Origin of the sequence: Sphingomonas faeni (assembly GCF_024273235.1) — a bacterium.
Lineage (GTDB): Bacteria > Pseudomonadota > Alphaproteobacteria > Sphingomonadales > Sphingomonadaceae > Sphingomonas > Sphingomonas faeni_A.
The window spans coordinates 57,672-144,378 of sequence record NZ_JANBVH010000009.1 but is presented as its reverse complement, the minus strand read 5'-3'; the positions used below and the strand labels follow the sequence as shown (position 1 = coordinate 144,378).

At 66.8% G+C, this 86,707-nt stretch carries 77 protein-coding genes and 2 tRNA genes (1 of these 79 running past the window's edge); 48 read left to right on the top strand and 31 right to left on the bottom strand.

Translation table 11 applies throughout. The features are described 5' to 3' along the window. Positions 1 to 17: 17 nt before the first annotated feature. From NLI89_RS07050 to NLI89_RS07035, 4 genes are all read right to left on the bottom strand, one after another. Positions 18 to 1,313 carry an MFS transporter gene (locus NLI89_RS07050; RefSeq protein ID WP_254686373.1) on the bottom strand — a complete coding sequence of 432 codons (1,296 nt, stop codon included), beginning with the start codon at positions 1,311 to 1,313 and terminating at the stop codon, positions 18 to 20. Next, positions 1,313 to 3,448, bottom strand: coding sequence for a M3 family metallopeptidase (locus NLI89_RS07045; RefSeq protein ID WP_254686372.1), 2,136 nt, complete (start codon positions 3,446 to 3,448; stop codon positions 1,313 to 1,315). Before NLI89_RS07045 ends, NLI89_RS07050 begins: the two co-directional genes overlap by 1 nt. A gap of 106 nt (positions 3,449 to 3,554) precedes the next feature. Next, positions 3,555 to 3,749 carry a hypothetical protein gene (locus NLI89_RS07040; protein WP_254686371.1) on the bottom strand — a complete coding sequence of 65 codons (195 nt, stop codon included), beginning with the start codon at positions 3,747 to 3,749 and terminating at the stop codon, positions 3,555 to 3,557. Positions 3,750 to 3,803: 54 nt separating this feature from the next. Then, positions 3,804 to 4,478, bottom strand: coding sequence for a Crp/Fnr family transcriptional regulator (locus NLI89_RS07035; RefSeq protein ID WP_439144485.1), 675 nt, complete (start codon positions 4,476 to 4,478; stop codon positions 3,804 to 3,806). A gap of 173 nt (positions 4,479 to 4,651) precedes the next feature. On the opposite strand from NLI89_RS07035, the gene gntA reads away from it, so the two are divergent. Beyond that, entirely contained in the window at positions 4,652 to 5,338 is a 687-nt protein-coding gene (gene gntA, locus NLI89_RS07030) for a guanitoxin biosynthesis heme-dependent pre-guanitoxin N-hydroxylase GntA (protein ID WP_254686369.1), read from the top strand. After that, the gene (locus tag NLI89_RS07025) at positions 5,331 to 5,918 is read left to right on the top strand and encodes a DUF1989 domain-containing protein (protein ID WP_254686368.1); all 588 of its coding nucleotides are present in this window, start codon (positions 5,331 to 5,333) and stop codon (positions 5,916 to 5,918) included. The genes gntA and NLI89_RS07025 overlap by 8 nt, the downstream gene beginning before the upstream one ends. A gap of 117 nt (positions 5,919 to 6,035) precedes the next feature. Here the strand turns inward: NLI89_RS07025 and NLI89_RS07020 are convergent. Together NLI89_RS07020 and NLI89_RS07015 are read right to left on the bottom strand one after the other, a co-directional pair. Continuing rightward, positions 6,036 to 6,120, bottom strand: a tRNA-Leu gene (locus NLI89_RS07020). A 66-nt stretch (positions 6,121 to 6,186) separates the two neighbouring features. Then, on the bottom strand, positions 6,187 to 7,695 hold the full coding sequence (locus NLI89_RS07015; protein WP_254686367.1) for a YifB family Mg chelatase-like AAA ATPase: 1,509 nt from the start codon (positions 7,693 to 7,695) through the stop codon (positions 6,187 to 6,189). A 130-nt stretch (positions 7,696 to 7,825) separates the two neighbouring features. Between NLI89_RS07015 and NLI89_RS07010 the strand changes: the two genes are divergently transcribed. The 8 genes from NLI89_RS07010 (at position 7,826) to NLI89_RS06975 (ending at position 14,215) form a co-directional block, all read left to right on the top strand. Then, positions 7,826 to 8,128 carry a hypothetical protein gene (locus NLI89_RS07010; RefSeq protein WP_254686366.1) on the top strand — a complete coding sequence of 101 codons (303 nt, stop codon included), beginning with the start codon at positions 7,826 to 7,828 and terminating at the stop codon, positions 8,126 to 8,128. An 87-nt stretch (positions 8,129 to 8,215) separates the two neighbouring features. After that, positions 8,216 to 8,350: a 50S ribosomal protein L34 gene (gene rpmH / locus NLI89_RS07005; RefSeq protein WP_031393806.1), complete on the top strand. Its 135-nt coding sequence runs from the start codon at positions 8,216 to 8,218 to the stop codon at positions 8,348 to 8,350. Positions 8,351 to 8,406: 56 nt separating this feature from the next. Further along, positions 8,407 to 8,763 (top strand): ribonuclease P protein component, encoded by a 357-nt coding sequence (gene rnpA / locus NLI89_RS07000; RefSeq protein ID WP_254686365.1) that lies wholly within the window; start codon positions 8,407 to 8,409, stop codon positions 8,761 to 8,763. Positions 8,764 to 8,956: 193 nt separating this feature from the next. Next, a complete protein-coding gene (yidD, locus tag NLI89_RS06995; protein ID WP_254686364.1) occupies positions 8,957 to 9,214 on the top strand; it encodes a membrane protein insertion efficiency factor YidD in 258 nt (85 codons plus the stop codon). Next, positions 9,211 to 10,920 carry a membrane protein insertase YidC gene (gene yidC / locus NLI89_RS06990; RefSeq protein ID WP_254686363.1) on the top strand — a complete coding sequence of 570 codons (1,710 nt, stop codon included), beginning with the start codon at positions 9,211 to 9,213 and terminating at the stop codon, positions 10,918 to 10,920. Before yidD ends, yidC begins: the two co-directional genes overlap by 4 nt. A 59-nt stretch (positions 10,921 to 10,979) precedes the next feature. Further along, the gene (gene yihA, locus NLI89_RS06985; protein WP_056052878.1) at positions 10,980 to 11,597 is read left to right on the top strand and encodes a ribosome biogenesis GTP-binding protein YihA/YsxC; all 618 of its coding nucleotides are present in this window, start codon (positions 10,980 to 10,982) and stop codon (positions 11,595 to 11,597) included. A 286-nt stretch (positions 11,598 to 11,883) separates the two neighbouring features. Next, positions 11,884 to 13,338: a S41 family peptidase gene (locus NLI89_RS06980; RefSeq protein WP_254686362.1), complete on the top strand. Its 1,455-nt coding sequence runs from the start codon at positions 11,884 to 11,886 to the stop codon at positions 13,336 to 13,338. Between the two features lie 208 nt (positions 13,339 to 13,546). Continuing rightward, positions 13,547 to 14,215, top strand: a complete 669-nt coding sequence (locus tag NLI89_RS06975) for a glutathione S-transferase (protein WP_254686361.1) — start codon at positions 13,547 to 13,549, stop codon at positions 14,213 to 14,215. Here the strand turns inward: NLI89_RS06975 and NLI89_RS06970 are convergent. Then, on the bottom strand, positions 14,209 to 14,658 hold the full coding sequence (locus NLI89_RS06970) for a cupin domain-containing protein (protein ID WP_254686360.1): 450 nt from the start codon (positions 14,656 to 14,658) through the stop codon (positions 14,209 to 14,211). The two genes, NLI89_RS06975 and NLI89_RS06970, sit on opposite strands and share 7 nt — an antisense overlap. A gap of 23 nt (positions 14,659 to 14,681) precedes the next feature. On the opposite strand from NLI89_RS06970, the gene dapE reads away from it, so the two are divergent. Further along, the gene (dapE, locus tag NLI89_RS06965) at positions 14,682 to 15,797 is read left to right on the top strand and encodes a succinyl-diaminopimelate desuccinylase (RefSeq protein ID WP_254686359.1); all 1,116 of its coding nucleotides are present in this window, start codon (positions 14,682 to 14,684) and stop codon (positions 15,795 to 15,797) included. Positions 15,798 to 15,979: 182 nt separating this feature from the next. On the opposite strand, the gene NLI89_RS06960 is transcribed toward dapE, so the two are convergent. Genes NLI89_RS06960 through NLI89_RS06950 form a run of 3 tightly spaced genes read right to left on the bottom strand, consistent with a single transcriptional unit; the run spans position 15,980 to position 18,610 of the window. After that, complete coding sequence (locus NLI89_RS06960) at positions 15,980 to 16,564, bottom strand: Smr/MutS family protein (RefSeq protein ID WP_439144487.1); 585 nt, start codon at positions 16,562 to 16,564, stop codon at positions 15,980 to 15,982. Between the two features lie 40 nt (positions 16,565 to 16,604). Further along, positions 16,605 to 17,963, bottom strand: coding sequence for a murein transglycosylase A (mltA, locus tag NLI89_RS06955; protein ID WP_254686379.1), 1,359 nt, complete (start codon positions 17,961 to 17,963; stop codon positions 16,605 to 16,607). A gap of 2 nt (positions 17,964 to 17,965) precedes the next feature. Continuing rightward, entirely contained in the window at positions 17,966 to 18,610 is a 645-nt protein-coding gene (locus NLI89_RS06950) for a Tim44/TimA family putative adaptor protein (protein WP_254686357.1), read from the bottom strand. Between the two features lie 167 nt (positions 18,611 to 18,777). Here NLI89_RS06950 and secB point away from each other — a divergent pair, with 167 nt between their 5' ends. From secB to trpS, 3 genes are read left to right on the top strand one after another with little or no spacing between them, the layout of a single operon-like run. Then, positions 18,778 to 19,299 carry a protein-export chaperone SecB gene (gene secB, locus NLI89_RS06945; protein ID WP_128453359.1) on the top strand — a complete coding sequence of 174 codons (522 nt, stop codon included), beginning with the start codon at positions 18,778 to 18,780 and terminating at the stop codon, positions 19,297 to 19,299. Positions 19,300 to 19,324: 25 nt separating this feature from the next. Next, complete coding sequence (gene murJ / locus NLI89_RS06940) at positions 19,325 to 20,890, top strand: murein biosynthesis integral membrane protein MurJ (protein ID WP_254686356.1); 1,566 nt, start codon at positions 19,325 to 19,327, stop codon at positions 20,888 to 20,890. Between the two features lie 9 nt (positions 20,891 to 20,899). Further along, a complete protein-coding gene (gene trpS, locus NLI89_RS06935) occupies positions 20,900 to 21,907 on the top strand; it encodes a tryptophan--tRNA ligase (protein ID WP_254686355.1) in 1,008 nt (335 codons plus the stop codon). Between the two features lie 219 nt (positions 21,908 to 22,126). Here trpS and dnaA read toward each other — a convergent pair whose 3' ends face one another. The 3 genes from dnaA to mutM all read right to left on the bottom strand — a co-directional run bounded on the left by dnaA (position 22,127) and on the right by mutM (position 25,241). After that, on the bottom strand, positions 22,127 to 23,620 hold the full coding sequence (dnaA, locus tag NLI89_RS06930; RefSeq protein ID WP_254686354.1) for a chromosomal replication initiator protein DnaA: 1,494 nt from the start codon (positions 23,618 to 23,620) through the stop codon (positions 22,127 to 22,129). A gap of 447 nt (positions 23,621 to 24,067) precedes the next feature. Further along, the gene (gene rpsT, locus NLI89_RS06925) at positions 24,068 to 24,331 is read right to left on the bottom strand and encodes a 30S ribosomal protein S20 (RefSeq protein WP_031394736.1); all 264 of its coding nucleotides are present in this window, start codon (positions 24,329 to 24,331) and stop codon (positions 24,068 to 24,070) included. Positions 24,332 to 24,425: 94 nt separating this feature from the next. Next, positions 24,426 to 25,241, bottom strand: a complete 816-nt coding sequence (gene mutM, locus NLI89_RS06920) for a bifunctional DNA-formamidopyrimidine glycosylase/DNA-(apurinic or apyrimidinic site) lyase (protein WP_254686353.1) — start codon at positions 25,239 to 25,241, stop codon at positions 24,426 to 24,428. Positions 25,242 to 25,297: 56 nt separating this feature from the next. Here mutM and NLI89_RS06915 point away from each other — a divergent pair, with 56 nt between their 5' ends. The 8 genes from NLI89_RS06915 (at position 25,298) to NLI89_RS21860 (ending at position 33,344) form a co-directional block, all read left to right on the top strand. Beyond that, a complete protein-coding gene (locus NLI89_RS06915; protein WP_187503372.1) occupies positions 25,298 to 26,062 on the top strand; it encodes a class I SAM-dependent methyltransferase in 765 nt (254 codons plus the stop codon). Between the two features lie 253 nt (positions 26,063 to 26,315). Further along, a complete protein-coding gene (gene ubiB, locus NLI89_RS06910) occupies positions 26,316 to 27,851 on the top strand; it encodes a 2-polyprenylphenol 6-hydroxylase (protein ID WP_254686352.1) in 1,536 nt (511 codons plus the stop codon). Then, the gene (locus tag NLI89_RS06905) at positions 27,833 to 28,933 is read left to right on the top strand and encodes a hypothetical protein (RefSeq protein ID WP_254686351.1); all 1,101 of its coding nucleotides are present in this window, start codon (positions 27,833 to 27,835) and stop codon (positions 28,931 to 28,933) included. Before ubiB ends, NLI89_RS06905 begins: the two co-directional genes overlap by 19 nt. Positions 28,934 to 28,942: 9 nt before the next feature. Continuing rightward, complete coding sequence (gene coaBC / locus NLI89_RS06900; protein ID WP_254686350.1) at positions 28,943 to 30,130, top strand: bifunctional phosphopantothenoylcysteine decarboxylase/phosphopantothenate--cysteine ligase CoaBC; 1,188 nt, start codon at positions 28,943 to 28,945, stop codon at positions 30,128 to 30,130. After that, positions 30,127 to 30,564, top strand: a complete 438-nt coding sequence (gene dut, locus NLI89_RS06895) for a dUTP diphosphatase (RefSeq protein WP_254686349.1) — start codon at positions 30,127 to 30,129, stop codon at positions 30,562 to 30,564. The genes coaBC and dut overlap by 4 nt, the downstream gene beginning before the upstream one ends. Further along, entirely contained in the window at positions 30,561 to 31,025 is a 465-nt protein-coding gene (locus tag NLI89_RS06890; RefSeq protein ID WP_254686348.1) for a hypothetical protein, read from the top strand. The genes dut and NLI89_RS06890 overlap by 4 nt, the downstream gene beginning before the upstream one ends. Then, positions 31,022 to 31,789 carry a HesA/MoeB/ThiF family protein gene (locus tag NLI89_RS06885; protein WP_254686347.1) on the top strand — a complete coding sequence of 256 codons (768 nt, stop codon included), beginning with the start codon at positions 31,022 to 31,024 and terminating at the stop codon, positions 31,787 to 31,789. The genes NLI89_RS06890 and NLI89_RS06885 overlap by 4 nt, the downstream gene beginning before the upstream one ends. A gap of 166 nt (positions 31,790 to 31,955) precedes the next feature. Further along, positions 31,956 to 33,344 (top strand): sugar transferase, encoded by a 1,389-nt coding sequence (locus NLI89_RS21860; RefSeq protein ID WP_254686346.1) that lies wholly within the window; start codon positions 31,956 to 31,958, stop codon positions 33,342 to 33,344. Positions 33,345 to 33,392: 48 nt separating this feature from the next. Here NLI89_RS21860 and galU read toward each other — a convergent pair whose 3' ends face one another. Continuing rightward, positions 33,393 to 34,265 carry a UTP--glucose-1-phosphate uridylyltransferase GalU gene (galU, locus tag NLI89_RS06875; RefSeq protein ID WP_254686345.1) on the bottom strand — a complete coding sequence of 291 codons (873 nt, stop codon included), beginning with the start codon at positions 34,263 to 34,265 and terminating at the stop codon, positions 33,393 to 33,395. Between the two features lie 124 nt (positions 34,266 to 34,389). Between galU and wecB the strand changes: the two genes are divergently transcribed. Beyond that, positions 34,390 to 35,532, top strand: coding sequence for a non-hydrolyzing UDP-N-acetylglucosamine 2-epimerase (wecB, locus tag NLI89_RS06870; protein WP_254686344.1), 1,143 nt, complete (start codon positions 34,390 to 34,392; stop codon positions 35,530 to 35,532). Beyond that, complete coding sequence (gene wecC / locus NLI89_RS06865; protein ID WP_254686343.1) at positions 35,522 to 36,841, top strand: UDP-N-acetyl-D-mannosamine dehydrogenase; 1,320 nt, start codon at positions 35,522 to 35,524, stop codon at positions 36,839 to 36,841. Before wecB ends, wecC begins: the two co-directional genes overlap by 11 nt. On the opposite strand, the gene NLI89_RS06860 is transcribed toward wecC, so the two are convergent. Further along, a complete protein-coding gene (locus NLI89_RS06860) occupies positions 36,798 to 37,790 on the bottom strand; it encodes a M48 family metallopeptidase (RefSeq protein ID WP_254686342.1) in 993 nt (330 codons plus the stop codon). The genes wecC and NLI89_RS06860 overlap by 44 nt on opposite strands. 207 nt (positions 37,791 to 37,997) lie before the next feature. Here NLI89_RS06860 and NLI89_RS06855 point away from each other — a divergent pair, with 207 nt between their 5' ends. Both NLI89_RS06855 and NLI89_RS06850 read left to right on the top strand, forming a co-directional pair. Beyond that, positions 37,998 to 38,783 carry a metallophosphoesterase family protein gene (locus tag NLI89_RS06855; RefSeq protein ID WP_254686341.1) on the top strand — a complete coding sequence of 262 codons (786 nt, stop codon included), beginning with the start codon at positions 37,998 to 38,000 and terminating at the stop codon, positions 38,781 to 38,783. A gap of 200 nt (positions 38,784 to 38,983) precedes the next feature. Then, complete coding sequence (locus tag NLI89_RS06850; protein ID WP_254686340.1) at positions 38,984 to 39,217, top strand: hypothetical protein; 234 nt, start codon at positions 38,984 to 38,986, stop codon at positions 39,215 to 39,217. 527 nt (positions 39,218 to 39,744) lie between these two features. Here the strand turns inward: NLI89_RS06850 and NLI89_RS06845 are convergent. Continuing rightward, positions 39,745 to 40,329 carry an FKBP-type peptidyl-prolyl cis-trans isomerase gene (locus tag NLI89_RS06845; RefSeq protein WP_254686339.1) on the bottom strand — a complete coding sequence of 195 codons (585 nt, stop codon included), beginning with the start codon at positions 40,327 to 40,329 and terminating at the stop codon, positions 39,745 to 39,747. A 144-nt stretch (positions 40,330 to 40,473) separates the two neighbouring features. Then, positions 40,474 to 40,680, bottom strand: coding sequence for a 30S ribosomal protein S21 (gene rpsU / locus NLI89_RS06840; RefSeq protein WP_055878578.1), 207 nt, complete (start codon positions 40,678 to 40,680; stop codon positions 40,474 to 40,476). Positions 40,681 to 40,955: 275 nt separating this feature from the next. Between rpsU and NLI89_RS06835 the strand changes: the two genes are divergently transcribed. The 5 genes from NLI89_RS06835 to NLI89_RS06815 all read left to right on the top strand — a co-directional run bounded on the left by NLI89_RS06835 (position 40,956) and on the right by NLI89_RS06815 (position 46,143). Continuing rightward, positions 40,956 to 41,873: a dioxygenase family protein gene (locus tag NLI89_RS06835; protein WP_254686338.1), complete on the top strand. Its 918-nt coding sequence runs from the start codon at positions 40,956 to 40,958 to the stop codon at positions 41,871 to 41,873. Between the two features lie 59 nt (positions 41,874 to 41,932). Next, positions 41,933 to 43,363: a cysteine--tRNA ligase gene (gene cysS, locus NLI89_RS06830; protein WP_254686337.1), complete on the top strand. Its 1,431-nt coding sequence runs from the start codon at positions 41,933 to 41,935 to the stop codon at positions 43,361 to 43,363. A gap of 211 nt (positions 43,364 to 43,574) precedes the next feature. Beyond that, positions 43,575 to 44,513, top strand: a complete 939-nt coding sequence (locus NLI89_RS06825) for a D-2-hydroxyacid dehydrogenase (protein WP_254686336.1) — start codon at positions 43,575 to 43,577, stop codon at positions 44,511 to 44,513. A 98-nt stretch (positions 44,514 to 44,611) separates the two neighbouring features. After that, a complete protein-coding gene (locus tag NLI89_RS06820) occupies positions 44,612 to 45,985 on the top strand; it encodes a class II 3-deoxy-7-phosphoheptulonate synthase (RefSeq protein ID WP_132741841.1) in 1,374 nt (457 codons plus the stop codon). An 83-nt stretch (positions 45,986 to 46,068) separates the two neighbouring features. Further along, positions 46,069 to 46,143 (top strand) — tRNA-Glu (locus NLI89_RS06815). Positions 46,144 to 46,198: 55 nt separating this feature from the next. On the opposite strand, the gene lysA is transcribed toward NLI89_RS06815, so the two are convergent. From lysA to NLI89_RS06795, 4 genes are read right to left on the bottom strand one after another with little or no spacing between them, the layout of a single operon-like run. Next, positions 46,199 to 47,431: a diaminopimelate decarboxylase gene (lysA, locus tag NLI89_RS06810; RefSeq protein ID WP_254686335.1), complete on the bottom strand. Its 1,233-nt coding sequence runs from the start codon at positions 47,429 to 47,431 to the stop codon at positions 46,199 to 46,201. Between the two features lie 49 nt (positions 47,432 to 47,480). After that, positions 47,481 to 47,744 (bottom strand): hypothetical protein, encoded by a 264-nt coding sequence (locus NLI89_RS06805; RefSeq protein WP_254686334.1) that lies wholly within the window; start codon positions 47,742 to 47,744, stop codon positions 47,481 to 47,483. Further along, positions 47,741 to 48,250 (bottom strand): class I SAM-dependent methyltransferase, encoded by a 510-nt coding sequence (locus tag NLI89_RS06800; protein WP_254686333.1) that lies wholly within the window; start codon positions 48,248 to 48,250, stop codon positions 47,741 to 47,743. Before NLI89_RS06800 ends, NLI89_RS06805 begins: the two co-directional genes overlap by 4 nt. A 26-nt stretch (positions 48,251 to 48,276) precedes the next feature. Beyond that, the gene (locus NLI89_RS06795; protein WP_254686332.1) at positions 48,277 to 48,540 is read right to left on the bottom strand and encodes a hypothetical protein; all 264 of its coding nucleotides are present in this window, start codon (positions 48,538 to 48,540) and stop codon (positions 48,277 to 48,279) included. 255 nt (positions 48,541 to 48,795) lie between these two features. Here NLI89_RS06795 and NLI89_RS06790 point away from each other — a divergent pair, with 255 nt between their 5' ends. The 5 genes from NLI89_RS06790 (at position 48,796) to NLI89_RS06770 (ending at position 56,709) form a co-directional block, all read left to right on the top strand. After that, positions 48,796 to 50,154, top strand: a complete 1,359-nt coding sequence (locus tag NLI89_RS06790) for a glycoside hydrolase 5 family protein (protein WP_254686331.1) — start codon at positions 48,796 to 48,798, stop codon at positions 50,152 to 50,154. Next, positions 50,154 to 51,161 (top strand): glycosyl hydrolase, encoded by a 1,008-nt coding sequence (locus NLI89_RS06785; RefSeq protein ID WP_254686330.1) that lies wholly within the window; start codon positions 50,154 to 50,156, stop codon positions 51,159 to 51,161. The genes NLI89_RS06790 and NLI89_RS06785 overlap by 1 nt, the downstream gene beginning before the upstream one ends. Then, positions 51,158 to 52,282: an SGNH/GDSL hydrolase family protein gene (locus NLI89_RS06780; RefSeq protein ID WP_254686329.1), complete on the top strand. Its 1,125-nt coding sequence runs from the start codon at positions 51,158 to 51,160 to the stop codon at positions 52,280 to 52,282. The genes NLI89_RS06785 and NLI89_RS06780 overlap by 4 nt, the downstream gene beginning before the upstream one ends. A gap of 87 nt (positions 52,283 to 52,369) precedes the next feature. Then, positions 52,370 to 54,895, top strand: coding sequence for a glycoside hydrolase family 3 protein (locus tag NLI89_RS06775; RefSeq protein WP_254686328.1), 2,526 nt, complete (start codon positions 52,370 to 52,372; stop codon positions 54,893 to 54,895). Further along, positions 54,883 to 56,709: a glycoside hydrolase family 9 protein gene (locus tag NLI89_RS06770; RefSeq protein ID WP_439144484.1), complete on the top strand. Its 1,827-nt coding sequence runs from the start codon at positions 54,883 to 54,885 to the stop codon at positions 56,707 to 56,709. The genes NLI89_RS06775 and NLI89_RS06770 overlap by 13 nt, the downstream gene beginning before the upstream one ends. 146 nt (positions 56,710 to 56,855) lie before the next feature. Here the strand turns inward: NLI89_RS06770 and NLI89_RS06765 are convergent, their stop codons facing one another. Both NLI89_RS06765 and NLI89_RS06760 read right to left on the bottom strand, forming a co-directional pair. Next, positions 56,856 to 57,872 carry a cupin-like domain-containing protein gene (locus tag NLI89_RS06765; RefSeq protein WP_254686326.1) on the bottom strand — a complete coding sequence of 339 codons (1,017 nt, stop codon included), beginning with the start codon at positions 57,870 to 57,872 and terminating at the stop codon, positions 56,856 to 56,858. Between the two features lie 37 nt (positions 57,873 to 57,909). Continuing rightward, a complete protein-coding gene (locus NLI89_RS06760; RefSeq protein ID WP_254686325.1) occupies positions 57,910 to 61,326 on the bottom strand; it encodes a TonB-dependent receptor in 3,417 nt (1,138 codons plus the stop codon). A 263-nt stretch (positions 61,327 to 61,589) separates the two neighbouring features. Here NLI89_RS06760 and NLI89_RS06755 point away from each other — a divergent pair, with 263 nt between their 5' ends. The 7 genes from NLI89_RS06755 (at position 61,590) to NLI89_RS06725 (ending at position 73,361) form a co-directional block, all read left to right on the top strand. Further along, positions 61,590 to 63,110 carry a tryptophan halogenase family protein gene (locus NLI89_RS06755; RefSeq protein ID WP_368077251.1) on the top strand — a complete coding sequence of 507 codons (1,521 nt, stop codon included), beginning with the start codon at positions 61,590 to 61,592 and terminating at the stop codon, positions 63,108 to 63,110. Further along, positions 63,107 to 64,579, top strand: a complete 1,473-nt coding sequence (locus tag NLI89_RS06750) for a tryptophan 7-halogenase (protein WP_254686323.1) — start codon at positions 63,107 to 63,109, stop codon at positions 64,577 to 64,579. Before NLI89_RS06755 ends, NLI89_RS06750 begins: the two co-directional genes overlap by 4 nt. Beyond that, on the top strand, positions 64,576 to 66,096 hold the full coding sequence (locus tag NLI89_RS06745) for a tryptophan halogenase family protein (protein ID WP_254686322.1): 1,521 nt from the start codon (positions 64,576 to 64,578) through the stop codon (positions 66,094 to 66,096). Before NLI89_RS06750 ends, NLI89_RS06745 begins: the two co-directional genes overlap by 4 nt. A gap of 86 nt (positions 66,097 to 66,182) precedes the next feature. Then, on the top strand, positions 66,183 to 69,149 hold the full coding sequence (locus tag NLI89_RS06740) for a glycoside hydrolase family 2 protein (RefSeq protein WP_254686321.1): 2,967 nt from the start codon (positions 66,183 to 66,185) through the stop codon (positions 69,147 to 69,149). A gap of 3 nt (positions 69,150 to 69,152) precedes the next feature. Next, on the top strand, positions 69,153 to 71,120 hold the full coding sequence (locus NLI89_RS06735) for a glycoside hydrolase family 97 protein (protein WP_254686320.1): 1,968 nt from the start codon (positions 69,153 to 69,155) through the stop codon (positions 71,118 to 71,120). 10 nt (positions 71,121 to 71,130) lie between these two features. Further along, positions 71,131 to 71,904 (top strand): GDSL-type esterase/lipase family protein, encoded by a 774-nt coding sequence (locus NLI89_RS06730; RefSeq protein ID WP_254686319.1) that lies wholly within the window; start codon positions 71,131 to 71,133, stop codon positions 71,902 to 71,904. After that, a complete protein-coding gene (locus tag NLI89_RS06725) occupies positions 71,904 to 73,361 on the top strand; it encodes a carboxylesterase/lipase family protein (protein ID WP_254686318.1) in 1,458 nt (485 codons plus the stop codon). Before NLI89_RS06730 ends, NLI89_RS06725 begins: the two co-directional genes overlap by 1 nt. Positions 73,362 to 73,385: 24 nt before the next feature. On the opposite strand, the gene NLI89_RS06720 is transcribed toward NLI89_RS06725, so the two are convergent. Continuing rightward, on the bottom strand, positions 73,386 to 74,651 hold the full coding sequence (locus NLI89_RS06720; RefSeq protein ID WP_254686317.1) for an ROK family transcriptional regulator: 1,266 nt from the start codon (positions 74,649 to 74,651) through the stop codon (positions 73,386 to 73,388). Between the two features lie 215 nt (positions 74,652 to 74,866). Here NLI89_RS06720 and NLI89_RS06715 point away from each other — a divergent pair, with 215 nt between their 5' ends. The 3 genes from NLI89_RS06715 to NLI89_RS06705 all read left to right on the top strand — a co-directional run bounded on the left by NLI89_RS06715 (position 74,867) and on the right by NLI89_RS06705 (position 77,928). After that, positions 74,867 to 76,303, top strand: coding sequence for an NAD-dependent succinate-semialdehyde dehydrogenase (locus tag NLI89_RS06715; RefSeq protein WP_254686316.1), 1,437 nt, complete (start codon positions 74,867 to 74,869; stop codon positions 76,301 to 76,303). Positions 76,304 to 76,418: 115 nt separating this feature from the next. Beyond that, complete coding sequence (locus tag NLI89_RS06710) at positions 76,419 to 77,198, top strand: NUDIX domain-containing protein (RefSeq protein ID WP_254686315.1); 780 nt, start codon at positions 76,419 to 76,421, stop codon at positions 77,196 to 77,198. Between the two features lies 1 nt (position 77,199). After that, on the top strand, positions 77,200 to 77,928 hold the full coding sequence (locus NLI89_RS06705) for an extensin-like domain-containing protein (protein ID WP_254686314.1): 729 nt from the start codon (positions 77,200 to 77,202) through the stop codon (positions 77,926 to 77,928). 367 nt (positions 77,929 to 78,295) lie between these two features. Here NLI89_RS06705 and NLI89_RS06700 read toward each other — a convergent pair whose 3' ends face one another. The 4 genes from NLI89_RS06700 to NLI89_RS06685 form a co-directional block, all read right to left on the bottom strand. Then, entirely contained in the window at positions 78,296 to 78,850 is a 555-nt protein-coding gene (locus NLI89_RS06700; RefSeq protein WP_254686313.1) for a hypothetical protein, read from the bottom strand. Between the two features lie 236 nt (positions 78,851 to 79,086). After that, positions 79,087 to 79,386 carry a hypothetical protein gene (locus NLI89_RS06695; protein WP_254686312.1) on the bottom strand — a complete coding sequence of 100 codons (300 nt, stop codon included), beginning with the start codon at positions 79,384 to 79,386 and terminating at the stop codon, positions 79,087 to 79,089. A 291-nt stretch (positions 79,387 to 79,677) separates the two neighbouring features. After that, positions 79,678 to 80,457, bottom strand: a complete 780-nt coding sequence (locus NLI89_RS06690; RefSeq protein WP_192974415.1) for a transglutaminase-like domain-containing protein — start codon at positions 80,455 to 80,457, stop codon at positions 79,678 to 79,680. An 89-nt stretch (positions 80,458 to 80,546) separates the two neighbouring features. Then, a complete protein-coding gene (locus NLI89_RS06685) occupies positions 80,547 to 81,296 on the bottom strand; it encodes a Bax inhibitor-1/YccA family protein (RefSeq protein ID WP_254686311.1) in 750 nt (249 codons plus the stop codon). 121 nt (positions 81,297 to 81,417) lie between these two features. Here NLI89_RS06685 and thpR point away from each other — a divergent pair, with 121 nt between their 5' ends. Both thpR and NLI89_RS06675 read left to right on the top strand, forming a co-directional pair. Continuing rightward, positions 81,418 to 81,975 (top strand): RNA 2',3'-cyclic phosphodiesterase, encoded by a 558-nt coding sequence (gene thpR, locus NLI89_RS06680; RefSeq protein ID WP_254686310.1) that lies wholly within the window; start codon positions 81,418 to 81,420, stop codon positions 81,973 to 81,975. A 44-nt stretch (positions 81,976 to 82,019) separates the two neighbouring features. Next, a complete protein-coding gene (locus NLI89_RS06675) occupies positions 82,020 to 82,556 on the top strand; it encodes a superoxide dismutase family protein (protein WP_254686309.1) in 537 nt (178 codons plus the stop codon). Positions 82,557 to 82,991: 435 nt separating this feature from the next. On the opposite strand, the gene NLI89_RS06670 is transcribed toward NLI89_RS06675, so the two are convergent. The 3 genes from NLI89_RS06670 to NLI89_RS06660 all read right to left on the bottom strand — a co-directional run. Next, positions 82,992 to 84,560: a spinster family MFS transporter gene (locus NLI89_RS06670; RefSeq protein WP_254686308.1), complete on the bottom strand. Its 1,569-nt coding sequence runs from the start codon at positions 84,558 to 84,560 to the stop codon at positions 82,992 to 82,994. 251 nt (positions 84,561 to 84,811) lie between these two features. Continuing rightward, positions 84,812 to 85,669 carry a hypothetical protein gene (locus NLI89_RS06665; protein ID WP_254686307.1) on the bottom strand — a complete coding sequence of 286 codons (858 nt, stop codon included), beginning with the start codon at positions 85,667 to 85,669 and terminating at the stop codon, positions 84,812 to 84,814. Continuing rightward, positions 85,666 to 86,707: the 3' portion of a TIGR04063 family PEP-CTERM/XrtA system glycosyltransferase gene (locus NLI89_RS06660; protein ID WP_254686306.1), read on the bottom strand. It continues 170 nt past the right edge of the window; only the last 1,042 of its 1,212 coding nucleotides appear in the window; its start codon lies beyond the right edge, outside the window; it ends in the stop codon at positions 85,666 to 85,668. The genes NLI89_RS06665 and NLI89_RS06660 overlap by 4 nt, the downstream gene beginning before the upstream one ends.

The following is an 86,707-nucleotide window of genomic DNA, read 5'->3' as shown; positions in this document are numbered from 1 at the left end:
GAGAGGGAGCAGCAAGCTCAATCCTCCAAAATCTGGCTGTGCGTCCGCGTGTCCTTCATGCGGAGATACACGATCAGCGACACGCCGATCATCGCGGTCACATACCAGTAGAAACCGCGCTCCATGCCCTCGTTCTTCAGCCACAGCGCGACATATTCCGCCGTCCCGCCGAACATCGTGTTCGCCAGCGCGTACGGCAAAGCGACGCCCAGCGCGCGGACATGGGCCGGGAACAGCTCCGCCTTCACCACCGCGTTGATCGCGGTGTAGCCGGTCACGATGAAGAGCGAGCCCACGACAAGGCCGAACGCCAGATAGGGGTTGGTCGCGGTTTCGAGCACGGTGAAGATCGGCACCGTGCACAGCACGCCGGCAATCCCGAACCCGACCATCAGCGGTTTCCGCCCGATCCGATCCGACAACGCGCCCGCCAACGGCTGGAACGCCGCATACAGCGCCAGCGCCGCAGTCATGATCAGCGTCGCGGATTCGCGGCTGAACCCGCTCGTGTTGACCAGGAACTTCTGCATGTACGTGGTGTACGCATAGAAGGCGAGCGTACCGCCCGCGGTCAGCAGCAGCACGGTGAACGCCTCGCGCGGGTATTTGCTGAACAACAGCCACCCGCTCGATTTCGGCGTGCCGTCGGCCTTGGCGTTCTGATAGCTCTCGGTCTCGAGCAGCCCGCGGCGGATACGGAACACGACCAGCGCGAGCACGCCGCCGATCGCGAACGGAATGCGCCAGCCCCAGGCGTCGAGCTGGCCTTCGCTGAGCGTCCCCTGCAACAGCAGCAGCACGCCGAGCGCCAGCAACTGGCCGGCGATCAGCGTGACGTACTGGAAGCTGGAGAAGAAGCCGCGCCGCGACTTGCCCGCCATCTCCGACAGATACACCGCACTCGCGCCATATTCGCCGCCGACGCTGAGGCCCTGCATCAGTCGTGCGAGGATCAACAGCGCGGGTGCGATCCACCCGATCGTCGCGAACCCGGGCGTGATCGCGATCAAGAACGAGCCCGCGCACATCAGCGTCACCGACAGCGTCAGGCCCGATTTGCGCCCGTGGCGATCGGCATAGATGCCCATCACCCACGCGCCGATCGGCCGCATCAGGAAGCCGACCGCGAACACCGCAGCGACGCTCATCAACTGCGCGGTCGAATTGCCCTTGGGGAAGAAAACCGGCGCGAAATACAGCCCGAACGCCGAATAGACGTACCAGTCGAACCACTCGACGAGGTTGCCCGCCGACCCGCCGAGGATCGATTTGAGGCGGTGATTCTTCTCAGGGAGAAGTGTGCTGCTCGCCATCATTTAGCTCCCTGCGCCGCTGGTGTCGTGGCGAACCCGCGCTTCTTGAGCAGCGCGTTCACGTCAGGATCACGCCCCCGGAACGCGCGATACGCCTCGGCGCGATCGGTCTCGTTACCCGTCGACAACAGCACCTTGGCGAACTTGTCCGCGGTCGCCTTGTCCCACGGGCTGCCCGCCTCCTCGAACGCCGCGAACGTGTCGGCGTCCATCGTCTCGGACCAGAGGTAGCTATAATAGCCCGCCGAATAGCTGTCCGACGCGAACAGATGCTGGAACTGCGGCACGCGATGACGCATCACCAGCTGCTTCGGCATGCCGATCTCGGCCAGCGTCGCCGCCTCGAACTTGTCGGGATCGATCACACCGTCGGGCACGGTGTGGATCTTCATGTCGACGATCGCCGACGACAGATATTCGGTGGTCGCAAAGCCCTGGTTGAAGGTGCGCGATTTCTCGATCTTGTCGAGCAGGTCCTGCGGCATCGCCGCCTTGGTCTGGTAATGCCGCGCATATTTGTCGAGCACGTCGCGGGTCAGCAGCCAATGCTCGTTCACCTGGCTCGGATATTCCACGAAGTCGCGCGGCGTGCCGGCGAGCCCCGGATAATAGACGTTCTGGAGCATCGCGTGGATCGCATGGCCGAACTCGTGGAACAGCGTCTGCGCATCGTCGAGGCTGATCAGGATCGGTTCGCCCGGCGCGCCCTTGGCGAAGTTGTTGTTGTTCGACGACAGCACGAGCTGCGCCGGGGCAAGGTCCCGCTGGCCACGATACGTGTTCGCCCACGCGCCCGACCGCTTGCCGGTCCGCGCGAAATCGTCGCGGTAGAACAGCCCGACGTCCTTGCCGGCCTTGTCCGTCACGCTCCACACCCGCATGTTCGGCTCGAACACCGGCACCGTCCCGGTGATCTCCTTGAAGTTCAGCCCGTACAGCCGGTTGGCGGCGTACAGCGAACCCTGGATGATGTTGCCGAGCTCGAAATACGGCTTCAACTGCGCCTGATCCAGATCGTACCGGGCTTTGCGCACCTTCTCCTGGTAGAAGCGGTAATCCCACGGCTCGATCGTCAGCGATGTGCCGGCGACCTTCTGCATGTCCGCGACTTCCTCGGCGACGCGCCCCTTGGCAGCGGGCCAGACGCGCATCATCAGGTCCATCGCAGCGGCGGGCGTCTTCGCCATCGTGTCCTGCATCCGCCAATCGGCATGCGTCTTGAACCCGAGCAGGTGCGCACGATCGGCGCGCAGCTTGACGATCTGCGCGATCGTCGCATTCGTATCGTTCGCGTCGCCGTTGTCGCCGCGATTGACGAACGCACGCCACACCTTCTCGCGCAGCGCACGATCGGTGGCATAGGTCAGCACGGGATCGACCGCCGACCGCGTGTTGACGATCGCGAAGCCCGGCAGCTTCCGCTCGGCCGCCGCGGCCTTGGCGACCGCCTTCACGCTGTCGGGAAGGCCAGCGAGTTGCGCTTCGTCGGTGACCGAGATCGCCTTGCTCTCGTCGGCGAGCAGCTTCTCGCCGAACGTCGAGAACGCGGTCGCAAGCTGCTGATTATACTGCGAGAGCTGCGCCTTCTGCGCATCGTTCAGCTTGGCGCCCTGCCGCACATAGCTGTCGTAGATCCGCGTCACGAGCCGGATCTGCTGTGCGTTCAGCCCGCTGGAATTGCGCGCGTCGTAGATCGCCTGGATCCGCGCGAACAGCGGCTTGTCGAAGGTGATCGCGTCCGACGCCGCGGAGAATTTCGGCGACCATTCGCGGTCGAGCTTCTGATAGGCGGGCGTATTCATGTTGCCGGTCATCACGCCGAACAGCGTCATCACCTGGCCATAGCGCTTGCCCGCCAGCTGCATCGGCACGATCGTGTTGGCGAAAGTCGGCTTGGCCGGATTGTCGGCGATCTTGCGGTATTCCGCGGTCCGCTCGGCCAGCGTCGTCTCGAACGCCTGCGGAAACAGCTCGGGCCGCACCTTGTCCCAGGGCGGCACCCCGCCGGTCGGGCCGGTCCAGTCGGCGAGCAAGGGGTTCGCGGCGGGTGTCGTGGTGGCTGCACCAGTCTGCGCGACGACGGATGTAGACGCCATCAGCGCAACGGCACTGGCGGCGAGGTATAGAAACTGCACATGGATCTCCCGGTCGATGTACCGGGTAGCATAGAGATAAAGTTACGTAGCGGAAGCCGCGCGGGGTAATTAGCCCCCCGCCAGCCAAGCCGGGCAGATCTCCCACTCAGTCCAGCGGCAGTTCGTCCTCTTGCTGGGCCGCCGCCTGGGTCGCTGCGATCTCCGCCGCTGCGATCAACCGGCGACCGGTCTCCGCCGCCGCCTCCGGGGTCATCGCGATCGCCAACCCGACGGGCCCATCGAGCGTGACCAGACCATTCTCCGCTGCGGCCACGCCCGGTATCGTTTCCGGCTTCAACATTGTCCCGCTCCAGCTTCGTCGGTTCCGGCGGCGATCCGCTGCTGCCGGCCGCAGTCAGTCGCCTCGGGAACCATAGAGATATTGTGGTTCGAACTCCGCAACGGCTGCGAGCGCCTTACGATCCAGGATATTCACCTCACCTGCCTTGAAAGTCAGCAGATTCTTCTCGCGCAGCGCTCTCAGCACGCGGTTCACATGCACGCCGGTCAGCCCGCTCGCCTCGGCCAGATCGGGCTGCGTCATCGGCAGCATGTAGCGCCCGTCGGCAGCCATCCCGACCATTTCCAGCCGCGTATTCATCTCGCAGAACAGATGCGCGACCCGTCCTTCCGCACCGAGGCGGCCGAGCCGGAAAATCCACTCGCGGTGCATCGCCGCGTCGAGCAGCGTACTGAACCACAGCTTCTGCGTCAGATGCGGATAGCGTTCGGTGATGGTCTGCAGCGTCCGGTGTTCGAAACAGGCGATCTTCACCGGCCCCAAGGTGGCGATGTCGTGATCGAGCCGCTTCATCGGAAAGGCGTGGAGATCGACGAAATCGCCCGGCACGTGCACCGCGACGAGCTGCCGCTGGCCCTCGCGGTCGTCCATGTAGCGACAGACGAACCCTTCTAGCAGCAGCGTGCTCGTCTCGATCAGGGCGCCCGCGCGCACGATCTGCTTGCGCGCAGGCACGTGCCGCACGGATTCGATGCTGTCTTCCAGCACCTGCTTTTCTTCATCGCTCAACTCATGCCGGCCGCGCCCCATGAGAAACTTTTCCGAGATCATCCAGGCCCCTTTTCCGCGCAATGCCGTACCGCCCCGCGGCATAAAAGAACAGATCGGGATTCGTACTGATACATATCAAAGATTATGTCGCGGGCGAAACATTGGCCCCGCTCGCGGGTTCCTCCCCGACCATGTATCAGCCAATCTTCCAAAACGACCATCCCCTCGCGCGCAAGTTTATCGAAACGGTACAGGCGCCGCAATTTCCCTGCGTCGGAGCAAAGTCTGCGCTCGCCAAAGGACAGATGGATATTCTCGTCGCGCGAGACGTGCGATCTGCTTGGGATGACATGAGAATTTCCCCGGCACTGGGCGAAACCGTGCGCAAATACCGCGAAGACCGCGCGATATTTCGGACGCTCATCATCCTGTTCGAGGCCCCTGCCTTGTTGTCCGAGGAGCAGTTCGAGGCACATCTGTGGGCGCGCGCGCAGTCGCTCAGCGACAAGGATTCGTGGCTCGGCTATCGCCCCGACCCGTCGGTCAGCAGCGATCCCGACGATCCGCATTTCTCGTTGAGCTTCGCCGGCGAGGCATTCTTCGTCGTCGGTCTGCATCCGAACGCGAGCCGCCCGGCGCGTAAATTCGAATCGCCCGCGATGGTCTTCAACCTGCACGACCAGTTCGAGGTACTGCGTACCCAGCAACGCTACGACAAGCTGCGCTCGTCGATCCTGGCGCGCGATCTCGAGCTCGCCGGATCGATGAACCCGATGCTGGCGCGACATGGCGAAAGTAGCGAAGCGCGGCAGTATAGCGGCCGCGTGGTCGACGATTCCTGGAAATGCCCTTTCAAGCGAGGTGACGCGCATGGCTGACATCAAGACGATCCCGCCGCGCTCGGGCGCCGGCTTCACGCTCGACAAAGGGCAGACGCTGACGGTGATCGATCCCGAGGGTCGCCAGGTGTCGGACCTGCTCGCGTATAATCGCGCCGACGTCAGAGAGGCGATCTCGTCGGGGCGGACGCTCGACTATGCGAGCCGGCTGTACCTGACGACCGGCGACCTCCTATATTCGAACCGCAGCAATGTGATGCTGGAGATCGTATCCGACGATGTCGGCCGGCACGATTTCCTGCTGACGCCGTGCTCGAAGGAAACCTTCGCGATCATCTACGGCGATACCGATCCGCACCGAGGCTGCTTCGGTAATCTCGCCGAAGCTCTTGCGCCGTGGCAAATCGAACCCGACCAGATCCCGGTGGCGTTCAACTGCTTCATGAACGTGCCGATCAACGGCGAGACCGGGGAGTTCACCGTCGAACCGCCGCTGAGCAAGGCCGGCGACACGATCGTCTTCCGCGCCGCGATGGACCTGGTGATCGGCATGACCGCCTGCTCGGCGCTGCAATCCAATGGCGGCAGCTTCAAGCCGATCCAGTACCGGATCGACTGAGGCGTCGAGAGTGGACATATCCGGGAGATCTGTTCGCGGCGAAATCCTAGTAAGGACACGATCTCTATTCCCGCTCGCACGGCGGAAGCCGAAAGCGCGTTTCGTGCGAAGAAGAGATGGTGCCCCTGGCCGGAATCGAACCAGCATGCCTTGCGGCAACCGATTTTGAGTCGGTCGCGTCTACCAATTTCGCCACAGGGGCAGCGGCGGGTTGGCTAGACGAAGCTTTCCTCCGCCGCAAGCCATCTCGGCGAGGAATTATGGCCGTTCAGTTTCTTGGCGGCTGGCGGCGATAGCTGAGCGCTTCGGCGATGTGGATGCGGGTGACGGTTTCGCTACCGGCGAGATCGGCGATGGTGCGGGCGACGCGGAGGATGCGGGTGTAGCCCCGCGCGGTCAGGCGCATCGCTTCGGCCGCCTGGGCGAGCAGCTTGCGACCGGGTTCGTCGGGAGTGGCGACGGCATCGAGCAATGCGCCATCCGCCTCCGCATTCGTCCGAACCGGATGGTCGCGATAGCGGGCGGACTGGATCGCGCGGGCGGCGGCGACCCGGGCGGAAACCTCGGCCGAGCCTTCGGTCGGCGGCGGCAGGATCAGGTCGGCGGCGCTGACCGCCTGGACGTCGATGTGAAGGTCGATCCGGTCGAGCAAAGGCCCGGACACCTTTGCCTGATAGTCCGCGGCACATTTGGGGGCTCTCGCACAGGCCAGGCTCGCATCGCCGAGGTGGCCGCAACGACACGGGTTCATGGCCGCGATCAACTGTACACGAGCGGGGAACGTGACGTGTGCGTTGGCGCGGGCGACGCTGACCGTGCCAGTTTCCAGCGGCTGGCGGAGCGAATCGAGAACGGCACGCTGGAACTCCGGGAGTTCGTCGAGGAACAGGACGCCGAGATGCGCGAGGCTGACTTCACCCGGCTTCACTTTCAGTCCCCCGCCGGTGAGCGCCGCCATCGACGCAGAATGATGTGGCGCACGAAACGGCCGCGTACGAGTCAGGCGACCGCCAGTGAGCGTGCCAGCAACCGACTGGACCATCGACACTTCAAGTGCTTCGGCCGGGTCGAGCGGCGGCAGGATGCCGGGAAGGCACGACGCCATCAGCGACTTTCCCGAGCCTGGCGGGCCTACCATCAGCAGATTATGCGACCCCGCCGCGGCGATCTCCAGCGCGCGCTTGGCGGTCTCCTGCCCCTTCACCTGTCGCAAGTCCGGACCGTGATCGGCAGCTTCGGCGATTCCCGGCTTGGGTGGGCTAAGCAGGCCATGACCCTTGAAGTGGTTGAGCAAAGCCAGCAGGTCCGGTGCGGCGATCACCTCGATCTCGCCGGCCCAAGCCGCTTCCGAGCCTTGCGCCGCGGGGCAGACGAGGCCCTTCCCCACTTCCGACGCATGAAGCGCCGCCAACAATACGCCGGGCGATGCGGTAATCCGCGCGTCGAGGCCCAGTTCGCCGACAATCACGTAATCCGCCAGCGCCTCGGCATCGACCACCCCCATCGCGGCGAGCAGCGCCAGCGCGATGGGTAGATCGAAATGCGATCCTTCTTTTGGGAGATCGGCCGGCGACAGGTTCACCGCGATGCGCTTCGGCGGCAGCGACAGCCCCATCCCGGCGATCGCGCCGCGCACGCGTTCGCGACTTTCGCCGACCGCCTTGTCCGCCAGACCGACCACGTTGAACGCGGGAAGTCCTGGAATCAGTTGGACTTGCACCTCGACCGCACGCGCTTCGAGCCCCAGATACGCCACCGTCGCCACGATCGCCGCCATGCCCGCTCCCCCGCGACACGACGTCACGCCTTATTCATACCCGATTTGCCATGTCTGCAAGGACGCGCGGCGCAACGCCGCCGATCCCCGCCGTCTTGCCATCCTAATACACCGGACCCACATGCCTTCCGTGAAAGCAGTCCGCTCCCCCGTTCTCCGCTTCGGCCAACTGGTGCTCGGGATAATGTTGATCCTGAGCGCACCGATTCTCGCGCCGCTGCCGGGACCGGCGGGAATATTCCTGTTCGCGGGCGGCATGGTGCTGGTGCTGCGCAATTCGCGCTGGGCGCGGCTGAAATGGGCGCGGCTCAAGCGACACTGGCCGCGAACCGGGCATTTCGTCGATCGGATGATGCGGCGACAGAGCGCGATGCGGCGCCACGAGCGGGCGAAGGCGTCGAAAAGCGCCGCTGCAAAGGCGGGTGCGAATTGACTTACCGCCGCCCTTTCCGTAAGCGCCCAGCCATCAAGGCCGTCCCCGTGGCGGCCGTTTTCTATTTGATGACCTAGGGAATGACCAATGAAGCGGACCTTTCAACCGAGCAACCTGGTACGCGCACGCCGTCACGGCTTCCGCGCACGGATGGCGACGGTCGGCGGCCGGGCAGTGATCCACGCACGCCGCGCCCGCGGTCGCAAGAAGCTGTCGGCCTAACGATTCTCGACAAACGCCGCGATTTTCTCGCGGCGAATGCGGGGAAGCGCGCACCGATGCCGGGATTCGTCCTGCTCATGCGCCCCCGCGACGACGGTGACGAGACGATGCGAATCGGTTTCACTGTCACCAAGAAGATCGGCAACGCCGTCGTCCGGAACCGCATGAAACGGCGGTTGCGGGCGTTGGCGCGTGAGCTATTGCCGGAGCGCGGCGTTGCCGGGGCCGATCATGTCTTGATCGGGCGCAACGGCGGGGTCGAGCGGGACTTTGCGTTGCTGCGGAGCGAGCTTGGCAAGGCGTTCCGCAAGGTGACGCCGCAAGCTGCTGCTACCACCTCAGCACACACCACCGCCCCAGCCCCTGCCTCCACCCCGGCGGAGGCCGGGGCCCAATTGGGAAAGCGGCCGTGATGAATGGCTGCGCCTCGTTACCGATGTCCCCCAATTGGGCCCCGGCCTTCGCCGGGGTGGTGCCGGGGTTGGGATGGTGGAAGAACGAGCGTTACTCGCCACCTTCTCCCCGCTCCTTGATCTCCCGCGAAGGCGGGAGCCCGGTCTGGGTCCCCGCCTTCGCGGGGAAACACTCTGACGCGTCGGCTTTGACATGCTAGCCCGCCTCCTCATCCTCATCGCGCGCGCATGGCAACTCGGGCCTTCCCTCGTCCTGCCGTCGAGCTGCCGCTACGATCCTTCGTGTTCAGCCTATGCAATAGAGGCCGTTGGGCGCTATGGCGCGCTCAAGGGGGGCTGGTTGGCGGCGAAGCGCATCGCGCGTTGCCATCCGTGGGGCGGGTACGGACCTGACCCGGTTCCCGACCACGACTCAGACATCGACAAGAAATTGAAAGACGCCGCCCTGTGAAAGACGACAAGCAGAATTTCGTGCTGTTCGCGGTGATCGCGGCGCTGATCCTGTTCGGCTGGCCGCTGATCCAGGGCAAGTTCTTTCCGACCGCGAATCCGCCGGTCACGAAGATCGAGGGCGGCAAGTCCAAGCCTGTGGCGAACCCCGCCGCCGATCCGGCCGCGGACGGCGCCGCCGCGATCGGCGACCGCAACGCGGTGATCGCCAGCACCCCGCGCATCCGCATCGAGACGCCGCGCGTCTCGGGTTCGATCAACCTGAAGGGCGCGCGGATCGACGATCTCGTGCTCAAGGGCTATGACGAGACGGTCGCGAAGAACTCGCCGCCGATCCGCCTGCTCTCGCCCGCCGGTGCGCCGGACGCCTATTTCGCGAGCTTCGGCTGGCGTGCGCAGGGCCTCGCCCCGCCCGCCGCCGATGCCGTCTGGACCGCCTCGGGCGCGACGACGCTGACGCCGACCACGCCGGTCACGCTCGACGCGACCAACGCCACCGGTCAGCGCTTCCGCATCCAGATCGCGGTCGACCAGGATTACATGTTCACGGTCCGCCAGACCGTCCTCAACGCCGGCACTGCGCCCGTTCCCGTCGCCACCTACGGTCTCGTCAACCGCGTCGGCATCTCGAAGGATCCGTCGTCGATGACGATCCATGTCGGGCCGATGTCGGTCGACAATGGCGGCGCGCATTACCGCCCCGACTACAAGGACATCGACGAGGCCGCGCAGAAGTTCACGACGACCGGCGGCTGGCTCGGCTTCACCGACAAATACTGGCTGACCGCGCTCGTCCCCGATCAGGGCCAGGCGTTCGACGGCCAGTTCCGCGCCGGCGCCAACAAGGCCTATCAGGCCGATTACGCGCTCCAGCCCAAGCAGGTCGCACCGGGCCAGTCGATCACGCAGGTCTCGCGCTTCTTCGCCGGCGCCAAGGAAGTCCGCCTGCTCGATCGCTACACCGACCAGGCCGGCGGCGTCGCCAAGCTCGATTATGCGATCGACTGGGGTTGGTTCCGCATCGTCGAGAAGCCGATCTTCTACTATCTCGACTGGCTGTTCCGCATGGTCGGAAACTTCGGCGTCGCGATCATCCTGCTGACGGTGACGATCCGCGGCCTGTTGTTCCCGGTCGCGCAGCGTCAGTTCAAGTCGATGGCCGCCATGCGCGCGGTGCAGCCTAAGGCGAAGGCGATCCAGGAGAAGTACAAGGACGACAAGGTCCGAATGCAGCAGGAGACGATGGCGCTTTACAAGGCGGAAGGCGTCAACCCGCTCGCCGGTTGCGCGCCGACGCTGCTTCAGATCCCGATCATGTACGCGCTCTACAAGGTGCTGATGCTGACGATCGAAATGCGTCACCAGCCGTTCGTCGCGTGGATCCGCGATCTGTCCGCGCCCGATCCGCTGACTCCGCTCAATCTGTTCGGCCTGCTGCCGTTCACGCCGCCGCACATGATCGCGATCGGCATCGTGCCGATCATCCTGGGCATCAGCATGTACTTCCAGTTCAAGCTGAACCCGACGCCGATGGACGACACCCAGAAGCAGGTCTTCAAGCTGCTGCCATGGGTCCTGATGTTCGTGATGGCGCCGTTCGCGGTTGGCCTCCAGGTGTACTGGATCACGTCGAACGTCCTGACGATCATCCAGCAGAAGCTGCTCTACGCCCGCCATCCGGGCCTCCAAGTGCCGGTGACCAAGTGAACGACGTTCCTAACCTGGGCCCGGACCTCGATCCTACCGACGCGCCGTTCACGCCCGAGATGCTGGAGCATGCGCGCAAACTGTTCGCGGGGCATGTCGGCTTCCTGAAGTCGGCGCCGACGCTTGAGTTCCTGCCCGATGCGTCGGTGCCGGAAGTGGCGTTTGCCGGCCGCTCGAACGTCGGCAAGTCGTCGCTGTTGAACGCGCTCACCGGACGCAACTCGATGGCACGCACGTCGAACACGCCGGGTCGTACGCAGGAGCTGAACTTCTTCGATGTCGGCGCGCCGCTCGCGTTCCGCCTCGTCGATATGCCGGGCTACGGCTTTGCCAAGGCGCCCAAGGACGTCGTCAAGAAATGGCGCTTCCTGATCAACGATTTCCTGCGTGGTCGTGACGTGTTGAAGCGCGCACTCGTGCTGATCGACTCGCGTCACGGCATCAAGGACGTGGACCGCGAGATCCTGGAGATGCTCGACAAGGCCGCGGTCAGCTATCGCATGGTCCTGACCAAGGCCGATAAGATCAAGGCGTCCGAGCTTGTCGAGGTCACCGAGCGCACCGCGATCGAGGCGCGCAAGCGTCCGGCCGCGCATCCCGATATTCTCGTCACGTCGAGCGAATACGGCATGGGTATCCCCGAACTCCGCGCGGCAGTCGTCGAAGCAGTCAGCTGATCCGCAACATCCATAACTGACGATCCTCCCCCGGCAGGGGGAGGTCGCAGATACGAGAAGCCGCGCGTTCCAAGCGGAATAGCGCCTGAACGCGCAGTCACTGCGGGCCTGTCCCGCATAGCACCACTCGACCGTGGCCGGCACCCAAGATCAGCAGGCCGAAACCGCCGCCGATGCCGCGGATCGATCACAGCAATCTGTTTCAACGACATCGAACCAATCTTCCGTTTCACGGCTGACATTATCCGTCGAACTTCGTAGCTTTCCCGCAATGGGGGAGAATGTAATGCGTAAGCGTTTCGGGGCGATTCTGGCGTTGACGGCCATGCTGGCGGGCTGCGGGGGTAGCGATGGCGGCTCCAGCACGACCGGAGGTGGATCGACGGCCAGCCCGGCTCCTGTGCCGACCCCGACCCCGACGACGACCGCGGGATGCTCGGTGCGCGAACGCCAGGACTGGGCCGCCGCACAACTGCGCGAATGGTATCTGTTCCCCGACACCCTGCCCGCCAGCCTGAACGCCGCATCCTACGCCAATGTCGACGATTATATCGACGCGCTGACCGCAACGGCGCGGGCGCAGCGCAAGGATCGCTATTTCACGTACCTGACGTCGATCAAGGAAGAGACCGCCTATTACACCTCGGGGTCGAGCGCCGGGTTCGGCATCCGGTTCGCACTGGACCAGACCGGTCAGCGCCTGTTCGCCGCCGAGTCGTTCGAAGGCGCGCCCGCGCTGGCGGCAGGGATCGATCGCGGCACCGAAATCCTCGCGGTCGGCACGACGTCGAGCAACCTGAGCACCGTCGCCTCAATCATCAGCGCGGGGGGAACCGCAGCGTTGACCACGGCGCTCGGGCCCGACACCGCCGGCACCACGCGCGTGCTGCGCATCGCCGATGCAGCAGGTACGCGCACCGTGACGGTGGCGAAGACGGACTTCACGCTGCTGCCGGTCTCGACGCGCTACGGGGCCAAGATCATCGACGATTCCGGCCAACGCGTCGGCTACATCAACCTGCGCACGTTCATCTCCACCGCCGAGCCTGCACTCAAGGCCGCCTTTGCCGACTTCCGCGCCAAGGGGGTGACGAAGGTCATCATCGACCTGCGCTACAACGGGGGTGGGCTGGTCGCGACGGCGGAGTATCTCGGCGACCTGCTCGGCGGCGCGCGATCGACATCGGAGGTCTTCGACTACACGACCTTCCGGACGGAGAAGGCGTCGAACAACACCACGCGTTTCTTCTCGCCCCAACCCGAATCGATCGCGCCGACGCGGATCGCGTTCATCGGTACCGGTGGCACCGCGTCGGCGAGCGAACTCGTGATCAACGCATTCACCCCCTATCTCCACTCGAGTTCCGCGCTGATCGGGACGAACACGTACGGCAAGCCCGTCGGCCAGATCGCGCTCGACAAGCCGGCCTGCGACGATCGCCTGCGCGTGGTCGCGTTCGCGACGCAGAACGCGGCGCGCAACGGCAATTATTATGACGGACTGGCGACGACGGTGGAGGCCACCTGCCGGGCCGACGACGATATCGGCTATCCGCTCGGCGATTCGCGCGAAGCCTCGACCCGTCGGGCCCTGGATTTCCTCGCGGGCCGCACCTGCTCCGCGATCACCGCCGACGTGACGGCCCAATCCACCGCCCGGACCACCGCGCTGGTCCGCAAGGACCTGTTGATGCCCGATGCCCCCAACGTCGCGCAACGCATGGTCCCAGGTTCGTTCTAGGGCGCAACCACGTCCTTGTGCCCAGGTGCTGCGGACACACGGCGTGCGGGTGATCGATCTTCGGTAGATGCACGGTCGAAGGCGGTGGCGCCGGCCGCGCTCGCGACGCTACATCGGATCATGCCGCGCGAGATCCGATCGCAAGCCGACACGCCAATCCGCATCGGCGGCGTTGCCGCGGCGCCCCTGCCCCGCTAGTCCACGGCGCATGAAACTGATCATCGGCAACAAGGCCTATTCCTCCTGGTCGCTGCGCGGCTGGCTCGCATGCAAGCAGTCGGGGCTGCCGTTCGAGGAGGTGGTCGTGCCGATGTACGACGCCGATTGGGAAATGCGCCGCTCCGGCGACGAGTTCGCGCCGTCGTCGGGCAAGGTGCCGATCCTGTGGGACGGCGACGCGGTCGTGTGGGACAGCCTCGCGATCGTCGACTATCTCGCCGACAAGGTCGGGCGCGAGCGCTTCTGGCCCGAGGACAATGCCGCGCGGGCGATGGCGCGGTCGATGGCGGCCGAGATGCATTCGAGCTTTGCCGCGCTGCGTCGCAAGCACAGCATGAACGTCCGCCAGGTGTTCCCGGCGCGCGCCCCCGACGACGACGTGCTCGCCGAGCTGCAGCGGATCATGGAGATCTGGGCACAGGCCCGCGCGCGCTTCGGCGGCGGCGGCGATTTCCTGTTCGGCCAGTTCGGCGCGGCGGACATCATGTTCGCGCCGGTCGTCACGCGGATCGTCACCTACCAGCTGCCGATCGCGCGCTTTGCCGCCGGCTACATGCAGGCGATGTTCGAACATCCCTTCATGCAGGACTGGATCGCGGCCGCGCAGGAAGAGGAATGGGTGCTCGAGCAATATGAGCAGCCCGTGGCAGCTCAATAGGGCGTCCCGTCGCGATGCACCTCTCCTGTTTCCGGCGAATAGAGCAGGTCGATATCGGGATAGGTCACCAACGACGCCTCCGGCACGCCGAGCGCGAGCAGTACGCAATCGGCGTCGCTCTCGTTGATCAGGTGATGGCCGTTCCCGTCGCCCTTGGGGAAGACCGCGATGTCGCCGGTTCGCATCGGATGCCGACCATCGTCGTCGATCAGAATCGCCTCGCCCGCGAGGATGACGACGATCTCGTCCTCGCCCGCGTGCCAGTGACGCTGCGACGACCAGGTGCCGGGGGACAGCACGACATGGTTCGCCGCCCAGTCGGTCGCGCCGCCGGCGCGTGCGATGTCGCGGATGACGCGGCCGGCGGCCGGCTCGTCGAAGGGTGGCGGATAATCGCTGCCGATTTTCACGGGCGCGATGCGGGCGATATCGATCCTGGGCATGAAGGAACAACGGCGATGGCAGCATGATCGATCCCGTCACTCTCGCGCAGGCATTGCTCCGCGTTGACAGCGTCACGCCGGCGCGCGGGGCGGTATTCGACGTCCTTGAGGCAGCGCTCGTGCCGCTTGGCTTTGTAGTCGATCGGTTCGTGGCGGGCGATGCGCCGGACGGTCCGGTGGAGAATCTGCTCGCCACGCGCGGGACGGGCCCGCGGCATCTGGCGTTCGCCGGCCATGTCGATGTCGTTCCGCCCGGGGAGGGCTGGACCGGTTCGCCCTGGTCCGGCGAGCTCCGTGGCGGGTTGCTGTACGGACGCGGCGCGGTCGACATGAAGGGCGCGGTTGCCGCGTTCGTGGCTGCCGCCAGCCGCAGCGATGCCGGCACGCTGTCGCTGATCATCACCGGCGACGAGGAGGGGCCGGCAACCTATGGCACCGTCGCGTTGATGGAGCGGATGGCCGCGCGCGGAGTCGTACCCGACCTGTGCCTGGTCGGCGAACCGACCTCGACCGCACGGCTCGGCGACATGGTGAAGATCGGTCGGCGCGGCTCGGTGAACATCTGGATCGACGTGGGCGGGCGCCAGGGCCACGTCGCCTACCCGCACCTCGCCGACAACCCGATCCCGCGGCTGATCGCGATCCTGGCCGAGGTTGAAACCGTCGTGCTCGACGAAGGGACCGACTGGTTCCAGCCGTCGAACATCGAGGTCACCGACATCACAGTCGGCAACCCGGCGCACAACGTCATCCCGGCCAAGGCGTCGGCGCGGCTCAGCATCCGGTTCAACGACCAGCACCGCGGGGCGGACCTGATCGAGCGCATCCGCACGATTGCCGAACGCCATGCGCCGCGTGCGGTGGTGACCGGCAAGGTCTCGGGCGAAGCGTTCCTGACCGAGCCCGGTGCGTTTTCCGCTTTGCTGTCGGAGGCGATCCTCGCGTCGACGGGCATCACGCCGGAATTGTCGACCACCGGCGGCACCTCCGATGCGCGCTTCCTCTCGAAGCTGTGCCCGGTGGTCGAGTTCGGCCTGATCAACGCGACGATGCACAAGGTCGACGAAGCCGTCGCGGTCGAGGACCTGCTGGCGCTGACCGATATCTATGCCGGCGTGATCGACCGAGCGCTGCGGTAAATCGGCGACGCAGGCCCACCAGCTCCTACCGTGCCCGCAGTTCCCTAAAACCCGTCATCCCTAAATATACCGTCACCCCAGCGAAAGCTGGGGTATCCCCATTTGGCGGGCGACATGGGAAACGGTGAAATATCCCAGCTTTCGCTGGGATGACGGAATTGGAGAGGTCGAGAATCCTCTTCCTACTCGCCCCCCCGCCCCCGGCGCAGGACGATATACAACGCCCCCTGCCCGCCATGCCGCGGATGCGCGCCACGAACCGCCGCGATCGAGTCCGCATGACGCGAGCCCGCCAGCCAGTCCGCCACCGCCGACCGGATCGCGCCCCTCGCATGCGGACGCTCGCTCTCGGGTCGTGGTGGTTTGCCCGTCACCAGCAGCAGCACGCGGTCGCCCCGCGCGATCGCCCGCCCCAGACCGACGTCGAGCATCGCATGCGCCGACGCCAGCGTATGCCCGTGCAGGTCGATCGAGCTGTCGGGACTGACCACACCCCGCGTCAGCCTCTTGTCCCAACCACCGTCGAGCGTATTTGCGGTGATCGGCTTAACGACCGGACGCGGCGCCGCGACCGGTTTCGCACCCGGGCGGTTGGCGAACGGCGTGACGACGGTACGGACGATCGGTTTCACCCGGCCCAGCGGTGCCGGTGGCGGCGGAACGACCTTGCCGTTGGGACCGATCACCGGCTTTGGCGGAGGCGGCAGCGGCGGCGCGCGCTCGGGAATGCGGACGGCGACCGCACGCATCGGCCGGACGGTCTGCATCACCCGCGCCCAGAGCTGCGCCTCCTCGGGGGTGAGGGGGTCAGGGTTGAGGGGTCGGCCCGCCATATTGCGCCCCATTCGCTTGGCCAGTGAGACGCTGAACCGTACCGATCGGCAGCAGCAGGAACGCGGTGCCACGTCCCGCCATCCCGCCTGCGGTCGACTCCGCCGCCGGCCCGGCGCCCCAGAACGTGTCGAAGCGATTGCTGCCCTTGATCGCGCCGCCAGTATCCTGCGCGACCCACAAGCCGCTCGCATCCTGCCGATCGAGCGACAGGAACACGGGTGCGCCGAGCGGCACGAACTTGACGTCCGCCGCCGCGCTCACCTGGCCCGTCACCGGCAGGCCGAGTGCCCCCAGCGGTGCCCCCTCCAGTTCACGGAAGAACACGAAGCTCTTGTTCTCGCGCATGATCGCCTGCCCCTCGGTCGGGTGCGCGTGGAGCCAGGCGACGATACCCTGCATCGAGGTCTGCCCCGGCTGTAGTAGCCCGCGCGACTTCATCAACGCGCCGATGCCGGTATAATCGCGGCCGTTCTGCGTCGCATAGCCGATCCGCAGGATCTCGCCGTCGGGCAAGCGGAGCCGCCCCGAACCCTGGATCTGCAGGAAGAACAATTCGACCGGATCGCGCGCCCAGGCGAGGATCGGCGCGCGCCCCGAAAGTGCACCCTGCTCGATCGCGGTGCGGTCGTAATAGGGCACAAGATTGCTGCGATCGACGCGACCGCGGATCTTCTTGCCCTTCAAGCTGGTCGAGAACGCACCGAGATCGACGTCGATCAGGTCGTTGGGCCGCCCGTAGATCGGCGCATAGCCATCGCGACGCTCGAGCGAACCGGCGATCTCCGGTTCGTAATAGCCCGTCGCGAACGCCTTGCCGTCGCCGACCTGCACCGTTTCGAACCACTGCGTGAAAAAGGCCCGCGCACCGCCGCGCGGAACCGACGCCGCCGCCGCGCAGGCCGGCTGCCAATCGGTCCCGCGCGTAAGGCCCGACGTGTCGGTGCGGCGCATCAGCGACGGGCAACTCGTGACGAACGCCGACAGCGCCGACTGCGCCTGCGTCTCGTCGATCGGCAGGCTGGCGATCGGCGGACCGGCTATCACGCCGGCAGCAACCGCGTTGGTCGGTGCCGTCGGCGTTACCACAGGAATCGGCAGCATCGGCACCGCGCCGACGATCCGCGCCGGCATCTGGATACCGCGGATGTTGGGCGATGCACCCGTATCGCGCGAGGGGTGCACACGCACCGGCTCGCGGGAAGGTTCGCGGTCGGCGTTACCGCCCCGATCGACCGGTGCGGGACCCGAACGCGGCGGCTCGACGCCACCGACGCACGCGCTCAACAGCAGCGAAAGACCGAGTCCGCCGAGCCCCGCCCCCCTGAAGCGCACGATCACGCCTCGTCGGTGTCGGCAAGCTTCCAGTTCGGATCGCTGCTCTTCAGCGTCCGTGCGAACGTCCAGACATCGTGCGTCTCGACTGCATCCGTCAACGACCCGGCCAGGACATTGCCCTCGCCGTCGCGCGTGACGGCCGCGATGTCCGCGTCGAACCGCACCGTGATCCGCGCATCGCGACCCGACACGATAGCGTCGGAGATCACCGCACGCTCGATCGAGACGAGACGGTTGTCGAGCACTTCGCCCGCCGCGACCCGCGCCGCGATCGCCTCGGCAAACGCGGCCCGGACGTCGTCCTCCGCGAGATAGCGCAGTTGCTCCTCGTCGCCCTTCCAGAACGCTTCGAGCACCATGCGGTACGCCGCCTGTGCGCCTTCGAGGAACTGGTTGACGTCGAACCCGGATTCAGCGGCGACGATCGCGCGCAGGCCCGCTTCGGCGCGCGGCTCGATGTTGCGGCTGGCGACCTCGCGGGGTTCGGGCGTCGCATCCACCGTTCGCGGAACGGCGGCGAGCGCAGGACGGTCCTCGGCCGCGCGCGGCAAGGGCTGTTCATGCCCCGTCCGCTTGCCGAGCACGCTATACAGTCGCATCGCCAAGAAGCCTGCAACCATCGCGAGAAGAACTACGTAAAACAACCGTGCCTCCGATCTTCGGTCTAACATAGGCCAAAGCTGCGCTTATTCAAACCCGGGCCCGTTGAAACGCCCGGTCGGCACTGCTACTCGCAGCCCCCTGACCGACATGAACGCGCAAGCGTGCCGCTTCGGTCCCTATTTCACGCTTCTTCGCAAGGACACGACGAATGGATGATCAGGACAATGGCGTGACCGCGCCCGACCAGATGGGCGACCAGCTCGTGAACGGCGAGGACACGATTCCCGCCGCCGGCCTGATCTCGCAATACGTCAAGGATCTGTCGTTCGAGAACCCGAACGCGCCCGCCGTCTACCAGAACCAGACCCCGCCGGCGATCGACGTGCAGTTCAACATCGGCGCGGCGCAAGTCGGCGACGAAGTGCATGAGGTCGTGCTGAAGATCGACGTCCGGGCCGAGACCGACGGGCAGGTCGCGTTCATCGTCGACCTTTCCTATGCCGGCCTGTTCGGGCTGCGCAACATCCCGGCCGAGCATGTCCAGCCGTTCCTGCTGGGCGAAGCGCCGCGCCTGCTGTTCCCGTTCGCCCGCCGCGTGCTGTCGGATGCAGTGCGTGACGGTGGCTTCCCGCCGCTGCTGCTCGAGCCGATCGATTTCGGCCAGCTGTACCTGACTCAGTCGGAGCAGCAGGGCATCCAGCCGAACGTCGGCGATTTCGGTCAGGCCTGATCGACCGGAGGCGGAGCGCGCGTAGATGAACCTGACCAAGGCGCTGGGATCGGTCGGCGGGCTGACGCTCGCCAGCCGTATCCTGGGGCTGGTGCGCGACTCGCTGTTCGCGCGGTTCGTCGGCGCGGGGTTCGCGTCGGACGCGTTCCTGATCGCGTTCCGCCTCCCCAATATGTTCCGCGCGCTCTTCGCGGAGGGCGCGTTCTCCGCCGCCTTCATCCCGATGTTCAATCGGAAGGTCGGCGACAAGACCGGGCGCGGATTGCCCGACGGGATCGCGTTCGCCGAAGATGCGCTGTCGGTGCTGCTGCCGACGCTGATCGCGATGACGGTGCTGTTCGAGCTCGCCGCATGGCCGATGACGTGGCTGCTGACCTTCGGGTTCAATGGCGCGAGCGCTGAGCGGTTCGACTATGTCGTTCACCTCTCGCGGATCACCCTCCCCTATCTACTGCTGATCAGCCTCGTGTCGCTGCTCGGCGGCATCCTCAATTCGCTGCACAAGTTCTGGATCAATGCCGCCGCGCCGATCCTGCTCAATGCGACGCTGATCGCCGCGCTGCTGCTGTTCCATGAGCGCCAGCCGCTGCTGACCGCGCGCAACCAGGCGATCGCGGTGACCGTGTCGGGAGCGTTGCAGCTCCTGTGGCTGATCTGGGCCTGCCGTGCATCCGGCGTGAAGCTGCGGCTCAAGCGCCCGCAACTCAATCCCGACGTGAAGAAGCTCATGTCGCTGATCTGGCCCGCCGCCGCCGGGGCCGGCGCGGTGCAGATCAACCTCGTAGTCTCGACCGCGCTAGCCGCCGCGTTGCTGCCTGCGGGCTCGGTCTCCTACATCTATTTCGCCGACCGCCTGAACCAGCTCCCGCTCGGATTGATCGGTATCGGTCTCGGCACCGTCCTGCTTCCCACGATCTCGCGCCAGCTCGGCCGCGGCGAGGAGGCCGAGGCGATGACGACGCAGAACCGCGGCATGGAACTGGCGCTGTTCCTGACCCTGCCCGCGACGGTCGCGCTGATCGTCTGCGGCGTGCCGATCGTCGGGGCTCTGTTCCAGCACGGCAAGTTCGCGCTCGACGACAGCGTGCTGACCGCACAGGCGCTCGCCGCCTTCTCGATCGGCCTGCCGTCGTACATCCTCGTGAAGGTGCTCACGCCCGGCTATTACGCACGCTCGGACACCAAGACGCCGGTGCGCTATGCGACGATGTCGATGGTCGTGAACCTCGTCCTGAACCTCGCCTTCATCAAGCCGCTCGGCCACATGGGTCCACCGCTCGCCACCGCGATCGCGAGCACGGTCAACGTCGCGATGCTCTACCGCACGCTCGTCCGCCGCGGGCATTTCACCCCCGACGCGCGGCTTCGCCGACGGACGTGGCGGTTGCTGGTCGCCGCGCTGATCATGGGGGTCGTGATGTTTTTCCTCAACGACCTGTTCCAGCCGTTCGTGACCGGCACCAGCATCCAGCGCTGGGGCGCGATGCTGGTGCTGGTTACCACCGGCGGCGTGGTCTATGCGATCGCGACATTGCTCACCGGCGCGTTCCGGCTGGGCGACATCTCCACGCTTCTGCGTCGTTCCAAGTAAGGTTTTTCCATGCGCGTCGTCTCCGGCATCAAGCCCACCGGTAATCTCCATCTCGGCAATTACCTGGGGGCGGTGAAGCAATGGGTCGCACTCCAGGACGACGTCGCGGCGCAGGGCGGCGAGTCGATGTTCTTCATCGCCGATCTCCACGCGCCGACCGAATGGATCGCGCCGGCGGAGTTGTCGGCGCACACGATCGAGGTTGCCGCGACGATGATCGCGGCGGGGATCGATCCGGCGAAGTCCATCCTGTTCAACCAGGCGCGCGTCCCCGCGCACAGCGAGCTGGCGTGGCTGCTCAACACCGTCGCCCGCGTCGGTTGGTTGAACCGCATGACCCAGTTCAAGGACAAGGCGGGCAAGAACCGCGAAGGCGCGAGCGTCGGGCTGTACGACTACCCCGTGCTGATGGCCGCCGACGTGCTGCTCTACAACGCCACGCACGTGCCGGTCGGTGAGGACCAGAAGCAGCACCTCGAACTCGCGCGCGACATCGCGACCAAGTTCAACGGCGACTACGGCGTGGACCTGTTCACGCTGCCCGCGCCGCTGATCAGCAAGGCCGCGCCGCGGATCATGAGCTTGCGCGATGCGTCGGCGAAGATGTCGAAGTCGAACCCGTCCGAGCAGTCGGTGGTCAAGCTGATCGACAGCGACGACACGATTGCGGACAAGTTCCGCAAGGCGAAGACCGATCCGGACGTGCTGCCGGCGACGGTCGAGGAACTCGGCGACCGCGCGGAGGCACGCAACCTGCTGACGATCTACGCGGCGCTGGCGGACAGCGACGTGGCGACGGTGCTCGGCGAGTTCGGTGGCAAGGGCTTCGGCGCGTTCAAGCCCGCGCTGGCGGATCTGGCGGTGGCCAAGTTGGGACCGATCCGCGACGAGATGGTGCGGTTGCTGGACGATCGCGGCGCGGTGACCGCGGTGTTGCAGGCGGGCGCCGAGAAGGCGCGCGCGCTGGCGGCGCCGGTGTTGAAGGCGACGCAGGACGCGATGGGGTTGCAGGTTTAAGCGCGAACCGACCTGCCCCCTCCCTGAAAGGGAGGGGTTGGGGGTGGGTCGCAATCCGCATCATGGAACCGGTGCGGCAAAAGCCGGCCAACCCACCCCCGGCCCCTCCCTTCCAGGGAGGGGAGAAGACTTCAGTATGCCAATGAAGCATGTTCCCCCGCGAAGGCGGGTGTCCAGTCTGGGCTCCCGCCTTCGCGGGAGAACGAGGAAGGGAAGCGCCTAGCCTTCCAACTCGCGCATCAGCACGCGCACGGCGGCATCGATATCGCGGTCCGAATCGCGCAGTTCCTCGATCTTGCGCACCGCGTGGATCACCGTCGAGTGATCGCGGCCACCGAACTTCCGCCCGATCTCAGGCAACGACCGGGTCGTGAGCCGCTTGGCCAGATACATCGCGATCTGCCGCGGCCGCGCCACAGCCCGTGCCCGCCGCGCCGAAATCAGGTCGAGCGGCTTCAGCTCGAAATGCGCGGACACCAGCTTCTGGATCTCGTCGATCGTCACGCGCTTCTGCGCGCCCCGCAGCACTTCGCCCAACGTCGCGACCGCGAAGTCGAGGTCGATCGTATCCCCGGTCAACTGCGCATACGCCACCACCCGGTTCAGCGCGCCTTCGAGCTCGCGGATGTTCGCATGGATGCGGCTGGCGAGCAGGTCGAGCACGTCGGTCGGCACGCGCATGTCGGGCAGGTCGACCAGCTTCCGGTCGAGGATCGTCCGGCGCAGCGTCAGGTCGGGCGCCTTGATATCCGCGACCAGCCCGACCGCCATCCGGCTAATGATCCGCGCCTCGACGCCTTCCAGCGCCTGCGGACAGCGATCGGCGGAGATCACCAGCCGCTTGCCCGCCGCCATGATCTCGTTGACCGTGTGGAAGAATTCTTCCTGCGTCGCGTCCTTGCCGGCGATGAACTGGAGGTCGTCGATCAGCAGCAGGTCGGCACCGCGCAGCCGCTGCTTGAACGCATGCGTATCGCGCGCGCGCATCGCCGCGACGAAATCGTACATGAACCGCTCGGCGGACATGCACAGCACGATCGCGTGCGGGTTATGCTCGAGGAACGCGTGGCCGATCGCGTGCATGAGGTGGGTCTTGCCCTGCCCCGTGCCGCTGTGGAGGAACAACGGGCTGAACCGGACGGGGCCCGGCTCGGCGAGCACCTTGGCGGCGTTGAACGCGACCTTGTTCGACGGATCGACGACGAATCGCGCGAAGGTATAGCGCGGATCGAGCGGCGGGCGTTCGGCGGGTACCCCGACCGGCGCCGCTGCCACCACGGGCGCAGGCTTCAGCGACGGATCGACCCCGAACTTCATCGAAACCTGTGCAGGCTGCGCAGCTGGCTTGGCGTCCGCGGCCGGCTTGGCTTCGACGACCGGCTTCGGCGCGGCAGGTTCGGCGATGACCGGATCCGCCACCGGCTTGATCGCCAGCACGACGGGCGCGCGACCCGGCGCCCGGGTCTCGATCTGGACGGTGCGGACGTTGGGCAGGATCTGCTTGAATTCGAGCACGAGTCGGTCGGCGTAATGATTGCGGACCCAGTTCGTCATGAACGCCGACGGCAGCGCGAGGCGGATCGTGTCGCGGTCCTCGCCCGGGATCAGCTCGATCGGTTTCAGCCACTGCTCGAACAGCCGCGCGCCCGCCGACTCGCGCAAGGATGCACGCACGCGGGCCCAGGCCTTCTCGGCCTCGGTCGCGTGGGTCATCGGTCCTTGCCACTTCGTCACGCGCACACTTCTCCGACCCCGCACGACACGCGTGCAGGTGACATAGTCCCGACAGAAAATGGCCCCCAGACGACCCCAAGGGTCATCCGGCATCTTCGCCCTGTTTGTTGATGCAGCGGTGGAAGCCACCGTCGCTGTGAGCCCTGTTATGAAGCGATCGGCGATCCGAGCAAGGCCCCGAGGCGTCACATTTTCGAAATAAAGCGGGTTGACTTGATCAAGCCGCGGAAATGCGTCGATATTTTTATAAGTGGCTGTGTTTACGCATTTTTTGCAATTTTCGCGATTGCGTGACGTGATTCTCGCACGCACGAATCGTGGCGAATCCTAGGGTTGCGCGGACTCCCCCCAGGTTCCCTTCGCACACGCAAAAAACCCGCCGGGAATGTCCCGACGGGTGATCCGCTTTCGACAGTGATCGGTCGCTTAGGCGAGTCCGGTCACGGCCTTGGTCAGACGCGCGAACTTGCGGCTCGCGGTGTTCTTGTGCAGCACGCCCTTAGCGACGCCACGCTGAAGCTCAGGCTGTGCCGCTGCGAGTGCGGTGGTCGCTGCGCCCTTGTCGCCCGAAGCCAGTGCGGCCTCGACCTTCTTGATGAAGGTACGGATACGGCCGACTCGGTTGCCGTTCACTTCCGCGCGACGGTCGTTGCGACGGATACGCTTTTTCGCCTGCGGCGTGTTCGCCATGAAGCCCTCTGGATGTTCGAATGAATAAAAAGGGGCGCCGGATTGCTCCTACGCCCTCTCGAAGCCGCGGCCCTACTCACTTTGCCTGTGATCGTCAACCGCGTTGGCACTTGGCGCACCAGAAGGTCGAGCGCCCACCCTCGGTACGCCGCCTGACGGCAGCACCGCATTCGCACGCCTCGCCCTCGCGACCATAGACGCGCCATTGCTTGGAGAAATAGCCGAGTTCGCCGTCGGGCCGGACGTAATCTCGCAGGGATGAACCACCGGCCAGGATCGCCGCCGTCAGCACCGCTCGAATCGCCTCCACGAGTCGCTCGAGTCGAAACAGCGAGATCCGCCCCGCCGCGCGTGATGGCGCGATCTTCGCCATGTGCAGCGCCTCGCACACATAGATGTTGCCGAGCCCCGCGACGATCCGCTGGTCGAGCAGCATCGCCTTGATCGAGGCGCCCCGCCCTTCGAGCGCCTCCAGCAGATACGCGGCCGTCAGGTCTGGTCCGAGCGGCTCGGGCCCCATGCTGAGAAACGGAGGATAATTGGCGATATCGTCGGTCACCCAGAGATCGAGAAAGCCGAATCGCCGCGGGTCGTTGAGTGCGACCGTGCGACCCGCCGCCGTGCCGATCAGGAGGTGGTCGTGCGCGAGCAGTTCGCTCGGATCGACTCGCCAGCGTCCCGACATGCCGAGATGGAACACCAGAGTGTCGCCGCGATCGGTGTCGATCAGCCCATATTTGGCGCGCCGCCCGAGCGTCGTCACGGTCGCCCCGGTCATCCGCTGGCGCAGGTCGACCGGAATCGCCTTGCGCAGGTCGGCGCGGCGCGGCTCGACTGAGGTCAGGCGCTGGCCCTTCAGCACGGGCTCCAGCCCGCGCACGGTGGTTTCGACTTCTGGTAACTCTGGCACGCTTTGCAGCTAGGTTGCGTTTGCTCGCGCCACAAGGCGCGGCTAGAGCGCAGGATATGAACGACTTGATCGCGCCCGCGCCCGCTTCGACGCCCGATACCGTCTCCTTCGGCTACGAAGACATTCCCGCCACTGAGAAGACCGCCCGCGTCGGCGGCGTCTTCTCGAACGTCGCGGGCAAATACGACCTGATGAACGATGCGATGTCGGGCGGCATGCACCGGCTGTGGAAGGACCGCTTCGTCCGCCGCGTGAAACCGCGCGAAGGCGAGCAGATTCTCGACATGGCGGGCGGCACGGGCGACATCGCCTTCCGCATGGAGCCGTCGGGCGCATCGATCACGGTCGCCGACATCAACCCGCAGATGCTCGAAGTCGGCATGCAACGCGCGCAGAAGCGCGGCATCGACGGCCTGGTCTGGACCGAGGCCAATGCGGAAACGCTGACCTTCCCCGACAAGTTCTTCGACGCGTACACGATAGCGTTCGGCATCCGGAACGTGACCGACATCCCCAAGGCGTTGCGCGAAGCCCACCGCGTCCTGCGCCGCGGCGGGCGTTTCTATTGCCTCGAATTCTCGACGACCGTCTGGCCGGGGTTCGCCGAGGTGTACGACGCCTATTCGCACAAAATGGTCCCGAAGCTCGGCCAGCTGCTCGCGCAGGACGCCGACAGCTACCGCTACCTGATCGAATCGATCCGCCGCTTCCCCGACATGCCCAAGTTCAAGGGCATGATCGCGGATGCGGGCTTCGTGCAAACGAAGGTCGAGCCGTTGCTGGGCGGACTCGTCGCGATCCACAGCGGGTGGAAGATCTAGTGATCACGCGAAGGCGCGAAGTGGCGAAGAGTTGTTCACGCGGAGACGCGGAGACGCGGAGAGTAAGTGGGCGCGAAGGCGCCGCGTCTTGTGCGCGTCAGCGCTTCGCTATCCCTTCGCTAACGATGAAAAGCCGCAGTCGCGGCCATACGCACCACCTCCGCGTCTCCGCGTCTCCGCGTGAACCAATCTCTTCTCTTCGCGCCTTCGCGCCTTCGCGTGAACAAACCCCTTCTCAAGGCGCTCCAACGCAGTGACCGCCTCAACCACCCACATATGGCGACTCCTCAAATGGGGCCGCATCCTCGCCCGCCACGGCGCGCTGCGCGGCATCGAGCGCGATCCCAACACGCCAGCCCCCGTCCGCCGCCTCGCCCGGATCGCCCGGTTCGGCGCGCGCGTGCCCGCGGTGCCGCGCTATGCCGACGCGTTCCAGGCGATCGGACCCGCGGCGATCAAGCTTGGCCAGACGCTCGCCACCCGCCCCGATCTCGTCGGTGAGCACGCCGCGCACGATCTGCTCAGGCTCCAGGACCAGCTCTCCCCCGTACCCTACGAGACGATCGAAGCGGCGATGCGGGCGAGCTTCGGCAAGCCGCTGGAGACGTTGTTCTCGCGCATCGAACCGATCCCGGTCGGCGCGGCATCGATCGCGCAGGTCCACCGCGCGGTCACCACCGACGGCCGCCAGGTCGCGGTCAAGGTTCTCCGCCCCGGCGTCGAGGACGACTTCGCCCGCGCGATCGACACCTATAGCTGGGCCGCGGCACAACTCGAGGCGCTCAGCCCCGAGGCGATGCGCCTCCGCCCGCGCCTGACGATCGAGACGTTCAAGCGCTGGACGCTGCGCGAACTGAACTTCCGCCGCGAAGCCGCCTCGGCCTCCGAACTCGCGGAGGGCATGACCGCCGAGCCCGACTTCGTCATTCCCGCGATCGACTGGGCGCGCTCGACCAACAAGGTCATGACGATCGAGTGGATCGACGGCATCAAGCTGTCCGACCGCCCGGCGCTCGTCGCCGCCGGCTACGACCTTCCCGGCCTCGCCAACACGCTCGTCCGCGCGTTCCTGCGCCAGGCGATCGCGGACGGGTTCTTCCACGCCGACATGCACCAGGGAAACCTGTTCGCGCTCCCCGGCAACCGGATCGCCGCGATCGACTTCGGCATCATGGGCCGGATCGATCGCCGCGCCCGCGTCTGGCTCGCCGAGATCCTCTACGGCCTGATCACCGGCAATTATAAGCGCGTCGCCGAGATCCATTTCGAGGCCGGATACGTCCCCGCGCATCACGACGTCGCCGAATTCGCCACGGCATTGCGCGCGGTCGGCGAGCCGATGCGCGGTCTGCCGGTCAAGGACATGTCGATCGGCATGATGCTCGACAGCCTGTTCTCGATCACGCGCGATTTCGACATGGCGACGCAGCCGCATCTGCTGCTGCTCCAGAAGACGATGGTGATGGTCGAGGGCGTCGCGACCAGCCTCAACCCCGACATCAATTTGTGGGAAGCCGCCGAACCGTTCGTCCGCGACTGGATCCGCGGCGAACTCGGCCCCGAGGCCGCGATCGCCGACCGCCTGATCGCCGACTTCCAGACGCTGACCCGCCTGCCCGAACTGGTCCGCCGGATCGAGGCGCATTACCCCGCCCCCGGTGGTGCCCCCCCGATGCCGCCGCTGCGCGAGATCGAAGTCATCCGGATCGGCGGCGGCTGGCGCTATGCGGCGGTCGCGGTGATCGCCGCGCTCGTCGGCATCGCAGGAACGTGGTTCAGCGTGACGTGACGATGCGCCGCCCGCTGACCCCGGTCTGGCTCGCGGCGCCGTCACGGTTCGCAAACATCTCGCAACCCGCCGCGCGGGCGGTGGTCGCGCTGCTGGCGCTGCTCGTGACTGCGACGCTCGCCACGCTATCCACGGCACCTGGTCATACCGATACCGCGCTATACGCGATGATCGTGGACGGCGTTCGCCACGGCGGCAATTACTATGCGGTAACCGCGGATGCACTGCGCGCCGGCGGCTATCCGCTCGCGCCATTCACCGCGTTCCGCCTGCCCACGCTCGCGGTGATCGAGGCCGCGCTGCCGAGTATGGTGGTGATGGCGATGCTCTATCTGCTCGCCGCGGCGGTCGCGGTCGCCTGCTATGGCCGTATGCAGCCGGTACTGAAGATGCGCGCCGCGCAGACGGCAGTCGCCTTGCTGCTGTTCGCCAGCCTCGCGCCACTGCTCCAGCCCTCGCTCGCGCCCTTGCCCGATCTCTGGGCCGGGCTCGCGATAGCGCTCTCGCTCGCGATCAGGCGGCGCGGCCATTATGTCGACGCGATCGCGTTCGGTGTTGCAGCGGCCGTGCTCCGCGAGACTGCCGCGCTCTATCTGATCGTCATGCTGTCGTTCGCGCTGGCCGAACGTCAGCGGCGCGAGGCCCTGGGCTGGGCCGCCGCGCTGATCGTCGTCGCATTGGTATTGGCAATCCACGCTTATGCCGTGGCCCAGGTCGTCAAGCCACTCGACGACATGATCTTCGACTGGGCCGGCTTGCTCGGCTTCGGCGCGTTCGTGTCCGCTACAGTCTCCGCCACCGCCCTAGCCTGGCTGCCGTTAGGTCTGGCAGCACCGATCGTCGGCCTCGCGCTGTTCGGCTGGGCGACATGGCGCGATCCCCTTGCCCTGCGTGCGCTCGCCACGATCGTCCTTATCGCTCTGCTGATCACCGTGTTCGGCACCGAGGAGACGCCGCACTGGGCGCTGCTGGTCACGCCGTTGCTGCTGACCGGGCTCGTGTTCGTCCCCGATGGCCTGCGCGATTTGGTCCATGCGGCGCTCGACAGCCGGCGCATTACCGTGACGCGCATTATCCGCTAAAGACGCTTCATGACGCGCATTCTCCTGATCGTCGGTGGCGGGATCGCCGCCTACAAGGCCGCCGAACTGATCCGCCTGCTGAAAGGTCGCGGCCATGCGGTGCGCTGCGTGATGACCGAGGCGGCGCATCATTTCATCACGCCGATGACGCTCGCCGCGCTCAGCGAGGACAAGGTCTACACCACGCTCTGGGATCTCAAGGACGAGGCCGAGATGGGCCATATCCAGCTCAGCCGTCAGGCCGACCTGATCGTCGTCGCGCCCGCCACCGCCGACCTGATGGCGCGCATGGCCGGCGGCCTGGCGAACGATCTCGCGACGACTCTGCTCCTCGCCACCGACACGCCGGTCCTGGTCGCGCCGGCGATGAACGTCCGCATGTGGACGCACGCCGCGACCGTCCGCAACGTCGCGCAACTCCGCGCCGACGGCGTGACGGTGATGCAACCCGACGAAGGCGCGATGGCGTGCGGCGAATACGGCCCCGGCCGCCTGCCCGAGCCCCCCGCCATCCTCGCCGCGATCGAAGACATGCTCGCTCCCGCCCCGCGCAAGCGGCTCGCGGGGCGCCACATGCTCGTCACCGCCGGCCCGACTCACGAGCCGATCGACCCGGTCCGCTACATCGCCAACCGCTCGTCGGGCAAACAGGGCTTCGCGATCGCCGCAGCGCTGGCACGGCTCGGCGCACGCGTCACGCTGGTCGCCGGCCCGGTGACGCTCGCGACCCCGCCCGCGGTCGACCGGATCGACGTCGAGACCGCGCGCGAGATGGCCGACGCGGTGGACCGCGCGCTGCCCGCCGACGCCGCGGTCATGGTGGCGGCCGTGGCGGACTGGCACGTCGAGTCCGTCCCGCAGAAGATCAAGAAGGGCGATGCCACACCCACGCTGACGCTCGCGGAAAATCCCGATATTCTCGCGACTTTGGCGCGCAGCCCGCACCGTCCTCGCCTGTTGGTCGGGTTCGCCGCCGAAACCGAGCGCGTGCTCGAACACGCCGTCGCCAAGCGCATTCGCAAGACGGCCGACTGGATCGTCGCCAACGACGTATCGGGCGACGTGATGGGCGGCGCGGACAACAGCGTGCATCTCGTCACGGCAACCGGCATCGAAAGCTGGGAGCGCCTGCCCAAGGACGCGGTCGCGGCCCGACTGGCGGACCGCATCGCCGATGCGCTAGAAGCCGCATCATGATCCGCATCGAACTCAAGCGCCTGCCGCACGGCGAGGGCCTGCCCTTGCCTGCCTATGCGACCGACGGCGCGGCCGGCATGGACGTCGTCGCCGCCGAGGCGCTGACGCTTGCCCCCGGCGCACGCGCTGCTGTCGCCACCGGCTTCGCGATCGCCATTCCCGCAGGGCACGAGGTGCAGGTCCGCCCTCGCTCCGGCCTCGCGCTGAAGCACGGCGTCACCTGCCTCAACACGCCCGGTACGATCGACAGCGACTATCGCGGCGAAGTGAAGGTGATCCTCGCCAATCTTGGCCAGGAGCCGTTTGAGATCGCGCGCGGCGACCGCATCGCGCAGCTCGTTCCCGCGGTCGTCCTGCGCGCCACGCTCGACGAAGTCGCGACGCTCGACGACACCACCCGCGGTGCAGGCGGCTTCGGATCGACCGGCCGATGATCGCCGCCTTCCTCCTCCTGCTCCAAGCCGCGGCGCCTCCGATCGCTCAGGTGCAGGTCGTCCCCACGATCCCGGCGACGCCGCCCGCGACGGTGCCAGTATCTGGCCCAGTATCCGGCCCATTGCCCCCGCAGGACTGGAGCACGCTGCCCCCCCTGCGCATCCGTCGCCAGGCGACCACGCTTGCCAACACCTCGGCCTATGTCCACGGCGAAGTCATGGCCGGGCGTTGCGCGAAGGCGGTCCGGACGGTGCAGGGCTGGTCGCTCAGCCTCGATCTCGCGGTGCTGATGACGCGCGACGGCCGCGTCCGCCGCATCACCCCGCGCGCGATCGATTGCCCGACGGTCGAGCAATATGCGGCCGGCGTTATCCTCGGCGCGCGCGATTCGATCGACGTGGTCGATACCGATACCGACACCTGGTATCGCACCAGCCTGACGTTCGCCTGGGGCGCATGATCCTCTCCGACGACGAACTCACCCGGTATGCGCGGCATATCGTCCTCAAGGAATTCGGCGGCTCCGGGCAGGCGCGACTGAAGGCGGCCACCGTCGCGATCGTCGGGGCCGGCGGGATCGGCTCGCCCGCGATCCAGTATCTGGGGGCCGCCGGCGTCGGTCGCCTGATCCTGATCGACGACGACCGTGTCGAGCCCTCGAACCTGCAACGCCAGACGATCTTCGCCACCGCGGATACCGGCATCGCGAAGGTCGAGGCGGCGGCGGCGGCGGTGGTGCGGATCAACCCGCATGTCGCTGTCGAAACCCACCGTGTCCGAATCGATCCAACGAACGTCGCAGGCCTGCTCGCGGGCGCCGACGTCGTGCTCGACGGCTGCGACAACTTCGCGACCCGCTTCTGCGTCGCCGATGCCGCGCATGTCGCGAAGATCCCGCTCGTTTCCGCCGCGGTCGGGCAGTTCGAAGGCCAGCTCGCCACCTATCGCGGCTGGGAAGCGGACAAGCCGTGCTACCGCTGCTTCGTCGGCGAGGACCCCGAGCGGGCCGAAACGAGCTGCGCGGAAGACGGTGTTCTCGGCCCCGTCACCGGCGTGATCGGCAGCCTCGCCGCGCTGGAAGTGCTGCGTGCGATCGCCCCGTTCGGCGACGACCCCGCAGGCAAGTTGCTGCTGATCGACCTCCTGGCCCTGCGCTTCCGGTCGATCCGCCTGCCGAAGGATCCGGGTTGCACTGCGTGCGGCAAAATCCAGGTCGCGCTGTAAGTTAGCCTTCGAAACGGACTAAGCTGCACGAGCGGTTGGGCAAATGGAGGCGTCCGTTTTCCTCATAGTAAATAGTTGTTCTTTTGCATTGCGGCATTTCGCGATACTGATTGGTGCAGGGGGGACTGCACGTGCGTCCATTAGGTCAATGAATATGGAGGGCGGCGTGATCCGCCGGGCTCCAGGGTCGGCGCAGGTAAAGAAACCTGCACGAACGTGGCGTCCCAGCGCGTCGGCGCTGCGCATTCGCCTGATCCTCGGCCTTCTCACGGTCGATATCGGATGTATCGTCGTCAGTTACGGGGTGGCAGCCGGCCTTCGCGATACGTTTCGGGCCGATACCAACTGGATCGTGATACTCGCGGTGTTGATCCCGGTATTTGTCATCACGACGCTCAACAACGGAAGCTACGCCGCCCGCAATTTGCGCGATCCGTTCCGCTCCGTCTCGCGCGGACTGCAAGCCTATACGCTGGCGATCTCGGCCGTCATCTTCATCGCCTTCTGCTTCAAGGCGAGCGACATCTTCCCTCGGCTCGTCGTTGCCATGGGTTCCGGATTTGCCGTGGTCTCGCTGGCGCTGGGCCGGTTCCTGTTCGTCCGCCACATGCCCGCGATCATCGGCGGGAACCCGTTCAGCATCGTGCTGCTGCACGATCCCGGCCAGCCGATCCCGCAGGGAAGCTTCTCGGTCATCATCGCGTCCGATTCCTATTTCGATCCCGACCGACACGATCCCGTAATGTACGACCGCCTCGCCCAATCGCTGTCGGGCGCGGACCGGGTCATCGTCGCGTGCAGCCCCGAACGTCGGCTCGCCTGGGCACAGGCCTTGAAGGGCGCGAATATCCAAAGCGAGATATTCATGCCGGAACTGAACGTGCTCGCGCCGCTCGGGATCAGCGTCCACGGCAACACGCCGACGGTGATCATCGCCAACGGCCCACTCGTCCTGTTCGACCGCTTCATGAAACGCGGCTTCGACGTGATGCTCGCCAGCTTCGGCCTGCTCATGCTGACACCGATGCTGATCCTGATCGCGCTGGCCGTGAAGCTGGACTCGCGCGGCCCCGTGTTTTTCAGCCAGGTCCGGATCGGGCGAAGCAACCAGATGTTCCGGCTGATGAAGTTCCGCAGCATGCGCGTCGATGGCTGCGACGGCGACGGCGCACGATCGACGGCGCGCGACGACGACCGGATCACCCGTGTCGGCAAGTTCATCCGCAGCACCAGCATCGACGAACTGCCGCAGCTATTGAACGTATTGAAAGGCGACATGAGCATCGTCGGCCCCCGTCCTCACGCACTGGGATCGCGCGCGGCGAACAAGCTGTTCTGGGAAGTCGACCAGCGATACTGGCATCGCCATGCCGCAAAGCCCGGGCTGACCGGCCTTGCACAGGTCCGCGGCTATCGCGGTGCGACGGTGTACGAGGACGATCTGCGCAACCGGCTCCAGGCCGATCTCGAATATCTCGAACACTGGTCGATCTGGCGCGACATCAAGATCATCGTCCTGACCTTCCGCGTCCTGCTGCACCGGAACGCCTTCTGACGTTCCGGTGAGAGGGCCGGTGCGCGCCCCGGTAAGCGGGCCGGTAGCTCAGCGCGCCAGCAGGTTCGTCGCGAAGTCGCGAATGCCCGGGCCGATATCATCGCGAGCGAGCGCGATCGCCAGATTGGCCTGGATATAGCCGGCCTTGTCGCCGCAGTCATAGCGCTGGCCGTCGAAGGTGAAGCCGTGGAACGGCTGGTTGCCGATCAGCTGCGCCATCGCGTCGGTCAGCTGGATCTCGCCGCCTGCGCCCTTTTCCTGCGTCTCTAGGATCCGCATCACCTCCGGCTGGAGGATGTAGCGTCCCGGGATCATCAGGTTCGACGGTGCGGTGCCACGCTTGGGCTTTTCGACCAGCGCGGTGACCTCGGTCAGCCGGCCATCGATCGCACCGGGCGAGATGATGCCGTATTTGTCCGTCTCGGAGTCCGGCACTTCGAGCGCACCGATCACGTTGCCGCCGACCTGGTTATACGCCTCGACCATCTGCTTCATGAAGCCCGGCTTGCCGACCATCAGCTCGTCCGGCAGCAGGACCGCGAACGGCTCGTCGCCGACGATCTCGCGCGCGCACCATACGGCATGGCCGAGACCCAGCGGCTCCTGCTGGCGGACATAGACCGGCGAGCCAGGCTTCATCCGGATATGGCTGATCGCATCGAGCGACTTGCCGCGCGACCGCATCGTATCCTCAAGCTCGTACGAGATGTCGAAATGATCCTCGAGCGCGCCCTTGTTGCGACCCGTCACGAAGATGATCTGCTCGATCCCCGCCTCGAGCGCTTCCTCGACGGCATATTGGATCAGCGGCTTGTCGACGACGGTGAGCATTTCCTTCGGCATGGCCTTGGTGGCCGGAAGGAAGCGCGTGCCCAGTCCGGCGACCGGAAACACGGCCTTGCGCAGCGGCTTTATCGTCATTCGAAGCTCCCTGTATGCTCGTATGGACGTCTATCGGTCGACGTCCACGCGTGCAAATGCACAGAAGTCCAATTCGATGCAGTCCATTAGCGCGTCATTAAAGACGTTGGGCTAGGGCGTTGTCATGTCAAAGATTCTCGTCATCTTCGGTACGCGTCCAGAAGCGATCAAATTGTTTCCGGTCATCCGCGCTCTGGCCGCGACCCCCGGCTTGGTCGTCCGCACCTGCGTCACCGCACAACATCGGGGGTTGCTGGACCAGGTCCTCGCCATCGCCGATCTGTCGCCCGACATCGATCTCGACCTCATGGAGCCGGGCCAGACGCTCGATCGCCTGACCGCGCGACTGCTCACCGGGCTTGGCGAGGTGATGGACGCCGAGACGCCCGATCTCGTCATGGTTCAGGGCGACACGGCAACTGCGATGACGGGCGCACTCGCCGCCTATTATCGCAAGGTCCCGGTCGCGCATGTCGAGGCAGGGCTGCGCTCGGGCGACATCTACCAGCCCTGGCCGGAGGAGGTGAACCGCCGCATCGTCGCGCCGATCGCCGCACTGCACTTCGCCCCGACCGAGACCGCGGCCGAGGCGTTGCGACGCGAGACGATCCCCGCCGACACGATCCACGTCACCGGCAACACCGTGATCGACGCGCTGCACTGGACCGCCGACCGCGTCGCGGCGGACCCTGCACTGGCGGCGGGTCTCGACGCCATCGCAGCGCGCTTCGCCGGCAAGCGCATCGTCCTGGTCACCACGCACCGGCGCGAGAATTTCGGCGACGGCATGGCGGCGATCGCCCGCGCGATCGGTCGGATCGCCGCGCGCGACGACGTCGCGGTGCTGTTCCCCGTCCACCCCAATCCCAACGTCGTCTCGGTGATGGACGCCATCCTCGGCGACCGCGCCAACGTCGCGCGGATCGAGCCGCTCGATTACCCGCATTTCGTCCGCGCGCTCGGCATGGCGGAGATCGTCCTGACCGATTCGGGCGGCGTGCAGGAGGAGGCCCCCGCACTCGGCAAGCCCGTACTCGTGATGCGCGAGACGACCGAGCGGCCGGAAGGCGTGGCGGCCGGCACCGCCAAGCTGATCGGCACCGACGAGGACCGCATCGTCTCCGAAATCTTCACGCTGCTCGACGACGCAGGCGTATATGCCGCGATGGCGCGTGCCCATAACCCGTTCGGGGACGGCCATGCCGCGGCCAGGATCGCCAAGACAATCGCAGAAACACTCGCAAAGGGCGCCGGGCATGCTGTCTGATACCAACCTCAACGTCGTCGTGCTCGGGCTCGGCTATATCGGCCTTCCCACCGCCGCGATCATCGCGCGGACCGGCGCGCAAGTGCTCGGCGTCGACGTGACCGAGTCGGTCGTCGAGACGGTTAATTCCGGCCGGGTGCATATCGAGGAGGTAGATCTCGATGGTCTCGTCTCCGGCGTCGTCGCACGCGGCACGTTGCGCGCCTCGACCGCGATCGAGCCGGCGGACGTCTTCGTCATCGCCGTGCCGACGCCGTTCGACACCGATCATGCGCCCAACATCGGCTATGTCCTCGACGCCGCGACGACCATCGCGTCGGTGCTGAAGACCGGCGATACGATCATCCTCGAATCGACCTCCCCGGTCGGCACGACGGAGAAAGTCCGCGATCTGCTGGCGACCTTGCGCCCCGATCTGCGCGTACCGGGCAAGACCGGCGACCAGGCGGACATCGCGATCGCCTATTGCCCCGAGCGCGTGTTGCCCGGCCGCATTCTGGTGGAGCTGATCGACAACGACCGCGTCATCGGCGGGATCACGCCGCGCTGCGCACGCAAGGCCCTCACCTTCTACCGCCGGTTCGTGCGCGGCGCCTGCGTCACCACAACCGCGCGCGCCGCGGAGATGACGAAGCTCACCGAGAACGCGTTTCGCGACGTGAACATCGCCTTCGCCAATGAATTGTCGCTGATCGCCGACACGATGGGCGTCGACGTCTGGGAGGTGATCCGCCTCGCCAACCGCCATCCGCGCGTGAATATCCTCCAGCCCGGCCCCGGCGTCGGCGGGCATTGCATCGCGGTCGACCCGTGGTTCCTGGTCCACGCCGCCCCCGACCAGACCCCGCTGATCCGCACCGCACGCGAAGTGAACGATGGCAAGACCGACCACGTCATCGCGCAGGTCGCCGCCCTCGTCGAAGCTTTCCCGGATTCAACCGTCGCCTGCCTCGGCCTCGCGTTCAAGGCGAACATCGACGACTTCCGCGAGAGCCCCGCTCTCAAGGTCGCCGAGGCCGTCGCGCGGCAGTTCGGCGACCGCGTGCGGATCGTCGAGCCCTATGCGCAGACGCTGCCCGCGGTGCTGGCGGATACCGGCGCCACGCTGATCGACGTCGATACCGCGATCGAGACCTGTTCGGTCATGATCGTGCTGGTCGACCACGACGTGTTCAAATCGATCCCGCTCGAGGAGCGCGCCGACAAGGCGGTGCTCGATACGCGCGGCATCTGGCCGGATCAGCCGCGCGCGTCGGGGCTGCCGGTCAGCGCAACGGCACGTCTCGAGTCGCAACGACTGGCGGGATGATCGGCCGCGTCGGGGTCGCCGCGATCTCGCGCGCGGCGGCTTCGAGCACCTCGGCGCGTGCCTTGGACGAGGCATGCGTACGGCTGCGGAACAGTCCGCCGTCGATCGTGCCGCCCTTCTGCCGCCAGAATTTCGGCGCCGACATCGGATCATACCCGGCATTGGCGAGCAGGTAGATCCCGAGCAGGTCCGCCTGGTCCTCGGTCTCGCGGATCAACCGGCCGTTGCGACCCAGCTCCGCCAGCAGGCCACGATTGATCTTCGCCGCGTCGAGCCTCTCGCGGTGGCGCAGGATGTTGTGCGCCAGCTCGTGCGAGACGACGACCGCGATCTCCGCGTCGGTATAGCCTTCGAAGAACCGCTCGCCGATCTGCACGATCGCGCCGTCAGCGGTGGCGTCGAGCCCGCTGCCGAGCAGGATCTCGAACCGCGAGCGACAGCCGGTGACCGGCTGAACCGTGATCGGCAAGCGCTGCCCGCCGCGCAAGACGGTCAGCCGCACGGGTTTGCCGACCGGCGCCGTCGCGATCACGGCCTCCGCCGCATCGCGCGCGCCCGCCCCCTCGGCGGCATCCGCTGTCGGCAGTCCCGGTTGCTCGGTGCCGTTGATCGCGACGATCGAATCGTTCGCACGCACCCCGGCCTTGTCCGCCGGCGCCCCCGGCACGACCGCCTCGACGCCGACCGTCGATTCGAACCCGAACGCGGTCGCGGCGGCAGTGCGCGTCGCCGGCCCATATTGCGTCAGCGCGTGGATCGGCATGCCGAGTTGCGGCTGGAGCCGGTCGCACAAAGCGGCATTCGCGGTCGTCAGGCGATAGGCGATCGTCGCCATCCGCAGGTCCGCCGCGCGCAACGTCTCGAAAAATGCCGGGGGCGGCCCTTCGTTCTTCGGGGCGGGCGCGGCGGCAAGCAGCAGGAACAGCAGGGAGCGTGCGATGGTCGGCATGCATCCCCATACTCTTCGGCCGCGGCCCCGTCATGGTCGATGAACGCGGATGCGTTGCGGCCCGTCGCGTTAAACCCTATGCGATCCGTATCCGACCAGCCGTATTCGACCAGCCATATCCGAACACCCGGCGTCCGACCGACGGGAACCTATTCGTCCCGCAGTCGATCAGCCCCCGTACATCTTTCCCCCTTCATCGATAGCAGCATGATTTCAAAGCTTTTCAAGTCCCGTAGCGTTGCCAAGACCAGTCAGCCCGAAATACCCGAAGGTCGCCGCGTCTATGCGGTTGGCGATATTCACGGGCGTGCGGACCTGCTCGATGAACTGATCGCCCTGATCGAGGAGGACGAGCGCACGCGCGGCCCTGCGCAGACGACGCTGATATTCCTCGGCGACATCGTCGATCGCGGCCCCGCCTCCGCCGCCGTCGTCCAGCGCCTGATGGATCTCGCCGCGACTCGCGACGACGTCCGCTTCCTGCTGGGCAACCACGAGGAGATCTTCCTCGGCGCGCTCGACGGCGAACCCAAGGCGCTCCGCCTGTTCTGCCGAATCGGCGGCCGCGAGACGGTGATCAGCTACGGCATGGAGCCATCAGAATATGAACGGCTCGATTACGAGGAACTGGTCCACCGGCTCGAAGATCTGGTCCCGCCCCCCCATCGCGCGTTCCTCAGTGCGTTCGAGGACATGATCGTGATCGGCGACTATGCGTTCGTCCATGCCGGCGTACGTCCCGATACGCCGCTCGACCAGCAACGGACTTCGGACCTGCGCTGGATTCGCGATCCCTTCCTCGATCATCGGTCGGCGCTCGAAAAGACGATCGTCCACGGCCATACGATGACCGACGAGATCGAACAGCGGGGCCATCGGATCGGCATCGATACCGGCGCCTATGCCTCGGGTCGGTTGACGGCGCTGGGCATGGAGGGTGCGGCGACGTGGTCGCTCCAGACCGGCACTGCGGTACGCGCGCAGACGGGCTAGTTCGGTTCGCCGCGAATATCGCGCGGCCCGCAAACTCCCGCTTACAGCGTCGTCTTTCTCGGCTATACCAACAGTCGCGGCTATCGCGTGTTGCGTTGCCGCAACAGTGTAAAACGCTTTGCACTGCACTACTGGCCTTGGTTGCCTTGGGTAAGGTTTTATGCCATTGCTCGAAGCGACGAGCACAAAGGGAGTTTATTATGCGTCTTGGGAAGTACATCCTGACCGCAGCAGCCGCCACGATGGCAGTTGCTCCGGCAGTAGCAGCTCCGGCAAACCTGTCGGTTTCGAAGTCGGTTCGCTCGGGTTCGGTTTCGGCTGACAAGAACGAGCTCGCTGGCGGCGGCATCATCGTTGCGGTTCTCGCAGCAGCTGCAGTCATCGCCGGTATCGTTATCGTTGCAGACAACGACGACGATTCGGACAGCAACTAAGTCTTACGACTTTGTTCGAGAAATAGCGGTCTTCGGGCCGCTATTTTTTTGCCTGCCGCAGACGGCCGGGAGGAAACTCTCACGCCGTGGCCTAACCCCCGGCTTCCTGCTGCACCGCATCGCCGCCAGCGATGAACGCGGCCGCCAACCAGGGGTGCGTAGAATCTGGATGCCGGATTGATCGCCCGCGCGTCACTGTTCTCCCGCGAAGGCGGGAGCCCAGTCTGGATCCCCGCCTTCGCGGGGAAACAGGCTTGGTCCGCGGGTCACAAGCGCAGACGCGACCCAACGGTCACCACACCCCAAGCAACGGCCTTACCTCACCGGGCCCCCTCCTCGTAGATTACGTGACGATTGCCCGCCGCCGGTGCGGGTGATGGCTCGGGGTGAAACTCGGAGCCATCACCCCGCGATATCCATACCTGCCCAAACGAAAAACGCGCCCGCGGATAACCGGGGGCGCGCTTGCGAATCCATATGGCGTTGCCCAGGATAGTGAGATCGACCGGCAATCAGCCGGCCGAACCTCAGGGCTGGGGCTGGCCCGGCGCGCCGCCCGGTGCACCACCCGGCATACCGCCCGGCGCGCCACGCCCCATCTGCGCCTGTGCCTGCATCTGCTGCACCACGCTCTGCGGCAGGAAGTCGAGCAACTCGACGTCGAACACCAGCGTCGAGTTCGCCGGGATCGGCCCGGCCGCCTTGTCGCCATACCCCAGCGCCGGCTTCATCCAGAAGCGATACTTCGAGCCCTTCGGCATCAGCTTCAGCGCCTCGGAGAAGCCCGGAACGACGCCGGTCACCGGCATCGGCGTCGGCTGCTGCGACTTGTCGAAGGTCGTGCCGTTGAGCAGCTTGCCCTCGTAGTTGACCAGCGCGACGTCCGCATCGGTCGGCTTGGCCGCACCGGGCTTGCCGGGCGCGATCACCTTGTACTGCAACCCCGACGCGGTCACGACCACGCCCTTGGCGCGGGCATTGCGTGCCAACGGATCATCGCCCTGACGCGCGAGCGCGACCGCGGCGATCAGCGCGAGCGCGATGCCGACCCAGAGATAGACGAGATAGCTGCGCTTGGTGAGCTGCAGCGGCACTGCGGTGACGGTCGACATCGGATCAAGGCCCTCAGATCATCTGGGATCATCTGGTCACGCCGGAGCGCCGCGCGTGCCGTTGGAAAGCAAGCGGGGGCGCCGTTCTCGGCCGCCCCCGTAAATACCGACCCGACCCGATCACCGGGTCTGGTCGATCAGATCTTACCGTGCGCCGTCGCGCTCGGCGCGCTTGCGGTCGAGCTTGCGCGAACGACGAATCGCTGCTGCACGCTCGCGTGCGCGCTTCTCCGACGGCTTCTCATAGTGCCGGCGCAGCTTCATCTCGCGATACACGCCTTCGCGCTGCAGCTTCTTCTTGAGCGCGCGAAGGGCCTGGTCGACGTTGTTGTCGCGTACGATGATCTGCATAAACCCGTTTAGCTCCGGTCGAATAGATTTTTGCCGTCGCGAATAGGTCCGCGCCGCATGAATTGGGGCCCCTATCAGGGGTCCGCCGGCGTTTCAAGCCAAACCCGCGCGAGCACCCACGCGAGCACCCACGCAAAGCAAAGGCAGCAACCGTCCGCTCGGACCTGGACGCCACGCCGATGTGCAGACCGATCGCGGACACACACCGCAACACCGCGAAACACCCAGGCCACACGTCTTGGCCAGATAGCCTTCCTTACCAGACAGGCCATCATATGCACCACCACGACCAAGCCCCCCACGCCGATAGCCACGGCCACGGCCACAGCCTTGCCGAAGACATGGCGACGTTGCGGAGGCTGCTCGCCCGCCGGGACGCGCTGAAGTGGTTCGCCGGTACAGGCACGCTCGCCTTGCTCTCCGGTTGCGGCAATGCCGAGTCGTCGGACGACGTCGTGATCGTCACCGACGTCACGCCGACCCTCGCCTCCACCGCAACGCCGACATCCACGTCGACCGCGACGACGATCGCCACGACCTGCATCGCCGATCCGACCGAGACTGCCGGCCCCTACCCCGCCGACGGCACCAACGCGTCGAGCGGATCGACCGCCAACGCGCTGACCGTGTCGGGCATCGTCCGCAGCGACATCCGCGCGAGCTTCATCGGCACCACCACCGTCGCCACCGGGACGCAATTGAGGATCACGCTTACCTTGGTCGACGTCGACGCGACCTGCGCGCCGCTCGCCAATTACGCGGTCTATCTCTGGCAATGCGACCGCAACGGCGATTACTCGCTCTACAGCGCACCGACCGAAAGCTATCTGCGGGGCGTCCAGGTTACCGATGCGGCAGGCCAGGTGACCTTCACGACGATCGTCCCCGGCTGTTACGACGGCCGTTATCCGCACATGCATTTCGAGGTCTTCTCGAGCCTGACCGCAGCGACCGGCGGCCGTCATGCAATACTGACGTCGCAGCTCGCCATGCCCGCCGCACTCTGCAACGCGGTCTATGCGGATACGACGCTGTATCCGGCGAGCGCGACGCGGTTCGCCACCATCTCGACGTCGAGCGACAACGTCTTCGGCGACAACACCGCCGCGCAGGTCGCGCAGCAGACCCCGACCTTTGCGGGCTCCGTCGCCGACGGCTACACCGCAAGCGCCGTGATCGGCATCACGCGCTGACGGGCGGCAGGCAAGCGCGCGCTATTTGCCGCCGCCCGCGCGGTCGCTAAGAGGCGCGCATGACCCGCTCCCCCACGACGCTATACAACAGCCTCTCGCGACAGCTCGAGACGTTCACCCCGATCGACCCCACGAACGTCGGCATCTATTCCTGCGGCCCGACGGTCTACAACTACGCGCATATCGGCAATCTGCGCGCCTACGTCTTCACCGACACGCTCAGCCGCGTGCTGACGTGGAAGGGCTATCCGCTCACCCACATCATCAACATCACGGACGTCGGCCATCTGACCTCCGACGCGGATGTCGGCGACGACAAGATGGAGGCGGCGGCGCGCGCCAGCGGCCAGGATATCTGGGCGATCGCGCGTCATTATACCGACGCCTTCAAGCGCAACCTCGACGACCTCAACATCCGCCCGCCGAGCAAATTCCCGCTCGCGACCGATCATATCGCCGAGATGATCGCGTTCGGCGAGGCGATCGCGGACAAGCATTGCTACCAGCTGCCGGACGGGCTGTATTTCGATACCTCGACGGTGCCCGATTATGGTCGCCTCGCCCGATCGCAGGACGATGAGGGCGAAAGCCGGATCGATCCGGTCGAGGGCAAGCGCCATCCGCAGGACTTCGCAATCTGGCGCACTTCGGCTCCCGGGGAAAATCGCCAGATGGAATGGGATTCGCCCTGGGGTCGCGGCGCGCCGGGCTGGCATCTCGAATGCTCGGTGATGAGCAAGCAGTATCTCGGCGACACGTTCGACATCCACACCGGCGGGATCGATCACCGCGAGATCCACCATCCCAACGAGATCGCGCAGAACCAGGCGCATTGCGACTGCGGCGACACCGGCGCCACGCTGTGGATGCACAACAACTTCCTGGTCGAGCGCTCGGGCAAGATGTCGAAGTCGGGCGGCACGTTCACCACGTTGCAGACGCTAGTCGACCGCGGCTTCCACCCGCTCGCCTACCGGCTGATGTGCCTCCAGGCGCATTATCGCAGCGAGCTGGAATTCTCGTGGGAGAACCTCGCCGCGGCGCAGACGCGGTTGAAGCGGCTCGCGATGACCGTCGAGACGCTGGCCACCCGCGGGCCGGGCGGTCCGTCGGGTAGCGCGCGCGACTATCGCGAACGGCTCGACGCCGCGGTGTCCGACGACCTCGCCACCCCGCGCGCGCTGCCGATCCTCGACGAACTGCTCGCGGACAAGCGTATCGCACCGGCGGACCGGCTCGACGCGCTGGTCGATTTCGACGCGGTGCTCGGCCTCGATCTCGGAACGATCCGCCGCGAAGACCTGCGCATCCGCCCGGTGACCGCGACGATCGACGAAGCCACCATCGCCGCGCGACTCTCGGACCGCCGCGACGCCCGCGCTGCGAAAGACTTCGGCACGTCGGACGCGATCCGCGACGAACTGGCCGCCGCCGGCGTCGAGGTCATGGACGGCGACTCGCTAGGCTGGGACTGGAAGATCGCGCTTTAATATCGCGAAGAACTTACGCGCCCTTCGATCCTCCCCCGCAAGGGGGAGGTGGCGCGAAGCGACGGAGGGGGAGGAGGCGATAACCCCTGCTCCGTGTCCGCCCCCTCCGTCGCCTCCGGCGCCACCTCCCCCTTGCGGGGGAGGATCGTAAGACCGCACCCCCGCCCCTCCGACAACTTGACTCTCCCCGCCACCAACCGATGTTCCCCCGATGAAAGCCGTCCTCCCAGCCGCCGCCCGCCCCCTCCTCGAACCGCGCCTCCCCGCGGACCTCGACACCGCCTGGTTCGCCAAGCCCGCGGAGGCCAACGCGATGATCGCGGACGCGGACATCGCCTGGGTCGACATGCAGCCGACCGAGCTCGTCGCCGACGCGATCCGCCACGCCGGGCCAAACCTCAAATGGGTCTCGACGATCTACGCCGGCCTCGACGCATTCCCACTCGATACCCTCCGCGACAACGCCGTCACGCTGACCAACGGTGCCGGCATCAACGCGGTCGCAGTCGCCGAATACGCCGTGATGGCCATACTCGTCGCCGCCAAGCGCTTCGACACGGTCTTGCGCGCGCAGGACCGCCACGAATGGCTGAAGGACGCGCCCGGCAAGATCGAACTCGCCGGCACCAGGGCGCTGATCATCGGCTACGGCACGATCGGCCGGATGATCGGCGACCGCCTGAGCGCGTTCGGCGTCGACGTGACCGGCGTCACCCGCACCGGCCGCGACGGCACGATCACGCCCGACGCCTGGCGCGACCGGCTCGGCGATTTCGACTGGGTCGTCCTCGCCGCCCCCTCGACCGGTGCCACGCACGCGATGATCGGCCACGACGAGCTCGCGGCGATGAAGCCCTCCGCATGGCTGATCAACATCGCCCGCGGCGACATGATCGACGACGACGCGCTGATCGCCGCGCTCACCGACGGCGGCATTGCCGGCGCGGTGCTCGACCCGACCAACCCCGAGCCCCTGCCCGCCGATCACCCGCTCTGGTCGACGCCCAACGCCATCGTCACGATGCATCTGTCGGGCCGCAGCCAGACCACGATGTTCGCGCGCGGTGCGGCACTGTTCCTCGAAAACCTCGCCGCGTTCCTGGGCGGCAAGCCGATGAAGAACGTCGCGGACCTCGACGCAGGGTATTGAAACCAGCCGGCACACCCGCCCCAAAGCTTTACTTCATTGCGCGAAAAGGCGTTTTCGCGCATGGCCAGCCCCACAATTCATCAATCGGACGACATGATATGGCCGCGAACTGGGCCCCCGACAGCTGGACGCGTCACGAAGCACGGCAGCTCCCCACCTATCCCGACGCCGCCGCGCTGACCGCGGCGACCGATCAGCTCGCGACCTTCCCGCCGCTCGTCTTCGCCGGCGAAGCGCGCAACCTGACCGCGTCGCTCGCCGAGGTCGCCGCCGGCAAGGCGTTCCTGCTTCAGGGCGGCGACTGCGCCGAGTCTTTCGCCGAGCACAGCGCCAACAACATCCGCGACACGTTCCGCGTCATCCTTCAGATGGCCGTCGTCCTGACCTTCGCGTCGAAGCTCCCGGTCGTGAAGCTCGGCCGCATGGCGGGGCAGTTCGCCAAGCCGCGCTCGACCGATACCGAGACGATCGGCGGCGTCGAGCTGCCCTCGTACCGCGGCGACAACGTCAACGACATCGCCTTCACGGCAGAGGCCCGCGCGCCCGATCCGCAGCGCATGATCCGCGCCTATTCGCAGTCGGCGGCCACGCTCAATCTGCTCCGAGCCTTCGCACAGGGTGGCTACGCGAACCTCCACCAGGTCCACCGCTGGACGCACGACTTCATGGGCCGCAGCCCCTGGTCGAAGAAATATGCCGAGACCGCGGACCGGATCGGCGAGGCGCTCGAGTTCATGGCCGCCTGCGGCATCGATCCCGAGACCGTGCCGCAGCTCGCGCAGACGCATTTCTACACCAGCCACGAGGCGCTTCTGCTCCAGTACGAGCAGGCACTGACGCGTCAGGACTCGCTGACGGGCGACTGGTACGACACCAGCGCGCACTTCCTCTGGATCGGCGATCGCACGCGGTTCGAGGGGTCTTCGCATGTCGAATACCTCCGCGGCATCGGCAACCCGATCGGCATCAAGTGCGGCCCGAGCCTCGAGCCCGACGCCTTGTTGCGGATGCTGGATACGCTCAACCCCGGCCGCGTACCCGGCCGGATGACGCTGATCACGCGGTATGGTTATGACAAGATCGAGGCGAACCTGCCCCGCCTCGTCCGCGCCGTGACGCGCGAAGGCCATCCGGTGGTGTGGAGCTGCGACCCGATGCACGGCAACGTCGTCAAGGCCGCCAACGGCTACAAGACGCGACCGTTCGACCGCATCCTGGCCGAAGTCCGCGGCTTCTTCGCGGTCCACCGCGCGGAAGGCACGCACGCCGGCGGCATCCATGCCGAGATGACCGGCCAGAACGTGACGGAGTGCACCGGCGGCGCGGTCGACGTGACCGAGCAGTCGCTGGCGGATCGCTATCACACGCACTGCGACCCGCGCCTCAATGCCAGCCAGAGCTTGGAGCTCGCGTTCCTGCTGGCCGAGATGCTCAACGAGGAAATGGCCGAGCGCAAGAAGGTCGCCGCCTGACAAAATGCGCGGGTGTCTTCGGAAACTGCGGCAACCGTCTTGACGGCCGCCACCCCATTCCGTAGACGCCCGCATCTGCTAACGGCCCCTTCGTCTAGCGGTTAGGACGACGCCCTCTCACGGCGTAAGCACGAGTTCGATTCTCGTAGGGGTCACCAGCTTTTCCATCCAACTGACGCCACGGCGTTCCGCTCGATGCCGCCCCCGCGTCGATTAAGCCGCGAACTCCGCCGGCATGATACGATCGCCGACCACCGTGAAGCTATCGCCGTCGACCAGTATCTGGGGGCTCAGCGGTCGGCAATTATAGGTCGACGCCATCGCGGCACCGTAGGCGCCGGTGGTCTCGAGCACCGCCAGGTCGCCGCGCTCTACCCGGTCGATCGTCCGCGCCATGCCGAATACATCGCCGGTCTCGCAAACCGGTCCCGCGATGTTGGCCGTCATCGTCTCCCCGCTCGGCATGACGGCGGCAAACCGGTGATACGCGTCGTAGAGTGCAGGTCGTGCGAGATCGTTCATGGCGGCGTCGACGATCACGAACGGGTAGGTGGCCCCTGGCTTCACCCAGATGACACGGGTCAGCAACACGCCGGCAGGTCCGGCGATGACCCGGCCCGGCTCGAACGTCAGGCCGACGTTCCAACCATCGGTCGCCCGCGTGACCATCGCACCATATTCGTCGAACGAGGGCATCGCGTCGTCGGAACGATAGGGGATGCCCAGCCCGCCGCCCAGATCGACACGCGTTATCCCGTGACCGCGCCGGCGCAGCTCGAACACGAGTGCACCGACCCGCCGATAGGCAGCCTCCAGCGGCCCGAGGTCGCCGAGTTGACTGCCGATGTGCAGCGCTATGCCGCGAAGGTCCATTCCTTCCAGCCGCGCGAGGCGATCATACATGTCCGGCGCGTCGGCGATCGCGACCCCGAACTTGTTCTCGCGCCGACCCGTCGAGATCTTGGCATGCGTGCCGCCGTCGATGTCGGGGTTGACCCTGAGGACCGCGGGCGCCCGGATGCCACGGTCGCGCGCGAGGCTGGCGAGCACGCGACCCTCCTCCTCCAATTCCAGATTGAACTGGCCGATCCCGGCGTCGAGCGCGTCGCCAATCTCGCGGTCGGTCTTGCCGACGCCCGAGAAGACGATTCCGGCAGGCGCGATGCCGGCCGCGAGCGCGCGCCGGAGCTCGCCACTCGACACGATATCCGCGCCATAGCCAGCGTCGGCCAGCAGCCGTAGCACGGCGCTGTTGGGGTTGGCCTTGACGGCAAACGCGAACCGCGGGGACGGCAGATGCCCGAGTGCAGCCTTGAAGCCGGTGGCGGCGTGGCGCAGGGCGCCGGCCGAATAGACGTGCACGGGCGTGCCCACCGCATCGGCGATCGCGGACAGCGGCACGTTCTCGGCATGCAGGACGCCGCCCCGATAGTCGAAGCCGTTCATGATGAATCCTCGGGATGGTAGAATTTCGGCACGGCGGATTTGTGATCGCTCATCGGCCGAAGCCGTCCGTCCCTTGACCGCGCCGACGAACACGTGCGGCATGGACCACGTCCACGGTGTGGCTATGGCCGCGGCGTTCCGCGCGAAACATCTGCCCGACCCGTTTGCCGTAAATCATCAGCGGCAGCCCGAGCAGCGCCAGCAGGAACAGGACGATCGTCAAAGGCGAACCCTCGCGCCCCACGCATATTGCACAGGAAACCGCCGTCAGCGCGAACCCGCCGGCCTTCCATCGCAGGTCGCGCCGGGTCATGATACCTGCACGCCGGTCGCGCGCTGCTCGGCGTCATCCACCACGAGATCGCCGGCAGCAGCCAGCGCCGCAGTGACGTCGGGCTGATCGATTTTCCCGCGCGCCCTATGCCACAGCACGATGTCGGCCGGAAAATCGGCTTCCTGTACCAGCGCCTGAATCATGTCGGCGAGATCGAAGACGAGGCCGATCGCGGGATCGTCGAGCCGGGTTGCCGCAGCCCGTGCGCGCCCGATCATCGCCGGCACCCCGTCGATTCCCCGTCCCTCGACCGCGATGAACCCCAAGGTTCGCGCGTATCGCACCGTTTCGATCAGCAGCGTCCCGCAACCGCAATCGGCATCGACGATGCGAACCGCGTGACGATGGCGCTCCCTCAACCCGGCAAGCGCCACCGCGATGCGCGGCCAGCGCGGGTCGCCTCGCGCGGCCCGGCTGCCCGGTGTCGCAACCGATTTTGGTCGCGGTCGGCTGGCTCCACCCGAGAGCGTGCCGACTTTTTTCATTCCAGCTGTCATGGTCTTGGCTTCCGTCAGGCGGCGCGCGACAGCGGCTTTTCGCCGGCCTCGACCGGACCGAACGGGATCAACGGAACCAGGGGCACCCCCGTCATCACCAGGCTCGCATGGTAGCTCTCGCATTCGCCCCTGGCGAAACTCAGCGCCGCGCTGCGCGAGACGAAACGGCCTTCCAGCCTTCCGCCGGCATCCTGCACGAGCCAGTGGCCCGCTCTATCCTGACCGACATAGATGACGAGCCCGGGTTCATCGGGCTCCGGATGGGGTTCGGACGACATGTTCGCCTTCGTGCCTTTTCATGGTCGGGCGTCCATGCGCCCGCCTCTTCCAGCTACGAACCGCCGCATAGCGATTCGAGATCGATCGCCGGCAACCGCATAGTGAAACCATAGCATTGCGATCGCGCGCATCTCGAACGCGCCGCTCGCGCGCATATTCTGCGGTAGCGTCGGGGCGGAGGCGAACCTAGGGTCGCGCCGAACGGGGTCGAACGCTATCGGACCTCGATACACAGGCGAGACGGGGAGTAGGCTTTGGCGGTAATCGACAGGCGCGCGGCGTTGCTGGCGGGGGTGGCCCTGCTGGCCGCTTGTACGAATTCGACGCAGCTCGGAACCGGAGCCCTTGCCGGCAAACCGCCCGCATCTTCGTTCGTAACCGTTGCCGGACACGGCTTCGAACGCAACGGCAAGCCCTACCGCTACGCCGGCGCGAACATCTGGTACGGCGCGTGGCTCGGGGCCGAGACCGCCTATGGCAACCGTGCACGCCTGGCGCGCGAGCTCGATCGGTTGCAGGCGCTCGGCGTCCGTAATCTCCGCATCCTCGGCTCGGCCGAACTGTCGCCGCTGAAGAACTCGATCACGCCGGGGTTCCGCGATAAGACCGCGACCTACAACGAGGATCTGCTCAAGGGTCTCGACTGGACGCTCGCCGAGATGGCGAAGCGCGACATGACCGGCGTGATCTACCTGACAAACTTCTGGGAATGGTCGGGCGGGATGATGACGTATCTCTCGTGGGTCAACGGCGGAAAGTTCATCAACATGAACGACCCCGCGCACCCCTGGCCCGAGTTCGCCGACTGGAACGCGGCATTCTACACCAACGGCCAGGCGCAGGCGATGTACCGCGACTACATCCGCGCGATCGTCTCGCGGACCAACAGCGTCACCGGTGTCGCCTATGCCGCCGACCCGACGATCATGGCGTGGCAGTTGGCCAACGAGCCCCGCCCGGCTGGATCCGCCAAGGTCGCCGTCCCAAACCTGCCTGCCTTCTACCGCTGGGTCGACGAGACCGCGCGCTACATCAAGACGCTCGATCCCAACCACCTAGTCTCGACCGGCTCCGAAGGGCTGAAGGGTTCGATCGAGCGCGAGGACGTCGTGCTCGCCGCGCACAAGTCCCCGTCGATCGACTATCTCACCGCGCATATCTGGCCGAACAACTGGACGTGGATGGATGCGGGCAATCTCGCCGGTACCTACGACGCGGGCGCGGCGAAGGTGGCGGACTATATCGACGCGCATATCCGGCTCGCGACCACGCTCGGCAAGCCGCTGGTCATCGAGGAGTTCGGCTACCCGCGCGATGGCCAGGACGCCTATGATCCGACCATCACGACAGCCTACAAGGATCGCTTCTACCGCCAGATCTACGCCGCGATCGAGGCGAACGCCAAGGCCGGCGGACCACTTGCAGGCTCGAACTTTTGGGCGTGGAACGGCGACGCGCGCAGCCGCCACGCCGACCACAGGTTCCAGCGCGGCGACCTCGGCTATATGGGCGACCCCCCGCACGAACCGCAGGGCTGGTACGGCGTGTTCGACAGCGACACCTCGACCCAGGCCGTGATCCGCGCGCACGCCGCGGCGGTGGCGGCGCTCTGATGCTGAGCCGTCGCGAGACGCTGGGTATGACGGCAGCGCTCGGCCTGCTCAACGGTGTGCCGGCGCTGGCGGCGGTGCCGAACCGCAGCTTGAGCAACCCGAACGCGTCCCCCGCCGCCCGGCAACTCTACGCCTATCTCTGGAGCCAATACGGCAGGAAAACGCTGACCGGGCAACAGGAGCAAGGCTCCGGCCCGACCAATCCCAACGGCGAACTCGACTATCTCCAGCGGGTCACCGGCAAGCTGCCGGCGATCCTCGGCCTCGACTACATAGACCCGCGCGACAACGACGCGGTGAACGACCGGGCAACCGACTGGGCGCGCTCCGGCGGCATCGTCACGTTATGTTGGCATTGGGGCGCGCCCGACATCGGCACCGGCTACGAGAACTCCAAGAAGGATTTCGACGTCGCCGCCGCGCTGAAACCGGGCACGCCGCAGAACGTCGCGATGATGCGCGACATGACCGAGGTCGCGCGCCTGTTGAACGTCCTGCAAGATCGCGGCGTCGCGGTGCTGTGGCGCCCGTTCCACGAATTCAGCGGCGACTGGTTCTGGTGGGGCAAGCACGGTCCCGACGCGTTCAAGGCGCTCTGGGCGCTGATGTACGACCAGTTCACCCGCGTCCACCGGCTGAACAACCTGATCTGGGTGCTCGGCTGGGCGGGGCAGAACGTCGATCCCGCCTGGTATCCCGGCCGCGCGACGGTCGATGTCGCCGGCGCGGATATCTACGCTAAGGACCACGGCAACCTCGCACCGATGTTCGCGCAGGTGAAGGCGATCGTCGGCGACACCCTCCCGATCTGCCTGCACGAGAACGGCCCCGTCCCCGATCCCAGGCTGCTCGGCCCCACGGCGGACTGGCTCTGGTTCATGACCTGGCACACCCGCTGGCTGACCGGCGCCGACCAGAACACGCCGGACCAATTGCGCCGCGACTTCGCGTCGAAGCGCTACGTCACCAAGGACGAGCTTCCCGCAAGGCTGAAGGTGAAGGCATGAAGACGATCCTCGGACTGGTCGCCGCGATGCTACTGTCGACATCGGCGATCGCCGCACCGCCGACGGTGACCCCGCCAACGGTGACCCCGACGACCGTGACCCCGACGACCGCGAAAGCCGGCGCCCCCCTCCCCGTCCACATCGGGGGCCGCGTCGAGCGGACCGCGGACGGCTATAAGCGCCAATGGCCGGGCACATATTTCGAGGCGGCGTTCCGCGGCCGGAGCGCATTGCTCAGGATCGGTCAGGGCGACGTCATCCTCCGCGTCTCGGTCGATGGCGCGCTCGCCGCCAAGCTCGTCAAGCCGAAGCCCGGCCTCTACCGCGTCGCCGGCCTGTCGAAAGGCCCCCATACGATCCGGGCCGACGTCGCCAGCGAAAGCCAGTCCGCACCAACGGTCTTCGGCGGCTTCTACGCCGGCCCGGAAACACGCGCGCTCCCCGCACCCACCCGCACGCGTCAGATCGATTTCATCGGCGACTCGCACACCGTCGGCTACGGTAACACCTCCGCCAGGCGCGACTGCACGCAGGCCGAAGTCTGGGCGACCACCGACACCGCGCAAGCCATGCCCGCGCTGACCGCCCGCCGTTACGGCGCCGACTACCAGGTCAATGCGATCTCCGGCCGCGGCATCGTCCGAAACTACGACGGCATGACCGCCGACACCATGCCGACCGCCTATCCCTTCACCCTGTTCGACAAGGCCAGTCGCTACGCCGACCCGGCCTGGCGCCCCAGCCTGTTCGTGATCGCGCTTGGCACCAACGACTTCACCACGCCGCTCCACCCCGGCGAGCCGTGGAAGACGCGCGACGCGCTCCACGCCGATTACGAGCAGCATTACGTCGACTTCGTCAAACGCCTGCGCGCGCGCGATCGACACGCGCATGTCGTCCTGTGGGCGACCGACATGGCCAACGGCGAAATCGCGTCCGAGGTCGGCAAGGTCGCGGCACGGCTCAAGGCCGAGGGCGAGCGCAACGTCGCCTTCGTGCCGGTCACCGGACTTGCCTTCACCGGCTGCCACGCGCACCCTTCGACCGCGGACGACGCCCGGATCACGACCGCGCTGTCGACCTATATCGACGCGCATCCCGAGATCTGGATGCGGAAATAAGCAAATGATTTGCACATTGTTGCCGGCACCCGGTAGCAGAGCGACAAAGGTGCGGATTACGATCGCGTACCATCGGGGGAGAGTATGATGTCGGCAGGGTTTTCCACGTTCACGATCGCGCTTCTGCTGCAATCGGCCGCAACGCCGGTAGCGCAATCAGCACCGCCATCTGCGGTCGCGCGTCCCGAGATCTGGCCGACCGTCAGCGCGCGTCCCTCGCGTGATCCGAAGGTCGAGGCACGGATCGATGCGATCATGAAACGCATGTCCGTCGAGGACAAGATCGGCCAGCTGATCCAGGTCGACATCGCCAGCATCGAGCCGTCGGACCTCCGCACCCACAAGCTCGGCTCGATCCTCAACGGCGGCAATGCCGGCCCCGGCGGCAACGACCTCGCGCCCCCCGTCGAATGGCTGAAACTCGCCGATGAATTCTACGACGCCTCGATGGCCCGCACCGACGGCCGCCCCGCGATTCCCGTGATCTGGGGCACCGACGCGGTCCACGGCAACAACAACATCCCCGGCGCGACGCTCTTCCCGCACAATATCGGCCTCGGCGCGGCGCGCGACCGCGACCTGATGCGCGAGATCGGCCACATCACCGCGATCGAGACCGCCGCCGCCGGCATCGACTGGACCTTCGCACCGACGCTGGCGGTGGTCCGCGACGATCGCTGGGGCCGCACGTATGAGAGCTATTCCGAGGAGCCGACGATCCAGGCCGACTACGCCGGCGCGGTGATCGAAGGCGTCCAGGGCAAGGTCGGCACCAAGGAGTTCCTCGCCCCCGACCATGTCATCGCGACGACCAAGCATTTCCTCGGCGACGGCGGCACGGGCGGGCGGGACCAGGGCGACGCGCTGATCCCCGAAACGACGTTGCGCGACATCCATCTCGGCGGTTACCCCGCGGCGATCGAAGCCGGCACGCAGTCGGTGATGGCCAGCTTCTCGAGCTGGAACGGCGCCAAGATGCACGGCAACAAGAGCCTGCTGACCGGCGTCCTCAAGGATCGCCTCAACTTCGACGGCTTCGTGGTCGGCGACTGGAACGGCCACGGCCAGGTCGAAGGCTGCTCGAACGAGAGTTGCGCGCCTGCGATCAACGCCGGGCTCGACATGTTCATGTATTCGGGCTCCGGCTGGAAGACGCTCTACGCCAACACGCTGAAGCAGGCGCAATCGGGCGAAATCCCCGCCGCCCGCCTCGACGACGCGGTCCGCCGTATCCTCCGCGTGAAGATCCGCGCCGGCACGTTCGATCGCGGCCGCCCGTCGTCACGCGCGCTCGCCGGCAAGATGAACCTCATCGGCGCCGCCGACCACCGTGCGATCGCACGCCGCGCCGCACGAGAATCGATGGTCCTGCTCAAGAACGAAGGCGGGCTGCTCCCGCTGAAACCGTCGACCAACATCCTCGTCGCGGGCGGCGGTGCGGATAACATCCCGCAACAGGCCGGCGGCTGGTCGCTGACGTGGCAGGGGGGCGGCACGACCAACGCAAACTTCCCCAATGCCGAGACGATCTGGTCGGGCATCAGCACCGCGGTCAAGGGCGCCGGCGGCACCGCGACGCTGTCGGCGGACGGCAGCTTTGCAAAAAAGCCCGACGCGGCGATCGTCGTGTTCGGCGAACAGCCCTATGCCGAGTTCAAGGGCGACCGCCCGAACCTCGAATACAGTGCCGAGGACAAGTCCGACCTCGAACTGCTGCGGAAACTGAAGGCGGCGGGCGTGCCGGTCGTCGCGGTATTCCTGTCGGGGCGTCCTTTGTGGGTGAATGCCGAGCTGAACGCTTCGGACGCGTTCGTCGCAGCGTTCCTGCCGGGCAGCGAAGGCGGCGGCGTGGCCGACGTGCTGTTCCGCAAGAAAGACGGCGGCGTCGCCAACGACTTCCGCGGCAAGCTCAGTTTCTCCTGGCCCAAACGCCCCGACCAGTACGTCCTCAACCGCTCCGATCCCGGCTACGACCCGCTGTTCGCATTCGGCTACGGCCTCAGTTACGCCAAGCCCGGCACCGTCCCCAAGCTTGAAGAGACCCGTCCCGCCGGGATGGCCGCGTCGTCGAACGGCACCATCTTCGGCAAGGGCCGCGTCCCCGAAGGCTGGTCGCTGACGCTGGTCGAGCAGGACCAGTCGAAGGTCCGTCTGCTCGGCGTCAACGCGACGACCGCAACGAAGCGCCTCACCGCTTCCGCGGTCGACCGCCGCCGCCAGGAAGACGCGCGCGCGCTCGTCTGGGCGGGTGGGCCTGCCGATGCGCGCGTCGAGGCATCGGGCCCGCTCGACCTGACCCGCGAGAGCAATGGCGAACTGAGCCTCGTGGTCGACGTTCGTGTCGACCGCGCCGGCAGCGCGCCGGTCGGCCTCGGCATGGTCAGCAACGACGGCAAGGCGGTGACCGTCCCGATCACCAGGACGCTCGCGGCCGGCAAGCCGGGCGACTGGCAGCAGGTGATCGTCCCGCTGCAATGCTTCGCCAAGCGCGGCATCGACATGGCGCACGTCACCGCACCGTTCGTGATCGCCACCGATGGCAAGCTCGGCCTGTCGATCTCCGACGTGAAGATCGACTCCGCGCCGGTCCCGATGACGAAGTGCGGCGATTGAGCCGGCTCCTGCTCGGTGCGGCGGCCGTCCTGCTGACGACCGCCGCCACGCAACCCCCGCCCGCGTCGATCCGGATCGATCAGGCGGGGTTCGAGACGAGCGGCCCGAAGACGGCGGTCCTCCCATCCGCGCAGACGAAGTCTCTCGCGTGGACACTGACCGACGCGCGCGGCAAGACCGTCGCGTCGGGCCAGACGATACCGGTCGGTCCCGACGCAGCCTCGGGCGAAAGCGTCCACCGGATCGACTTCGGCACGTTTCGTACCCCGGGCACCGGCTATCGCCTCCACGTCGGCACCAACGCCAGCCACGCATTCGCAATCGCAGACCGTCCGTTCGCGCGCGTGGCGACCGCGGCGATGGCGTTCTTCTACCAGCAGCGCAGCGGCGTGCCGATCCTGCCGGCCTATGTCGAACGCAAGGATCTCACCCGCCCCGCCGCCCACGCCCCCGATATTGCCACCTGCTTTGCCGGCCGCGATCAGAAGGGCGTCAAATGGCCCGGGTGCGACTACAAGCTCGACGCGACCGGCGGCTGGTACGACGCGGGCGACCACGGCAAATACGTCGTCAACGGCGGTGTCTCGACCTGGACGCTGCTCGACTTGCACGAGCGCCTCGCCGTGTTCGGTGACGCAAACGCCTTCGCCGATGGCCGCCTCGCGCTACCCGAACGCGCCAACGGTAAGGACGACCTGCTCGACGAAGCGCGCGTCGAAGTCGCGTTCCTGCTTGCGATGCAGATTCCCGATGGCACGCGCCTCGCCGTGGCGCCCGACGCCGGCATCGCGGGCAAGGCGATCACCCGGTTCGAGACGATCGATGCCGGCGGCTTGGTTCACACCAAGATCGCCGACGAGAATTGGACCGGACTCCCGACCGCCCCCGCCGACGATCGCGAACGCCGGTTCCTGTACCCGCCTTCCACCGCGGCAACGCTCAACATGGTCGGCGTGGCGGCACAGTGCGCACGGGTCTGGCGGACGATCGACCCGACCTTCGCCGCCAAATGCCTTACCGCGGCGCGACGTGGCTGGGCGGCGGCACTTCGCCACCCCGCCCTCCTTACCAGCTCCGACTTCACCGGCAGCGGCGGCTATGGCGACCCGGATGTCCGCGACGAGTTCACCTTCGCCGCCGCGCAACTCTACGCGACCACCAACGAAGCGGTTTTCCTCGATCGCCTCCGTAAGGACGGCATCTTCACCGATCCCGGCACGGATATCGGCTGGGGTTCGCTGAAACTGGCGGGGGCGCTGACGCTCGCGACCCTGCCCGACGCGCTCCCCGCGGACGATCGCGCCACGCTCCGCAGCCGGATCACCGCGCTCGCCGACGGCTTCGTCACCGAGGGCAAGCGGAGCGGCTACGGCATACCCTTCGGCGGCACCAACTATCCCTGGGGCTCGAGCAGTTCGATCCTCAACCGCGCGATCGTGCTCGGCGTCGCATGGCAGATCGACCGCAAGCCCGCCTATCGCGACGCGGTGGTGGCGAGCCTCGACTACATCCTCGGCCGGAACCCGCTCGACCGCTCCTACGTCACCGGCATCGGCACGCGCCCGATGCAGCACCCACACCACCGCTTTTGGGCGGCCGCAGCGGACAAAAGCTACCCCGAACCACCCACCGGTGTCCTCTCCGGTGGCCCCAACTCGGCAGCCGCGAAAGAGCCCGGCCCGATGAAGGGCTGCGCACCCCAAACCTGCTGGATTGACGACTACCGAGCCTTCACCGTCAACGAAGTCGCGATAAACTGGAACGCCCCGCTGGTGTGGACCGCAGCGTTCCTCGACGCGACGCGGGGGCGCTAAAACAATTATCATCCTCCCCCGCCAGGGGGAGGTGGCTGGCGCTTGCCAGACGGAGGGGGAGGTAAGCGAAACCTCTGTTTCGTGTCCGCCCCCTCCGTCGCCTTCGGCGCCACCTCCCCCTGGCGGGGGAGGATTGCGAAGTTGGGCTACAGCCGCTCCAGCGTCCGCGCGAGATACCCGCGGATCGCGTCGGTCCGCTCCACCGAGGGAACCCCGAGCACGCCCCGCATTGCCTCGGGCAAATGCGCGGCCGCAGCCTTCGCATCGTCGCCGAACACATAGTGATCGAACCACCCCCGCACCGCCGCCCGCTCGCCCTCGGGCAAGTCGCGGATCGCCAGGATCGCGTGGATCAGCGCAGGGAATGGCGACGCCGCGCCCGCCTGCCCCCACCAGTAATTGACCAGCACGTTGAACCGCCCGAGCGCCTTCACGTCATGCCACCACATCGACGGAATGAAGATCGCATCGCCCGGCTCCAGCATCGTCACCTGCATCTGCGCGCGCGCCTCCACGAACCGTGGAAATCGCTCCAAATCAGGCGCCTCAAGGTCGACCAGGCTGACCGGCTGTCCGGCGATCGTGACATCGAGCGGCCCGACATACAGGTTCGGCCCCTGCTCGGGCGGAAACAGGCAGAACCGCCGCCGCCCCGCGACCACGACCGCGACGTTGCTCGACACGTCGTAATGCGTCGATACCCGGCTCTCGTTGCCGATCCACACACGCGGCACAGCATCGGGGGTCGGCAGGGGCAGGACATTCGCCTCCGCCCAACCCGGCAGGAATTCCCCCGCCGCCGCAGCGCCTGCATAGATCGCCGGTGCACCCGCCACGCCCTGGAGCGCGATCAGCTGCTCGACCAAGGTCGGGATCGGCGCCTTCGCACGCTCGAAATTGAAGCCACTCAGGTCGTCATCATAGAAGAACCGCCCGCGCACATCGCTTTGCGCGACCATCACGTCCGCCGAGCGTCCGCCATCGAACGACACGATATGCTCGCCGATCGCACGATCCGAAATGCGCGCGGCTCGCACCGCAGGCCAGTCGGCCGCAAGTCCACGCATGACAACCGGGCGATAGCCATGCGCGATCTCGGCTTCGAACCGTGCCGCGTCGATCGCACTGGTCTCGGCAACAGGAAAGCCGGGGATATCACTCATCGCGTGCGTGTAATCCCCAGCTTCCCGTCGCGCTACCTCAGAAGGTCATGCGCGCCGACAGCGTGTACGACCGGTCGTTCTTGAAGAAGCTGCGCGGGGCTTCCAGCCCGGCACCGTTCAGCAGGAAGTTGGTCTTGGTCGTCTCGTCGAGCAGGTTCGACGCGGTCACGCCGAGCTTGAAATGCTCGTTCACCGTCACGAACGCCGAGGCATCGAGCTGTCCGGTCGGCAACGCGTAGACCGGCAGGAACGGGAAGCAGCAGTCGCGGTTGGTGAGCAGGAACTTCGACCGCCAGCTATACGCGACACGGGCATAGAACGGTCCCTTGTCGTAGAAGCCGGCGAGGTTGACGGTATGCTTCGACAGCCCCTGCAACGGCAGATTGTCGTACAGGCCGGCGACGTCCTGCGGCGGACGGCTGCCATCCGCGGCGCCGTTGGCCGGGATCGGGTTGGGGATCTTGCCCGCCTTCACATACGTGTAGTTAGCCTGCATGCCGAGCCCGCCGAGCGCACCGGGCAGGAAGTCGAAGGTCTGCTGATACGCGATTTCCGCGCCCTTGATCCGCGACTTGCCGTCGACGTTGGCGGGGCCGCTGACCTGCACGTCGAACGTCTGGCCGTTGTTGGTCAGCGTGCGCGTATAGCCGAGATTGTCGACGATGATGTTCGACAGCGTCTTGTGGAACACCGTCGCGGTCAGCGAGCCGACCTTCGAGAAATACCATTCGCTGGTCAGGTCGAACTGGAGCGCCTCGACCGGACGGAGGAACGGATTGCGCGATTGCGCGGCGAACTGGAAGTTCCCGGCCGTGTTGCCGCCCGACGTGCCGACGCCGACATAGTTACGAAGATCGCCGAAGTTCGGTCGCGAAATCGCCTTCGATCCTGCCGCACGGAACAGTAAGGTCGGCGTGACCTGCAGCTTCACGTTCGCGCTCGGCAACCAGAAGTTGAACTTCTGCTTGGCGATATCGGGCGTCGACGATCCATTGGCATAAGCGAGGATCGCGGCCTGCTGCGCCGCCGGCACGGTGCAGATCGGGTTGATCGATCCCGACGTCGGCGGAACGTCGCGCTGCGACTGACAGAACCCGGCCAGCGTCGCCGGATAGGTGCCGCCATTGGGGTTGGCCGGCAGATTGCTCGGATCGAAGATCGTATTCTGCTGCGGGAAGGTGATCGCGCCGTCCGAATTGTCCTTGGTGCGCACGAAACGCAGGCCGACATTGCCCGTCAGGCTCATGCCGTTCCCGAAATCCTCGACGCCGAAATCGGCGCGGGCATAGGCGGCCATGGTCTGCTCGCGGTTCCGGTACACCTCGTTCGGCAGATACGCACCGTCGATCAGCGCGCTGCCGTTTGAGGTCTTGCGATCCTCGGCCGGCGTATAGGTCCCACCCCCGAGCGCCGTGATCTTGCGCAGCAGATCGGTGAACGCATCGTGATCGCGCAGGATGTCGTCGGCGACGAACGTCGCGCTCGGCGGCGTGTTGGTCTTTCCGCGGAAGAAGTTGGTGAAGTTGTGCAGGCTCTGCTCGTTCTGGTCGAGTGCTGCGTAGGTCACGGGACCATTCGCCGCCCAGGTCTCCGACAGATAGCCCCAGTTATTATAGTCGACCGCCTTCACCGTCTGCTTGCGATCGGCGTAACGACCACCGACCCGGACGTTGCGCAGGAACGCGGTGTCGCTCACGTCGAACTGCGCATCGCCGCGGAACGCCCATTCACGCCCCTTGTTGTCCTGGCGGCCATTGAAGGCGTCGCGGAAATAGATCGAGTTGGGGTTGGCGAAATAGCTGGTCGTGTCGAAGCCCGGCGTGATCGAGGTGATCTGCGGGATCCCGCCACGCAGGTCGATGGCGGTCTGGCTGAACGTCGCGGTATCGAGGATGTCGTCGCGCACCTTCACCTTCGACGTCGCATACTGACCGTCGAAGTTCAGGTGAAGGCGATCGATCGGCTCGAACTTGATGTTGAGCGACTGATCCTGCGAGATCGACTTCGAGAAGAAGTGGCGATTCGACTCGGTCGTGAACACGCCGTTCGGCGCGAACTGCGTCAGCGGGCAATAGGTTACCAGCGAACCATCAGCGTTGGTACCGCAGCCTGCGGGATTGTTGCCGAATACCTGCCCGCTGCGCTTGCCGAGCGTACCGCTCGTGAAGATGCCGTCCTCGTCATAGGTGAAGTCCGAGCCGCCGACCGGGAAGACGGTGTTGGCATCGCCGTAATACACGTTCGGCTCGACGGTGTGCTCGAGCCAGTCGTCGGTCGACTCCGCACGCACGAACTGCCCGGTGATCAGCAGGTTGCCCGAGGCGGTCTCATACTGCGCGGCGCCCGAATAGCCGATGCGCGTGCGATTGAAATCCTGCGAGCGCGAGCCAGCACCCAGCGGCGCGTACACCACGTCGCGACCGGCCGGCAGCGGGAAGGTATCGAACAGCGTCGACTGGAACGGCGTGCCCGCGTTCAGCACACGGCCTTCGCCGGCATCCTGAACGCCATTGCCGTTCTTGTCGTCGTTGTAGCGCGGCAGCATCGACGAGATGAACACCGAGTCCGAGCGGCTGTAGAGCTTCTGGTAGGTCCCGCTGGCGAGGATGCCGAACCGGCCTGCGCTGCCGAGATCGAACTGCTTCGAGACGAGCCCGACGAACTGCGGCGCGCCGCGCTTCTCCAGGTCACCGAGGTTCATGCCCGCCGAGAGGAACAGCAGGTCCTTCTTCGAATCGAACGGCTTGCGCGTGTTGATGTTGACGGTGCCGGCGATGCCGCCCTCGACGAGATCGGCGGTGAGGTTCTTGAACACCTCGACCGAGCCGACGATTTCCGCCGGAATGTCGTTGAAGCCGATCTCGCGACCGCCGCCCGCCGCAAACGCGTCACGGCCGTTGAACTCGCCACGCACATAGCTGAGGCCGCGGATCACGACGCCCGAGCCCTGGGCCGAGTAATGCGCTGAGTCGCTGGGGGCCGCAAAACGGCTGATCGACACGCCGGGAACACGCTGCAGCGCTTCGTTGACCGACCGGTCGGGGAGCGCGCCGATGTCTTCCGCGGTGATCGCGTCGACGACCGTGTCGGAGTTGCGCTTGATGTTCTGCGCGTTGGCCAGGCTCTGGCGAATGCCGGTTACGACGATCTCTTCGCGCTCGGGATCCGGGGTCGGGTTGCCGGCGTCCTGCGACGCGCCCGACGTGCCCGTGGTGTTGCTCGCCGAACCGGGGGCCGTACCCGCCGTCGCCGAATCCAGGCTGGCCGAGCCCGACGTCGTGCTGGCGACGCCCGGGCCGGCGGGGACCGGAACCGCCTGGGGATCGGATGCTGCGGGATCGGCGACCTGCGCGAACGCCGAAGGCGCCATCACGGCGATCGCGATAACCGAAACGCTTGCGCCGACAAGACGCGACGCGCGAGCGATAGCCCGCGATGATGCAACACCAGCCATGATAAACCCCTAAGCATCCACAGCACGATCGCCGCCGCTCTTCGAGCAGTCGATCCGATCACGCTTTCCCCAGATCGACGAACGTCCTTCGTCCGCCTTGCCAAGGTGTTAGGCAGCAAATTTTGGGACCACAAGCTGAATAAGACAATTTGATATACGGATGTGTCAGACGTTGCCGATGTGTTGCCAAAGTGTAACAGGCTCGGAACGGCCCTACTGATAAAGGCATGGAAAAATGCCATGATGAGAGGATGATGGTAGACATGGACAGGGTGCCAACGCGGGTCATTGTGGTCGGCGGCGGGACGGCGGGGTGGATGACGGCGGCGGCGTTGGTGCGGCTGTTGCCGACGGCGTGCACGGTCCACCTGGTGGAGTCGGCCGAGATCGGCATCGTCGGCGTCGGCGAAGCGACCCTGCCGCATATCCGCGCGTTCGTGGAGCGCCTCGGGCTCGACGAAGCCGACTTCATGCGGGCCACGCATGCGACCTTCAAGCTCGGGATCGACTTCCGCGATTTCGGCGCGATCGGCGACAGCTATATCCATCCGTTCGGCAGTTTCGGCCGCCCGCTCGATGATGTCGGCTTCCACCATTACTGGTTGCGCCTCGCCGCCGAAGGACGCGCCGGACCGATCGGCGACTATTCGGTCGCGGTCGCCGCCGCCAAGCGTCACCGCTTCGCCGTTCCCGATGGTCCGGCGGGCGACCTCGCCTCGAGCTTCGGCTATGCCTATCAATTCGATGCGACGCTGTTCGGCCCCTATCTGCGCCGCTTTGCTGAAGCGCACGGCGCGCGTCGGACCGAAGCGCGGATCGTGTCGGTGGACCAGGATGCCGTGAGCGGCGACGTCCGCGCGCTCCGCCTCGACTCGGGCGACACGATCGAGGGCGACCTGTTCGTCGACTGCTCCGGCTTCCGCAGCCTGTTGCTCGGCGACGCCATGGCAGAGCCGTGGGAGGACTGGTCGCGCTGGCTGCCCTGCGATCGTGCCGTCGCGATGCCGTGCACGTCGCCCGAGGGACCGATCGAGCCCTATACGAGGGCCACGGCGAAATCGGCCGGGTGGCAGTGGCGGATCCCGCTCCAGCACCGCGTCGGCAATGGCTATGTCTATTCCAGCGCGCATATATCGGACCAGGCGGCGGCCGATACGCTGGTCGCGTCGGTCGAGGGCGCGCCGCTTTCCGATCCGCGCTTCCTCAAATTCCGCGCCGGTCGCCGCCGCAACAGCTGGGTCGGCAACGTCGTCGCGGTCGGGCTCGCCTCGGGGTTCCTCGAGCCGCTCGAATCGACCAGCATCTACCTCGCGCAGATGGCGGTCACGCAGCTGATCGAGCTGTTCCCGCAAAATGCCGCGGCGGCGGGGATCTCCGCGACCGACCGCGCCGAGTATAACCGCATGGTCGATATGGAATATGACCGCATCCGCGACTTCCTGATCCTGCATTATCACGCCACCACACGCGACGATTCGGACTTCTGGCACCATGTCCGGACGATGGAGGTCCCCGACACGCTCGCCGAGAAGATGGAGCTGTTCCGCAGCGCCGGTCGCGTGACGCAGTATGGCGAAGGGCTGTTCCTCGAACCGAGCTGGATCGCGGTGTATCTCGGCCAGGGGATCATCCCGCAGGCCTGGGACCAGCGCGCCGATCGCCCCGGACTCGACGGGCTCGATCGCGCGGTCGCCAGCCTGCGCGATCATGTCGCCGCCACCGCCACCGCGATGCCCGACCATGCCGCGTTCATCGCGCGCCGCAACGCGACGATCGCCGCGTGACGAGCCGAGCGCCGATCGCGAGCATTGCCGTGCTCGGCGCCGGGATCGTCGGCCTGTCCGCGGCGATCGCTTTCGCGCGTGCGCTGCCCGAGCTTGTGGTGACGTTGATCGAGACTCCCGAAGACCCCGCAGCGCTGGCGGATCGCCGGCCCGGCACCCTGCCTACGATCGCCGAGTTCCACGACCGGATCGGCCTGCGCGAACGCGATTTGCTTGCCGCAGGTGCCACGCACCGGCTTGGCACCCGGCTGTCGGACTGGAGCGCCGATGGGACGTCGTTCGTGCTGGCGCATGGCGAGCGCGGCGGGACGATCGCACCCGGCGCATTCTACCAGCATTGGCTCAATGCACGGCGGAATGGCAAAATCGCGGCGTTCGATGCGTTCTCGGTGCCCGCGGTCCTCGCCGCCGCGGAGAAATTCGTCCATCCGTCCGACGATCCGACCTCGCCGATCTCGGGCTTCGACTTTGCGTTGCGGCTTGATCCGCCCCGCTACCGCGACCTGCTGCGCGCGCTTGCCCGGCATATCGGCATCGTCCCGGTTCCGGGAGCCTATGCCGGCATCGAGCGAAGTGAAGACGGGCGGGTCGCGGCGCTGGCGCTCGCAGACGGCCGCCGGGTCGTCGCCGATCTGTATCTCGACTGTTCAGGCCCGGCCGCACCGTTGCGCGCAGCGCTCGATACGCAGTGGGAGGATTGGCGGTTCTGGCTTCCGGTCGATCGACTGTTGCTAGGGACGGAGCCTGCGCAGACCCCTACGCCGACCGATGGAATGGTCGCGATGCCCGCGGGCTGGCGGTTTGCGAGCCCCCTGCGCGACCGGACCTTGGTCGGGCTGGCCTTTGCCGCCGATCAGACGTCGGACTCCAGCGCGCGCCGCATCCTGCCCACCGGCGAAACGATCGTTCCGATTGCGCCGGGCGTCCGTGCCGAACCCTGGAAGCACAACGTCCTCGCGCTGGGCGATGCCGCAGTCATGCTCGATCCACTCGCCAACGCCACTCTGCACCTCGCCCACGAAGCTATCCTGCGCGCGATCGAACTGTTGCCGGGCCGCGACTGCGCGCCGACCGAACTCGCCGAATACAACCAGCGCAGTTACCGCCAGGCCGCACGCGTCCGCGACTTCCAGGCCGCCCATTACCTGCCGACCGGACGAACGCGGGGGCCATTCTGGAAAAGGGCGTCACGCCTGCCCCGCCCCGACAGCCTCGCCCACACGCTGGAGCAGTTCGCGCACCGCGGTCGCCTGCCGTTCTACGAGGACGAAAGCTTCGACAAGGACGACTGGCACGGCCTGCTGCTGGGGCTCGGCATGGTTCCCCGCATCGCCGACCCGATCGCGTCGGCCAGCCCGCCCGAACCGATCGCCGCGACGCTGAAGCGACTTGCCGACGCGACCGCCGCGCTGCCCGCGCGGCTGCCGCCTTACCCCGCCTATCTCGCGCAACTGGAGCGTGCCCGATGACCGACCCGAACCCTGGCCCGATCCGCAAGGTCGTGATCGTCGGCGGCGGCACCGCCGGCTGGATGGCCGCCGCCGCCGCTGCGCGCTATCTCGACAATGGCCAGCGCCAGATCGTCCTGATCGAGTCCGACGCGATCGGCACTGTCGGCGTCGGCGAAGCGACGATCCCGCCGATCCTGGGATTCAACGCGCTCATCGGCATCGACGAACGCGACTTCCTCCGCGCCACCGGCGCCACCTTCAAACTCGGTATCGAATTCGTCGGCTGGGACACCGGCCAGGATCGCTACATGCACGCGTTCGGCGGTCATGGTCGGGATATCCAGGGGCTGGCGTTCCACCAGCTCTGGCTGAAACTGCGGAATCGACCCGGCATCGGCGGCCTCGATGCGTATGCGCCCTCCGCGGTCGCCGCGTATCTGCACAAGTTCGGCCTTCCCAACGGGCAACAGCCGCTGGCCTACGCCTATCATTTCGACGCCGGGCTCTATGCCGCGTTCCTCCGCCGCCGTGCCGAGGCCGGCGGGGTCACCCGGATCGAGGGACGCATCACCGGCACCGATCGCCATGCCGACACGGGGCATGTCAGCGCGGTCCGGCTGGACGACGGACGATCGATCGACGGCGACCTCTTCATCGACTGCTCCGGGTTTCGCAGCCTGTTGCTCGGCGAGACGATGGGCGTGCCGTTCGAGGACTGGTCGCACTGGCTCCCCTGCGACCGCGCGGTCGCGGTGCCGACCGAACCGAGCGCACCGCTGCTCCCCTACACGCGAGCGACCGCGCGTACCGCCGGCTGGCAATGGCGGATCCCGCTCCAGCATCGCACCGGCAATGGCCATGTCTATTCGAGCGCGCACATCTCGGATGACGAGGCGACCGCTACGTTGCTCGCGAACCTCGACTCGAAACCGACCGCCGAGCCGCGCCAGTTGCAGTTCAAGGCAGGTCGCCGGGAAAAGCTGTGGCAGGGCAACGTGGTCGCACTGGGGCTTGCCGGCGGGTTTCTCGAACCGCTCGAATCGACCAGCATCCACCTGATCCAGACCGGCATCTCCAAACTCTTCGCGCTGTTCCCCGACCGCGGTTTCTCCGACGTCGAGCGCGACGAGTATAACCGCCTGATGGGCGACGCCTACACCTCGGTTCGCGACTTCATCATCCTGCACTACCACGCCACCCGCCGCGACGATTCCCCGTTCTGGCGGCATGTCCGGACGATGCCGATCCCCGACAGCCTGACGCGAAAGCTCACGCTGTTCCGCAAAAACGCCCGCATCTTCCGCTACGACGACGAACTGTTCGGGATATCGAGCTGGGTGCAGGTCCTGCTCGGCCAGAACGTGATCCCGGTCGGCTATGATCCGATCGTCGACGCGCTCGATGCGGACCGCGTGGCGGACGCGATCCGCCAGATCCGTGCCGCGACATTACGCAGCGCGCAGGCACTCCCCGGCCATGCCGAGTTCGTCGCCCACCACGGCCCGTTCGATCGCAGAATCGAATCTGCCAAATAATTTGGCTTTTTCGTTTCCCCGTGCTTTTTAACGGCTCGATCGTGCAGCCCGGCCAGAGATCCGGCTGCCGAAAAGGGGGATGACTGATGACCGACCGTTCGATCCGTATCTTTGGCACCACCGCGCTCGCGTCGCTGCTCGCATCCACGGCGGTCGCCCAGACGCCGCCACCCGCGCCGCTGCCCGCGCCCCTGCCCGCCCCCCTGCCCGCGGGGTATGCCGAGCGCGACCCGGTTCGGTCCGAATGGCCGGTGCAGGTCCGCCAGTCGCTCGGCCAGGTCACCCCGCAGGACCCGGCCACGCTGCCCCGCAGCCGCGCGCCCTTGTCGAAGCCCGTCGCCAAGCCCGTACCTCAAGGCCCGGCACTGGCGCAGCGATCGCCGGGGCTGTGGACCGTCGCCGGTTGGCGGCTCGCCGAAGCCCCCACCGTGCAGGCGGATGGGGCAGCGGTATCGCGCGCCGGCTATGACGCGAAGTCGTGGTACGTCGCCACCGTCCCCGGCACCGTGCTGACCACGCTGGTCGATCGCGGCGTCTATCCCGACCCGGCATTCGGGCTCAACAACATGGCGATCCCCGAACGCCTCGCGCGGCAGGACTATTGGTATCGCACGGAGATCGACATCCCCGCCGAAACCGCCGGCAAGCATCTCGAACTGAACTTCAAGGGCGTGAACTACGCGGCCGAGATCTGGCTGAACGGCACGCGCCTCGGTACGATGAAGGGCGCGTTCATCCGCGGCCGGTTCGACGTCACCGGCAAACTCGCCCCGGGCCGCAATGTCATTGCCGTGAAGGTGTCGCCGCCGCCGCATCCCGGCCTCGCGCACGAGGAGTCGATGACCGCGGGCGTCGGCGAGAATGGCGGGATGCAGATGCTCGACGGCCCGACCTTCGTCGCGACCGAGGGCTGGGACTGGATCCCGTCGATCCGCGACCGCAACACCGGGCTGTGGCAGGGCGTCGACCTGATCGCGACCGGCCCGGCGGCGCTCGGCGATGCGCAGGTCGTGACGACCTTGCCCAACGCCGACAACAGCGTGGCCAATGTCGAGATCACCGTCCCCGTCCGCAACCTGACCGACCAGCCGACGACCACCACCGTCACCGCGAAATTCGACGACGTGACGGTCAGCAAGTCGGTCGCGCTCGCCCCCCATGCGAGCGCCGACGTGACGATGGCACCCGCCGAGTTCCCTGCGCTCGCGGTTCGCAATCCGAAGCTCTGGTGGCCGAACGGCTATGGCGCGCCCGCTCTGCACGACCTGACTCTGACCAGCGCGGTCGCCGGCGCGGTATCCGACACCAAGGCGCTGCGTTTCGGCATGCGGCAGGTGACCTACGAGATCTCGCTGATGGACAAGACCGATACGCTGCGCCGCGTCGGCATCGACCTGTCGAAGGCGCGCGCGCTCCACACGCAGATCGTCGACGGCACGCACCAGGGCATCCGCCAGACCGAGAATGGCTGGGCCGCCTCGCTGGTCCCCGGCGCCGAGACCTCGCCCGCGGTGACGCCGATCGCGGGCGATGCCGGCCTCGCGCCGTATCTGCTGATCAAGGTCAATGGCGTGCGGATCGCCGCGCGTGGCGGTAATATCGGCATGGACGACTTCATGAAGCGGACCGAACGCGAGCGCCTGCTCCCGTTCTTCCGGCTGCACCAGGATGCCAACCTCAACATCATCCGCAACTGGGTCGGCCAGAATACCGAGGAGAATTTCTACGATCTCGCCGACGAACACGGGCTGATGATCCTCAACGATTTCTGGGAATCGACGCAGGACTACAACCTCGAGGCGCAGGACGTGCCGCTGTTCACCGCCAATGCCGAGGACGTGGTGAAGCGCTTCCGCAACCATCCGTCGATCGTCGTCTGGTTCGGCCGCAACGAGGGCGTGCCCCAGCCGATCCTCAACGAGGCGCTGCAGGACATCGTCAATCGCGACGACGGCACCCGGCTGTACATGGGCTCGTCGAACCGCGTGAACCTCCAGAATAGCGGGCCGTATAACTGGCGTCCGGAATCGACCTATTTCACCGAACACGCCAAGGGATTCTCGGTCGAACTCGGCACGCCCAGCTTCCCCACTTTGGAGGCCTGGACGCGTGCGATGCCCAAGGCCGATCTCTGGCCGATCGGCGATACATGGGCGTATCACGACTGGCACCAGACCGGGAACGGCGCGGTCAAGACGTACATGGATGCGCTCGCGACGCGCTATGGCGCGGGCACCAGCCTGCCCGACTTCGAACGCAAGGCGCAGATGATGGAGTACGACTCTTATCGCGCGATCTTCGAGGGGTTCAACGCCGGGCTCTGGACCACCAACACCGCGCGGATGTTGTGGATGACGCAGCCCGCCTGGCCGTCGTCGGCATGGCAGATCTTCTCGTCCGACTATGACACGCACGCTGCGTTCTACGGGACGAAGAAGGCGTCGGAGCCGGTCCATGTCCAGATGAACCTGCCCGATCACAAGGTGGTGCTGGTTAACAACGGCCCGGCGCTTACCGGCGCGGTCGTCCATGCCAAGGTGACGTCGCTCGACAACCGGGTGCTCATCGAACAGCGTGCGACCTTGAGCGCGGGCGCTGGCCTCGTCGTCGACGCCTTCACGCTCGATCTCGCGCCGTTGCTGGCACAGGGCATGGTGCTGGTCTCGCTGGACGTGACCGACGCCGCGGGCAAAATCGTCTCGCAGAACGTCTATTGGCAGGGTGCCGACGATGCCGCCTATCGCGGCATGACGCAGATGGCGAAGGTCCGCCTGACCTCGAGCGCGACCAGCCGCCGCGATGGCGACGAGATCGCGACCACGCTCGACCTCACCAATCCGGGCAGCGTCGCCGCGCTCGCAACCAAGCTGACGGTGATGAACGCCGACGGGACGCAGGTCCTGCCCGCGTATTTTACCGACAATTACGTCTCGCTGCTGCCGGGGGCCAAGCGCCGGATCGAGATCCGCTACCCCGCCTCCGCGATCAAGGGCTCCACGACGGTCGCGCTGCGCGGCTGGAACGTGACGCCGACCGCCGTCAAGGTCCGCTGAGCCATGAGGGTCCTCGCCGCCCTCGCCTTGCTGACGGCACCCGCGGTGGCGGCGGCGCAGGATCGCCATCTCCGGTCCCCCGACGGCGCAATCGACGTCACGATCGGCCAGGATCCGACCACCAGGGGACCGACCTACGCGATCGCATTCCACGGCCGCCCGCTGATCGACGCGTCCCCGCTCGGTCTCGCATTCGAGGCGTACAAGAAGCTCGGTCCCGATACCGCGGTCACGAGCGCGGCGCAGACCAGCGTCGACACGCGCTATCGCCTGATCGCGGGAAAGACGTCCGCCGCGCGCGACCATTATAACGAACTCACGCTCGCCCTGGCCGAGACCGGCGGCGCACGGCGGCGGCTCGAGATCGTGTTCCGCGCCTATGACGACGGCGTCGCCTTCCGCTACCGCCTGCCGGTCCAGCCCGCCTTCACCGACCTCAGGCTGGCGGGTGAACTGACCGAATTCGCGTTCCCTGCTGACTATCGCTGCTGGGGTCTCAATCTAGGACGCTTCGACACCAGCCATGAGGGCGAATACGACCCGGTACAGGCGTCGCAGGTCCGCCCGCACAACCTGTTCGAAATGCCGGTCACCTGCCGCACCGGTACGGGCGATACGAGCTTCGCGATCACCGACGCCGATCTGCACGACTATTCGGGTGCGTACCTGACCGGCCGCGAGACCGGTGCGCTCGGCTTCGCGACGCGCCTGACACCGCGGCTCGACGATCCGGCGATCGCGGTGAAGGCCGACGTCCGCACCACCGGCCTCACCACGCCGTGGCGCGTCGTGATGCTCGGCGACACCCCCGGCAAGCTCATCGAGTCGACGATCCTGACCAGCCTCAACCCCGCACCCAAGGGCGATTTTTCCTGGGTGAAGCCGGGCAAGACCGCATGGGACTGGTGGAACGGCCCGACGCTCAAAGCGCTAGCGGGCGGCGCGAGGATGAACGACGCGACCATCAAGGCGTATATCGATTTCGCCGCCGCCAACCGCCTCCCCTACATGCTGATCGACGAGGGCTGGTACATCAACAGCGGCGGCGGGCCGGTGGTCTATCCGGGCGCCGACATCATGACCGTCGTCCCGACGATCGACCTGCCCGGCCTCGTCCGCTACGCCGCCGACCGGAACGTCGGGCTGTGGCTGTGGGCCAATTGGCGCGTGCTCGATGCGAACATGGACGCCGCGTTCGATCGCTATGCGGCGATGGGGATCAAAGGCGTGAAGGTCGACTTCATGGACCGCAGCGATCAGCAGATCGTCGACTTCTACCAGCGCATCTTCAAGGCGAGTGCCGACCACCGCCTGATGCTCGACCTGCACGGCGCGTATCACCCGACCGGCGCGACGCGGACCTGGCCGCAGTTCCTGACGCAGGAGGGCGTGCTCGGCGCCGAATACAACAAATGGACGCGGCGCATCACCGCGCGGCACAACGTCACGCTGCCGTTCACGCGCGGGCTGGCGGGGCCGTACGACTATACGCCCGGAGGCTTCCGCAACGCGACGCCGGCGACGTTCCGGATCGAGCCGCAGACGCCAATGGTCCAGACCACGCGCGGCCAGGCGCTGGCGATGTACGTCGTGTTCGACAGCCCGTTCATGAGCGTGTCCGACAGCCCCGACAATTACGCGGGCGCCGCCGGGTTCGATTTCCTGCGCGCGGTCCCGGCCAGTTGGGACGAGACGCATGTCGTATCGGGCGCGATCGGCGAGCGGATCGTCACCGCGCGGCGATCGGGCAAGGACTGGTATGTCGGCGCGATGACCGACGAGACTCCCCGCACGCTCGACGTCCCGCTCGACTTCCTCGGTAACGGCCGGTTCACCGCGACGATCTGGCAAGACGGCGCGGCACCGACCGATGTCGCCGCCACGACCCGAACGGTCACTGCGCACGACACGATTTCGCTGACACTCGCAGGATCGGGCGGCGGTGCGATCCGCCTCGTCCCGATCCGATAAGGAAGACCCGATGAAACCGACCCGCCTGCTGCTCGCCGCGCTCGCCTTCGCCGTCGCATCCCCCGCCTTCGCCCAGGATGCGACGCCCGCGCAAAAGGCCCAATGGGCCAAGGAAGCGGAAGAGCGGCTGCACACCGACTGGGCGTATCTCGGCCGCTACCGCGAGGCGAATGCCGCGCTCCCGGCCCCCGTCGCTGGGCAACCCCGCATCGTCCTGATCGGCGATTCGATCACGCAGGGCTGGTACGACAAGGTGCCGGCGTTCTTTTCCGCCGGCCGGATCGGTCGCGGGATCGGCGGCCAGACCACCCCGCAGATGCTGGTGCGCTTCCCCGCCGACGTGATCGCGCTCAAGCCCGCGGTCGTGCAGATCATGGCTGGCACCAACGACATCGCCTTCAATACCGGGCCGATGACGCCCGACGAGAGCAAGGCCAATATCCGCGCGATGACCGAACTGGCGCAGGCAAACGGCATCCGCGTCATCCTCGCCTCGATCCCGCCCGCCGACCAGTATCCGTGGCGCCCGGGCCTCGACACCGGTAGCAAGATCGTCGCGATGAACACGTGGCTCAAATCTTATGCCGCGGCGACTGGCTCGACCTATGCCGACTACTGGTCCGCGCTGGTCGCACCCGGCACGCTGGGAATGCGCGAAGGTCTCTCGTCGGATCACGTCCACCCGACGGCGGCCGGCTATGCGGTGATGGCACCCGTCGCCGAACGCGCGTTCAAGACGGCCCTGGCACGCCCTGCCCCGACCCGCGCGGTCATCGCCCGCTGATGTTGCTCGCCGCGCTGGCCCTGTCGACGGCGATCGTCTCCACCGACCACGGCGCGGTGCGCGGCGAAGTCACCGCGGATGGTCGCCAGCTCTACCGCGGCATCCCCTATGCGGCCCCGCCGACGGGCCCGCTCCGCTGGAAGCCACCACAGCCGGTCCGCGCCTGGAAAACCACCCGCGACGCGACCGTGTCGGCGCCATCCTGCCCACAGGTCGATCGCGGCTGGAACACCAAGGCGGCGACGTTCGCGAGCGAGGACTGCCTGTACCTCGAGGTCGCCACCCCCGATCCCAAACCCGCCAGGCCATTGCCGGTGATGGTCTGGATCCATGGCGGCTCGAACTATGCGGGCGGCGGCGCGGGTACGATCCTGTCGGGCATGGTCCGCAAGGGCGTCGTGCTCGTCAGCATCCAGTACCGGCTCGGTGCGCTCGGCTTCCTGTCGCATCCCGCGCTCACCCGCGAGGGCGGCGGCGCCTCGGGCAATTACGGGCTGATGGACCAGCAGGCGGCGCTGCGCTGGGTGCGCGCCAACATCGCGGCGTTCGGCGGCGATCCCGCCAACGTGACATTGTTCGGCGAGAGCGCGGGCGCGATGGATGTCGGTCTGCACCTGCTCAGCCCCGGCTCGCGCGGGCTGTTCGCCAAGGCGATCGAGGAAAGCGGCACGCCCGGCTTCGGCACGGCTCCACGCAGCCTCGCCGAGAACGAACGCCTCGGCACGATGATCGCGGCAAAGGCGGGAATCGCGCAGACCGCCGCCGCCCTGCGTGCACTCCCCGTCGCCAAGCTGATCGCCGCGACCGAGGCGGTCGACGTGCCGGGTCTCGCCGACAAGAGCTTCATCTGGCTCCAGGCGATCGTCGACGGCCGAGTCCTCACCGAAACCCCTGCCGCAACCCTGGCGAAGGGCGGCAACCCCGCACCGCTGATCGTCGGCAGCAACGCCCGCGAACTGACGCTCCACGGCGGCGTGCCCCGCGCTGGCGAGGCGATCGCCGACGCGTTCGGACCCAATGCCGCCGCGGCGCGCAAAGCATACGGCGTCGATGCGATCCCCGTCGCCGACCCGCGGATGGGCGATCTCGACCTGATCCTGTCGAACGACATCAATTTCCGCTGCCCGGTGACGGTCGTCGCCGCGGCGCGCGCGCGGGCGGGCCAGCCGGTATGGCAGTATCAGTTCGACTATACCGCCGCCGACGCAAAGCCCGTGACGCACGGCAGCGAGATCCGCTACGTGATGGCGGGCAGCGACGACCTCGAACCGGGCGCGCCGCCGATGCAGGCCTATTGGCTGGCCTTCGCCCGCACCGGCGATCCGAACGCCCCGGGCCTTCCGGCATGGAAACGCTACGATCTGGCGAGCAGGACCTATCTCGGCTTCGTCAACGGCGGTCCACAACCGGGCAACGACCTGCGCGGCACCGTCTGCGACCTACGCACCGCGCCGTAATCGCCTCCCGCGAACGCCGAAAGATCAATCGGTTCGCCCAGCGCGCCCGACCTGCATCAGGATTGCCTCGGATGGCAGGATGTGATCCAGGAACGGCAGGATCGCGGCACCGATCGCGGGCGCATCGTCGGACATCGCCGCCCGCATCACGCGCGCCGGGGACGGCAACGCGGTATCGGCCAGCATCGCGTTCAACCGATCGACGAGCGCGTCGACCAGCCCGGCCGGCAGGCGGCCACCGATCAGCACCGCGCCCGGATCCACCAGGCAACTGACCGCGATCAACGGCTCGATCAACGACTGCGCCGCGTCCTCGGTCCAGCGCTCGACGATCGCCCTCACCGCCGGATCGTCGCCGGTCAGCGCATCGACTCCCGCCACGTCGCATCCGCCGGCGTCGAGCCTCGCATACAGCGCGGACAGCGACACGGTTTCCTGGACCGTCTGCCCCGCCGCGCGCCGCGTCATGTCGGGCATGAACCCGATCTCGCCACTGCGCGCGCCGGCCCCGCGGAAATAATTGCCGTCGATCACCAGCCCGCCGCCCAGCCCTGCACTGACCAGCACGTAGAAGAAGCTGCTCAGCACCATGCCCGATCCGAACTGCGCCTCGCCGATCGCCGCCGCGGCCGCGTCGTTGTCGACGTGCACGGACCACGGGACGATCTCCTCGACCATCGCCTTCACGTCGACGTCGTTCCAGGTCTCGTACGCCGACGGACGGTGCGGCAGCGTCACCCGGCCAAGGTCATCGGGCATCGCGACCCCCACGCCGAGCATGCGGGTCTCGTCAATCAGCTTCGACGCGCGGATGTTCGCCATCTCGTCGCGCAGCCACGCGGCGACCGTGTCGGGCATCGCGAACGCGACTTCGCACGTCGCGCGCGTCAGCACGGTGCCGGCCAGATCGAGCGATACGATCGTGATATGATCCCGGTCGATGTTGATCCCGATCGAGAAACCGCCGGCGGGATTGATCACGAGCTGTGCCGCGGGTTGTCCACGCGCGCCCTGCCGCCGCCCCGCCTCGCTGATCAGTCCCGCGTCGAGCAGCCGCCGCGTGATGTTGGCGATCGTCGGCGCGGTAAGCCCCGTGATCGCCGCAAGGTCGGTCCGGCTCGCTTCGCCGCTCACCCGGATCGTTTGCAGCACGGTGCGCTGGTTATAGTCCCCCGCGCGTTCCAGGTTGGTCCCGGACAGGCTGATCCCCAGGCGCGCTTCGCGGTCGAAGGGCGCCGGTTTGGTGGTTGCCGCCGCGCTCGAATTGGGTCCTCCGTCCCGTGCCGCCATGCCTATCGTATTCCCGTTGTTCAGTATCCGATCCTAACGCGTGTCGGTGCCGACCTCCAAGCGCAACGGCAGCGCAAAGCGCATCGGACCCGAAGCCACCGCATCCGTCGACCGTCACGCGACCATCTCCCGAATCCCCGGCAAAGGGTTACATTCGCGCCGTACCGCAACGACATGAGCCCGACGGTTCGATCGACGCAAACGGAGAGACGCCAATGACTGCGACCTACGATACCAAACTCGGGCTTTATATCGCCGGCGAATGGCTGAGCGGGGACGGTCGCGATACGCGCGACGTGCTCAATCCAGCGACCGGTGGGGGGCAGGCCGCGTTGCCGCTCGCCAGCGCCGCCGATCTCGATCGCGCGCTCGAGGCGACGCAGCGCGGGTTCGTCGCGTGGCGCGCCACCCCGCCGGAAAAGCGTGCCGCGATCCTGACGCGCACCGCGCAACTGCTGCGCGAGCGTGGGGATCATATCGCGCGCATCGCCACGCTCGAACAGGGCAAGATTCAGGCGGAGGCCAAGGGCGAGGTCGCATTCGCCGCCGCACTGCTCGATTTCCACGCCGCCGAGGGCCTGCGCGTCTATGGCCGAGTCCTGCCCCGCCCCTCCGGCACCCGCAGCCTCGTCCTCCACCAGCCGGTCGGTCCGGTCGCCGCGTTCTGCGCGTGGAACTTCCCGATCATGAACGTCGTGCGCAAGATCGCACCGGCGCTCGCGGCGGGCTGCTCGATCATCATCAAGCCGTCCGAGGAAACCGCCGGCAGCGCGGTCGAAGTCCTCAAGTGCTTCCAGGATGCCGGCCTGCCCGGCGACGTCGCGCAGTGCGTGTTCGGCGTGCCCGACATGGTTTCGCGCCACCTGCTCGCCTCGCCGATCACCCGCAAACTCAGCTTCACCGGGTCGGTACCGGTCGGCAAGGCGCTGATGAAGCTGGCCGCCGACACGATGATGCGTACGACGATGGAGCTTGGTGGTCACGGCCCGGTGCTGGTGTTCGACGATTGCGATCTCGACAAGACGCTCGACACGCTGGTCGCGCACAAATTCCGCAACGCCGGGCAGGTCTGCGTCGCGCCGACCCGCTTCCACGTGCAGGACGGCATCTATGACCGCTTCGCCGCGGGCTTTGCCGAGCGGACTCGCGGCCTCAAGGTCGGCGACGGCATGGATTCGGCGAGCCAGATGGGTCCGATGGCCAATGCCCGCCGCCCCGATGCGATCGCCGAGCTGGTCGGCGACGCGACCAACCACGGTGCGAAGCTGCTGGCGGGCGGGGAGTATGGCGGCCAGGGCGGGTTCTTCTTCCAGCCGACCGTCCTGTCCGACGTGCCACTGTCGGCGCGCGCGATGAACGAGGAACCGTTCGGCCCGGTCGCGCTGCTCAGCCGCTTCGGCAGCGACGAGGATGCGATCATCGAAGCCAACCGCCTGCCGTTCGGGCTCGCCGCCTATTGCTTCACCGAGAATGGCCGGCGCCAGAACATGCTCGGCGATGCGATCGAGGCCGGGATGGTCGGCATCAACACCGTCCGCCTGAGCTATCCCGACAGCCCGTTCGGCGGCGTCAAGGACAGCGGCCATGGCTCGGAGGACGGCCCCGAGGGCATCGCCGCGCATCTCGTCACCAAGGCCGTCCACATCAGCTGAACGCGACGAGGCGGCGGATACCGGTCCAAGCCGGTATCCGCCGATCCGTCGTTCAACCATCGAAAACCCGGCGACCGACGCTACCCGCCGCGCCGTTCGCGCGTTACCATGAGCGATGACCGAGGCGCCCACCGATATTCCGTCGATACCCGCCGCGACCCTCGTCGTGTTTCGCGAGACGCACGCAGAGCCACCCCATTTGCTGCTGGTCGAGCGCGCCAAGGCGATGGCATTTGCGGGCGGCGCACTCGTCTTCCCGGGCGGGCGGGTCGATCCGGGCGATCACAGTCTGGCCGCGCTGCTCGATCATCCCGATGACGACCCCGACGACGACACCGCCGCGCGCGTTGCAGCGATCCGCGAGACGATCGAGGAGGCAGGGCTTCCCATCGGATTGTCGCCGATGCCGTCGCCGACCATGTTCGAGCGATTGCGGGCCTCGCTCCACGCCGGCACCGCATTCGCCGAGGCATTGGCGGACGCCGGTGCCAGTCTCGACCTCGACGCACTCACATATTTCGCACGCTGGCGGCCGGCGCATGCGCACGCCCGGATCTTCGATACGCGGTTCTATCTGGCGCGGCTCCCCGCGGATGCGCCCGAGCCCCGGGTCGATGCGACGGAGAATGTCCGCCTGTTCTGGGCGACCGCGGCTGATGTGCTGGCCGACGCCGATGCGGGACGGGCGACGATCATCTTTCCGACCCGCCGCAATCTCGAACGGCTGGCACAGTTCGCCGACTTCGAGGGGGCCGTCGCAGACGCGCGCGCGCACGCCGTACGGACCGTAACGCCGTGGACCGAAACCCGCGACGGGATCGAGCAGCTCTGCATCCCCGACGACCTCGGCTACCCGGTGACGTCGGAGCCGATGTCGGACGCGGTGCGCGGCTGACATGCGGGCGGTGCGGCTCACCCTTGGCTGGCTCGTCGGGCTGGCGATCGTCGCGACGTTGGCGCTGATGCTCTGGTCGATGGCGCGCGGACGGCCTCAGGACCTGCCTTGGGCGCCGCTCGACCTCGGCCAGCCGATCGGCCTGTTCACTGGTCGCAAGTTGACCGCGCTGACCGAGGATTTCCCGCAATGCCGCGCGCTGCTCGATCGTGCGGGGGTGCGCTACACCGTCCTGCCGCCGCGCAAGGGCGAGGGCCAATGCGGCTATTCGGATGGCGTCAGGCTGACCGGCGGCGCGCGGAAGATCGGGTTCGTGCCTGCCGGGCTCGGCATCGCCTGCCCCGTCGCCGCGGCACTGTCGATGTGGGAATGGGACGTGGTCCAGCCGGCCGCAGTGAAGCATTTCGGCGCGCGCGTGGCGAGCATCGATCATTTCGGCAGCTACAGCTGTCGCCGGATCTACGGTCGCGATGCGGGTAACTGGAGCGAACACTCCACCGCCGACGCGGTCGACATCGCCGGCTTCCGCCTGACCGACGGCACCCGCGTCACCGTCGCGCGCGACTGGAAGGGCGACGCTGCGAAGTCGGCCTTCCTCCGCGACGTGCGCGACGGAGCCTGCTCGCTGTTCGCGACGACTCTGTCCCCCGACTACAACGCCGCGCATGCCGACCACCTGCATCTGGATCAGGCGAACCGTGGATCGATGGGCTGGCGGGCGTGTCGGTGACCGGGATGACTGGAGTGGTCCAGATGTGGAGCGCGTAACCACTCCTTCCACAACCGCCCCGACGCGCCCCTGCCCCGACCACCCCGGCGAAGGCCGGGGCCCAATTGGGGGACGCCAATGGCAAGCGTAGCGCATCGTTACGAAAACCTCACCAACTGGCCCCCGGCCTCCGCCGGGGTGGTGGCCGGTCCGAAGCCCGTTGCAGCCCAAGTGAGAGAAGTTTCAATCCTCCCCCGCCAGGGGGAGGTGGCTGGCTCTTGCCAGACGGAGGGGGAGGACACGGAGCAGATGTTTCGCATGCCTCCCCCTCCGTCAGGCGTTGCCTGCCACCTCCCCCTAGCGGGGGAGGATGAGCTAAAGCCGAGCCTCAACTCGCCAGCGTCGTCCCAGAATCCACTTTCTCCACCCAATACGGGAAGAAAGCCGGCTGCCGGTTCGACCAGCCCGACGCGGTCGCCGCAGCCTCGCTGATCGACTGGAGCAGTTTCCGCCGCAATTCCGGATGCAGGTGCGGTAGCGCCGCCGCCGCACAGAACGCCGACGGCAGCCACGGCCGAACCTCCGCCCCGATCAACCGCTCGTACAGGAACCGCAGCGCCGAAAAACTCGTCAGCCGCCCCTGCCCCAGATCGAACGCAACGAGGGTCATCAGTGGCGCCAGGAATGGCTCGATCGCATCCAGCCCGCTATCGTCCGGCACCATCGCGCGCAGATCAGGCAGAGTGTTGTAGAGACGCGACTGCGCCCGGATGCTCGCCGCCTCGACCACATCGCGCGACCAGCGCAGCATCGCGTCCTCGCGATCCAGGCCCACATCGAGCGAACGCCGGATATACCGCTGCGTCGAACTCGGAAAAGCCGCGAATTCCTTCATCTCGGCCAGCGTCATCGAGCCCTGTGCCGGTTTCATTCTGGAAGCCATGTCGTCACCCCGCTCTCGTCAAGGAACCGGCAGACTATGCGCCCGGATGGTTAACAACGTTCCTATCGCGCGTCATCTTTCCGTAACACCAAGCCACCATGAAAGCTGTTGCGCTGCAACAAGGCTGCGACGAACCGAACGAAACTAAGCGATTTGATCGTCTTGCGCGGCGTTTGTGCAACAAAAAAGCGCCGGTCGTTGCCGACCGACGCCTGTTCGTTGAGCAGATGCGAGCGTTACGCCTGCTTTTCGCGCAGCGCCCGCTCGGAATCCTCGTCATACCCCGACGACTTCGCCGGCTCGCGATTGGAGCCCGGCTGCGTCGCCGACAACGGGTCGCTGCCGTCCATCGACTCGTCGAGCCCGTTGTCGAGACGGGCGTCGGCGCTGTCCGGGTTCTTCTGCAGACGCTTGCCGATCGACTTGTCCTGCCCCGCTTCCTGGCGCGGATCACGACCCGAGCTCTTGCCGTCGGAATCCTTGTCGTCGGGCGCTACGGACAGGCTGTCCAGCGCGCTCTTGTCTATGTCGGTCATTGCGACGTCCCTCTTTAATCTTGGCGATAACCAACGGTCCAAGTGGCAGAGCGTTCCTATCCCGCCTTCAGGTTGTGCCGCTTCGACACCCCCAACCGTCCACCCTTTTCCTTCCCCCCTCCCTGAAAGGGAGGGGGCGGGGGTGGGTAGGCCAGCTTGAGCCCCAACGATCCGAGCATGCGGAACCCGACCTACCCCCAGCCCCTCCCTTCCAGGGAGGGGGCCAAGAAGGCAGAACGGAGGAGTCAGACCATCCCCTACTGACCCTGCCTTCCCATAGGAGAGCAGCAATCAATCCAGCGGCGTTACCTTCACCGTCTGCTCCCACAGATACGCCTGCCCAAACACCGTCATGAACGCGATATCCGTCGCATCGCGCCCCACACACACCCGCGCGATGTCGCTGCACGTCGCCATCTTGGTCGCATCGATCAGCCGCCAGTCGCCGGCCAGCCACAGCTCTGCCACCGCATGGAAGTCCGGCGGATCGACCCCCGGCGCATAGGCCGACACGCACCGCGCCGGGATCCCGCCCGCCCGCGCCAGCGACACCAGCAGATGCGAATAATCGCGGCACACCCCGGACCTCGAAGCAAAAGTGTCGAGCGCGGTCGTCTCCCCGCTGCTCGACCCGCAGCGATAATCGAGCGACTGGTACACCCACTCGGTCAACGCGGCAGCGAGCGGACCGCCTTCCAGCCCGCCGAACTCGCGCGCGACGAAGCCCTCGAACCGATCGGACGGGCAGTACCGGCTCGGCATCAGATACGGCGTCAGTTCGCCGTCGAGCATCCGCGGCGGCGTCGCCGGATACAGCTCGAGCTGCACCCGCTCGCGCTTCACTGCGACGATCGCCTTATACTCGGCGGTAAAGCGGCCATGCCCGCGCGACCAGCAGCGTTGGCCGATCCCGTCCTCGCCGCGGACCGCCCGGATCGGGCTGTCGGACCACAAGGTGAGAGACTCGGACTCGATCGTCTGGTCGGCCATCGCCGCCGCTTCGATCTGGAGGAGCACGTCGGCGTCCCCGGTGATCCCGTAATCCAGACGCACGTCGATCGAGAGCCGCATCGTGCGTCCCATTCCTGTCTCAAGGCCATAAGAAAAAGGGCCCGGCGGTGTCCCGCCGAGCCCTGCGTTCGTCACACCCTTAGCGGGCGTTAGTTACGGCTGCTACCAAACAGACGCAGCACGAACATGAACATGTTGATAAAGTCGAGGTAGAGGCTCAGTGCCGCCATGATCACGACCTTGCCGATCATGTCGGTGCCGGCAACCTGCGCATACAGCGCCTTGGTGCGCTGCGTGTCGTAGGCGGTGAGGCCCGCGAACAGCAGCACGCCGACCGCGCTGATCACCAGCTGCATCACGCTCGACTGCAGGAAGATGTTGATCAGGCTCGCGACCAGCAGGCCGACGACGCCGATGATCAGAAACGACCCGAACGCCGACAGGTCACGCTTGGTGGTGTAGCCGTAGAGGCTCAGCCCGGCGAAACCGGCGGCGGTGGCGAAGAACGCACCGGCGATCGACGTGCCGCTATAGACCAGGAAGATGGTCGACATCGACAGGCCCATCAGGACCGCAAAGCCCCAGAAGAGCAACTGCATCGTGCCCGTCGACATGCGGTTCTGGCCAAAGCTCATGCCGAACACGATCGCGAGCGGCGAGAACATGATGACATACTTCAGCGGGCCGCCGTTCATGAACACCTGCGCGGCGGGCGACGTGTTGCCACCCATCGCGAACAGCATCGCGACGATGCCCGTCAGCAGGACAGCCGAGCCCATGTAGTTATACACGGACAGCATGTACGACCGGAGACCAGCGTCATAGGCCTCGGTACGCTGGCCCGTGGCCGTCGTTCCGAACGGCGCGGCACGGGGCCGGGGGTCAGACCAATTAGCCATTGTGAAATCAGCTCCTTTGTCCGGCATAATGCCGGTTACGGTGAATATCGTCTTTTACAGGACGCTTTTCAAGCAGAGTGGTTGCATGATGCCGCTGAGTGACGGCTAACATGTCGCCGTCATGATCCGCCTGTTCGTCGCCCTCCGCCCGCCGCCGGCTATCCGTCGGAGCTTGCTCGACATAATGGAGGGCGTTCCCGCCGCGCGCTGGCAGGACGACGAGCAGTTGCACCTCACGCTGCGCTTCATCGGCGCGGTTGAGCGGCCCGTCGCCGAGGATATCGCGACCGCGCTGAGCCAGGTCGTCGCGCCGGCACCCCGCGTGTCGCTGACCGGAGTCGGTCGCTTCGAGAAGCGCGGGCGGACCGATACGCTCTGGGTCGGCGTGACCCCGCACGACGCGCTCGCCGCGCTTCACCGCAAGGTCGACCAGGCCTGCGTCCGGGCGGGGCTGGAACCCGAACGCCGCGCCTATCTGCCACACGTCACGGTCGCGCGGCTGGCGCGATCGGCCGGGGTCGGCTTCGCGATCGACGCGTGGCTGGCAACGCACGCCGCCCTGTCGAGCGCGCCCTTCCCGCTACCCCATCTCGTGCTGTACCAAAGCCATCTCGGCCGCGACGGCGCGACCTACGAACCGGTCGCGCGCTGGCCGCTCGATAGCGGGGACGGAACCTGAGCGACGGCGAAGGGTTCGCCAAGAGATCAACAGGGAGAAACGACATGCGGATTGCGACACTGGCACTGCTCGGCGCGGCGACGCTGGGCCTGAGCGCCTGCGAAAAGGGTGGCATGGACACGGGCACGCCGATGGCGGGCGGCCAGCGCGCCACCGCGATGCTCCAGACCGCGACCGGCACCGACGTCGGCCGCGCCACCGCTACCGAGGTTGCGGGCGGCATCCGCTTCACGCTCGACGCCAAGGCGATGCCCCCCGGCACGCACGGCGCGCACATCCACATGGTCGGCCGCTGCGACGCACCGGACTTCACCACCGCGGGCGGCCACTGGAACCCGACCGGCATGAAGCACGGCAGCATGAATCCGCAGGGCCCGCATGAGGGCGACCTCCCCAACCTGATCATCGGCACCGACGGTCGCGGCACGATCGGCATCACGATCCCGGGCGCGACGATGGCGGGCTTGATGGACACGGACGGCTCGGCGTTCGTGGTGCATGCGGGTCCGGACGACCTGATGACCGACCCGGCCGGCAACAGCGGCGGACGGATCGCCTGCGGCGTGTTCCAGGCCGGGTAAGGCCGGACGGGACGGAGCAACAACGGCAGGCGGGTGCTCGGTCGAGCCCCGCCCCACTCCCCTTCCGTCATGCCGGGCTAGTTCCGGCATCCACGGCTCCGCAAACCGGCGAACTCCGCGCTCGCGGAACCGTGGCCCCCGGAACAAGCCCGGGGTGACGGACAGGTTTAGGACTGGCTAGAGGCGGGCCCTACCGTTCGCCCTGAGCGAACTCGAAGGGCATGACCCGCGCCCAGGTGCTTCGACTTCGCTCAGCACGAACGGAAGGGTGGTAGACAGCCCGAGATAGGAAAGAGGTCGATCCTCCCCCGCCAGGGGGAGGTGGCTGGCCCTTGCCAGACGGAGGGGGAGGAAAGGGAAACCTCTGCCGCGTGTCCTCCCCCTCCGTCACCTACGGCGCCACCTCCCCCTGGCGGGGGAGGATCGCAAAATCCCTCAAACCACCTCCCCAGCCGCCCGCGCCCGCGCCTCCCGCGTAGCCTCGGCCCGCGGCGCCAGCCGGTACGCCGCCACCGCACACGCCAGCGTCACCGGCGTCACCACCAGCAACGACAGCATCCCGATCGACAAGCTCCCGGTCAGCGTCGACACCCGCCCCGCCATATACGGCCCGAGCGCCAGCCCGATCAGCGTCGTCCCGATGAAGAACGTCGCCGTCGCCGTCCCCCGCATCCGCGGCAACACCATGTCCTGCGTCGTCGCCGCCGCCGCACCCAAGGCGCACGACGCGGTCAACTGCGCAAGGAAGATCCCCGCATAGAACGCGGTCGACGACGACGCGGTAAAGGCAAGGATCAGGAACGGCACCGGCACCACCGCGCCGAAGATCACCACCCAAAGCCGCCCCGCCGGATTGCCTCGCCGCAACCGATCCGACACCACCCCGCCGATCGTCAGCCCGAGGAACCCCGCCGTCGCCCCAAGGCTGCCGATCATGAACCCCGCCGATGCCGGCGTCGCGCCAAGCTCACGCAACGCATACGGCGCCGCCCAGAAACTCGCGGCATAGCTCAGGAACGCGTTCAGCCCATACGCCACCACCGTGCACAGGAACGCCGGCGTCCCGACGATCAGCGCGAAGGTCGGCGGATCGCGCCGCTTCAGCGCCGACGCCCACGAGAACACCGCATACACGCCGATCCCGATCGCCACCCATTGCGGCCAGGGCTCGCCCGCCGCGACCAGCCCAGACACCGCCGCCGTCACGACCGCGAGCGCCAGGATATTATATCCGAGCGCCCGCGCGCCACCCATCGCCGCGCCGATCAACGTCAGCGGCGGCACGATCGTCACCAGCTCGGCACCGAATGCGCGGAACGGCGCGGGATGCTTCTCCGGCTCGGGCAGTCCCTCGACCAGCCCGCGAATGGGCTCCCTCAACGTCGCGATCCAGATCGCCAGCAGCAGCCCCGGCAGGCCGACCGCCATGAACGCCGCCTGCCAGCCGACCAGCCCAAGCGGCCCGCCCCCCGGATAGGCGCGGTTCCAGCCCTGCACGATCAGCCCGCCGATGAACAACGAACAGCCGCCCCCGACGTAAAGCCCGGCCGAATAGATCGACAGCGCGGTCGCCCGCAGCCGCTTCGGGAAATAATCGGAGATGATCGAATAGGCCGAAGGACTGGCGGTAGCCTCGCCGATCCCGACCCCGATCCGCGCCGCCGCCAGATGCCCGCCGGTCCGCGAAAAGCCCGACAATGCGGTCATCACCGACCACAGCGACAACCCGATCGTCATCAACCGCACGCGGTGCCAATTGTCCGCCAGCCGCCCCAGCGGGATCCCGAACAGCGAATAGAACACGCCGAACGCGGTGCCGTACAGAAAGCCGAGATCCTGGTCCTTCAACCCCAGGTCGCGCTTGATGTCCTCCGCCAGGATCGAGATGATCTGCCGGTCGACGAAGTTCAGGACATAGACGAGGAACAGGACCGACAGCACGTACCAGGCATAGCGCGACGCGCCAGCCTCCCGCTCGCCCACGATGGTTTCGGCACCTGCCATGACCCCTCCTCGTTATTTTTCGAGCTATGGGTATCAGAGCGAAGAAGACAGAAACAGCGCTTTCGGCAGTGTCGGGTATGCCAGCGCAAGCCCCAGCCTTCCCCCCTCCCTGAAAGGGAGGGGTTGGGGGTGGGTCGGCTTCCCCAAGTTCGCCCGACAGTGACAAAAGCCAACCTACCCATCCCCAGCCCCTCCCTTCCAGGGAGGGGAGCAGTTCGGAGCAGCCTTTTGGAAAGTCGTGGGCTTAAGCCTCAATGCGTACCGATACGCCCCCGACGCAGCGCACCCTGTTCGAGCCGCCGCAACAGCGCCTCGATCGTCGGCGGCGAGCTCGGATCGTCCGTCGCGCGCGCAGGGCGAGCGATCGGCGTCGGCGCATTGATTTCGGGCGCCCCGCGCTCCGCCACCTCATGCTCCGTCACCCCGCCTTCCGCCATCCCGTCCTCTGCAACTTCCTCCTCCGCCACCTCCACCGGCCGCTCGACCGGTTCCACCAACGGCGCAGTCACGAACGTGTCGGGCTCCGCCGTCGACGACGACTCCACCACCGGCGCAACCATCGCCTGCGCCAACGGAGAAACCGGCCGCACCGGCTCCATCGGCACCGGCAGGATCGCGTGCGGATCGAATGCGGCGAGCGGCTGATCGAGATCGGCCGGGATCGTCCGCTCGTCGCGCCCAGCGCTAAGCCCAGCACCAAGACCCGCCCCGACACCCACTTCCATCATCGGCGTACCGAGATCCGCCGCCGACATCGGCTTGCGCGGCGGTGCGTCGGGATGCGCGTCGGCGCGGCGGATCACCGGCACGCCGTCCTCGCGCGGCGATGCCTTGGCAAACACTCCGCCGGGCCCGAACAGCAGGAACAGCGACGACCACAGCAACGCCGCGACCAGCGCCCCACTCCCCAGCGCCAACAGCGCACGCGCGGTCGTCCCGAGCGGCGGTGCAGCGGCAGGCACCAGTGCCGCCACGCCCGTCGTCCACACCGCGGACTCCAGCGTTTCGGTCGACGCCAGCAGCACGCCCATGGCAGCGATCAGGCCGCCAACCACCGCGCCGTACACCGGCAGCGAGCGGATCAAGGTCTGGCGGGTCAGCGCAATCATCGATTTTCCCGTGCAGCGGCCATCATCAGCCGCCGATACACAGGATCGTAGCGGCGAATGTTTGACGACCAGTTACGCTCTTCGCGAACAAATGCACGTCCCCGCGCCCGCCGCTCGTCCCAGCCCGATCGATCCGCGAACATCGCCGCCAACGCCGTCGCGATCGCGGGCGGATCGTCCGGCGGAAACAGCGTCCCCGTCTCCCCGTCGCGGATCAGTTCGCGGTGTCCGCCGACATCCGACGCCGCCACCAGCCGCCCCTGCGCCATCGCCTCGAGCGGCTTCAGCGGCGTGACCAGATCGGTCAGCCGCATCCGTTTGCGCGGGTAGGCGAGGATGTCGACCAGCCCGTAATAGCGCTCGACCTCCTGGTGCGGCACGCGCCCGACGAAGCGGATCGCGTCGGCCACCGGCGACGTCTCCGCCTGCGCGCGCAAGGCCGCCTCCATCGGCCCGCCGCCGACCATCAACAGCCGCGCCTTGGGACGCAGCGCGACTAGCGCCGGCATCGCCGCGATCAGGTCGTCGAGCCCTTCGTAATCGTAGAAACTGCCGATGAATCCGACGACATCCGCGCCATCGAGCCCGAGTTCCGCCCCCAGCGCATCGTCGCGCGGCGGCGCGTTCCCGAACAGCTCGAGATCGACGCCGTTGGGCGACACGATGATCTTGTCCGCCGCAATGCCCCGCGCGACCAGATCGCCGCGCAGCCCTTCGCAGATCACCGCCACCGCATCCGCGCGCCGCACCGCCCACGTCTCCAGCGCCCGCGTCGCCCGGTAGCGCAACGACGTCGCCGTCCCCGTCCCGTTGCCGACCGCCGCATCCTCCCAGAACGCGCGGATCTCGTACACCAGCGGCAGCGTCCGCTTGCGCGCGACGATCAGCGCGGCGAGCGCGTCGATCACCGGCGAATGCGCGTGCAGGATGTCGGGCTTGAAGGCATCGACCGCCGCCTCGATCCGCTTGGCGAACGCCGCGATTCCCACGACCTCGCCGACCGGCCCCGGCTTCACCCCGGCCGCCGTCCGGTAGAAG

What these genes read in the sequence shown, in the direction of transcription:
- NLI89_RS06675 (WP_254686309.1), top strand. Translation starts at nt 82,020, where the DNA reads ATGCGGATTGCGACACTGGCACTGCTCGGCGCGGCGACGCTGGGCCTG.
- NLI89_RS06740 (WP_254686321.1), top strand. Translation starts at nt 66,183, where the DNA reads ATGACCGACCGTTCGATCCGTATCTTTGGCACCACCGCGCTCGCGTCG.
- rpsU (WP_055878578.1), bottom strand. Translation starts at nt 40,680, where the DNA reads ATGCAGATCATCGTACGCGACAACAACGTCGACCAGGCCCTTCGCGCG.
- NLI89_RS06805 (WP_254686334.1), bottom strand. Translation starts at nt 47,744, where the DNA reads ATGACCCGGCGCGACCTGCGATGGAAGGCCGGCGGGTTCGCGCTGACG.
- NLI89_RS06820 (WP_132741841.1), top strand. Translation starts at nt 44,612, where the DNA reads ATGGCCGCGAACTGGGCCCCCGACAGCTGGACGCGTCACGAAGCACGG.
- gntA (WP_254686369.1), top strand. Translation starts at nt 4,652, where the DNA reads ATGTATCAGCCAATCTTCCAAAACGACCATCCCCTCGCGCGCAAGTTT.
- murJ (WP_254686356.1), top strand. Translation starts at nt 19,325, where the DNA reads ATGAACCTGACCAAGGCGCTGGGATCGGTCGGCGGGCTGACGCTCGCC.
- NLI89_RS06725 (WP_254686318.1), top strand. Translation starts at nt 71,904, where the DNA reads ATGTTGCTCGCCGCGCTGGCCCTGTCGACGGCGATCGTCTCCACCGAC.
- rpmH (WP_031393806.1), top strand. Translation starts at nt 8,216, where the DNA reads ATGAAGCGGACCTTTCAACCGAGCAACCTGGTACGCGCACGCCGTCAC.
- NLI89_RS06730 (WP_254686319.1), top strand. Translation starts at nt 71,131, where the DNA reads ATGAAACCGACCCGCCTGCTGCTCGCCGCGCTCGCCTTCGCCGTCGCA.
- thpR (WP_254686310.1), top strand. Translation starts at nt 81,418, where the DNA reads ATGATCCGCCTGTTCGTCGCCCTCCGCCCGCCGCCGGCTATCCGTCGG.
- cysS (WP_254686337.1), top strand. Translation starts at nt 41,933, where the DNA reads ATGACCCGCTCCCCCACGACGCTATACAACAGCCTCTCGCGACAGCTC.
- NLI89_RS06745 (WP_254686322.1), top strand. Translation starts at nt 64,576, where the DNA reads ATGACCGACCCGAACCCTGGCCCGATCCGCAAGGTCGTGATCGTCGGC.
- NLI89_RS06890 (WP_254686348.1), top strand. Translation starts at nt 30,561, where the DNA reads ATGATCGCCGCCTTCCTCCTCCTGCTCCAAGCCGCGGCGCCTCCGATC.
- NLI89_RS06795 (WP_254686332.1), bottom strand. Translation starts at nt 48,540, where the DNA reads ATGTCGTCCGAACCCCATCCGGAGCCCGATGAACCCGGGCTCGTCATC.
- dapE (WP_254686359.1), top strand. Translation starts at nt 14,682, where the DNA reads ATGATCGATCCCGTCACTCTCGCGCAGGCATTGCTCCGCGTTGACAGC.
- trpS (WP_254686355.1), top strand. Translation starts at nt 20,900, where the DNA reads ATGCGCGTCGTCTCCGGCATCAAGCCCACCGGTAATCTCCATCTCGGC.
- NLI89_RS06690 (WP_192974415.1), bottom strand. Translation starts at nt 80,457, where the DNA reads ATGCGGCTCTCGATCGACGTGCGTCTGGATTACGGGATCACCGGGGAC.
- NLI89_RS06735 (WP_254686320.1), top strand. Translation starts at nt 69,153, where the DNA reads ATGAGGGTCCTCGCCGCCCTCGCCTTGCTGACGGCACCCGCGGTGGCG.
- NLI89_RS06980 (WP_254686362.1), top strand. Translation starts at nt 11,884, where the DNA reads ATGCGTAAGCGTTTCGGGGCGATTCTGGCGTTGACGGCCATGCTGGCG.
- NLI89_RS07025 (WP_254686368.1), top strand. Translation starts at nt 5,331, where the DNA reads ATGGCTGACATCAAGACGATCCCGCCGCGCTCGGGCGCCGGCTTCACG.
- wecC (WP_254686343.1), top strand. Translation starts at nt 35,522, where the DNA reads ATGCTGTCTGATACCAACCTCAACGTCGTCGTGCTCGGGCTCGGCTAT.
- NLI89_RS06780 (WP_254686329.1), top strand. Translation starts at nt 51,158, where the DNA reads ATGAAGACGATCCTCGGACTGGTCGCCGCGATGCTACTGTCGACATCG.
- NLI89_RS07050 (WP_254686373.1), bottom strand. Translation starts at nt 1,313, where the DNA reads ATGGCGAGCAGCACACTTCTCCCTGAGAAGAATCACCGCCTCAAATCG.
- dut (WP_254686349.1), top strand. Translation starts at nt 30,127, where the DNA reads ATGATCCGCATCGAACTCAAGCGCCTGCCGCACGGCGAGGGCCTGCCC.
- NLI89_RS06960 (WP_439144487.1), bottom strand. Translation starts at nt 16,564, where the DNA reads ATGCAGACCGTCCGGCCGATGCGTGCGGTCGCCGTCCGCATTCCCGAG.
- secB (WP_128453359.1), top strand. Translation starts at nt 18,778, where the DNA reads ATGGATGATCAGGACAATGGCGTGACCGCGCCCGACCAGATGGGCGAC.
- wecB (WP_254686344.1), top strand. Translation starts at nt 34,390, where the DNA reads ATGTCAAAGATTCTCGTCATCTTCGGTACGCGTCCAGAAGCGATCAAA.
- NLI89_RS06915 (WP_187503372.1), top strand. Translation starts at nt 25,298, where the DNA reads ATGAACGACTTGATCGCGCCCGCGCCCGCTTCGACGCCCGATACCGTC.
- NLI89_RS06755 (WP_368077251.1), top strand. Translation starts at nt 61,590, where the DNA reads ATGGACAGGGTGCCAACGCGGGTCATTGTGGTCGGCGGCGGGACGGCG.
- yidD (WP_254686364.1), top strand. Translation starts at nt 8,957, where the DNA reads ATGCTAGCCCGCCTCCTCATCCTCATCGCGCGCGCATGGCAACTCGGG.
- NLI89_RS06860 (WP_254686342.1), bottom strand. Translation starts at nt 37,790, where the DNA reads ATGCCGACCATCGCACGCTCCCTGCTGTTCCTGCTGCTTGCCGCCGCG.
- dnaA (WP_254686354.1), bottom strand. Translation starts at nt 23,620, where the DNA reads ATGACCCACGCGACCGAGGCCGAGAAGGCCTGGGCCCGCGTGCGTGCA.
- NLI89_RS06970 (WP_254686360.1), bottom strand. Translation starts at nt 14,658, where the DNA reads ATGCCCAGGATCGATATCGCCCGCATCGCGCCCGTGAAAATCGGCAGC.
- galU (WP_254686345.1), bottom strand. Translation starts at nt 34,265, where the DNA reads ATGACGATAAAGCCGCTGCGCAAGGCCGTGTTTCCGGTCGCCGGACTG.
- NLI89_RS06775 (WP_254686328.1), top strand. Translation starts at nt 52,370, where the DNA reads ATGTCGGCAGGGTTTTCCACGTTCACGATCGCGCTTCTGCTGCAATCG.
- NLI89_RS06705 (WP_254686314.1), top strand. Translation starts at nt 77,200, where the DNA reads ATGCGGGCGGTGCGGCTCACCCTTGGCTGGCTCGTCGGGCTGGCGATC.
- lysA (WP_254686335.1), bottom strand. Translation starts at nt 47,431, where the DNA reads ATGAACGGCTTCGACTATCGGGGCGGCGTCCTGCATGCCGAGAACGTG.
- NLI89_RS07040 (WP_254686371.1), bottom strand. Translation starts at nt 3,749, where the DNA reads ATGTTGAAGCCGGAAACGATACCGGGCGTGGCCGCAGCGGAGAATGGT.
- NLI89_RS06700 (WP_254686313.1), bottom strand. Translation starts at nt 78,850, where the DNA reads ATGGCTTCCAGAATGAAACCGGCACAGGGCTCGATGACGCTGGCCGAG.
- NLI89_RS06885 (WP_254686347.1), top strand. Translation starts at nt 31,022, where the DNA reads ATGATCCTCTCCGACGACGAACTCACCCGGTATGCGCGGCATATCGTC.
- NLI89_RS06850 (WP_254686340.1), top strand. Translation starts at nt 38,984, where the DNA reads ATGCGTCTTGGGAAGTACATCCTGACCGCAGCAGCCGCCACGATGGCA.
- yihA (WP_056052878.1), top strand. Translation starts at nt 10,980, where the DNA reads ATGCTGGAGCATGCGCGCAAACTGTTCGCGGGGCATGTCGGCTTCCTG.
- NLI89_RS06845 (WP_254686339.1), bottom strand. Translation starts at nt 40,329, where the DNA reads ATGTCGACCGTCACCGCAGTGCCGCTGCAGCTCACCAAGCGCAGCTAT.
- NLI89_RS06855 (WP_254686341.1), top strand. Translation starts at nt 37,998, where the DNA reads ATGATTTCAAAGCTTTTCAAGTCCCGTAGCGTTGCCAAGACCAGTCAG.
- NLI89_RS06710 (WP_254686315.1), top strand. Translation starts at nt 76,419, where the DNA reads ATGACCGAGGCGCCCACCGATATTCCGTCGATACCCGCCGCGACCCTC.
- NLI89_RS06665 (WP_254686307.1), bottom strand. Translation starts at nt 85,669, where the DNA reads ATGATTGCGCTGACCCGCCAGACCTTGATCCGCTCGCTGCCGGTGTAC.
- NLI89_RS06975 (WP_254686361.1), top strand. Translation starts at nt 13,547, where the DNA reads ATGAAACTGATCATCGGCAACAAGGCCTATTCCTCCTGGTCGCTGCGC.
- NLI89_RS06685 (WP_254686311.1), bottom strand. Translation starts at nt 81,296, where the DNA reads ATGGCTAATTGGTCTGACCCCCGGCCCCGTGCCGCGCCGTTCGGAACG.
- rnpA (WP_254686365.1), top strand. Translation starts at nt 8,407, where the DNA reads ATGCCGGGATTCGTCCTGCTCATGCGCCCCCGCGACGACGGTGACGAG.
- NLI89_RS06835 (WP_254686338.1), top strand. Translation starts at nt 40,956, where the DNA reads ATGCACCACCACGACCAAGCCCCCCACGCCGATAGCCACGGCCACGGC.
- NLI89_RS06825 (WP_254686336.1), top strand. Translation starts at nt 43,575, where the DNA reads ATGAAAGCCGTCCTCCCAGCCGCCGCCCGCCCCCTCCTCGAACCGCGC.
- NLI89_RS06720 (WP_254686317.1), bottom strand. Translation starts at nt 74,651, where the DNA reads ATGGCGGCACGGGACGGAGGACCCAATTCGAGCGCGGCGGCAACCACC.
- NLI89_RS06670 (WP_254686308.1), bottom strand. Translation starts at nt 84,560, where the DNA reads ATGGCAGGTGCCGAAACCATCGTGGGCGAGCGGGAGGCTGGCGCGTCG.
- coaBC (WP_254686350.1), top strand. Translation starts at nt 28,943, where the DNA reads ATGACGCGCATTCTCCTGATCGTCGGTGGCGGGATCGCCGCCTACAAG.
- NLI89_RS07015 (WP_254686367.1), bottom strand. Translation starts at nt 7,695, where the DNA reads ATGGCGGCGATCGTGGCGACGGTGGCGTATCTGGGGCTCGAAGCGCGT.
- NLI89_RS06785 (WP_254686330.1), top strand. Translation starts at nt 50,154, where the DNA reads ATGCTGAGCCGTCGCGAGACGCTGGGTATGACGGCAGCGCTCGGCCTG.
- NLI89_RS06715 (WP_254686316.1), top strand. Translation starts at nt 74,867, where the DNA reads ATGACTGCGACCTACGATACCAAACTCGGGCTTTATATCGCCGGCGAA.
- NLI89_RS06695 (WP_254686312.1), bottom strand. Translation starts at nt 79,386, where the DNA reads ATGACCGACATAGACAAGAGCGCGCTGGACAGCCTGTCCGTAGCGCCC.
- rpsT (WP_031394736.1), bottom strand. Translation starts at nt 24,331, where the DNA reads ATGGCGAACACGCCGCAGGCGAAAAAGCGTATCCGTCGCAACGACCGT.
- NLI89_RS06760 (WP_254686325.1), bottom strand. Translation starts at nt 61,326, where the DNA reads ATGGCTGGTGTTGCATCATCGCGGGCTATCGCTCGCGCGTCGCGTCTT.
- NLI89_RS06765 (WP_254686326.1), bottom strand. Translation starts at nt 57,872, where the DNA reads ATGAGTGATATCCCCGGCTTTCCTGTTGCCGAGACCAGTGCGATCGAC.
- NLI89_RS06800 (WP_254686333.1), bottom strand. Translation starts at nt 48,250, where the DNA reads ATGAAAAAAGTCGGCACGCTCTCGGGTGGAGCCAGCCGACCGCGACCA.